Annotated in this window: 96 protein-coding genes, 1 pseudogene and 1 other annotated feature; of the genes and pseudogenes, 44 read left to right on the plus strand and 53 right to left on the minus strand. The window is 63.9% G+C overall.

Annotated features, from left to right (window positions below):
- From H156_RS16765 to H156_RS0111040, 12 genes and pseudogenes are all read right to left on the minus strand, one after another.
- Positions 1 to 878 (minus strand): annotated as a pseudogene (locus tag H156_RS16765) (IS3 family transposase); the annotation flags it as partial.
- Positions 484 to 600: a sequence feature (AL1L pseudoknot), on the minus strand. It overlaps the preceding pseudogene by 117 nt.
- A gap of 202 nt (positions 879 to 1,080) precedes the next feature.
- The gene (locus H156_RS0110990) at positions 1,081 to 1,809 is read right to left on the minus strand and encodes a M48 family metallopeptidase (RefSeq protein WP_017365440.1); all 729 of its coding nucleotides are present in this window, start codon (positions 1,807 to 1,809) and stop codon (positions 1,081 to 1,083) included.
- Entirely contained in the window at positions 1,806 to 5,015 is a 3,210-nt protein-coding gene (locus H156_RS0110995; protein ID WP_017365441.1) for a type I restriction endonuclease subunit R, read from the minus strand. Before H156_RS0110995 ends, H156_RS0110990 begins: the two co-directional genes overlap by 4 nt.
- A gap of 2 nt (positions 5,016 to 5,017) precedes the next feature.
- Complete coding sequence (locus tag H156_RS0111000; protein WP_010961142.1) at positions 5,018 to 6,166, minus strand: RNA-binding domain-containing protein; 1,149 nt, start codon at positions 6,164 to 6,166, stop codon at positions 5,018 to 5,020.
- The gene (locus tag H156_RS0111005; RefSeq protein ID WP_017365443.1) at positions 6,148 to 8,784 is read right to left on the minus strand and encodes a TrlF family AAA-like ATPase; all 2,637 of its coding nucleotides are present in this window, start codon (positions 8,782 to 8,784) and stop codon (positions 6,148 to 6,150) included. Before H156_RS0111005 ends, H156_RS0111000 begins: the two co-directional genes overlap by 19 nt.
- A complete protein-coding gene (locus tag H156_RS16465; protein WP_161625743.1) occupies positions 8,781 to 9,992 on the minus strand; it encodes a restriction endonuclease subunit S in 1,212 nt (403 codons plus the stop codon). The genes H156_RS0111005 and H156_RS16465 overlap by 4 nt, the downstream gene beginning before the upstream one ends.
- Before the next feature lie 8 nt (positions 9,993 to 10,000).
- Positions 10,001 to 11,143 (minus strand): virulence RhuM family protein, encoded by a 1,143-nt coding sequence (locus H156_RS0111015; RefSeq protein WP_036246445.1) that lies wholly within the window; start codon positions 11,141 to 11,143, stop codon positions 10,001 to 10,003.
- A gap of 59 nt (positions 11,144 to 11,202) precedes the next feature.
- Entirely contained in the window at positions 11,203 to 12,783 is a 1,581-nt protein-coding gene (locus tag H156_RS0111020; protein WP_017365446.1) for a type I restriction-modification system subunit M, read from the minus strand.
- A gap of 56 nt (positions 12,784 to 12,839) precedes the next feature.
- The gene (locus H156_RS0111025) at positions 12,840 to 13,163 is read right to left on the minus strand and encodes a DUF2188 domain-containing protein (RefSeq protein WP_238536864.1); all 324 of its coding nucleotides are present in this window, start codon (positions 13,161 to 13,163) and stop codon (positions 12,840 to 12,842) included.
- Positions 13,164 to 13,166: 3 nt separating this feature from the next.
- Positions 13,167 to 13,745 (minus strand): restriction endonuclease subunit S, encoded by a 579-nt coding sequence (locus H156_RS0111030; protein WP_017365448.1) that lies wholly within the window; start codon positions 13,743 to 13,745, stop codon positions 13,167 to 13,169.
- A gap of 752 nt (positions 13,746 to 14,497) precedes the next feature.
- Positions 14,498 to 15,391, minus strand: a complete 894-nt coding sequence (locus H156_RS17360; RefSeq protein ID WP_202948227.1) for a hypothetical protein — start codon at positions 15,389 to 15,391, stop codon at positions 14,498 to 14,500.
- A gap of 181 nt (positions 15,392 to 15,572) precedes the next feature.
- On the minus strand, positions 15,573 to 19,544 hold the full coding sequence (locus H156_RS0111040) for a non-ribosomal peptide synthetase (RefSeq protein ID WP_017365449.1): 3,972 nt from the start codon (positions 19,542 to 19,544) through the stop codon (positions 15,573 to 15,575).
- A gap of 227 nt (positions 19,545 to 19,771) precedes the next feature.
- Here H156_RS0111040 and H156_RS0111045 point away from each other — a divergent pair, with 227 nt between their 5' ends.
- Genes H156_RS0111045 through metA form a run of 6 tightly spaced genes read left to right on the plus strand, consistent with a single transcriptional unit; the run spans position 19,772 to position 24,448 of the window.
- Positions 19,772 to 20,173 (plus strand): hypothetical protein, encoded by a 402-nt coding sequence (locus H156_RS0111045; protein WP_010961133.1) that lies wholly within the window; start codon positions 19,772 to 19,774, stop codon positions 20,171 to 20,173.
- Entirely contained in the window at positions 20,170 to 21,462 is a 1,293-nt protein-coding gene (locus H156_RS0111050; RefSeq protein WP_017365450.1) for a glutamate-5-semialdehyde dehydrogenase, read from the plus strand. Before H156_RS0111045 ends, H156_RS0111050 begins: the two co-directional genes overlap by 4 nt.
- Before the next feature lie 13 nt (positions 21,463 to 21,475).
- On the plus strand, positions 21,476 to 22,108 hold the full coding sequence (gene nadD, locus H156_RS0111055) for a nicotinate-nucleotide adenylyltransferase (protein ID WP_017365451.1): 633 nt from the start codon (positions 21,476 to 21,478) through the stop codon (positions 22,106 to 22,108).
- 13 nt (positions 22,109 to 22,121) lie between these two features.
- A complete protein-coding gene (locus tag H156_RS0111060) occupies positions 22,122 to 22,517 on the plus strand; it encodes a group II truncated hemoglobin (RefSeq protein WP_017365452.1) in 396 nt (131 codons plus the stop codon).
- A 10-nt stretch (positions 22,518 to 22,527) separates the two neighbouring features.
- Positions 22,528 to 23,367 (plus strand): hypothetical protein, encoded by an 840-nt coding sequence (locus tag H156_RS0111065; RefSeq protein ID WP_017365453.1) that lies wholly within the window; start codon positions 22,528 to 22,530, stop codon positions 23,365 to 23,367.
- 13 nt (positions 23,368 to 23,380) lie between these two features.
- Positions 23,381 to 24,448: a homoserine O-succinyltransferase MetA gene (metA, locus tag H156_RS0111070; RefSeq protein ID WP_017365454.1), complete on the plus strand. Its 1,068-nt coding sequence runs from the start codon at positions 23,381 to 23,383 to the stop codon at positions 24,446 to 24,448.
- Here metA and H156_RS0111075 read toward each other — a convergent pair.
- Positions 24,405 to 25,409 (minus strand): bile acid:sodium symporter family protein, encoded by a 1,005-nt coding sequence (locus H156_RS0111075; protein WP_017365455.1) that lies wholly within the window; start codon positions 25,407 to 25,409, stop codon positions 24,405 to 24,407. The two genes, metA and H156_RS0111075, sit on opposite strands and share 44 nt — an antisense overlap.
- 294 nt (positions 25,410 to 25,703) lie before the next feature.
- Between H156_RS0111075 and H156_RS0111080 the strand changes: the two genes are divergently transcribed.
- Complete coding sequence (locus tag H156_RS0111080) at positions 25,704 to 26,210, plus strand: L,D-transpeptidase (protein WP_017365456.1); 507 nt, start codon at positions 25,704 to 25,706, stop codon at positions 26,208 to 26,210.
- A gap of 36 nt (positions 26,211 to 26,246) precedes the next feature.
- On the opposite strand, the gene H156_RS0111085 is transcribed toward H156_RS0111080, so the two are convergent.
- On the minus strand, positions 26,247 to 27,914 hold the full coding sequence (locus tag H156_RS0111085) for a glycoside hydrolase 64/thaumatin family protein (RefSeq protein ID WP_017365457.1): 1,668 nt from the start codon (positions 27,912 to 27,914) through the stop codon (positions 26,247 to 26,249).
- Positions 27,915 to 28,187: 273 nt separating this feature from the next.
- Between H156_RS0111085 and H156_RS0111090 the strand changes: the two genes are divergently transcribed.
- Positions 28,188 to 29,480, plus strand: coding sequence for a dicarboxylate/amino acid:cation symporter (locus H156_RS0111090; protein ID WP_017365458.1), 1,293 nt, complete (start codon positions 28,188 to 28,190; stop codon positions 29,478 to 29,480).
- Here the strand turns inward: H156_RS0111090 and H156_RS0111095 are convergent.
- From H156_RS0111095 to H156_RS0111105, 3 genes are read right to left on the minus strand one after another with little or no spacing between them, the layout of a single operon-like run.
- On the minus strand, positions 29,439 to 31,124 hold the full coding sequence (locus tag H156_RS0111095; protein ID WP_026045962.1) for an ABC1 kinase family protein: 1,686 nt from the start codon (positions 31,122 to 31,124) through the stop codon (positions 29,439 to 29,441). The two genes, H156_RS0111090 and H156_RS0111095, sit on opposite strands and share 42 nt — an antisense overlap.
- A 37-nt stretch (positions 31,125 to 31,161) precedes the next feature.
- Positions 31,162 to 32,007 carry a RibD family protein gene (locus H156_RS0111100; RefSeq protein WP_017365460.1) on the minus strand — a complete coding sequence of 282 codons (846 nt, stop codon included), beginning with the start codon at positions 32,005 to 32,007 and terminating at the stop codon, positions 31,162 to 31,164.
- Positions 32,004 to 32,363, minus strand: a complete 360-nt coding sequence (locus tag H156_RS0111105) for a cupin domain-containing protein (protein WP_010961121.1) — start codon at positions 32,361 to 32,363, stop codon at positions 32,004 to 32,006. The genes H156_RS0111100 and H156_RS0111105 overlap by 4 nt, the downstream gene beginning before the upstream one ends.
- Positions 32,364 to 32,449: 86 nt before the next feature.
- Here H156_RS0111105 and recQ point away from each other — a divergent pair, with 86 nt between their 5' ends.
- Together recQ and H156_RS0111115 are read left to right on the plus strand one after the other, a co-directional pair.
- Positions 32,450 to 34,609, plus strand: coding sequence for a DNA helicase RecQ (gene recQ, locus H156_RS0111110; protein ID WP_017365461.1), 2,160 nt, complete (start codon positions 32,450 to 32,452; stop codon positions 34,607 to 34,609).
- A 40-nt stretch (positions 34,610 to 34,649) separates the two neighbouring features.
- The gene (locus tag H156_RS0111115; protein ID WP_017365462.1) at positions 34,650 to 35,012 is read left to right on the plus strand and encodes a (2Fe-2S) ferredoxin domain-containing protein; all 363 of its coding nucleotides are present in this window, start codon (positions 34,650 to 34,652) and stop codon (positions 35,010 to 35,012) included.
- Here the strand turns inward: H156_RS0111115 and H156_RS0111120 are convergent, their stop codons facing one another.
- The 3 genes from H156_RS0111120 to mfd are packed head-to-tail and all read right to left on the minus strand — an operon-like array spanning position 35,013 to position 39,553.
- The gene (locus tag H156_RS0111120; protein ID WP_017365463.1) at positions 35,013 to 35,315 is read right to left on the minus strand and encodes a DUF3175 domain-containing protein; all 303 of its coding nucleotides are present in this window, start codon (positions 35,313 to 35,315) and stop codon (positions 35,013 to 35,015) included. It abuts the gene before it with no gap.
- Between the two features lie 52 nt (positions 35,316 to 35,367).
- Positions 35,368 to 36,024 (minus strand): riboflavin synthase, encoded by a 657-nt coding sequence (locus tag H156_RS0111125; protein ID WP_017365464.1) that lies wholly within the window; start codon positions 36,022 to 36,024, stop codon positions 35,368 to 35,370.
- A gap of 58 nt (positions 36,025 to 36,082) precedes the next feature.
- A complete protein-coding gene (gene mfd / locus H156_RS0111130; RefSeq protein ID WP_238536865.1) occupies positions 36,083 to 39,553 on the minus strand; it encodes a transcription-repair coupling factor in 3,471 nt (1,156 codons plus the stop codon).
- 330 nt (positions 39,554 to 39,883) lie between these two features.
- On the opposite strand from mfd, the gene H156_RS0111135 reads away from it, so the two are divergent.
- Positions 39,884 to 40,243 (plus strand): H-NS histone family protein, encoded by a 360-nt coding sequence (locus tag H156_RS0111135; RefSeq protein WP_228370160.1) that lies wholly within the window; start codon positions 39,884 to 39,886, stop codon positions 40,241 to 40,243.
- 71 nt (positions 40,244 to 40,314) lie between these two features.
- Here H156_RS0111135 and H156_RS0111140 read toward each other — a convergent pair whose 3' ends face one another.
- From H156_RS0111140 to H156_RS0111155, 4 genes are all read right to left on the minus strand, one after another.
- Positions 40,315 to 41,202, minus strand: a complete 888-nt coding sequence (locus tag H156_RS0111140; protein WP_017365466.1) for a carbon-nitrogen hydrolase — start codon at positions 41,200 to 41,202, stop codon at positions 40,315 to 40,317.
- A complete protein-coding gene (locus H156_RS0111145) occupies positions 41,199 to 42,302 on the minus strand; it encodes an agmatine deiminase family protein (protein WP_081504045.1) in 1,104 nt (367 codons plus the stop codon). The genes H156_RS0111140 and H156_RS0111145 overlap by 4 nt, the downstream gene beginning before the upstream one ends.
- Positions 42,303 to 42,512: 210 nt before the next feature.
- Positions 42,513 to 44,189 carry a DNA repair protein RecN gene (gene recN / locus H156_RS0111150; RefSeq protein ID WP_017365468.1) on the minus strand — a complete coding sequence of 559 codons (1,677 nt, stop codon included), beginning with the start codon at positions 44,187 to 44,189 and terminating at the stop codon, positions 42,513 to 42,515.
- A 3-nt stretch (positions 44,190 to 44,192) separates the two neighbouring features.
- On the minus strand, positions 44,193 to 45,065 hold the full coding sequence (locus H156_RS0111155; protein ID WP_017365469.1) for an NAD(+) kinase: 873 nt from the start codon (positions 45,063 to 45,065) through the stop codon (positions 44,193 to 44,195).
- A 219-nt stretch (positions 45,066 to 45,284) separates the two neighbouring features.
- Between H156_RS0111155 and hrcA the strand changes: the two genes are divergently transcribed.
- From hrcA to greA, 8 genes are all read left to right on the plus strand, one after another.
- Positions 45,285 to 46,337: a heat-inducible transcriptional repressor HrcA gene (gene hrcA, locus H156_RS0111160; RefSeq protein WP_010961110.1), complete on the plus strand. Its 1,053-nt coding sequence runs from the start codon at positions 45,285 to 45,287 to the stop codon at positions 46,335 to 46,337.
- 109 nt (positions 46,338 to 46,446) lie between these two features.
- Complete coding sequence (gene grpE / locus H156_RS0111165; RefSeq protein WP_017365470.1) at positions 46,447 to 47,004, plus strand: nucleotide exchange factor GrpE; 558 nt, start codon at positions 46,447 to 46,449, stop codon at positions 47,002 to 47,004.
- A gap of 68 nt (positions 47,005 to 47,072) precedes the next feature.
- Positions 47,073 to 48,998, plus strand: coding sequence for a molecular chaperone DnaK (gene dnaK, locus H156_RS0111170; protein ID WP_010961108.1), 1,926 nt, complete (start codon positions 47,073 to 47,075; stop codon positions 48,996 to 48,998).
- Between the two features lie 95 nt (positions 48,999 to 49,093).
- Positions 49,094 to 50,227 carry a molecular chaperone DnaJ gene (dnaJ, locus tag H156_RS0111175; protein ID WP_010961107.1) on the plus strand — a complete coding sequence of 378 codons (1,134 nt, stop codon included), beginning with the start codon at positions 49,094 to 49,096 and terminating at the stop codon, positions 50,225 to 50,227.
- A gap of 17 nt (positions 50,228 to 50,244) precedes the next feature.
- Complete coding sequence (gene dapB, locus H156_RS0111180) at positions 50,245 to 51,054, plus strand: 4-hydroxy-tetrahydrodipicolinate reductase (RefSeq protein ID WP_017365471.1); 810 nt, start codon at positions 50,245 to 50,247, stop codon at positions 51,052 to 51,054.
- Between the two features lie 134 nt (positions 51,055 to 51,188).
- Positions 51,189 to 52,325, plus strand: a complete 1,137-nt coding sequence (gene carA / locus H156_RS0111185) for a glutamine-hydrolyzing carbamoyl-phosphate synthase small subunit (RefSeq protein ID WP_026045963.1) — start codon at positions 51,189 to 51,191, stop codon at positions 52,323 to 52,325.
- A gap of 15 nt (positions 52,326 to 52,340) precedes the next feature.
- On the plus strand, positions 52,341 to 55,559 hold the full coding sequence (gene carB, locus H156_RS0111190) for a carbamoyl-phosphate synthase large subunit (RefSeq protein ID WP_017365473.1): 3,219 nt from the start codon (positions 52,341 to 52,343) through the stop codon (positions 55,557 to 55,559).
- 24 nt (positions 55,560 to 55,583) lie between these two features.
- A complete protein-coding gene (gene greA / locus H156_RS0111195; RefSeq protein WP_017365474.1) occupies positions 55,584 to 56,060 on the plus strand; it encodes a transcription elongation factor GreA in 477 nt (158 codons plus the stop codon).
- Here greA and yhbY read toward each other — a convergent pair.
- Positions 56,057 to 56,338: a ribosome assembly RNA-binding protein YhbY gene (yhbY, locus tag H156_RS0111200; protein ID WP_036246435.1), complete on the minus strand. Its 282-nt coding sequence runs from the start codon at positions 56,336 to 56,338 to the stop codon at positions 56,057 to 56,059. The two genes, greA and yhbY, sit on opposite strands and share 4 nt — an antisense overlap.
- 58 nt (positions 56,339 to 56,396) lie before the next feature.
- On the opposite strand from yhbY, the gene rlmE reads away from it, so the two are divergent.
- The 11 genes from rlmE to H156_RS0111255 all read left to right on the plus strand — a co-directional run bounded on the left by rlmE (position 56,397) and on the right by H156_RS0111255 (position 74,010).
- The gene (rlmE, locus tag H156_RS0111205; protein WP_017365475.1) at positions 56,397 to 57,029 is read left to right on the plus strand and encodes a 23S rRNA (uridine(2552)-2'-O)-methyltransferase RlmE; all 633 of its coding nucleotides are present in this window, start codon (positions 56,397 to 56,399) and stop codon (positions 57,027 to 57,029) included.
- 203 nt (positions 57,030 to 57,232) lie between these two features.
- Entirely contained in the window at positions 57,233 to 59,140 is a 1,908-nt protein-coding gene (gene ftsH / locus H156_RS0111210) for an ATP-dependent zinc metalloprotease FtsH (protein ID WP_187148265.1), read from the plus strand.
- A gap of 114 nt (positions 59,141 to 59,254) precedes the next feature.
- Positions 59,255 to 60,598, plus strand: a complete 1,344-nt coding sequence (gene glmM, locus H156_RS0111215) for a phosphoglucosamine mutase (protein WP_010961099.1) — start codon at positions 59,255 to 59,257, stop codon at positions 60,596 to 60,598.
- A gap of 200 nt (positions 60,599 to 60,798) precedes the next feature.
- Positions 60,799 to 62,373 carry an SrfA family protein gene (locus H156_RS0111220; RefSeq protein ID WP_017365476.1) on the plus strand — a complete coding sequence of 525 codons (1,575 nt, stop codon included), beginning with the start codon at positions 60,799 to 60,801 and terminating at the stop codon, positions 62,371 to 62,373.
- Between the two features lie 21 nt (positions 62,374 to 62,394).
- A complete protein-coding gene (locus H156_RS0111225) occupies positions 62,395 to 65,385 on the plus strand; it encodes a virulence factor SrfB (protein ID WP_017365477.1) in 2,991 nt (996 codons plus the stop codon).
- Between the two features lie 10 nt (positions 65,386 to 65,395).
- Complete coding sequence (locus H156_RS0111230) at positions 65,396 to 68,071, plus strand: putative virulence factor (protein ID WP_238536866.1); 2,676 nt, start codon at positions 65,396 to 65,398, stop codon at positions 68,069 to 68,071.
- A complete protein-coding gene (locus H156_RS0111235) occupies positions 68,068 to 69,414 on the plus strand; it encodes a tetratricopeptide repeat protein (RefSeq protein WP_026045964.1) in 1,347 nt (448 codons plus the stop codon). The genes H156_RS0111230 and H156_RS0111235 overlap by 4 nt, the downstream gene beginning before the upstream one ends.
- Positions 69,411 to 71,372, plus strand: coding sequence for a vWA domain-containing protein (locus H156_RS0111240; RefSeq protein ID WP_017365479.1), 1,962 nt, complete (start codon positions 69,411 to 69,413; stop codon positions 71,370 to 71,372). Before H156_RS0111235 ends, H156_RS0111240 begins: the two co-directional genes overlap by 4 nt.
- The gene (locus H156_RS16090) at positions 71,369 to 72,085 is read left to right on the plus strand and encodes an ABC transporter ATP-binding protein (RefSeq protein WP_017365480.1); all 717 of its coding nucleotides are present in this window, start codon (positions 71,369 to 71,371) and stop codon (positions 72,083 to 72,085) included. The genes H156_RS0111240 and H156_RS16090 overlap by 4 nt, the downstream gene beginning before the upstream one ends.
- A complete protein-coding gene (locus H156_RS0111250; protein WP_017365481.1) occupies positions 72,078 to 73,304 on the plus strand; it encodes an FtsX-like permease family protein in 1,227 nt (408 codons plus the stop codon). Before H156_RS16090 ends, H156_RS0111250 begins: the two co-directional genes overlap by 8 nt.
- Before the next feature lie 124 nt (positions 73,305 to 73,428).
- A complete protein-coding gene (locus tag H156_RS0111255; protein WP_017365482.1) occupies positions 73,429 to 74,010 on the plus strand; it encodes a lipid-binding SYLF domain-containing protein in 582 nt (193 codons plus the stop codon).
- A 231-nt stretch (positions 74,011 to 74,241) separates the two neighbouring features.
- Here the strand turns inward: H156_RS0111255 and budA are convergent, their stop codons facing one another.
- The 6 genes from budA to H156_RS0111285 are packed head-to-tail and all read right to left on the minus strand — an operon-like array spanning position 74,242 to position 81,047.
- On the minus strand, positions 74,242 to 75,024 hold the full coding sequence (gene budA / locus H156_RS0111260) for an acetolactate decarboxylase (protein ID WP_017365483.1): 783 nt from the start codon (positions 75,022 to 75,024) through the stop codon (positions 74,242 to 74,244).
- Positions 75,025 to 75,043: 19 nt separating this feature from the next.
- Positions 75,044 to 76,705 carry an acetolactate synthase AlsS gene (gene alsS, locus H156_RS0111265; protein WP_017365484.1) on the minus strand — a complete coding sequence of 554 codons (1,662 nt, stop codon included), beginning with the start codon at positions 76,703 to 76,705 and terminating at the stop codon, positions 75,044 to 75,046.
- Positions 76,706 to 76,732: 27 nt separating this feature from the next.
- Positions 76,733 to 78,445 (minus strand): NAD-dependent malic enzyme, encoded by a 1,713-nt coding sequence (locus tag H156_RS0111270; protein ID WP_017365485.1) that lies wholly within the window; start codon positions 78,443 to 78,445, stop codon positions 76,733 to 76,735.
- 10 nt (positions 78,446 to 78,455) lie between these two features.
- On the minus strand, positions 78,456 to 78,896 hold the full coding sequence (locus tag H156_RS0111275; RefSeq protein WP_010961087.1) for a DUF2721 domain-containing protein: 441 nt from the start codon (positions 78,894 to 78,896) through the stop codon (positions 78,456 to 78,458).
- Between the two features lie 10 nt (positions 78,897 to 78,906).
- The gene (locus tag H156_RS0111280) at positions 78,907 to 79,977 is read right to left on the minus strand and encodes a dipeptide epimerase (RefSeq protein ID WP_017365486.1); all 1,071 of its coding nucleotides are present in this window, start codon (positions 79,975 to 79,977) and stop codon (positions 78,907 to 78,909) included.
- Complete coding sequence (locus H156_RS0111285) at positions 79,974 to 81,047, minus strand: N-acetyltransferase DgcN family protein (protein ID WP_017365487.1); 1,074 nt, start codon at positions 81,045 to 81,047, stop codon at positions 79,974 to 79,976. Before H156_RS0111285 ends, H156_RS0111280 begins: the two co-directional genes overlap by 4 nt.
- Positions 81,048 to 81,326: 279 nt before the next feature.
- On the opposite strand from H156_RS0111285, the gene H156_RS17255 reads away from it, so the two are divergent.
- The 7 genes from H156_RS17255 (at position 81,327) to H156_RS0111320 (ending at position 87,312) form a co-directional block, all read left to right on the plus strand.
- The gene (locus tag H156_RS17255; protein WP_010961084.1) at positions 81,327 to 81,494 is read left to right on the plus strand and encodes a hypothetical protein; all 168 of its coding nucleotides are present in this window, start codon (positions 81,327 to 81,329) and stop codon (positions 81,492 to 81,494) included.
- Positions 81,488 to 82,237, plus strand: coding sequence for a serine O-acetyltransferase (gene cysE / locus H156_RS0111295; RefSeq protein WP_017365488.1), 750 nt, complete (start codon positions 81,488 to 81,490; stop codon positions 82,235 to 82,237). Before H156_RS17255 ends, cysE begins: the two co-directional genes overlap by 7 nt.
- Positions 82,234 to 83,568: an ATP-dependent Clp protease ATP-binding subunit ClpX gene (clpX, locus tag H156_RS0111300; RefSeq protein ID WP_010961082.1), complete on the plus strand. Its 1,335-nt coding sequence runs from the start codon at positions 82,234 to 82,236 to the stop codon at positions 83,566 to 83,568. The genes cysE and clpX overlap by 4 nt, the downstream gene beginning before the upstream one ends.
- A gap of 59 nt (positions 83,569 to 83,627) precedes the next feature.
- On the plus strand, positions 83,628 to 84,473 hold the full coding sequence (locus tag H156_RS0111305) for an NAD(+)--dinitrogen-reductase ADP-D-ribosyltransferase (protein ID WP_017365489.1): 846 nt from the start codon (positions 83,628 to 83,630) through the stop codon (positions 84,471 to 84,473).
- Positions 84,474 to 84,550: 77 nt separating this feature from the next.
- Positions 84,551 to 85,075: a hypothetical protein gene (locus H156_RS0111310; protein ID WP_010961080.1), complete on the plus strand. Its 525-nt coding sequence runs from the start codon at positions 84,551 to 84,553 to the stop codon at positions 85,073 to 85,075.
- Positions 85,076 to 85,413: 338 nt separating this feature from the next.
- Positions 85,414 to 86,559, plus strand: coding sequence for a lytic transglycosylase domain-containing protein (locus H156_RS0111315; protein ID WP_238536867.1), 1,146 nt, complete (start codon positions 85,414 to 85,416; stop codon positions 86,557 to 86,559).
- A gap of 99 nt (positions 86,560 to 86,658) precedes the next feature.
- Entirely contained in the window at positions 86,659 to 87,312 is a 654-nt protein-coding gene (locus tag H156_RS0111320) for a DUF2231 domain-containing protein (protein ID WP_017365491.1), read from the plus strand.
- Between the two features lie 4 nt (positions 87,313 to 87,316).
- Here the strand turns inward: H156_RS0111320 and H156_RS0111325 are convergent, their stop codons facing one another.
- Positions 87,317 to 88,159, minus strand: a complete 843-nt coding sequence (locus tag H156_RS0111325; protein ID WP_238536868.1) for a DMT family transporter — start codon at positions 88,157 to 88,159, stop codon at positions 87,317 to 87,319.
- Between the two features lie 192 nt (positions 88,160 to 88,351).
- Here H156_RS0111325 and H156_RS0111330 point away from each other — a divergent pair, with 192 nt between their 5' ends.
- Complete coding sequence (locus tag H156_RS0111330; protein ID WP_017365493.1) at positions 88,352 to 88,765, plus strand: hypothetical protein; 414 nt, start codon at positions 88,352 to 88,354, stop codon at positions 88,763 to 88,765.
- 6 nt (positions 88,766 to 88,771) lie between these two features.
- Here the strand turns inward: H156_RS0111330 and H156_RS0111335 are convergent, their stop codons facing one another.
- The 11 genes from H156_RS0111335 to trhP all read right to left on the minus strand — a co-directional run bounded on the left by H156_RS0111335 (position 88,772) and on the right by trhP (position 97,044).
- Positions 88,772 to 89,641: a carbon-nitrogen hydrolase family protein gene (locus H156_RS0111335; protein ID WP_017365494.1), complete on the minus strand. Its 870-nt coding sequence runs from the start codon at positions 89,639 to 89,641 to the stop codon at positions 88,772 to 88,774.
- The gene (locus tag H156_RS0111340; protein ID WP_017365495.1) at positions 89,638 to 90,249 is read right to left on the minus strand and encodes a GNAT family acetyltransferase; all 612 of its coding nucleotides are present in this window, start codon (positions 90,247 to 90,249) and stop codon (positions 89,638 to 89,640) included. Before H156_RS0111340 ends, H156_RS0111335 begins: the two co-directional genes overlap by 4 nt.
- 5 nt (positions 90,250 to 90,254) lie before the next feature.
- Entirely contained in the window at positions 90,255 to 90,665 is a 411-nt protein-coding gene (locus H156_RS0111345; RefSeq protein ID WP_010961073.1) for a ketosteroid isomerase-related protein, read from the minus strand.
- A 133-nt stretch (positions 90,666 to 90,798) separates the two neighbouring features.
- Positions 90,799 to 91,338, minus strand: a complete 540-nt coding sequence (locus tag H156_RS0111350) for an OmpA/MotB family protein (RefSeq protein WP_010961072.1) — start codon at positions 91,336 to 91,338, stop codon at positions 90,799 to 90,801.
- A gap of 40 nt (positions 91,339 to 91,378) precedes the next feature.
- The gene (xseA, locus tag H156_RS0111355) at positions 91,379 to 92,782 is read right to left on the minus strand and encodes an exodeoxyribonuclease VII large subunit (RefSeq protein ID WP_017365497.1); all 1,404 of its coding nucleotides are present in this window, start codon (positions 92,780 to 92,782) and stop codon (positions 91,379 to 91,381) included.
- An 8-nt stretch (positions 92,783 to 92,790) separates the two neighbouring features.
- On the minus strand, positions 92,791 to 93,216 hold the full coding sequence (locus H156_RS0111360; RefSeq protein ID WP_017365498.1) for an RNA-binding S4 domain-containing protein: 426 nt from the start codon (positions 93,214 to 93,216) through the stop codon (positions 92,791 to 92,793).
- Between the two features lie 5 nt (positions 93,217 to 93,221).
- Positions 93,222 to 93,584: a rhodanese-like domain-containing protein gene (locus H156_RS0111365; RefSeq protein ID WP_017365499.1), complete on the minus strand. Its 363-nt coding sequence runs from the start codon at positions 93,582 to 93,584 to the stop codon at positions 93,222 to 93,224.
- Positions 93,585 to 93,621: 37 nt separating this feature from the next.
- Positions 93,622 to 94,563, minus strand: a complete 942-nt coding sequence (gene ispH / locus H156_RS0111370; RefSeq protein ID WP_010961068.1) for a 4-hydroxy-3-methylbut-2-enyl diphosphate reductase — start codon at positions 94,561 to 94,563, stop codon at positions 93,622 to 93,624.
- A gap of 47 nt (positions 94,564 to 94,610) precedes the next feature.
- Complete coding sequence (locus H156_RS0111375) at positions 94,611 to 95,195, minus strand: cob(I)yrinic acid a,c-diamide adenosyltransferase (RefSeq protein ID WP_010961067.1); 585 nt, start codon at positions 95,193 to 95,195, stop codon at positions 94,611 to 94,613.
- On the minus strand, positions 95,195 to 95,680 hold the full coding sequence (gene rraA / locus H156_RS0111380) for a ribonuclease E activity regulator RraA (RefSeq protein ID WP_017365500.1): 486 nt from the start codon (positions 95,678 to 95,680) through the stop codon (positions 95,195 to 95,197). Before rraA ends, H156_RS0111375 begins: the two co-directional genes overlap by 1 nt.
- A gap of 23 nt (positions 95,681 to 95,703) precedes the next feature.
- Positions 95,704 to 97,044 (minus strand): prephenate-dependent tRNA uridine(34) hydroxylase TrhP, encoded by a 1,341-nt coding sequence (gene trhP, locus H156_RS0111385; RefSeq protein WP_026045968.1) that lies wholly within the window; start codon positions 97,042 to 97,044, stop codon positions 95,704 to 95,706.
- A gap of 150 nt (positions 97,045 to 97,194) precedes the next feature.
- On the opposite strand from trhP, the gene H156_RS17665 reads away from it, so the two are divergent.
- Entirely contained in the window at positions 97,195 to 97,320 is a 126-nt protein-coding gene (locus H156_RS17665; protein WP_017365501.1) for a hypothetical protein, read from the plus strand.
- 6 nt (positions 97,321 to 97,326) lie between these two features.
- Here the strand turns inward: H156_RS17665 and H156_RS0111395 are convergent, their stop codons facing one another.
- Positions 97,327 to 98,517 (minus strand): alpha/beta hydrolase family protein, encoded by a 1,191-nt coding sequence (locus H156_RS0111395; RefSeq protein WP_017365502.1) that lies wholly within the window; start codon positions 98,515 to 98,517, stop codon positions 97,327 to 97,329.
- Positions 98,518 to 98,769: 252 nt separating this feature from the next.
- Here H156_RS0111395 and H156_RS17055 point away from each other — a divergent pair, with 252 nt between their 5' ends.
- A complete protein-coding gene (locus H156_RS17055) occupies positions 98,770 to 98,940 on the plus strand; it encodes a hypothetical protein (RefSeq protein WP_154656715.1) in 171 nt (56 codons plus the stop codon).
- A gap of 386 nt (positions 98,941 to 99,326) precedes the next feature.
- On the opposite strand, the gene H156_RS0111405 is transcribed toward H156_RS17055, so the two are convergent.
- From H156_RS0111405 to H156_RS0111420, 4 genes are read right to left on the minus strand one after another with little or no spacing between them, the layout of a single operon-like run.
- Complete coding sequence (locus tag H156_RS0111405; protein WP_017365504.1) at positions 99,327 to 100,307, minus strand: efflux RND transporter periplasmic adaptor subunit; 981 nt, start codon at positions 100,305 to 100,307, stop codon at positions 99,327 to 99,329.
- Positions 100,308 to 100,329: 22 nt separating this feature from the next.
- The gene (locus H156_RS0111410) at positions 100,330 to 101,037 is read right to left on the minus strand and encodes an ABC transporter ATP-binding protein (protein WP_026045969.1); all 708 of its coding nucleotides are present in this window, start codon (positions 101,035 to 101,037) and stop codon (positions 100,330 to 100,332) included.
- A 7-nt stretch (positions 101,038 to 101,044) separates the two neighbouring features.
- A complete protein-coding gene (locus tag H156_RS0111415) occupies positions 101,045 to 102,205 on the minus strand; it encodes an ABC transporter permease (protein WP_017365506.1) in 1,161 nt (386 codons plus the stop codon).
- Positions 102,202 to 102,858, minus strand: coding sequence for a CerR family C-terminal domain-containing protein (locus H156_RS0111420; protein WP_010961060.1), 657 nt, complete (start codon positions 102,856 to 102,858; stop codon positions 102,202 to 102,204). The genes H156_RS0111415 and H156_RS0111420 overlap by 4 nt, the downstream gene beginning before the upstream one ends.
- 781 nt (positions 102,859 to 103,639) lie before the next feature.
- Here H156_RS0111420 and H156_RS0111430 point away from each other — a divergent pair.
- Positions 103,640 to 106,102 (plus strand): fatty acid cis/trans isomerase, encoded by a 2,463-nt coding sequence (locus H156_RS0111430; protein ID WP_017364148.1) that lies wholly within the window; start codon positions 103,640 to 103,642, stop codon positions 106,100 to 106,102.
- Here H156_RS0111430 and tilS read toward each other — a convergent pair.
- From tilS to H156_RS0111445, 3 genes are read right to left on the minus strand one after another with little or no spacing between them, the layout of a single operon-like run.
- On the minus strand, positions 106,059 to 107,426 hold the full coding sequence (tilS, locus tag H156_RS0111435) for a tRNA lysidine(34) synthetase TilS (protein WP_050998140.1): 1,368 nt from the start codon (positions 107,424 to 107,426) through the stop codon (positions 106,059 to 106,061). The genes H156_RS0111430 and tilS overlap by 44 nt on opposite strands.
- 30 nt (positions 107,427 to 107,456) lie before the next feature.
- Positions 107,457 to 108,422 carry an acetyl-CoA carboxylase carboxyl transferase subunit alpha gene (accA, locus tag H156_RS0111440; protein ID WP_017364146.1) on the minus strand — a complete coding sequence of 322 codons (966 nt, stop codon included), beginning with the start codon at positions 108,420 to 108,422 and terminating at the stop codon, positions 107,457 to 107,459.
- A gap of 37 nt (positions 108,423 to 108,459) precedes the next feature.
- Entirely contained in the window at positions 108,460 to 109,179 is a 720-nt protein-coding gene (locus tag H156_RS0111445; protein WP_017364145.1) for a dienelactone hydrolase family protein, read from the minus strand.
- Positions 109,180 to 109,304: 125 nt separating this feature from the next.
- Between H156_RS0111445 and H156_RS0111450 the strand changes: the two genes are divergently transcribed.
- Positions 109,305 to 109,901, plus strand: a complete 597-nt coding sequence (locus tag H156_RS0111450) for a DUF4202 domain-containing protein (protein ID WP_017364144.1) — start codon at positions 109,305 to 109,307, stop codon at positions 109,899 to 109,901.
- 25 nt (positions 109,902 to 109,926) lie between these two features.
- A complete protein-coding gene (locus H156_RS0111455; protein ID WP_017364143.1) occupies positions 109,927 to 111,057 on the plus strand; it encodes a cation diffusion facilitator family transporter in 1,131 nt (376 codons plus the stop codon).
- Here the strand turns inward: H156_RS0111455 and H156_RS0111460 are convergent.
- Both H156_RS0111460 and H156_RS0111465 read right to left on the minus strand, forming a co-directional pair.
- Positions 111,051 to 112,322: an NAD(P)/FAD-dependent oxidoreductase gene (locus H156_RS0111460; protein WP_017364142.1), complete on the minus strand. Its 1,272-nt coding sequence runs from the start codon at positions 112,320 to 112,322 to the stop codon at positions 111,051 to 111,053. The two genes, H156_RS0111455 and H156_RS0111460, sit on opposite strands and share 7 nt — an antisense overlap.
- Positions 112,319 to 112,609 carry a c-type cytochrome gene (locus H156_RS0111465; RefSeq protein ID WP_017364141.1) on the minus strand — a complete coding sequence of 97 codons (291 nt, stop codon included), beginning with the start codon at positions 112,607 to 112,609 and terminating at the stop codon, positions 112,319 to 112,321. The genes H156_RS0111460 and H156_RS0111465 overlap by 4 nt, the downstream gene beginning before the upstream one ends.
- 363 nt (positions 112,610 to 112,972) lie before the next feature.
- Between H156_RS0111465 and H156_RS0111470 the strand changes: the two genes are divergently transcribed.
- The coding region (locus H156_RS0111470) for a methane monooxygenase/ammonia monooxygenase subunit C (protein ID WP_026597603.1) at positions 112,973 to 113,411 on the plus strand (439 nt) is incomplete at its 3' end.

Here is a 113,411-nt window from a genome sequence, read left to right on the forward strand (position 1 = left end):
CCGGGCGTACAGGGCCTGCTCCAGTGCGTCCAGGACGAAGTCGGTCCGCATTGAATGACTGACCCGCCAGCCCACGGTGCGACGGGCGAACACGTCAATCACGAAGGCCACATACAACCAGCCCTGCCAGGTCGAGACGGAGGTGACATCCGACACCCACAGCTGATTGGGACGAGCCGCCTTGAATTGCCGGCTGACCCGATCCAGCGGGCATGGGGCGGCGTGGTCGGGCACCGTGGTGCGCACCACCTTGCCGCGCCGCACACCGGCCAGCCCCAACCGCTTCACCAGGCGCTCGACCGTGCAACGGGCGACCTGGATACCTTCGCGGTTCAACGGGCGCCAGACCTTGTCGGCGCCATACACCTACCTATTGGCGTGCCAGACCCGCTGAATTTCTCGCATCAGAACCGCATCGCGCCGGGCACGCGCGGGAAGCAGGCGGAGGTCGCGCTGCTGCGCCGCATGGCGCCAATACCCGGACGGGGCAATCCGCAAGACCTTGCAGATCGGCTCGACCCCGTGGCTGTCCCGGTGCCGGTCGATGAAGTCGGTCAGGACTCGAGCCGGCGGTCGAGCTCCGCCTGGGCGAAAAACGCGCTCGCCAGCTTCAGTATCTCGTTGGCCTTGCGCAGCTCCTTGTTCTCACGCTCCAGGGCCTCGAGGCGTTCGCGTTCGTCGGTCGTCACGCCAGCGCGCAGGCCGGCATCGATCTCATGCGTGCGTACCCAGGTGCGCAGGCTGTTGGCCGAACAGCCGATCTTCGGGGCAATCGATTCGATGGCCGCCCACAGTGACGGATACTCGCCACGGTGCTCCTGCACCAGGCGGACGGCACGTTCACGGACTTCGGGGGAATACTTGTTGGCTTTGCTCATGGCTTCATTCTCTCTAGAGTCAAAGCCTCCTCAAAACCCGGGGCGATTCAGCTGCAGACTTCGACGCTGCGGCTACGAGTGAACCAGCGGGATTGGGGCTGCGTCGGGAGCGAACTGAGACGCTAGGTCCACGGAGCTGGCTGGGTTCTTCCTGGCTTGGTCGCTCGCCGCGATGCCGAGGCAGGTTTGCTGGGGGGGATGGTCACAGCAGGGCTAGTTCGAGCCTCTGTTTGCGGATCTGCCAGTCCGGCAAAACTTGTCCAAGCAAAGCGAAAAACGCTGAGCCGTGGTTCTTGTGCACCAGGTGGCAAAGCTCATGCACGATCACGTATTCGACACAAGGACGTGGGGCTTGCACCAAACGTGAGTTCAGCGTCATTTGGCCGTTTGGCGACAAGCTCCCCCACCGGCTGCGCATCTCGCGGACGACGATGCGTGGCCTCGCGTGCCCAAGTCGCTGGAACGCATCAAAGGCATCCGTCAGCACGCCATCGAACACTTCGCGTGCTCGCTCAAGATACCAGCGTCGCAGGAGCGCCTTGACCTTGGCGGGGGGCAGTTCCCCCGAACTGATGACCCACATTTCGCCCCGGGTCAGTTTCACCTGATCTTGACGGGCCTGCGGATCGTTCGCCTTGACGCGCAAGCGGTACTGCCGTCCCAGGTAGCGATGCGACTCACCGCTCAGATACTGCCTCGGTGCGGTGCACTGCTCATACTGCGAGAAAGTCGCCAGCTGCCGGCTGATCCAGCCCGCACGCAGGCGCAGCCTCTCATCGATGGTTGCGTCATCACACCCTCTCTGGGCGAGCACGACGACGCGCCCGCCGGGATGAACCTCGATGCCCAGCGTCCGCCTTGCCGGCCTTTCTACAACTTCGTAGCGGATGACCTCGTCCCCATAGCAGACCGATCCGCGTCGATCGCTCATACCACCATCCGGTGCCGAGCCAGCTGCATCGTCCGATCGATAATGTCGTCCATCTCGCCGGTCGAAAGCGGCACGCCCTTCTTGTCCTTGACCTCGTCGTACAGGTAGTCGTCGATCTCGTTCATCGTTCGACGTTGTGCGTCCACATCGTCCCAAAAGCCCACCTTCTTGTTGCGCTGAATGATCGACCAGATGTCGACGGCCGCGTCGGCAGCAAGCGTTGCCGCCACGTCTTCCGCCTGCACATGGCCGCTCACATAGGGCTTCAAAACGCCGTACAAAGCAAGGGCGTTGTCGTTGCCGGCCAACTGCGCTGGTGCGTCGTCACTGCGCCGGTTGACCACCGCATCCTTGATCTCGCTGACCTTGTTCAGGTACTCCAGGTCCGAAATGCGTTGGGCGCGGAAGTCGTCGATGGCTTGCTGAATGAGTTTCGAGAACTTCTCGTAGAACGCGGGGTCCTGTTCCAGGCGCTCGCTGATGGCCTTCTTGGTCGCATGCGCGATCATGTCGGCCTTCGCGGCGGTGGTCCTGGCTTCACCTCGATCCTCGACCACCTGCTTGAACGCCTTCTCGTCGAAGATGTTCACGGGTTCATTCAGCCGAACCACCTCGCTCGCCGAAATGTGGGTGTCCAAGAGCTTCTTGATCTTGGGTTCGAAGTCGCGGTAGTCCACCGACTCGGCATAGCGCAACTTGACGGACGCCTTCAGGTTCGTAAACCGCTTCAGGTCGGTCTTGTACGACTGCAACTTCTGCTCGGGCGTCGAGGCGATGAACTGCTCAGATGACATCGCAATCGAGAGCGTCTTGCCGAAGGCCGCCAGCCGCCCATAAAACGTCTCCCGCCGCTTTTCGTCCGCCAGCAGCTGCTCATAGGCTTCTTCGTCGCGCTGGTTCTTGACCTCGTTGAAGAGGTCCCAAAGATCGGCATGCCGCTGCGGCAGCTTCTTGACTTCCTCCTGGATGCTGACCAGGGCCCCGGCCAGGTCGGCCTCGTCGAAGCCGTCGAGGGCGCTATAGGTTGTCAGCGCCTGATCGAGCTCACCCAGAATGCCGGCGTAATCGATGATGTAGCCGAACTCCTTGGGCTGCGTGCCTTGGTCATCGTCATACAGACGGTTCACCCGGGCGATGGCCTGCAGCAGGGTGTGCTCGCGCAGCTTGCGCGTCAGGTACAGCACCGTGTTACGTGGCGCATCAAAGCCGGTCAGGAGCTTGTCGACGACGATGAGGATTTCCGGATCGTCTCCGTACTTGAACTGGTTGATGAGCTGCTTGTTGTACTCCTCCTCGGAGCCATAGCGCTTCATCATCCGTTCCCAGAAGGCCACGACCTCATCGGCTGGCTTGTCGTCCGTCTCCTCGTTGCCTTCGCGGGTGTCGGGTGGCGAAATGATGACCTCGCTCGTCACATGCCCGATCTCGTCGAGAAACTTCTTGTAGGTGAGGGCGGCCGCCTTGCTCGGCGCAACGAGCTGCGCCTTGAAGCCGGTGCCTTGCCAGTTTTGCCGGTAGTGCTCGCTGATGTCGAAGGCCCGCATGTAGATCACCTGATCGGCCTTGTTGAGCATCTCGGCCCGGCTGTATTTCTTCTTCAGATCAGCCTTTTGCGCATCCGTCAGCCCTTGCGTGTGGCGCTCGAACCAGGTGTCGATAGCTTTCTCGTTCTGCTCCATCTCCACATGCCGCGCCTCATACAGCAGGGGAACCACCGCGCCATCCTTGACGGCCTGATTAATCGCATAGGTGTCGATCAAGCCGCCGAACTTGGCGAAGTTGTTCTTCTCCTTCTTCATCAACGGCGTGCCGGTGAAGCCCAGGTAGCAGGCCATCGGGAACATCTGCCGCATGCGCGCGGCAAAGCCGCCGAAGTTGGTGCGGTGGCTCTCGTCGACCAGGATGAAGATGTCGGCCGATTCCTCGACGTGCTTCTTGATCGACAGCGCCTTGTCGAACTTGTGAATGAGCGTGGTGACGATGTGCGCCTTGTTCTCGGAGAGCAGCTCCAGCAGATGGCGCCCGCTATCCGCCCGATCCGGCATCAAGCCGCATGCGGCAAAGGTGTTGCCAAGCTGCTTGTCCAAGTCCACCCGGTCGGTGACCAGCACGATGCGTGGGTTGCGGATGTCGGGGTCGAGCGCCAGGGCGCGCGCCAGCATCACCATGGTCAGTGACTTGCCCGACCCTTGGGTGTGCCAGATGATGCCGCCCAAGCGCCGCCCCACATCGTCCCGCTGCTTGACGCGCTCGAGCACGCGCTGGACGGCGAAGAACTGCTGGTAGCGGGCAACCTTGCGGATGCCGGCGTCAAAGACAGTGAAACGAAAGGCCAAATCGAGCAGCCGCTCTGGGCGGCACAAGGCATACAGCATGCGATCCTGTTCGGTGATCGCCCACGGCTTGCCGCCTTCCGGCTCGCGCAATGATTGGCCATCCCAAATCAGGTCGAACAGCCCGGCCTTGGCCGCGGCGGGAAGAGGCTTTTCCCGTACCGAGTGCAGCTTGACAGTGTCGATCTCCTCCCGCCAGACCGCCCAGAACTTCGCTGGCGTGCCCACCGTCGCGTAACGCACTGCGTTCTTGTTGGTTGCCAACAGCAACTGGGCATAGGTGAACAGCTTGGGGATGTACTCTTCGCGCTGGTTGCGGATCATCTGCGACACCGCCTGCTCGACTTCCACCTTGGGCGACTTGCACTCGATCACCGCAAACGGAATGCCGTTGACAAACAGCACGATGTCCGGCCGGCAGGTCTCGCTGCTTCGCGTGCGTTCGACCGGGAACTCGGCCGTGACGTGGTAGACGTTGTTGGCCGGGTTCTTCCAGTCGATGTAGTTGAGCGTAAAGCTCTTGCTGTCGCCCTCGATGGACTGCTCCAGCGCCACGCCCAGCGTCAGCAGGTCATAGATGGCCTCGTTGGTTTTCAGCAAGCCGTCGTACTTGACGTTCTTCAGGCGTTGGATGGCGGTCTGGATGTTTTCCTCGGAAAACAGGTAGCTCTGCCCCTTGTACTGGATGCGGTTGATTTTCTTCAGCCGCTCGCGCAGCACTTCTTCCAACAGCACCTGCCCCAGCTTGCCCCCGCGGGCGGCGAGCGCCTGCTCCGGCGTGAGGTAGGCATAGCCCAGGTTGATGAGCAGCTGCAGCGCGGGAATCTGCGAGAGGTATTTCTCGTTGAAGCGAAAGCCGTCAATGTCGTCCATCCTCAGGTACGCTTGACGATAGCTTTGAACAGGTTGCCATAGCGGTCGTCGATCAGTTCAATCTGCGGCCAAGCGCGCAATGCGCGCAGGATCCCGCTACCCAGACCTCGGTAGGGCAAGAGCTTGGCCGCGAAGGATGCGAGGATGGGATTGCGGATATTCGAATTGCCCGCCTTGATGTTTTCGACCGTCAAATGGTTGGGCAGATGGCCGGGGCTGATGATCTCGACCCGATCGGCAAACACCAGCACGCGTACCGGCGCGCTGATGAAGTAGTCGCGGTGAATGAGCGCATTGGCGACCAGCTCTTCCCAAACGATGCGCGGAATCTCGGGCTGTCCTTGGGAGTTGAAACCTTGGTCGCCCTGCACGGCGCGCGTGTTGGCGACGATGAAGCCAAGTGTCTGCTGAAACACATCGGCCAGCTTGCCGGTGATGTCGCGGCTGTCGATGTAGCGCTGATCCTCGATGTCTGTACCGACAAAGGCGACGGCCTTGACGATGAAGGCGGGTAGCGCATACTGCGGCGCCCTGGCAAACAGCAGACTACCGGCCAGGTTGAGCCGTCCCTGGTTCATCAGGTTCATGTTGGTCAGAAGCTGCGGCAATGGCTGCTTGTGCTCGGTGAGCGGCTCGCCGAACTGCTGCTCGAAGAAGGCTGCGAAATAGGGCATGTCCATATCCCCTACGCCCAAGCCCGCCACGGGCGTCTCATCCGCATGGACAAGACCGGCCTGCTGGAACAAGCGCTGGAGCTCCTCGCGCGAGGTGGCGCGGCGCTTGTCCGCACCGTTTTTGACCCAGATCGCGCCGTTCTTATCCATGTAGGGCTTGCTCACGCCCTCCGGGATGGTCACCACCAGCACCGTGCCGTTGGGATGCGGCACGTTTTCGGTGAGCGGGTTCACCGCGGGACGCACATTTTGCGAGGAAGCATTTGAGATCAGTTGGTTCAGGCGATCGATGTCCGCGTGCGACAAGCCGATGACCACGCCATCGTTTTGCACGCCAATGAAAATCTGCCCGCCAGCGCTGTTGCTAAAGGCCACGATCTCCGCCGCCAGCGCGTCGGGGTTGGTGAAGTTCTCCTTGAACTGATGGCGGCTGTCCTCGCCCCGACTCAAGACCTCGATCAGCTCTGCGGTTTCCATAGGTTGTAAACCTCTTTACGTCGGTCGAAGGCCTCGCGCCCGCCTTCCATGATGTTGATGATGGCCTCCTGCATTGGGCGCGCGTCGATGCTGCCGCTTTGCACCGAGATTTGTTCGTCCTGATAGCGACAGGCGATCACCTGCTCCGCATCGCCCAGCACCGGGAAGTTCGCGTTGTGGGTCGCAAAGATGAACTGCACCTGCGGTTTCATCTCGCGCAACAGTTTGATCACATCGTCGTAGATGGTCTGGTTGTCCAGATCGTCTTCTGGCTGGTCGATGATGATCACGTCGTTCTGGCGCTGGCTGAGCACAAACAGCAGAAGCGCCGAAGCCCGCTGCCCGAGCGAGTGGTGCTTGAGCTCCTTGCCGCGATAGCGGATCACGAAGCGGTTGGGCACCTGATAGCTGACAAACTCCACCAGGTTCTGCATGAACGTCTTTTCAAAAACCTGCGGCGTGCTGCCCGCTTTTTTCAAAGCGTTGGGCAAATCGCGCAACAGGCCGCCGAAATCGGCGTAATCCTCCATCACCGCGCGCAGGGTGGTTTCGCGGACGTTGCTGCCCTTAAAGAGCTGCTGCATGAAGCCGATGGCGGCGTCCTTGTCGCCCTTGAAGTCGGCTTCGATCTGCAAGGCGGTATGGGCGGCGTTCACTCGATCCAATTCGGCCTTGATGGCGTTGAATTCACGCAGCCAAAGTTCGTTGAGCTTGTCGATCTCGGTATAGAGCGCATCGCGCAGACTGCTTTGCTGGCCTTCCTGCTTGGTCAGCGCCTCCAGCATCTGTTCCGCCTTGGTTTTGCGCTGCTGTAGGGTCAAGAAGTCATCCGGCTGGATGGCGGTCAGGCCAGTCTGCTTGAGCTCCTGAGCCAGTTGGCGTTCGACCTGGGCAAACTCCTCCTGAAGACTCTGGCGCTCGTTGTCGAACTCGCCTTGTTTGGCTTGAAGTCGGGAAAGGATGGCGCGAGCCTCCTGCTCGACTTGCTTGAGCTGATCGACTTTGGCGACGAGGTTGGCAAATTCGGTGTAATAGGCCCTGAAAAACTCGGGGTTTTGCTTGGAGGCATAGCGCGTGGCATTGCGCAACTCATCCTCATGCTCGGCAATCAGTTGCCCAAGGGCGAGCACGAAGCTGTCTGCCCGCGCCTTCATGCGGGCAAGGGCAGCGGCATCTTGCTGGAAACCCAGGCGCTTTTGCAGTTTGTCGGCAACCCCGTACTCTTCAAACTTCTTCAGCCGGAAGTTGGCATCGCTAAGCTGAGCCTCGTAATCGCGCCTAAGTTCGGCGGTATTGCTGAGCTTGAGCCAGCGGCTGGCCATATCACGCACATGTTTGCGCTGGGTTTCGATTTCGTCGCGCAGCGCGCGCAGCTTGTCGCCCACCAGCTTTTCCACCAGATCGGTCTCGAAGCCTTCGCCGGTGCTGGAAAGGTCTTTTTGCCCAAAGTAGATCGGCCGGCGCAGCACGGTTTCCCGGATCGACACGCCCGGCTGCAACTTGCCGCCCAAATAGACATTCGGCGCCTCGCGGTAGATGCGGGAGATGGTGAATTCCTGGCCATACACGTCGCAAGCTGTCAGCGTCACCTTGCCGCCGCTGCCCAGGGTATGGCGCACCAGCTCGTCTTTGTACTTCAAATCCTGCGCCTTCTCGCCACGGGGAATATCGAGTGCATAACGTACAGCCTCCAGAATGGACGACTTGCCGCTGCCGCGGATGCCGATCAGCGTGTTCAGTTCGGGCGAGAAATAGAGCGTTTGCCCGTCGAGGACGCCGCCGTCGAAGTGCATGCTGCGGATGTACGAGCCCTGATGTTTTGGCGGTTCGTTGGCGGCCACGCGCGCTGCTGGATCGGTCAAGGCAAACTTGACGGCTTCGAAGGACAATTCGCCTAGCTTGAGGTAACAGGCCTCGCCTTTACCAATGTCTTCGATGCACTTGGCGTCGCAGCCTTCGAGCTCGGCGGGATACCAGTCTTTGAGCCAAGCTTGTACTTTGCTGCGGCTAGGTTTGCCCGTCTCTGCGCCATTGCGCGTGCGCACCTTCTGGAACCCTAAAGTATGGCGGCGGAAGGCAGGGTTACGGCCCAGCTCCTCCAGTCGGCCCCCATCGAGCTCGGCCCACAGGCCACTGCGCGACTCGACATGGGCAAAGACCAGGAAAAAATCACGGTGCTGCTCTTCGAGGCGTTTGATGGTCTCCAGCAGCGACCAGGCACTGCGTCCGTTCTCCTGCTCGTATTCGGCTGGCGCTTTACCAGCGAAAGCGCTGGCGAGAAACGGATTGATGTAGTCGTGCCCCTCGATCCACGCATCCGAAAAGACGATCAGCGTATGGATGCCATTGGCGCCGTCGCCGATCGAGAGCTCAACCCCCGGCAACAGCTCGATGTCCCGCTTGCGTGCCGCCTTGCGCAGCGCCTTGAATTCATCGAGATCGAACTTGTTGTGATTGGTGATCACGCCCAGGCGAATGTCCGCTTGCGCCAACGCTTCGACATAGCGGGCGACGAAGGCGTTGGGCTCCTCGGCATAGCGAAATTCCTTGTCGGCGCGGGTGTGCAGATGAAAGTCGGCGCGCACCCACTGTGCGCCTTGCGTAAAGACGATGCTCATGGGGTGACCTCCTGAAGAGCGTCGGGCGATGTGGCATCTTGCGCGAGCGGCACCCGCCATTGGCCGGTCAACAGCTTTTGCATCAGGCCGCGTTTTTGGCGTTTGAGGGCGCCGAGGGAACGGGAAAGCAACGTGATTTCTTCGCGCACGGCGTTGAGATAGCGGGCGATGGCGGTTTGTATGGTGAAGGCGGGCAGGACAACGGGGAATGCTTCGATGTCTGATTTTTGAATGTTCGGTAATCCAGAACCAACGCGCAAAGCCATTAAGCGGTCTTGGTTACCTTTCAGATAATGAAACAAATAATGCGCGTCTACAGCCTTGGCCAAATTCTTTAGGGCATAACAGTGCCCACCACACCAGAAACTTTCTGAGTTGTAAGACACAAAACCGCACGAGTTTCCTCCTTCACTGATCGTAATGGTGCCAGCTTCACAATTCCAATCGTCGGTCCTTCCGGATGGATTTATTCCGCCATTGAGCACATAGTAAGCACCACTCTCCTCCATGTGCTCTTTATTGAGCTGTTGACCCTTCCACACGGTAGCAATGTCTGAGAGCGAAACTGTGCGCCATTGGCTACCACGATCAGGCTCAGAAGCTTTGCTTGCGGAATCGCCGTTTGGCCGCCGCGGATGCTGGCTGCAGCTGATGAGGCGCGAGAGTTCATGGGCATAGAACCGCTCCTTCGCCGCGATCAGGCGCTCGGTGGTTTCGATGGCGGTGTCCCAGTCAGTCAGCACGCCTCCAATTGCCGCCTGCTGCGTCGCGTCAGCAAGCGGAATCTTGAAACCACGGATCAGATCGGCGTTTAGATTCTGCTGCCCGCTGCTATTGCTCACATTCCTGAGCTCTTCATACCGATACAGAAGCTGCTGATACACATAACGGGCGTCAATGCCTTCGTTGAGGATCAATGCCGCACAATTTTGGTTGATTGCGGCATCAGTTTTGAGGATTGCAACTTGTCCTCGCGTCTTTCCTTGGCCAATCATGGCCATGAGAATCGAGCTGGCCGGAATGATCTTTGCGGCTGATTTCTTGAGGCCCTCCTCGGTAATGAATTCGTCGATGTCTGCGAGGTTGATCTCGCAATTCTGTATCAAACTTGTCTTTACCCATGGGATGGTTCCGCCCCAGTATTCGGGTCGTTCTCGATCTGGCGTGCCGCCCGATGTAACCCGAGCGATTTCTCCGAGTCGGGTCATTGCTGCCCTCATTTCCTTTTCCCCTCCCCACTCTCCAACCGCCGCTCGATCCGCTCCAGCGCCTGCACACCCTCCGCATTCTCAGCCAGTCGGCCTTTTACAAACCGATCAAAATCCGACTCGACCCGCTGCGTCTTGTTGAACTCGGCGTATTCGGCCAGCGCCTTCTCGTCCGCCTGCTTTTTGCTCACCCGCCCGCGCCCTTCGAGCACGCGGTATTCGTTGAAGTCGAGGAACTTATCCACGGCGGCGACGAACTCGGCCATGTTGAAGAGCCGCCGGTTTTCGAGCAGGTTTTCGATGTAATCGAAAAAGCCCGAAACGCTGCGTTCCAGGCGCTTGATTTCGGGCTCGGAAAGGTAATTCTTGGCAACGGTCACGTCCGAGGGCAGGATGCGCCCAGCAGGGGCATTCTTCCAGGTGGTGAGCCCCATGTTGGGCGCGGCGCGGTCGGCCTTGGCGTGGATGATCTCGGCGGCGATCTGCCCGGTGATGGCGTAGTGGAACTTGTTCTGCACCGTGGCGAAAAAGTCCTGGGTGATTTCGCTTTTCGGGTCGTAGTCGATGCTGCACTCGGCGAAGATGTCGGTGATCTGCTGCCAGATGCGCCGCTCGCTGGCGCGGATGGCGCGCACCCGCTCCAGAAGCTCGCGGAAGTAGTCTTCGCCGAAGACCTGCTTGCCCTGTTTTAGGCGTTCATCGTCGAGGACGAAGCCTTTTTTGATGTATTCCTTGAGCACGCCAGTGGCCCAGATGCGGAACTGGGTGGCGCGGCGGGAGTTGACGCGGTAGCCCACGGCGATGATGGCGTCGAGGTTGTAGTATTCGAGCGCACGCCGCACCTGTCTGCCCCCTTCGTTTTGAACCGTTTCCATTTTGGAAACAGTTGCCTCCCGGGCGAGCTCGCCGGACTCGAAGATGTTCTTGAGGTGCTTGGAGATGGCCGGCACGCCGACGCCAAAGAGCTCAGCCATGTGCGCGAGCGTCAGCCAAAGGGTCTCGGCCTGTACCAGCACGCGCACTTTGACGCTTTCATCCTGGGCGGTGTAGAGCAGGAACGGGGTTTCGCCCGGAGCGGGTGATAGGGCGCCGGGGTTCGGGGCGGTAGTCGGTGGCTTGCGGCTCTCAAGAAACTCGTCGGGCCGCCCCAAGAGTTTCTTGGCCCCCTCGGGGGGCGAATCCGACCGAAGGGAGGAGTCGGGGGCGGTGCTCATACGCCCTCCACGCCCAGCGCCTTGAGGTGCTCGCGCATGCGGGCGCGGACGTCGGCAAGCTCCCGTTCGAGCTGTTCGATTTCGCGCTGCACGGCGGCGACGTCGATTTCTTCCTCCTCCTCAAAGGTGTCGACGTAACGCGGGATGTTGAGGTTGAAGTCGTTTTCGGCGATCTCGTCGAGTGAAGCCACGTAGGCGTACTTGTCGACCTTGCGCCGTGCGGCCACCGTCGAGACGATCTTCTGAAAGTGCGCTTCGGAGAGCTGGTTCTGGTTCTTGCCGGGGATGAACTCGCGGCTCGCGTCCACGAACAGCACGTCGCGCACATCCTCACGCGGGCCGCCTTTTTCGCGGGCGCGGTCAAAGAGCAGGATGGCCACCGGGATGGAGGTGGTGGGAAACAGGTTGCCCGGCAGGCCGACGACGGCATCGAGCAGGTTTTCCTCGATCATGGCGCGGCGGATGCGCCCTTCGGCGCCGCCGCGAAAGAGCACGCCGTGCGGCACGACCACGGCCACCCGGCCTTCCTGCGGCAAGGCGCGCTCGATCATGTTGGTGATGAAGGCCCAGTCGCCCTTGGACTTGGGCGGCACGCCGCGCCAGAAGCGGTTGAAACGGTCGTGGTCGGCGTGCTCCGCGCCCCATTTGTCCAGCGAGAACGGCGGGTTGGCGACCACCACATTGAACTTCATCAGCCGGTCGCCCTCGATCAGCGCCGGGCTGTTGAGGGTGTCGCACCATTCGATGCGGGCGGCGTCCTTGCTGTGGATGAACATGTTCATCCGCGCCAGCGCCCAAGTGGCGCCGTTGACCTCTTCGCCAAATAGCGCGTAGTTCTGGCTGCCCTGCGCCTCGACCCACTGCGCGGCTTCGATCAGCAAGCTGCCCGAGCCGCAGGAGGGGTCGCAGATGCGGTCGCCCGGCTTGGGGTTGGCCAGCGCGGCCAACAGCCGCGAGACCATCTTGGGGGTGTAGAACTCGCCGGCCTTCTTGCCGGCATCCGAGCCGAAGCGTTCGATGAGGTAGATGTAAGTGTTGCCGATGACGTCTTCGGACACGCGCGAAGGGCGCAGGTCGAGCTTGGCGAAGTCCTCCAGCAGGGTTTTGAGGCGGCGGTTGCGGTCTTTGGCCTTGCCGAGGTTGGCCTCGCTGTTGAAGTCGATGTTGCGAAACACCCCTTCGAGCTTGGCCTTGTTGGCGTCCTCGATGTGGTCGAGCACGATGTTGACCAGCTCGCCGATGTTGGGCTCGTTGCGGCGCTCGTACAGCGCATGGAAGTCGCCCAGGAAGCGGTCGATGCCCCGGCTCTTGCCGGTCTGCGGATCGTCTTCCTTCAGCTCGACATAGGGAAGGATGAAGCGCTCGCGCTCAAGCTTGCGGCGGATGCGCTCGTCGTCATCACCGTACTGCGCTTTGTATTCAGCGTAATGGTCGTTCCACAGGTCGCTGATGTACTTCAGGAACAGCATCACCAAGATGTAGTCCTTGTACTGCGCGGGATCGATCACGCCCCGGAAGGTGTCGCACGCCGCCCAGGCGGTGGCGTTGACTTCCTGTTGAGACAGCTTTTCGGTCACGTCGTGCTCCTTGATGGTTCTGGGCGGGGGGCTGCGGCGCCCCCCACTTTTTCCTGTCAGCCGGGAATCTTCTTGGGGTCGTTGCCGTGGCTGTCGGACTGACTGATCTTCCCGTCGCGGTTGTGGATCTTCAGTTCCGATCCCTCGCGCTGACTCATGCGCCGTGCGGCGTCAATGGCTTCCTGCTTGGTGTCGTGGTGAGATCCGGCGCGGCTCGCCCCGCCGCGCTTGTTGTCCCACCCGCCCTTGGGGTTCGGCACCACGTGCCGCGTGTTGCTGGAAGAAGCCTTGTTGGCCATAATCGCCACCTCAAACGTTGTGTTGAACGACGTGCCGGTCTGAGCAGGTCCAGTACCCAGACCGGCTTCCTTACCCGCCAAACATCAGCGGGCCTCCTCTGCGCTACGCAGCAGGATCCCTTCGAGTAGCGCCTTGCGGCGCCCCCTCAATTCCTCCAGCAAAGCGGCCTCGCGCGACGCCAGCTGCGCGACTTCCACGATCCGCCGCTGTTTCTCCAGTGGCGGCAGCACCACCTCGAGCTGGTCGAGCGCCCCCTTGCCAATCATCCTCACCGACGTTCCTGCCGCCTGCGCGGCAAGCGTGGCCTGCGTGGACGGGTGGTTGATGAACCACTGCAGGTAGGCAGGCTCGACGACATCCGTCTGCGGCCGGATCAGCAGCATTGGGGCGGCCAGCACCGCGCGACCAAGGCCACCCCCGGCCAGCGCCGCCGAGTTGGTCACTCCCCGCGACCGGAACAGCAGATCTCCCGCCTGCACCAGGTGGCGATCCTTCAGATCGGGCATCTGGACGCGGACCAGCCCCTCAGGGTGGAGGAGGTTGGCGTCATCGATGTCCTTCATCTGAATCACGGCGACATCGCCCTGCGCGTCCGCCTCCAAACGGCTGCGGAACGAGTAGCCCATGCGCACTTCGGCGATGGTGGCGAGCGTCATCTTCATTTATCAGTAATCGCGTTTCTGTGTTCTATAGCGAATCTAGGGGAATGGTAGATGTTGCGCCTCATCTGTCAAGCGCTGTAAAGGGATTACTGGATTGGCGATTCGACCCTGCGCCGATCCCCGTATGTCGGCCTGGGCGTGCCGCCATCCATGCCCAGCTGCAGAGGTGTCATGCGAGCGCTGCTCCCCCTCGGCGCAAACGCTGTCCACGAGCGACGCGACCTCGTGCAAGAAGGAGTTGCGATCCGGCGAAGGCGTCACGTCGGGAATCGGCACCGCCCGGTCGTAGATCTGCTCGCCGATGATCGTCGCGCGCGAAGCTCGAGCTCCGGCCTGCCTCGTTGAACGCGGATTGCCACTCCGTCATGCGCTCGGCCCGGACGCGCTTGGTTGCAAGATCCATTGTCCTCGCCGACGGCGCGTTGGTCAGACTGTCGAAAACTTGCTGCTTCTCAGCGTCATTAGCCGGTTCGCCGGGTCCCATCGCAGCGGGTTCTGCAGAAGAACGTAGAGCCTGTCCTGAAGCTGCTTGCGAAGGTCGGCAACCGGCTTGAGGTTGTCGTACTCGTCTCCGAGCCCCGGGGTTTCCAGTCGGTGGCTCAATGCCCAGATACGCTTCCAGTGCTCCTTGCTGACGCCCGGCTTGTAGGCGAGGCCGCCATGCGTCGTGGAAGCTCTCGGCTGCGTTCTTTACGGCCAGGACGAGGTTCATCCGGTTGTAAACCGGCTTGGCCTGCACCGGGGCCGGCTTCTCAACGATGTTGTCGATGGCCGTCAGCAAGGAGCTGGAGTTGACCGACAGTCCGCTTGTGTGACTTCTTCGTCGGGTCGAGGGATGCATCGATTCCGCCTACGAAGAAGCAGGCCTCCTTCAACCTCGAGCGAAGAGCGCGCTCGGCGAAAGGGCCGAGTTCCTCGCCAATCGAGGCCAGGACGTGTTGCTCCCTGTCGGCAGCGTTGCCGAGGTTGTCACCCTTGACCTCCTCAAAGTGCGTGAACATCAAGAGCAACTTGCTGGCGCTTCCAGAGGTGATCATCTCCTTCATCGCAGCGACAGGCGCTGCGTGCATGGGCTGAACGGCGTTGTCCACAAGGACGATGGCGTCAGCGGCTTCGATGCGTCGGGTCAGCGACGTCGAGATGGCCGCCACGGACTTCGGGGTATGCCCCAACCCCTCACCATCTAGCAGCACCAGCTTCGGTTGCTGCCCGTTGTTCCACTTGGGCAGGAACGGGCCCGCAACCCAAACGCCGTTGACCAGCGGTGTCAGCAGCCGGCCAAAACGAGGCTTATGGTTACTGGAGAAGCGGGTCACCGTCTTGATGAATGCTTCGCGGTCTTCGGTCTCCCAGCACCACGACTGCGGACACCCCTGCTTGTTGCGGCGTACCGTGCCGTCGGTCAGCAGGGCGAAGCGAAGCTCGATCTCGTCCATGATCTCATCGCTGATGCGATGAAACTCGTCATCTTCGCGAAGCCGGCGATCAAGCTCTTCCTCGAACAGCTCATCGACGACTCGCTGATCCTTTTCGTCAATGGCGCCAAGCTCGGTCTTCAGTTGGCCGCCGTGGCGGGCCGCGATGGCGCGCAACGCGGTCAGGGTCTTGCTCAACAGCGTGGGTGGCTTCGAGATCGATCGCGCCATCGGCCCCGGCTTCCTCGGGCGGATCGGCGTCGTCGTACCGCGCCGACCAGAATGCGGCGAAGTCCTCCGGCGGGTCGGGCGGTTCCACCCGGAGCAGCTGGTCGAGGGAAAACCCGTAGGTCGGATCGAACGGGTAGCAATGGCTGAAAGGCATGGTTTCCGGCGCGGTGGGGGAGCGGGGTCAGCGCCCGCTGCTCCCCGGGGGACGCGCCCGGCGCCGCAGTTCGTCGGCCAGCGTGCGGACGTGCGGTTCGCCGAGCAGGGTGTAATGGTTGCCGGGCACTTCCACGACGTCGATTTCCTCCGCCAGTCCATTCCAGCCGAGCAGCGGATCGTCCAGGGCGGTGGCGGCCTGCTGGCGGGCGCGGAACAGCGTGAGGGTGCCGGGATAGAAGCCGGGTACGTAGCGGTGGGCGGCCTTGACGTTCGCGGCTTTCATCTCCTCCAGCGGGCGGACGCCGGCCCGGCCGGGCGCCAGTCGTGCGTCGAGGCACCGTTTCGCCCACTGCATCTTGTCGCACAGGAACCGCAGCTTGTCCGCGGTGCCGAGTTTCAGGAAATGGACGGTGAGACGGAGCAGCTTGGTGCCGAAACCGGGGGCGTCCGCCGCGCGGTTCCAGTTGTCGAAATTCGCCACCAGCGCGACCTCCTCTCCCATGGCGTGGAGCTGGCGGGCCATTTCGAAGGCGATGATGCCTCCCATGGAGTGGCCGCCGATCCAATACGGCCCTTTCGCCTGGACGGCCTTGATTTCCGAGATGTAGAGGCGGGCCAGGCACTCGACGTCGGCGCCGATCATGGCGTCCTCGCCTTCATCCATGCCGGGCGACTGGATGCCGTAGACGTTGAAGTCGGCTTTCAGTAATTCAGCCAGGGCGTGGTACCAGTGCACGCTGCCGCCCACGCCGTGGACGAGGAAAAGCGCGGGCCCCCCGGCGGCCTCCAGGTTCAGGGGAACGATGTGGGTGTGCGGAGTCTCCGTATCGCCTCCGCCGTCGATGAGCGCCGCCAGTTGTTCGACCGTCGCGGCCCTCGCCAGGGCGGCGAACGAAAGCCGTCGGCCGCAAACGAGTTCGATGCGGGTGAGGAGTTGGAAGGCGCGCAGGGAATCGCCGCCCATGGTGAAGAAGTTGTCCCGGATGCCGATCGAACGTGCCGGGAAGATTTCCTGGAAGATCCCGGCGAGTTTCCGCTCGGTGTCATTGCGGGGGGCGTCGGTGCCGCCGGCTGCCGGGGCTGGCACTGCCGGGTCGGGCAGTGCCTCGCGGTCCAGCTTGCCACCCGGCGTGAGCGGGAATTCCGCCATGGCTACGAAGGCTTGAGGGATTTCGTGCTCCGGTAGGGTGGCCCGCAGGAACGCCTCCAGTTCGTTGGCGCCGAACCGGCGTCCCGGTGCCGGAACGACGTAGGCGGCGAGGTATTTCCCGCCCGCCGTTTCGAGCGCCTTCACCGCGGCCTGGGCCACGCTCTCATGACGCTCGATCGCTGCTTCGATTTCGCCCGGTTCGACGCGGAAGCCGCCGATCTTGACCTGGTTGTCGCTGCGTCCCAGGAAATACAACTGGCCGTCCGCGCCATAACGCACCAGATCGCCGGTACGGTACATCCGGGCTTCGGGGTCACCGACGAACGGCTCGGGGACGAAGGCCGCAGTGGTGAGTTCGGGACGCCGCAGGTAGCCTTTAGCCACCCCGGCGCCGCCGATGTACAGTTCGCCCGGGACGCCGATGGGCACCGGTTTCAGGTGGCGGTCGAGCACATACAGCCGGACGTTGTCGATGGGCCGGCCGATCGGAGGATCGGTTAGAGGCAGACCGGAGGGTAAAGGCGACGGCTGATACACCGTTGCAGTGACCGTCGTCTCCGTCGGTCCGTAGCTGTTGAGCCAGGTGACGCGGGCTGCGCCGGGCAGCCGGTTCCAGGCCTCCAGCATGGCGCCGGAGGCCTTTTCCCCGCCGACCACCGTCAGTCTCAGCTTGGCTGGCAGTACTCTGCCGCTTGCGGTGAGTCCGCGTACCAGTTCGTTCCAGAATGCCGTGGGAATGTCGAACACAGTGATGCCTTCGCGGTCGGCCCAGTCCAGGAATTCGTGCACCGAATGACCCTGGCTCTCGTCGCGGAATACGACCGTGCCGCCGGCGTACAAGGTCGGGTAAATCTCCTCCACGCAGATGTCGAAACTCAGGGAGGCATACTGCAGGACCCGGTCTCCCGGCGCCAGGTCGTAGCGGCGACGTATCGCCGCGCACAGGTTGACGATGCCGCGATGCGTGACCATCACGCCCTTTGGCTGGCCCGTCGAACCGGAGGTATACATCAGATAGGCGATGTCGTCCGGCCCGACCGGGCATGGCGGCGCTTCGTCCAGGCCGTCGCCATCGGTTGCCCGGTCGGCATCCAGTCTCAGCAGTTCGATGCCGGGAAGGCGAAGCGCATCGGCCAGGGCGTTCCGGGTCAGTACGATCCGGGCGCCCGAGTCCTCGAGCATGTAGGCGAGCCGGTCTTCGGGATAGGCGGGGTCCAGCGGCAGGTAGGCGCCGCCGGCTTTCAGCACGCCGAAGAGGGCGACCGCCAGTTCGCAACTGCGGTCGAGCAGCAGGGCGACCACGGAACCGGGCCCCACGCCTTCGTTCAGCAAAAACGCCGCCAGGCGATTCGAGCGCCGTTCCAGCTCGCCGTAACTGAGACGTTGGTTTCCTCTCTGGACTGCGATGGCATCGGGTGTGTGGCGTGCCTGCGCGGAGAAAAGCTCACCCAGGGTGACCTGAGGGTAATCGGCACGCGTGTCGTTCCATTCCACCGTGAGGCGCCGCAGCTCGTCGTCGGGAAGAGTGCGGAGGTCCGCGAGTCTGCCATCGGTGCAGGCCGTCAGGCTTTCGAGGATCGTCAGGAGTTGTTGCAGCATACGCTCGACCGTGTCGTCCTCGAACAGGCGACGGTCGTATTCGATCTTCAGCAGCAGGCCGTCGGCGAGGTAGCCCGCCAGGATGAGGTGGTCGGTCTGTTCTTTCAATTCGAACTGGCGCTTGTCCCAGTCGCCACCTCGGGACTTCACCACGTGGTAGTTCTCGAAAACCACGATGGTGGTGAACAGTGGCATGCCGGACGGCAGGCCGCTCCAGGCGTGGATGCAGGCCGGCGGGGTGTGTTCGTGGGCGCGCACGCTCAGGTGCTGGCGCCGAAGCCCGCGGATGAATTCGGCGACCGGTCTGGCAGGGTCGATCTTCAGGCGCACCGGGGTGGTGTTGATGATCGGGCCGACGATGGCCTCGCCCCCGGGGACGGATTTCCGGCAGGAACGCGTGGCGCCGAACACCACGTCGTCGAGTCCGCTGTGACGCGCGATCAGCAGACCCCAGGCGGCCTGAACCAGGGTGTTGAGGGTGACCTCCTGTTTTTTGGCGAGCGCCTGCAATGCCTCGTAGAGCGCCGGAGGCGCCCAGGCCTGAACCAGTCCGCCGGTATGGGCGGGCGACAGGGGCCGCGGCTCGGATCGGGCGCTCAGGACGCGGTTGGGTTCATGGAAATCCGCCAGCAGCTCGCGCCAGTAGCTTCCGCTCGCCGCGAAATCCAGCGAGTCCAGCCAGCCGATGTAGTTGCGGTAGGGCGTCGGTGGTGGCAGCGCCGGCTCGTGGCCGTCACGCAGCGCCTGGTAGATCCGGAACAGTTCTTCCATGATGATGAGCCGCGCCCGCCCGTCCAGCAGCGCGTGGTGGTAAGTCCACACCGCCCAGTGTTCGTCTTCCCCGGTTCGGATCAGGCTCAAACGGTGGAGAGGCGCCCGCGCCAGGTCGAAGCCCCGCAGTCTGTCCTCGGCGAGAAAGGTCTCGAACCGGCTTTCCTGCTCCTCCCGTGCCATTCCGCGCCAGTCGAAAGCGGCCCAGGGCATCGTCACGGCGGGTTCGACCCGTTGCATCGGCGTTTCCAGGTGCTGCCAGAGGAACGCCGTCCGCAGGATGTCATGGCGGGCGACCAGACGGGTCCAGGCCTCCCGGTAAGCGTCTTCGTCGAGGTTCTCGCGGGTTCGCAAGACCAGCTGCTGGATGTAGGTGCCTTCCCGCTGGTCGAACAGGGTCGCCGAGAGCATATTTCCCTGCATCGGCGAGAGCGCATAACAATCCGGCATGCTCTGCTCCTTGACGTCTTTTTCCATCGTGCCGAGGATCCTTTTCAGACTGGCTTCAACGTGCGTAAGTATTGGGCGATTTATAAGACATTCATGGGGCCGGCGAAAGCCGGTACCGTGTGATTTCCGCAAAAGGCGTGGATTCGCTGTATCATTTCCGGTTTGAAACCTCGTAGATCCGAATCGTGGGTACAATCCGGACCGATGGCGGCGAATGGCCGAATCGGCATTCTTATCAAACAACGGTTGATTTCATGAAGGGGAAATTTTCATTGGTACTGGTGCTCGCGCTGCTGGCAGCGTGCGCCGGCAAGGAGCAGAGCGATCTGCGCGAAGCATTGCTGGCCAAGCTCCAGGACGACAGCGATCTCAAGGACTACAATCTCGATCCGGGTGAAATCGCGGACTGTGTGGTCAACGATCTCACGGACGATCTGCCGGGCTTCCCGGGCGATCCGCGGCGCAAGCAATACCTGACGGCCTATGCCCGGTTCTATTCGGTGAAAGGCTCGGGTGATTTCGAGAAAGTGGCCGAGGAGTACAAGGACCTGTTCGGTTCGGTCAAGGCCGCCCATCAGGCGGCCCTGCGTATGACCGACTACATCATGACCTGCATGGGGCAGGCGATCGAACGCAGCGGACCGACGGAACGATGACGGCGGTGAGCGCATTGCGTCCGGCCGGCCCGGAGGCCGTGGCGGCATACGTGGATGGCCTGGCGCGGCGCGCCCGGGAGGTGGGCCGGATCCTGAGCCGGGCCGAGACGGCCGCGAAGAACCGGGCGCTGCTGGCGATCGCCGCAGCGCTCGAGGAATCGGCGGCCGCGTTGATCGAGGAAAACCGCAAGGACCTCGAGGCCGGCGCGGCCAAGGGTCTGGACCGGGCCCAGCTCGAGCGGCTGGGGATCGACGCCAAACGGGTCCAGACCATGGCCGTGGGCCTCAGGGAGATCGCCGCGCTTCCAGACCCGGTGGGTGAGATCAGCGGGCTGACCTACCGGCCTTCCGGCATCCAGGTCGGGCGGATGCGGGTGCCGCTGGGTGTCATCGGCATCATCTACGAATCCCGTCCCAATGTCACCGCCGATGCGGCTGGGCTGTGCCTGAAGTCCGGCAACGCCTGCATCCTGCGGGGCGGCTCCGAGGCAATCCATTCCAACAGAGCCATCGCGGCCTGTATCCGCCGGGGCCTGGAAGCCGGCGGCCTGCCGGCCGATGCGGTCCAACTCATCGAGACCACCGACCGGGCGGCCGTCGGCGCGCTGCTGGCTGCGGACGAGTACGTGGACATCATCGTGCCGCGCGGCGGGCGTTCGCTGATCGAGCGGGTCGTGGCGGAGTCGCGGATCCCGGTCATCAAGCATCTGGACGGTATCTGCCACGTCTACATCGACGACGGCGCGGATTTGGCCAAGGCCCGCCGCATCGCGATCAACGCCAAGACCCAGCGCTACGGGGTCTGCAATGCCATGGAGACCCTGCTTGTCGCCGCCGGCATCGCACCGGCGGTCCTGCCGGATCTGGCCGCGCTCTACCGGGACAAGGGTGTCGAATTGCGCGGCTGTCCCGAAACTTGCCGCCTCGTGCCGGACTGCGTGCCGGCGACCGAGGCGGACTGGGACACGGAGTATCTGGCCCCGATCCTGGCGGTCCGCGTGGTCGCCGGGCTGGACGAGGCGATCGAGCACATCCACCGCCATGGCTCGGGCCACACCGACGCCATCGTTACCGAGGATTACGGCCGTGCCCGCCGCTTCCTGCGGGAGGTCGATTCGGCATCGGTCATGGTGAACGCCTCGACGCGTTTCGCTGACGGGTTCGAGTACGGTCTGGGGGCGGAGATCGGCATCAGCACCGACAAGCTCCATGCCCGCGGACCGGTTGGCCTGGAAGGGCTGACCACCCAGAAATTCATCGTGCTGGGTGACGGCCACGTCCGGATCTGAGGCGGCACAAGGGATGATCGGCATTTACGGCGGCACTTTCGATCCGGTCCATTACGGGCATCTGCGGGCGGCGCTGGAGGTCCGGGAGGACTTGGAGCTGCGCGAACTGCGCTTCCTGCCGTGCCACCAGCCGCCCCACCGTCCGCCGCCAGTGGCCGACCCCCAGACCCGCCTGCGCATGCTGGAGATCGCGCTGGCCGACGCCGACGGCGGTTTCGCTCTCGATACCCGCGAGCTGGACCGCGGCGGGCCGTCTTACATGGTCGATACCTTGAGCTCGATCCGCAAGGAGACCGGCGACGAGCCGCTCTGTCTCATCCTCGGTCTCGATGCGTTCCTCGCGCTGCCGGCCTGGCACCGCTGGCGCCGGCTGTTTTCTCTGGCGCACATCGTGGTGCTCCAGCGTCCCGATTACGACATCGAATATGCCGAAGATCTGAAGCATTGCGTCGAGGAGCGGCAGGTGACGGACCCGACGCAGCTCGCGGCTCAGCCGGACGGGATGATCTATTTCCTGGAAGTGACCCAGCTCGCCATCGCCTCCACGTCGATCCGCCGGATGCTGCGGGAAGGGCGCAGCGCCAAGTACCTGTTGCCGGACGCGGTGCTCGAACTGATCCATCGGGAATCGCTTTACGCCAAGTGAGATCGTTTCAGCCATGCAGGAACCTGTAATCCAGACTCCCTACCAGCGCCTCGGCGGCGAAGCAGTGCTGCACGAACTGGTCGAACGCTTCTACGGCTACATGGACGAGCTGCCGGAGGCGGCGCCGATCCGGGCGATGCATGCCGACGACCTGTCCGGTGCCAAGTCCAAGCTGTTCAAATTCCTGTCCGGCTGGCTGGGAGGACCGGACCTGTTCGTGCAGGAGTTCGGCCATCCGCGTCTGCGGGCGCGGCATTTCCCGTTTTCGATCGGCGTACCCGAGCGCGACCAGTGGCTCTTGTGCATGCGCAAGGCACTCGACGACATCCCGCTGGACGCCCCGTTCCGCGAAGCCTTGTACGAGGCACTGGCACGCACCGCCCATCACATGATCAACCGCGAAGATTGAATCACCCCCGATGCGTCTGACCTCTCAAGAGTTTCTGGACTGGGATTGCAAGAAGATCACCCTGCTCGGCATGTCGGGGACGGGTAAGACCACCTTGGCCAACAAGCTGCCGAAACGGACCTGGTTCCATTATTCCGGCGACTACCGGATCGGTACCCGCTATCTCGATGAGCCGATCCTGGACAACATCAAGCGCCAGGCGATGGAGGTGCCGTTCCTGCGCGACCTCCTGATGTCGGATTCGATCTATATCTGCAGCAACATCACGGTAGACAATCTCGCGCCCATCTCGTCCTTCCTGGGCAAGCTCGGCGACCCGGCGCAAGGTGGCCTGCCGTTGAAGGAATTCAAGCGGCGGCAGGCGCTGCACCGGCAGGCCGAGATCGCGGCGATGCGGGACGTGCCGGAATTCATCGAGAAAGTGCGCGAGATTTACGGTTACCAGCATTTCATCAACGATGCCGGCGGCAGCGTGTGCGAATTGGACGATCCGGAAACCCTGGAGACACTGGCGAAAAACACGCTGATACTCTACATCCGCACCAGCCCGGAACTGGAACAAATGCTGGTCGAACGGGCCGCGCGTGACCCCAAACCGCTGTATTACCGGGAGGCCTTCCTGGACGAACATCTGCCGGTTTTCCTGAAGGAAAAGGGTTACCCCTCGGTCGAGGCCATGCCGCCCGACGAATTCGTGAGCTGGGTGTTTCCGTACCTGTTCAAATCGCGGCTGCCGCGCTACCAGGCCATCGCCGACCGCTACGGCTACACCGTGGACGTCGGGGACGTCGCCCGGGTGCGGGACGAGGGCGATTTCTTGCAGCTCGTGGCTTCGGTCCTGGGCGGCTGAGGGAGGGGGTGTCATGCCGCTGGTTGCACACACCGATCTGCCCACCTTCCAGCGTCTGCGCGAGGAGGGCCAGGACGTCCTCAGCGTCGAACGCGCCGCCCGGCAGGACATCCGTGAGATGCACATCGGTCTTCTGAACATGATGCCGGATGCCGCCCTGGAAGCCACCGAGCGGCAGTTCTTCCGGCTGGTGGGGGGAGCCAATCCGATCGTGCAGTTCCACATGCATCCGTTCACCATCGAGGGATTGCCGCGGGGAGACCAGGCGGCGGAGCACATCGCCCGCTATTACGAGAGCTTCGACCGTATCCGCGAGGAGGGCCTCGACGGTCTGATCGTGAGCGGGGCCAACGTCACCCAGCCACATCTGCAGCAGGAAGCGTTCTGGCAGCCGCTGACCGAGGTGTTCGACTGGGCCCGCAGCAACGTCACTTCGATCCTGTGCTCGTGTCTCGCCACCCATGCCCTGTTCCAGTACAGCTACGGCGTGGAGCGCACCCATCTCGGTTTCAAACGCTGGGGCGTCTATTCGCACCGGGTGGTCGAGCCGCTGCATCCCCTGGTGGCGGACATCAATACCCGCTTCGACGTGCCGCATTCGCGCTACAACGAAATCTTCCGCGAGGACATGGAGGCCGCGGGGCTGCGGGTCCTGGTCGAGAGCGAGGAAGCCGGGGTGCACCTCGCGGTGAGCCCGGACCTGTTCCGCGTCATCTACTTCCAGGCCCATCCGGAATACGACACCGTGAGTCTGCTCAAGGAATACAAGCGCGAAATCATGCGTTACTTTTCCGGCGAGCGCGAGGACTACCCGCCCTTTCCTGAACACTATTTCTCGCTCGAAGTGGGCGCGGCGCTCAATGACTACGGCCAGGCGCTGCGCAGCGCCCGCCGGGCGGGCAGGGCGCCGCCACCGTTTCCGGAGGAATTCGTGCTACGGCACCTGGACAACACGTGGCGCGATACCGCCAAGGCAGTGTTCAACAACTGGCTGGGCAAAATCTACCAGATCACCGACCAGGACCGCCGCAAGCCCTTCATGGCTCACATCGATCCGGACAATCCGCTGGGACTGGCATAGGGGTGTCGAATGCGTGCCCCATGGAAGGCAGGGGCCGATGCGTGCGCAGCCGCCACCAGCCCGCCAGCAGGCTGCCGATGATGGAATGGAAGCTGGCGGAAATCGCCGAAGGGATGGGTGCCAGCGCCATGCCTGCGAAATTGGCCTTGGCCAGCACGGTGGCGAGCCCCGAGTTCTGCATGCCAACCTCGATGGCGATGGTGCGGACGACCGCGTCGCGGTAGCCGAGCACCCTGGCGAAGACGTAGCCCAGACCGAATCCGCCGACGTGCAGCAAGGCGACGGCGCCGAACAACTTGAGTGCGGCGGATTTGATGACGTCGGCATTGGCGCCGATGATACTGGCGCAGATGAAGGCGATGAAGATCACCGACACCAGCGGCGTCACCGGGCTGACGGTACGCACCAGCCGCGGCGCATAGCGGTTCAGCAGGAGGCCGGCGGTGACGGGCATGACGATGACCTGCAAGGTGTTCAGGAAGATGCCCCAGCCGTCCACCGGCGTGTAGGCGCCCGCCAGGAGCTTGACCAGCAGCGGGGTCATCACCACCGCGGTGAAGGTCGATACCATGGTCAGCAGCACGGACAGCGCCACGTCGGCGCGGGCGATGTAGCTCACCACGTTGGACGCCGTCCCACAGGGGCAGCAGGCCACCAAGATGAGTCCTACCGCCAGTTCCGGTTCGAGCGCCAATCCATGCGCGATCGACCAGCCGAGGAACGGCATGATGCCGAAATGCGCGACGGTGCCGGCGATGATGATTCGCGGCATCCTGGCCACCCGGTGGAAGTCGTCGAAAGTGAGCGTGATGCCCATCCCAAGCATGATGATCGACAGTCCCCAGACGATCATCGGGCCGGTGAACCAGGTGAACCAGGCGGGGAAATACAGCGCCAGCCCCGAGCACAGCAGCACCCAGACCGGAAACAGGTTCGCAAGTGAATTGCAGATTCGAAGCATCGTCGGAAGCCGTGAAAGACGAACCGCGAAGTTTACAAGTTATCGCCGCCGCTTGTACCGGATACACCGAAATCCATGACGCGGCGCTCCCTCTCCCGCCGGGACGAATCTGCCGGGAGCAGATTTCACACGGCACCTCCCTATGCCGCCTCCTTTGGGCGCTACGGGTGCAAATCGGCTTTCCTGCCGATTCGTGCATTTACCCGAAGGGTGCCGGGCAGGATAGCCCGGCATGATTGGGCGAGGCGAGGGCCATCAAAACCGGCCCGCCCAGCAAAGCCCGGGCACAGGAACATGACGGCGCCCGGGAACGTCGCCGACTTCTTGCACATCAGCGTGCCGCGGCAACGCCTGGAGCTGATCGAAGCGGGGAAGGTGGTGGCCCACTACCGCGTATCCACCGCGAAAAACGGCGTCGGCGAAAAGCGCGGCTCGGAATGCACGCCGCGCGGCTGGCACCGGGTCCGTGCCAAGATCGGCGCCGGTCTGCCGGCAGGGGCCGTGCTGGTCGGACGCCGGCCTACCGGCGAAATCTACACGCCTCTACTCGCCGCCCGCCATCCCGGCCGTGACTGGATCTTGAGCCGCATCCTCTGGCTGGGTGGTCTTCAGCCCGGCTTCAACCGCTATGGCGAAGTCGATACTGCCTGGCGATACATCTACATCCACGGCAGCCCGGATGACGGCGTCGATGGCACGCCCCAGTCCCATGGCTGCATCCGCCTCACTTCCGCCGACGTCATCGATCTGTTCGACCGGGTTCCCGTGGGTGCGCTGGTTTATGTCGATGCAGGAGCGTAGGGGACACCGCACGCGAGCCGCCGGATCCGCCGAGGATCACTGCGGCGGCCAGGGCTGCTGGTTGTTGGTCACCCCCCAGGGACCGGTGCAGACGCTGCCCATGTTCTGAAGGGGCGGCGCGCAGCAGGCCGGCGTGACGGCGTCGGTGTAGGGCTGATTCTCATTGACCGTTATCAGGCACTCGTTGGTCCCGGTTTTCCGGGCCGTCACCGTGGAAATCTCATAGGTCTCGATGCCTTTTCCGTAGACGGGCGGGGTCTGCGACAGGACGCACTGGTCGGAAATCATGAACTGGGCGCCCGAATTGTCCGGATTCTGTGGCGGTCCTTTCTGGACCGGCAGGTTTTCCGAGGTCCAGTACCAGTTGTTCACCTGCAGGCCGAGGCCGGGATAGGCGGAATAATCGCCCTGGAAGGTGACCGAGCCGCCTCCGGGCTGGACGACCTGCTGTCGTCCGCCGGAGGTGAATATGGTCACGGTGTTGCCGTTGGGGCAGGGAGAGCTCTTGCTCAGGTTGTTCTGGACCGTGATCTTGTTCGGAGTGGCGCCGGTCTGGCCCAGTGCCGGCAGTTTACTGGTGCCCGGACAGAGCGTCACGAGGTAGCCGGTGCCGGCCGGGCAGGCGACCTGCTTATTGTCTACGGGATACTGGTACGCGTCCGGACACGAGACATCCGTGCAGGTGAGACCCGGCCCGCCTTGCGGAAACGTGCAGCCGGCGCCGGCGCTCATGGTCACGCCGATTGGAACGTTGAAAAAGATGTTCGCGGTCGCGGTCACGCAATCGTCGGGATTGGCGCCGGAAGCGCTGCACAAGGTGGGAGGAGAGGTAGGACCCGAGCCGAAATTCGTGCTGAGATCGACGAAATCCTGATTGTTATTGGTGCCCCCGTTCGGGGTGATCTCGAAAGTCGTACCGAAGGTCTTGTCGTAATTCATTTGCGAACCGCAGCATGGGGTCGCGGACGTGGTGGTGCACTGTCCCGCCGCCGCATTCGTGGGCTGGCAATAGGCCGCATAAACCAGGTTGTCGTTGCCGGGAGTGTTGTCCATCCACATGTAGCCCATGCGCTGCCCCGCGGCCTGTATGTCCGTCCAGTTGCCGCATTGCACCTGGGCGCATTGGGCATCGGTGGTGATCGGCGCGAACATGAAGGTGTTGGGCGTGTTCTGGCCCAGGCCCCCGCCGGCGGCGGTCGGATAAGAGATGCTGTCATACGGCTGCAGCGTCGTGCCGTTGATCGTGCTGCTGGTGGGCGACATGATCTTCATGGGCTGGGTACAGCTGTTGTAGAGGATGAGTTGGCCCGGCACCGGCTCGGGCGGGGTTCCCGCAACCATGCCGCGCACTTCGGCCACCGTCTGCCAGACCTCTTGCTCCAACGGCGACTGTGCGCCAGATTCGGTGTCGCCGACCGCGGGGCAGCCTTCGGCCGATAGCTTCAGGGCCGCCCGGTAGCTTTTTTTGTAGGCGTCGTCGCAGGCTTTACGGATGCGCTCGTTCCTGGCCGGATCCTGACCTCTGGCCAAGGCTGCCTCGGCGTTCATCAGGCAATGCAGGTATTCGCCGACAAGCCGGTAGAGTTTCACCTGACATTGCGTTTGCCGCGAGTGTGCCGGTGTCTGGGCCACCGGAAGGAGCAGCAGCAGGCCGTAGGTGACGGGGCGGAGGCTGGCACGGCACAGGTTCGGGATGCGTTTCATGGTCGATCTCTCCCAGGGGCGTTATGCGTTCTTCGGAATCCAATCATCCGCTCATCTGTCCCAATCCGGGGAGGACCGTGGCATTGCCGACGCGGCAGTTGATCGCCGTGGCACTGAAGACGGGGGACGGTTGTCATTGTGATCTCGTCGGGCGGAAGAGTCTATCTCCGCGCCGAAAAAACGGTCGCCGAGTCTGACCTTCACCGTCCCCGCCGCGGCTGAACGGCTGCGGCCGCTCGGGTATGCTTTGGACTTTTTGGCAGGAGATGGCGGATGGCCGGGCGGCACATATTCAAGGAACTCTACGTCCAGGTGATCCTGGCGGTCATCGTCGGCGTGGCGCTGGGCGTGGCTTGGCCGGAGCTGGGGGTGAAGCTGAAGCCTTTGGGCGACGGCTTCGTCAAGCTCATCAAGATGATGATCGCGCCGATCGTGTTTCTGACGGTGACGCTGGGGATCGGCAAGGTCGGCGATCTGCGCAAGATCGGCAGTGTCGGGCTGAAGGCGTTGATCTACTTCGAGGCGCTGACGACCGTGGCGCTGCTGATCGGTCTGGTCGTGGTCAACCTCCTGCAACCGGGGGCCGGTATCCACGCCGATCCCAAGACCCTGGATGCCGCGGCGATCGGCCAATACACGGGTGGCGCCAAGGCGCTGAGCGGCGTGGACTTCGTGCTGAACATCATTCCCTCCAGCGCAGTCGATGCCTTCGCCAAGGGCGACATCCTGCAAGTGCTGCTGGTCTCGGTCCTGTTCGGCGTCGCCATGAGCAGGCAGGGCGAGCGCGGCAAGCCGGTGCTGGATGTTCTGGAACGGGTGTCGGAAGCCTCGTTCGCCACCATCGGCCTCATCATGCGGGCGGCCCCGGTGGGCGCATTCGGGGCGATGGCGTTCACGATCGGCAAATACGGACCGGACACCCTGCTGTCGCTGGGCAAGCTGATGGGCGGAGTCTATCTGACCTGCGCTTCCTTCGTGGTCCTGGTGCTGGGGGCCGTGGCGAGAGTTTCCGGTTTCAGCCTGTGGCGGCTGCTGAAGCTCATCAAGGAAGAGCTGTGGCTGGTGCTGGGCACTTCCTCATCGGAAGCCGCCTTGCCTCGCCTCATGGAAAAACTGGAAGGCGCTGGCTGCCCGCGTTCGATCGTCGGGCTGGTGGTGCCGACCGGCTATTCCTTCAACCTGGACGGGACGGCGATCTACTTGACGATGGCGGCGGTGTTCGTAGCCCAGGCGACGGATACGCCGCTGACCCTCGGGCACCAACTCACCCTGCTGGCGGTGCTGCTGCTGACCTCCAAGGGCGCGGCGGCCGTGACCGGGGCCGGCTTCATCACCCTGGCGGCCACGCTGTCCTCGCTGGACGTGGTGCCGGTAACGGGGCTGGCGCTGCTGCTCGGGGTGGACCGGTTCATGTCGGAGGCGCGGGCGCTCACCAACCTGATCGGCAACGCCGTCGCCACGCTGGCCGTCACCCGCTGGGAGCGGGCGGCCGAAGACACCGGGAACGGTGTCTGGACGCCGCGATCAGTGCTTGCCCCGGGTGCCGCGCCAGATCGCGACGAGTAGCCAGGTCGCCATGGCGCTGGCGCCGACGTAACCCAGCAGTCCGAACGCCGGCAGTCCCCACAGCGTGGGGCCGCCTTGCACCGTCATCACGATGGCCGAAGCGATGATGAGCGCCGAGGCCACCAAGCCGAGGCTGAGCCAGCCCAACGCCCGCTCCACCTGCCAGCCCAGATGGTCGAGCCGGGCCAGGTCGATGTTGAGCTTGAGCGCGCCTTTCTGCACGGCGCGCGACACCCGCCGCAGCTCGGTCGGCAGGCCGGCGACCATGTCCAGGGCATGCAGGGTGTTGCGCCAGGCATTGCGGGCGATCTTCTCGGGGTCGTAGCGCTCCTTCAAGCTTTTCTCGATGAAAGGAGCGGCCTGGGCGAAGATGTCGAAGTCCGGATCGTTCTGTTTGCCGATGCCGTCCAGGGTGATGAGCGCCCGAAACAAAAGGGTCAAGTCCGGCGGCAGCGCCAGCCGGTGCTGTCGCATGAGCTGGGTCAGGTCGGTCAGCATCTGGGTCAGGCTGAGCTGCCTCAAGGTGGCGCCGTGATAGTCGTCGATCAGGTTGTCCATGTCGGCAACCAGGAGGTCGGGATCGACGTTGACCGTGGCCGCCCAGTCCAGCAGGACATCCGCCGCCGTCTGCGCATCGCGTCCCACGATGGCCGACAGCAGATCGACCAGTTGGTGGCGGCGCAGCTCCGGCAGCCGGCCCACCATGCCGAAATCCAGGAAGGCGATGCGGTTGTTCGGCAGATAGAGCAGGTTGCCGTGGTGCGGATCGGCGTGGAAGAAACCGTCCAGCAGGATCATCTTGAGCATGGCATCGGCCCCCACTCGGGCCAGGGTACGCTGGTCGAGATCCGCCGCACGGACGGCATCCAAATCCATGGCATCGATGCCTTCGATGTAGTCCATGACGCAGACCCGCTCCCGCACGTACTGCCAGTGGACCCGAGGAATGACGATCCGGGGATCGGTGCGGAAGTTCGCCGCCAGCCGGTCGGTGTTTCGGCATTCGTTGATGAAGTTCAGCTCACGGTGGATCGAAAGCCCGAACTGGTGCACGATTTCGGAAGGGCGCAGGTAATCGAGCTCGGGGAACTCGAACTCGATCAGTTTGGCCAGCTTCGCCATCAGGCGCAGGTCCGCGTCGATGGTCTTGGTGATGCCGGGACGGCGGATCTTGACCACCACCTCTTCGCCGGTCAGCAGCCTTGCCCGATGGACCTGGGCGATCGATGCGGCGGCGATCGGGCGGACGTCGAATTCTGCGAACACCTTGTCGACGGGCGCTCCCAGGTCTCTTTCCAGTTGCCACCGCAGGGATTCGAAGGGGAGGGGCGGCACCCGTCGCTGGAGGTGACTCAGTTCCTCGATCCATTCCGGCGGCAGCAGATCGACGCGGGTCGAGAGAATCTGGCCGAGCTTGATGAAGCTCGGTCCCATTTCCTCCAGCGCGCGGCGCATCCGGGCCGGCAGCGAGAGCTGCGCCTGCTCCTCGGCGTACTTCCAGGACAGCGATTTTCCGGCCTTTTCCAGCACCCGGTGAATACCGAGCCGGTGGACGGCCTCGCCGAATCCGAACCGGACCAGGACCGAGGCGATCTCGTGCAGGCGGACGAAATCGCGGAGCGTGTTGAATGTTTCGACGAGCATGGGGCGATGCCAGGGGGACAAACTGGCGCAGTGTAGCTCAAGCGGCCACGGTCAGGTTTTCGAACTGGGCGAACCACTGCCCGGTGCCGAGCGGTGAGGTCGGGTCGTAGTACAGGGACTGCATCTTCAGATGGCCATGCGGGCCGAGTTCCGGGCCGGGCACCAGGGTGCGGAAGCCTTCGCCGCCGAGCAGCTGGTGGGTGATGGTTTGGAACAGCCGGCACAGGCGGCCGTTGCGGACCATGGTGTCGAGCATGCGGGGGCCGGCAATCAGGTAGAGGGAGCGGTAGCCCAGGGCGTCGAGTTGGTCGACCAGGGTGTCGCCTTCGGCCATGGCGCCGTCGCCGGCGAACAGGATTTCATGGCCTTCGCGTTCCCAATGGCGGACCCGCTCGGGATCGGCATGGCGGCCGGTGGCGATCAGGCAGCGCTGGCCGTGTTCGTGGATCGAGGGGGGCATGGGGAAATCGAGGCTGGCGCTGGCGACGACGATGTCCGGCTGTGGTTTGAGACCCTGCGTCTTGCGCCAGACTGAGAGGTCGCGCGAGCGTTCATCCAGTCCGATCTGCAGGATGTTGCCCAACCGTCGTTCCTGCAGCGAGCGCAGATAGCCGCCGTGGGTGATGAGGCAGTCGGCCTGGGCTTCCAGTTCGAGGAACAACCGGAAATCGTCCGGCGTGGTCAGCGACTTCGGGAGAAAGGTCTGACCGCTGGCATCCTCCAGGGCGATGCGTCCGTCCAGGCTGGTGAGGAAATTGGCGTAAACGAACGGCTTGCCGGCAGTGCCCAGGCGGTGCAGGTTCAGATTCAGGTAGAGGCCGTGCAGCGAGACCTCCTCGAACGGCGGCGGGAACAGCCGGTAAACGGATTTGCCGGGGTTCATTCGGATTCCAGGGCTTCGGTGCGGACCGGTTCCGGATAATGCAGGGCGAGCCAGATCGCCTCCGGTCGGCTCGACGTCCATTCCACCCGGTGCCGGCAACGCGGCGGGATGCGCAGCCAGTCGCCGGGAACGAGACGGCGGGGAGCGGCTTCCTGCTCGAACCGGAGCAAGGCTTCGCCTTGCAACAGTATCACCCATTCCGCCTGCGGCTGGTCGTACCATCTGCCTTCCGGAGTCGTGTGCCCGCGGGAAACGATCCGCTCCAGCCGGAAGCCGTCGGTCTGTTCGAGGGTGTCGAACAACTCTTCTGGCAGCTCGGCGGGTATGGCAGAGTACAGATTGTCGGATTTCGGCATGCCGGCGTACTCGGGGGAAGTCGGGGCGCCATTATCGCCCTTCGATGCTTTATAGTGGAGACTTTTTGGTTTCCGCCGCCGCTTCCATGTCCGCCGCCGCTTCCAGTCCCCTGAAAACGCTGCAGACCGTCTTCGGCTACGAGCGTTTCCGCGGCCTGCAGGCCGAGGTCATCGAACAGGTGCTGAACGGCGGCGATGCCTTGGTGCTGATGCCCACGGGGGGCGGCAAGTCGCTGTGCTACCAGGTTCCGGCCCTGCTGCGGCCGGGCACCGGCGTGGTGGTCTCGCCCCTGATCGCGTTGATGGAAGACCAGGTCGGCGCCTTGCTGCAATTGGGTGTGAAGGCCGCGTTCCTCAATTCGAGCCTGGATTTCCAGGCTCAACGGGAGGTCGAGAGCCGCTTCCTGGCGGGCGGACTGGATCTCCTGTACGTGGCCCCGGAGCGGTTGCTGACCGAGCGTTTCCTGAACCTCCTCGACCGGGTGCGCATCGCCTTGTTCGCCATCGACGAAGCCCATTGTGTGTCGCAATGGGGCCACGATTTCCGTGCCGATTACTGGCAGTTGTCGCTGCTGCACCAGCGTTTCCCCACGGTGCCGCGTATCGCGCTGACCGCGACTGCCGACGAACGCACGCGCGGGGAGATCATCGAACGGCTGGGACTGGACGAGGCGCGGGTATTCTGCAGTGGCTTCGACCGGTCCAACATCCGCTACGCTATCGGGCTCAAGTCGAACCCGCGCCAGCAGTTGCTGGAGTTCATCCGGCGTGATCACGAGGGCGACGCCGGCATCGTCTACTGCCTGTCGCGCAAGAAGGTCGAGGAAACCGCCGGCTGGCTGTGCAGCAAGGGCCTCAAGGCCTTGCCCTACCACGCGGGCCTCTCGGCCGAAATCCGCCAGCACAACCAGCGCCGCTTCCTGCTCGAGGAAGGGCTGATCGTGGTGGCGACCGTCGCGTTCGGCATGGGCATCGACAAGCCCAACGTGCGTTTCGTGGCGCACCTGGATTTGCCGAAGAGCCTGGAGGCGTATTACCAGGAAACCGGGCGCGCCGGCCGCGACGGGCTGCCCGCCGATGCCTGGATGGTGTACGGGCTGCAGGACGTCATCACCCTGCGCAGCATGGTCGAATCCTCCGACGCCGATGAACTGCACAAACGGGTGGAGCGCCACAAGCTCGACGCCATGCTGGGCTTCTGCGAGCTGACCTCCTGCCGCCGCCAGACCCTGCTGCAATATTTCGGCGACACCCTGGAGCGGCCCTGCGGCAACTGCGACAACTGCCTCAACCCGGTGCAGACCTGGGATGCCACCGAGGCCGCGCGCAAGGCCTTGTCCTGCGTCTACCGCAGCGGCCAGCGCTTCGGCGCCCATTACGTCATCGACCTGCTGCTCGGCAAGACCAGCGAACGAGTCCGCGGGCTCGGCCACGACCGGCTCAGCACCTTCGGCATCGGCCGCGAACTGGACGACAAGCAGTGGCTCTCGGTGTTCCGCCAACTGGTCACCCGGGGCTTCCTCGTGGTCGACTGGGAGGCCCACGGCGCCCTGCGGCTGAGCCCTGCCAGCCGCCCTCTGCTCAAGGGCGAACAGACTCTGTTCCTGCGCAAGGACGAAGAAACCGGGAAGACGGCCGCGTCCGCCCGCGACACACGGCGCAGCGCGATCCGCTTTTCCGATCCCCGAGACGAAAACCTGTTCCAGGCCCTGCGCGGCCTGCGCCGGCAACTGGCCGACGAACAGAGCGTCCCGCCCTACGTCATCCTGCACGACGCGGTGCTGATGGAAATGGTCCAGTGCCGCCCGGAAACCCACCTCCAGTTGGCGCGGATTCCCGGCATCGGCGAGCGCAAGCTCGAACTGTACGGCGACGCGTTCCTGGAACTGATCCGCGAGCATGCCGGCCAGCGCGGTGGTGGGGCCGGTGCGGAACGGTCCACGGCGGAGGAAAGCCTGGCGCTGTTCCGGCTTGGCCTGGGCGTCGAGCAGATCGCCGCGCGGCGTGAACTCAAGCCGTCCACCGTCTATACCCATCTGGCCCAGGCCGTAGCCCGGGGCGCCTTGGATGCGCTGGAGGTGACCGGGCTGTCGGCCGATGAGGCGGCGCGGATCGGAAGCGTATGGAGGAGCCTGCCCCAGGACCGGCCGGGCGTCATCAAACCCCTGTTCGAGGCGCTGGAAGGGCGCTACGACTATGGCATCCTGCGTTGCCTGCTGGTTTCCTGGGGCGCATTGTCAAACTGAATCGCGGCGGAGCCGCTCCTACACCGAGGAAGGAGGAACAATGGAAGAACTGCAAGCCGTCGTGGCCAAACTCGGGCTGAACGACATCGAACGGCATATCTTTCTGTGCGCCGGCGCGACCAAGCCCAAGTGCTGCGGCAGGGAGGAAAGCCTGGCGTCCTGGGACTATCTCAAGCGCCGTCTCGAGGAACTCGGCCTGACCAGGCGCGGCGTGTTCCGGACCAAGGCGGACTGCCTCCGCGTCTGCGTTCGGGGCCCCATCGCCGTGGTCTATCCGGAAGGCGTGTGGTACCGCGACTGCACCCCCGGAGTGCTGGAGCGGATCATCCAGGAGCATCTGATCGGCGGCACGCCGGTCGCGGAATACGTGATCGCCTCCCGCGCCGGCATGCCGACGGACTGATCACGGCGGCAGGCGTCGGCGCGGCCTGCCGTAAAGCGCCCGCAGTTCGTCCTTTGCCGCTTCCAGGCAGGCCCGCCGCGATTCGGAAAGCTGGCTGCCGGCGCGGTTGATGTAGAAGTTCAGCATCGACATCGCCGACCGGAACGGCCCGGCCTTGCGGCGCCCGCTGGATTCGGCGGAGCGCTGCAGCGACAGCGCGATCCGGCGCGGATCGTCCCAGGTGAACACGCCCGGCTCCAGGTCCAGGGCATTGCTGGTCTCGGTGACGCGCTGGGACCAGCGCTTGCGGTCATCCGGCGCCATAGGCTACACCTCGCCCACGGATTCCTGGTTCAGGAGGAACGAATTCAGGGCTTCAAGGAGATGCATTTCGCGGCCCGACGGTCTCCCGGCCCGCCAGCGCGGCGCTGATCGTCCGCGTCACCACGTCCACCAGCACCTGGGTCTGGTGCTCCACTTCGATGTTCACCCGGTCGCCGACGCGATAACGGCGGAAGCAGGTATTGCGGAGGGTTTCCGGAATCAGGTTGATCCGGAACCGGCCGCGCTCGGAATCGGCTTCCGCCACCGTGAGGCTGGCGCCATCCACCGCCAGGAAGCCCCGCAGGAAAATGTAGCGCGTCCACTCCGGGTCCACCTGGAATTCGATGTGGTGGCTGCCGGGGCCTTCCAGCTCGACCGAGGTGAGCACGCCGGTGGTGGAGACATGGCCCGAGACGTGATGCCCGCCGACCTCGTCGCCCAGCCGGGCGGACCGCTCCAGGTTGACCTCGTCGCCGACCCGGCGGTCACCGAGATTGGTCAGAGCCAGGGTGCCGGCGACGACATCGAAGTCGATCTCGTTGCCGGCGATCCGCACCACGGTGAGGCAGACCCCGTCGACTGCAACGCTGGCGCCGGTTTCCAGGCCGCCGAGCAGGTCGTCCGGAAACCGGATGCGAAAGCGGGTGCCGGTGTCTTGCGGATCGGCGGCGACGATCAGGCCGCGGCCTCGGATGATTCCGGTAAACATGGGGGAGGGTACCTCCGTTCCGATTGAAATGTTCTACATTGCCCGGTTCCGTCGGTCATCATGCCTTCAGCCGGTCCAGCAGCGCCTCGACGAACCGGACCCGCTCCGCCGGGGTGGGGAGCTTGGCGATGAACCGCAGTTTGTCCGGGCCGTCCAGCTTGTAGGTGGCGGCCTCCTTCTGGATCAGCAGGATGATCGCGGCCGGGTCGATGGCCGGGTGGGCTTCGAATATCAACCGTCCGCCGGTTGCCCCGGCTTCGATCTTGGCGATGCCCAGCTTGGCGGCCTCGTTCTTCAGCGCGCTGACCGCGAACAGCTGCTTGGTCGCCTCCGGCAGCAGGCCGAAGCGGTCGATCATCTCGATCTGCAGCTCGCGCAGCTCGTCGTCGCTGCGGGCGTTGGCGATGCGCTTGTACAGCACCAGGCGGGTGTGCACGTCGGGGAGATATTCCTCCGGGATCAGCGCCGCGCATTGCAGGTCGACTTCGGTACCGGCGAGATGATCGGTTTCCAGTTCTGGCTGTTTGCCGGATTTCAGCGCGTCGACGGCCTTTTCCAGCAGTTCGGTATATAAGGTGAAGCCGATTTCCTGGATCTGGCCGCTCTGCTCCTCGCCGAGCAGCTCGCCGGCACCGCGGATCTCCAGATCCTGAGAGGACAGCAGGAAACCGGCGCCGAGTTCGCCTGCCGCCTCGATGGCCTCCAGGCGCTTCACGGCGTCGGCGGTCATGGCCTTCTTCGGCGGTACCAGCAGATAGGCGTAGGCGCGGTGATGCGAGCGTCCGACCCGTCCCCGCAGCTGGTGGAGCTGGGCGAGACCGAAGGTGTCCGCGCGGTCGATCAGTATCGTGTTGGCACTGGGCACGTCGATGCCACTTTCCACGATGGTGGTGCAGAGCAGCACGTTGAAGCGCTGATGGTAGAAGTCCAGCATGATGTTTTCCAGTTCCCGCTCCGGCATCTGGCCGTGGGCGATGCGGGTGCGGATACCGGGCACCAGTTTTTCCAGCCGCTCTGCCAGTCTGGGCTGAGTCTCGATCTTGTTGTGCACGAAATAGACCTGGCCGCCGCGCTTGATCTCGCGCGTGATGGCTTCCTGCACCAGCGTGTCGTCCCATTCGGTGACGAACGTGCGGATGACGTGCCGGTGGGGCGGCGGAGTGGCGATGACGGAAATCTCGCGCAGGCCGCTCAGGGCCATGTCCAGGGTGCGGGGGATGGGGGTGGCGGTCAGCGCCAGGAAATCCACTTCGCTGCGCAGCTTCTTGAAATGCTCCTTGTGCGCGACCCCGAAGCGGTGCTCCTCGTCGATGATGACCAGTCCCAAGTCCTTGAAGCGGATGTCCTTCTGCAGTAGCCGGTGGGTGCCTATGACGATGTCCACCTTACCGTCGCCGATGTCCGCGATGGTCTGGGCTTGGTCTTTCTTGGAGACGAAGCGCGACAGCACGTCGATCCGCATCGGCCAGTCGGCGAAGCGGTCACAGAAGTTCTTGTAGTGCTGCTGGGCCAGCAGGGTGGTCGGTACCAGCACTGCGACCTGGCGGCCGTTCTGGGCGGCGATGAAGGCGGCCCGCATCGCGACTTCCGTTTTGCCGAAGCCGACGTCGCCGCAGACCACCCGGTCCATCGGACGGGGGGCGGCGAGGTCGCGGATGACGTCCTGGATCGCGGTTTCCTGGTCGGGTGTTTCCTCGAACGGGAACTGAGCGGCGAAGCTCAGGTATTCTTCGGTCAGAGTGGCGAAACTCCGCCCGCTCGCCGCGGCTCGCCTGGCATGAATGTCCAGCAGTTCGGCGGCGACGTCGCGGACCTGTTCCAGTGCCTTGCGGCGCGCCTTGGCCCATTGTTCGCTGCCCAGGCGGTGCAGCGGCGCGTGTTCCGGGTCGGCGCCGGCGTAGCGGCTGACCATGCCGAGGGCCGAAACGGGAACGTAGAGCTTGTCGTCGTTGGCGTAGCGGATCGTCAGGAATTCCGACTCCACGCCGCCGGTATCGATCCGCTGCAGGCCGAGATAGCGGCCAACGCCGTGTTCGCGGTGCACCACCGGCGCGCCGATCTCCAGTTCTTCCAGGCTCCGTAGGAATTGGCCGAAATCCTTGGATGGCGTGCGTTGCCGGCGCCTGCGTTGCTGGGCCTTGTCGCCCGAGAGCTGGGCTTCGGTCACGATCGCCAGGGGAGGATCGGAAATGACCAGGCCATGGTCGAGGGCGGCGACCATCAGGCACAGCGGGTCCGGCACCGCAAGGAAGTCCGCCCAGCTCTCCACGATCCGTGGACGGATCCGGTACTTGGTGAGGTTCGCCGCCAGGGTCTCGCGGTGGCCCGCGGATTCCGCGACCAGCAGGATTTTTCCGGCAAACTCCCCGATGAAGCATTGCAGCGGTTCGTAGGGAGGCTGGGTCTTGGTTTCCGGATGCAGTGCCGGCGGCGGCGCGCAGTCGAATTTCACCGCGGTGGCGGGGGCGGCGTCCGCAGCCGGGATCATGACGCGGCTGAAGGATGCGAGGCTGGATGTCAGCGTATCGGGTTCCAGAAACAGGCGGGCCGGTGGCAGGGGCGGACGGTCCAGGTTGTGGCGGCGCTGGTCATGACGGCTGGCGGCCTCGGCGTAGTAAGCGGCGGCAGCCTGTTCGACATCGCCGTGCAATATCAGGGTCGCATCGCCCGGTAGGTAATCGAACAACGTATCCATCCGTTCCACGAACAGGGGTATGTAGTATTCGATCCCCCCGACGGCGATTCCCTTGCTGACATCCTGATAGAGGACGCTGCGACTCACCGCATCCGGGAATTCGACCCGGAAATTCTGCCGGAACTTTTTAATGGCAGCCTCGTCGAACGGAAATTCGCGGGCAGGGAAAAGCTCGATGTCTTCCACTTTTTCGATCGAGCGCTGGCTTTCCGGATCGAAGGTACGGATCGTTTCCACCTCGTCGTCGAACAGCTCGATGCGATAAGGTGCCTCGCTCCCCATGGGATAAAGGTCGAGTATCGAGCCCCGGATCGCGAATTCGCCATGCTGGTATACCTGCGGGACGCACTGGTAGCCTACGCTTTCGAGCGTCTGCCTGGTCTGGTCGATATTCACAGCGCTGCCGGTGCGAATGGAAAACGTATTGGCCAGGGTGTGGGTCCGCGGAGCTACCCGATGCATCAGTGTGGATACAGGGGTGATGAGCAGGCCATGTTGGATGCGGGACAGCTCGTAAAAGGTCCGCAGCCGCTGCGACGTGATTTCAGGCAGCGGGGAAAACACGTCGTAGGGGAGGATTTCCCAGTCCGGGAATGGGAGGAGCGCCGCATCCCCACCGAGAAATGTCTTCACCTCCTGTTCGATGCGTAAAGCGCTCTGGGCATCGGCGGTGACGACGACGAACAAGCCGGGTGAGGCACCGATCGCCGAGGCGATCGCGAGGGAATCGCTGCAACCGTGCAGCCCGCTCCAGCACAGGGCCTGGCGGCGGGTGGTAGGCAAAGGGGGGGTCAAAGGCGTAGCCAAAGAGGAAGACGGAGCGAGTGGTTTCATGCTGTCGGGATACCGGACGTTCGACGATATGTCCGTGGGAAGGGGCGTATTTTAGGGGGCGATGTCCAAAGACGTACGATTTCGGGAAATGGAAGTGAATGCGCCGCGGTATTAAATGGGATGGCATGGCCAGGCCAGGATTGTTTCTGGCTAGATGAAGCCGATGGTCCGGTCCCGTCGGTCTGGTACGCATCAAAGGGCACGGCTTGGAAAAAGAAGGGTTCGCAGCCGGCAATTTGCACTTCCCGATACAGATAGGCGGAAGACATATTGTATCGTGTTACCGGGTTTATGTATTATATCAAGGGTCACAACAATATAGCTTAAGACTTGCTCAGAGAGGTGTTGTCAATGTCACATGATTTTTCGGGTTATACGGCGCAGGAATTACAGTCGCTCATCGATGCAGCGACCAAGGCGCTCAAGGAAAAACTGGAATCGGAGCGGCGCGAATATCTTCGCCAGATGAATGAACTGGCTTCCAAGGCGGGTGTCCGGTTCCAGATCATCGAGGATCTTTCCAAGGGAGGAGGTGCGCCGAGTACCCGTCGTGGCGCCAAGGTGCCTGCGAAATACCAGAACCCGCATAATCCCGCAGAAAAATGGAGCGGCCGGGGCGTGAAACCGCGTTGGCTGCAGGCTTTCCTCGCGCAGGGTCGCGACATCAAGGAATTCGAGATCAAGACCTGATTCCGGTGAGGGAAACCGGGGACGAGCTTCGCGCTCGTCCTTTTTCTTGGAGGGGTGCTTCCAAGAAAGAGTCAATCGAGATAGCGCCGTAATAATCCATCGTAACCGTCGATGCGGCGGTCTCGCAGGAAAGGCCAGATGCGCCGGACGTCTTCGGAACGCTTGCGGTCGACGGTCACCATCAGCAATTCCGTGTCCGCCGGGCCGGCGCGGCAGAGGAATTCGCCCTGGGGGCCGGCAGCGAAACTGTTTCCCCAGAACAGAATGCCCGGCGTCTGGCCGCTCGGGTCGGGTTCGCTGCCGATGCGGTTGCAGGCCGCTACCGTCAGCCCATTGGCGACCGCATGCCCGCGCTGCACCGTGATCCAGGCCTCGAGCTGACGCGACCGTTCGACCTCGTCGTCGGCCGGGTTCCAGCCGATCGCCGTGGGGTACAGCAGGAGATCGGCGCCCGCCAGCGCCATCAGGCGCGCGGCCTCCGGATACCATTGGTCCCAGCAGACCAGCACACCCAAGCGTCCGACCGAGGTATCGATGGGGCGGAATCCGAGGTCACCCGGGGTGAAGTAGAACTTCTCGTAATAGCCCGGATCGTCCGGGATGTGCATCTTCCGGTACTTTCCGGCCAGGCTGCCGTCACTGTCCAGCACCACCGCCGTGTTGTGATAGAGGCCGGGGGCCCGCCGTTCGAACAGCGATGCGACCACCACGATACCCAGCTCCCGCGCCACGGACCCAAGTTCAGCGGTAGTGGGGCCGGGGATGGTTTCCGCGCCGTCGAAACAGCTGCAGTCCTCGGTCTGGCAGAAATACGGGCCGAGGTGCAGTTCCGGGAGCATCACCAGGTCGGCGCCTTTGGCCTTGGATCTGCGGATCCCTTCGACGGATGCGGCCAGGTTCTGTTCCCGGCTGCCGTTACAGGCCTGCTGTACCAGGGCCAGCTCGATGGTGGATTTCATGGATAGGAGACTCCGACGGCTTCGGGAAACTGCATGCTCATGCAGTGCAGGCTGCCGTATTGGCGGATCAGCGGCGTGCAATGGATGGGGACGATTTCGCGGTCGGGGAAACACGGCGCCAAGCGCTCGATGGCGACCGAGTCCGCTGGATCGGCATAGACCGGGACTAGAACCGCGTCGTTGACGATCAGGAAGTTGGCGTAGGTGGCAGGCAGGCGCTGACCTTGCTCGTTGCGGATGGGCTTGGGGATCGGCAGCGGCACCAGGGTGTAAGGCCGACCATCGCGCTGTTTCAGATCCTGCAGCTGCCCCTCCATCGCCTTCAGCGGCGCATGGTGCGGATCGGATGTGTCGTCGCAGGCGGTATAGGCGATGGTGTGCTCCGAGCAGAACCTCGCCAGGGTGTCGACATGGGCATCGGTGTCGTCGCCTTCGGCTTGGCCGTGATCGAGCCAGAGTATGCGATCGGCCCCCAGCGTCCTTGCGAGGCAGTCCTCGATCTCCGCGCGGCTGTAGCCGGGATTGCGGTTGGGATTGAGCAGACAGCGGCTGGTCGTCAGCACGGTGCCGAGGCCGTCGGTTTCGACGCTGCCGCCTTCGAGCACGAAATCGACCTGCACTCGCGGCGTCCGGCCGAAGATGCCCGTCGCAACGAGGCGGGCCGCCAGAGCGGCATCGTCGCTGCACTCGTATTTCCCTCCCCAGCCGTTGAAGCGGAAATCCAGCAGTTCCGGCCGGCCCTCGTGCAGCCGGCTCAGCGGCGCGGTGTCGCGGACCCAGATGTCGTCGTATGGAATCCGGATGAAAACGATGCGGTTTTTGTCGGCTCCGGTATTCGCCAGGATGTCACCGATACGCCGTTCGTGGGCCGCGTCGAGGCAGGCGATCAGGAGGGTCTCGCGTTGGCTCAACGCCGTGGCGATGGCCGCGTAGGTCTGTTCGACCTGGTCTAGCCAGGGGGCGAAATCGCCGTGGCCCGGTGGCCAGGCGATCAGCACTGCGGATTGTTTCTCCCATTCGGGAATGAATCGTATCGGGCTCACTTGATTCGGCAACGTATGTATCGGCGGCCCGTGCCGCCGGATTGAGGTAAAAGTCATCGGAACGAAGAGACCGCGGTCCGACGGCACGCGGCACGGAGTCGGCGCCGTCCGGGGTTCCCGCCTTAATTATAAGAGAACACGCCGGTTTCGCTTTCCTGGGTCGAGTCGTTCATGTGGACATTCCTGGTGGTCACGGAGGAGGGAACAACCGGTTGGGGCGATGTGGGGTGCCAATTCTAAGGCAAAATATCGGCCAGGGGACCGGTTTCAATGCGCCAAAGCCAGCATTTCTCGTGCGTGGGCCAGGGTCTGCTCGGTGATGCGCAGGCCGCCGAGCATGCGGGCGATTTCGCCGGTGCGTTCGTCCATGCTCAGCGGGCGTACCGTGGATTGGGTGACGCCGTCCTGCGCATGTTTCTCCACCAGGAGATGCTGATGGCCCAGGGCCGCGATCTGGGGCAGGTGGGTCACGCACAGCACTTGGCGGTTGACACCGAGTGAGCGCAACTTGGTTCCCACCATCTCGGCCACGCCGCCGCCGATGCCGGTGTCTACCTCGTCGTAGATCAGGGTAGGCGTGGTCTTTTGCGCGATCGACGCCACTTCGATCGCCAGGCTGATGCGGGAGAGTTCGCCTCCGGAAGCGACCCGCGACAGTGGCCGCGGCGGCAGACCCGGATTGGCGCTGACCAGGAATTCGATCCTGTCGCGACCGTGGGGGGTGGGCGCCGATTCGGTATCCGTCTCGAAGGCGACGGCGAAGCGCCCGTGCGGCATGCCGAGTTCATGGATGAGCCGAGAGATGTCCGTCTCCAGCCCCTCGGCTGCTGCCCGCCGCTTTTCCGAGAGGCTGCGGGCGACGGCATCGTAGGCGGACAGCAGTTCGCTTCGTTCGGCGAGCAGGTGCTCAAGCCGCTCTTCGCCGGTCGCAAGGCTCCGCAATTCGGTCCGGAGCGTTTCGAGGTGGGCGGGCAGTTCTTCCGGGCGCACCTGGTGCTTGCGTCCGAGCTGGTGGACTTCCGCCAGCCGTTGTTCCAGCGCCGCCAATCTAGCCGGATCGGGATCGAGTGCGTCCAGGTGATGGCGCAACGCCATCGCCGCTTCTTTGACCTGTATGCGGGCGCTTTCCAGCAGCTCCAGTATCTCGGCGAAGTCCTTCGACAGCTGAGCGAGTTCGCCGACCGCATGTGTGGACTGGGCCAGCAGACCGTTCACCGAATACTGTTCATCCTCGTAAAGCAGCTTGAGCTGCGCGTAACCGATTTCGGAAACCCGCCCGAGATTGGCCAGCAGCTCGTGCTCGTCCGACAGTGCACCGTAATCCAGGCCCGCGATCCCGAGTTGTTCCAGTTCGTTCACCTGGTACTGGAGCAATTCCTGGCGCGCGTTGCGACTGCTGGCGTCCTGTTGCAGGCGGTCGATCCGCTCGGAAACCTCTTTCCAGCGCTCGAAAATCCGCTTCAGCTCCGAGGCCAGTTCGCGGCTGCCCGCGTGCCGGTCCAGCAAGGCCCGCTGTTCGCCAGCCTGCAGCAGGTTCAGATGAGCGTGCTGACCGTGGATTTCCACCAGATGCCTTCCCAGCGCCTGGAGGTTCGGGAGGGTCGCGGGACGGCCATTGATGAAAGCGCGCGAGCGCCCATCCGTACCGATGGTCCGGCGAATCACGCAGGTATCTTCATCGGGTTCGGCCAGCTCGTTGTCGATGAGCCAGTCCCGGGCAGAAGGGGCATCGCCCAGATCGAAGCAGAGGCTGACTTCGCCCCGCTCCGCGCCCGGCCGTACCAGACCGGAGTCGGCCCGGTCGCCCAGTGCCAGTCCCAGAGCGGTGAGCAGGATGGACTTGCCGGCACCGGTCTCGCCTGTGAGCACGGTGAAGCCGGGGCGGAGGTCCAGATCGAGGGCGGATACCACCGCGAGGTCCCGTATGCTCAGGCTGGTCAGCATGGCTCAGCGGTTGCTCCAGTTGAGCTTGTGCCTCAGGATCTGGAAGAAATCGTAGTCCGTCGGGTGAAGGATACGGAAAGGCCGTTCCGCCTTGCGAATTTCGATGCGGTCCTCGATCCCGACGTCCGGGAAGGGGACGTTGTCGCAGCTTACCTGGGCGCGGAATTCCTTGTTCGGCCGGAAAGCGATCGTGACCAGGCTGTCGCCGGAAATGACGATGGGACGGTTGGACAGGGTGTGGGGGTTGATCGGCGCCAGTACCGTGGCATTGAGCGTGGGATAGAGGATCGGGCCTCCGGCCGACAGCGCATAGGCAGTTGAACCGGTGGGCGTGGAGACGATCAGCCCGTCGGAGCGCTGGGAATTCAGAAACACGCCATCGATGGCGGTTTCCAGTTCGATCATGCTGGTCGCGCTGCCACTGTGGACGACGACTTCGTTGATTGCGCTGCCTTGCGCGATGGTCTGCCCGTTCCGGATCAACCGGGCCGTCAGAGGGTAACGCTCCTCGGCGCGGCAGGCCCCGCTCAATATCGCATTGAGCTTGTCGACGGCCTCGTTGGGCGAGATGTCCACCAGGAATCCCAGCCGCCCCAGATTGATCCCCACGAGGGGAACGCCATGGGCGTAAAGGCTGCGGGCGGCTCCCAGCAAGGTGCCGTCCCCGCCGACGACGACGGCGATATCTGCCTGCCGTGCCAGTTCGGGCATCGTGCCGGTCCGGGCAGAACGCGGAAAAAGCCCCGCGCACCCGTGCTCCACCAGAATTTCGAGACCGGAAGTCAGCAGATAGGAGTGAATGGCGGCGAGCGTATCCGCTATCCGGGGAGCGTCCGGTTTTCCGATGAGCGCGATGGTGCGAAATTGCGATGGCATCCGCCAGAACTCGAGTGAGGAGGGGTTGAGAATTCGATGCCTTCAGGATCTTGATCAGGATTGGCAAGGCTCGGGGGCGACCGCCGGTCGAAGGGGGCGGATACCGCATTTTTGCCAAATGGTAGGACCTTCTTGACACTTTATCTAGGGGTTGTTAGCTTTTTGGCACTCCAATGGGCCGAGTGCTATTCCTAAAATTAAATCCTTTACGGAATTTCCGTGGCGAGTTTCCCAGAACTGAGCGAACGCGCGCAGCAACTCCTGAAGGCGCTGGTGGAGCGTTACATCGGCGAGGGTCAGCCTGTGGGTTCGCGCGTTCTCGCCCGGGATGCCGGCTTGAGTCCGGCAACGATACGCAACGTCATGGCCGATCTCGAGGAACTCGGCCTGATCACCTCGCCGCATACCTCGGCGGGGCGTCTGCCCACCGTGAGCGGCTATCGCCTGTTCGTCGATTCCCTGCTGACCGTGAAACCTCTGCATCAGGCCATCGTCGACCAGTTGTGGCTGGATCTGGAAAGCCGGGAAAACCCGCGCGATCTGCTGGAAACGGCTTCCAAGCTGCTGTCCGAGCTGACCCACATGGCTTGCATCATTTCCATGCCGAGGCGGGAAACCCTGGTGTTCCAGCACATCGAATTTCTCCCCCTCTCGGACAACCGGGTGCTGGCCATCCTGGTCACGAGTGACCAGGAAATCCACAACAAGATCATCCACACGCCCCACAAATTCAGTGCCGCGGAGTTGCAGACGGCGGCCAACTTCTTCAACGCCGTCTGCGGCGGCAAGGACATGGTTTCGGCCCGGGAGCATCTGCGCGCCGAGTTGGCGAAGGAACGCGACCGTTTGAGTGAACAGCTGTTGCAGGCGGGCGAGATCGCCGAACAGGCTCTGGCCGAGGGCGGGCGTTCCAGGAAGCCGTTCCTGGTGCGCGGGGAAACCAACCTCATGGATTTCGTCGAGCTGGCCGACGTCGACCGGCTGCGCGGTCTGTTCGAGGCGTTCCGGCAGAAAGAAAGCATCGTCGGCCTGCTCGATCGCTGCCTCGAGTCGCCCGGGGTGAAGATCATCATCGGAGAGGAGAGTGGTTTCCGGCCGCTGGAGCCCTGCAGCCTGGTGACGGCTTCCTATTCGGTCGACAACCGGGTGATGGGAGTACTCGGCGTGATCGGACCGACCCGGATGAAGTATGAACGGGTGATTCCGCTAGTGGACGTCACCGCGAAACTGGTGGGAGCGGCCTTGAATCAGCGGACGCTGGCCCCAACTTAGCATTGCCGGAGTCGTGACGGCAAAAGGACATCCGCCGCCCGCTCCCGCCGAGGGGCCGGGCGGTTTCATTTTTCCCGATCCAAACTCTATTAAACCCTGTAATCGGACTATGAGCGAAGAAGAATTGACCAACGGCCCCGGCCCGGAGCCTCAGCCGGAACCGCTGGAGGTGGAGAGCGCACCCCTCGAAGCTGCGCCAGCCGCTGAGCCGGACAAGGCCCTGCTCGAGGCGCAGCAGCAGGCCAGCGAAAACTGGGACCGGTTCGTTCGGGCCCAGGCGGAAATGGAAAACCTGCGCCGCCGGCTGGAGAAAGACATCCAGAACGCCCACAAGTACGCGCTGGAAAAATTCGCCAAGGAGCTACTGCCGGTCATGGACAGCCTGGAGCTGGGCATCGCAGCTTCCACCGGCGATGCGCCCGACGTCGCCAAGCTCCGGGAAGGGGCGGAGCTGACCTTGAAGCAGTTCAAGAGCGTGTTTGAGAAATTCGGCATCGCGGTCGTCGATCCGCTCGGCGAGAAGTTCAATCCGGAGCAGCACCAGGCCATGGCCATGGAGCCGGCCGGGGAAGCCGAGCCAAATACGGTCGTCAAGGTCTTTCAGAAAGGCTATCTCCTGAACGACCGGCTGCTTCGGCCGGCGCTCGTCGTCGTGGCCCAGGCTTGAAATCCCCGAGATCGGCCTCACATAGCCTATAGGCTTTCAGAACAATCACTTATAAATCGGAGAAACCCATGGCAAAGATTATCGGGATCGACCTGGGCACCACCAACTCGTGTGTGGCCATCCTCGAGGGCGGCAAGCCCCGCGTGATCGAGAATTCCGAAGGTGCACGCACCACCCCCTCGATCGTCGCTTTCACTGCGGACAACGAGGTGTTGGTGGGGCAGTCCGCCAAGCGGCAGGCCATCACCAATCCGAAGAACACCTTGTTTGCGATAAAGCGGCTGATCGGTCGTCGCTACAAGGATGACGTCGTCCAGAAAGACATCAAGATGGTGCCTTATACGATCGTCGAAGCGGAGAACGGCGACGCCTGGGTGGAGGTCGGCGGAAAGAAGATGGCGCCACCGGAGATTTCGGCGCGCGTGCTGATGAAGCTCAAGAAGGACGCAGAAGCCTATCTGGGTGAAGAAGTCAAGGAAGCGGTCATCACCGTGCCGGCGTATTTCAACGACTCTCAGCGCCAGGCCACCAAGGACGCCGGCCGTATCGCCGGTCTGGATGTCAAGCGCATCATCAATGAGCCGACCGCGGCAGCGCTGGCCTATGGTATGGACAAGAGCCGCGGCGACCAGAAGATCGCGGTCTACGACCTAGGTGGCGGCACTTTCGACATCTCCATCATCGAGATCGCCGAAGTCGACGGCGAGCATCAGTTCGAAGTGCTGTCGACCAATGGCGATACCTTCCTGGGCGGCGAAGACTTCGATCTGCGCATCATCGAATACATCGTAGACGAGTTCCGTAAGGAACAGGGCATCGATCTGCACAACGATCCGCTGGCGCTGCAACGCCTGAAGGAGTCTGCCGAAAAGGCCAAGATCGAGCTGTCGTCCAGCCAGCAGACCGAGATCAACCTGCCCTACATCACGGCGGATGCGACCGGGCCCAAACACCTCAACGTCAAGCTCACCCGGGCCAAGCTGGAGGCGCTGGTGGAGGATCTGATCCTGCGCACCCGCGGTCCTTGTGAAACCGCGCTGAAGGATGCCGGTTTGAAGTCGGCCGACATCGATGAAGTCATCCTGGTCGGCGGTCAGACCCGGATGCCCAAAGTGCAGGAGTTCGTCAAGGAAATCTTCGGCAGGGAGCCGCGTAAGGACGTCAATCCGGATGAGGCCGTGGCGGTCGGCGCCGCCATTCAGGCCGGCGTGCTCGGTGGCCAGGTGAAGGATGTGCTGTTGCTGGATGTGACCCCCTTGTCCCTGGGTATCGAGACCCTGGGCGGCGTCATGACCAAATTGATCGAAAAGAACACCACGATCCCGACCAAGGCCACACAGGTGTTTTCCACCGCCGAGGACAACCAGACGGCCGTGACCATCCATGTGTTGCAGGGTGAGCGTGAAATGGCCCGTGACAACAAGTCGCTGGGGCGTTTCGACCTGAGCGACATCCCGATGGCACCGCGCGGCGTGCCGCAGATCGAGGTGACTTTCGACATCGATGCCAACGGCATCCTGAACGTCTCGGCCAAGGACAAGGCGACAGGCAAACAGCAGTCCATCGTCATCCGCGCCTCCAGCGGCCTGTCCGAGGACGAGATCAAGCGGATGGTGAAGGATGCCGAACTGCACGCGGAAGAAGACCGCCGCATGCACGAGCTGGTCAGCGCGCGCAATCACGCCGATGCCGTGGTCCACGCCACCAACAAGACACTCGCCGAACTGGGCGACAAGGTCTCCGGCGAGGAGCGGGCGAAAATCGAAGCGGCCCTGAACGACCTGAAGGATGCCATGGGCGGTGACAACAAGGATCTGATCGAGCAGCGGACCAGCGCGTTGACCGAACTCTCCGGCAAGCTTGCCGAACGGCTCTATACCCAGCAGGGCGGCACGGCAGGCAGTGAAACGCACAGCCACGAAAAGGCTGGCGGGTCGGGCGGCGATGACGTCGTCGACGCCGAGTTTGAGGAAGTCCGCGACGACAAGCGTTGAACCGCGGCGGACCGTGCAGCATCCCCCCGTGGGGCGCGGTTCATCCTGATCCCTCTTGATCGGGCCGCCGGCGTCGAGCCGGCGGTTGTGCGTTTATGGCAAAAGAAGACTATTACGAAACGCTCGGGGTTCCTCGCAACGCCAGCGACAGCGACATCAAGAAGGCGTTCCGCCGCCTCGCGATGAAATACCACCCCGACCGGAACAAGGACAATCCCGAGGCCGAGGAGCGTTTCAAGAGCGTGAAGGAGGCCTATGATGTCCTCTCAGACCCCAAGAAGCGGTCGGCCTATGATCAGTTCGGCCATGCCGGCATCGATCCTTCGATGGGCGGAGGCGGCGGCTTCGGATTCACGGGTGACAGTTTCAGCGATATTTTCGGCGATGTCTTTGGGGATATCTTCGGTGGAGGTGGACGCCGTCGAGGCCGGGGGCAACGGGGGAGTGATCTGCGCTATAACCTCGAGCTTACGCTGGAGGAGGCCGTAGCCGGGACCGAAGCGAAGATCAAGGTGCCGACGTGGGTCACCTGCACCGAGTGTGGTGGTTCTGGTGCCAAGAAAGGCAGCGCTCCCGTGACCTGCCCGACCTGCCACGGCCAGGGTGCAGTGCGCATGCAGCAGGGCTTCTTCTCGGTTCAGCAGACTTGTCCGACCTGTCGCGGCACCGGCCAGCACATTTCCGACCCCTGCCGGGTCTGTTACGGCCAGGGCCGCGTGCAGGAGACCAAGACCTTGTCGGTCAAAATTCCGCCCGGTGTGGATACCGGCGACCGTATCCGGCTTTCCGGCGAGGGTGAAGCGGGGGAGGGCGGCGGGCCGCCGGGCGATCTCTACGTACACATCGGCGTCAAGCAGCATCCCATCTTCACGCGGGACGGCGCCGATCTGTACTGCGAAGTGCCGATCGGTTTCCCTACCGCCTGTCTGGGCGGCGAACTGGAAGTGCCGACGCTGGACGGCAAGGTGGTGCTCAAGATTCCGGCCGAGACCCAGACCGGGCGGCTGTTTCGGGTCCGTGGGAAGGGCGTCAAGCCGGTCCGGGGCGGCGTGGCCGGTGACCTGCTGTGCCGGGTGAGAGTCGAGACGCCGGTGCACCTGAACAAGGAGCAGATCGACCTGATTCGGCAGCTCGACGAATCCTTGCGGGGCGGTGGCAGCCATCACAGTCCCCAGGCACATGGTTGGTTGGACGGGGTCAAACAGTTCTTCGATCGCCTGGGACTTTGAGAGGGAGGGCTGGAACCATGGTGATCAGAACAGGAATAGCGGGTGTCGCCGGCCGGATGGGCGGCAATCTCGTGCGCGCATGCTTAGCCGATCCGGCAGTGGAGCTAACGGCGGCGATCGCGCGTCCCGGGAGTCCGGTGGTGGGGCGCGACGCGGGCGAGCTGGCCGGTTTGTCGGCGATCGGTTTGCCCGTGGTTGGCAACCTGAGCGAAGTTTCGGACAAAGTCGACGTGCTGATCGACTTCACCCTGCCGGAAGTCACGCTGGCCCATCTCGAATCCTGCCGTTCGGCCGGAATCCGGCTGGTGATCGGCACGACCGGTTTCAGCGCGGAGCAGCGCCAGCTCATAGCCGCCGCCGCGGAGGACATGGGTATCGTGTTCGCGCCCAACATGAGCGTGGGTGTGAATCTGGCCCTCAAGCTGCTGGATATCGCCGCCCGGGTGGTGGGCGAGCATGCCGACATCGAGATCGTCGAGGCGCATCACCGCCATAAGATCGACGCGCCCTCCGGAACCGCGCTGCGCATGGGCGAAGTGGTGGCGAAAGCCTTGGGGCGGAACTTGCAGGACTGCGCGATCTACGGCCGCGAAGGCATCACCGGGATACGCGATGCCAAGACCATCGGTTTCTCCACCATCCGCGCCGGCGACATCGTCGGCGAGCACACCGTCATGTTCGCCGACGAAGGCGAGCGCATCGAGATCACCCATAAGGCCAGCAGCCGCATGACCTTCGCCAAGGGAGCGGTCAGGGCGGCCGTCTGGCTGATGTCCCAGGGCGAAGGACTGTTCGACATGCAGGACGTGCTGGGTTTGAAGGGATGAGGTGCCGCCGCGCTCTGGATGGACTCCATCAGGGCTATCTTCTATAATCCCACGGCTAAAACGCATCGAATATCCCAACGAGCGGGGCATATCTTCGGGTCTGCCCCGTTTTTGCACGTCTTGAGGTGGCTTTTTTGAAAACTCCCGCGCTGCTCGCTCTTGACGACGGTACCGTGTTTCGTGGCTACGCGATCGGGGCCGAGGGGGCATCGGTGGGCGAGGTGGTGTTCAACACCTCGATCACCGGCTACCAGGAAATCCTCACCGATCCGTCCTACGCGCGGCAGATCGTCGCGCTGACCTATCCCCACATCGGCAACACCGGCATCAACGAAGAAGACACCGAATCTTCCGGCATTTTCGCCAGCGGGTTGGTGATCCGTGATCTGCCGCTGCGGGCCAGCAACTGGCGGTGCGAGCGCCGCCTCGACGAATACCTGCGCCAGCGCGGCGTGGTCGGCGTTGCCGGCCTGGATACCCGCCGGCTGACCCGTATCCTGCGCGACAAGGGGGCCCAGCGCGGTTGCATCGCGGCCGGCAACTCTCTGGATGCCGACGCTGCGGTGGCGATGGCCCGTGGTTTTCCCGGATTGCAGGGTATGGATCTGGCTCAGGTCGTCACCACCCCGCAGCGCTATGAGTGGACCGAAGGCAGCTGGCGGTTCGGCGCCGAGCCGGTGCAGTCAGGTCAAGGTGGTTTCCATGTCGTCGCGTACGATTTCGGAGTCAAGCGAAACATCCTGCGACTGCTCGTGGATCGAGGCTGCCGGGTCACCGTGGTACCCGCCCGGACGCCGGCAGCGGAAGCGTTGGCACTCAAACCCGACGGGTTGTTCCTATCGAACGGTCCTGGTGATCCGGAGCCTTGTGACTACGCCGTTGCGGCGATCCGGGCATTCCTGGACACCGGCATTCCGGTTTTCGGCATCTGCCTGGGGCATCAGTTGCTGGCCCTCGCGGCAGGTGCGCGCACGTCGAAGATGAAGTTCGGCCATCACGGCGCAAACCATCCGGTGCAGGACCTGAGCACCGGCCGGGTCGTGATCACCAGCCAGAACCACGGTTTCGCCGTGGAGGAGGCCAGCCTGCCGGCGAACGTGAGACCGACCCACCGCTCGCTGTTCGACGGCAGTCTGCAGGGCATCGAATTCACCGATCGTTCTGCCTTCAGTTTCCAAGGGCATCCGGAAGCCAGTCCTGGCCCGCACGATCTGTGCGACCTGTTCGACCGCTTCGTCGGCGCCATGAGAGCCGCCCGCAACCGCCATTAACGGTGTCCTTCGTTCATGCCAAAACGTACCGATATCAAATCGATTCTGCTCCTGGGCGCCGGCCCCATCGTCATCGGCCAGGCCTGTGAGTTCGACTACTCCGGCGCCCAGGCCTGCAAGGCACTGAAGGAGGAAGGCTATCGGGTCATCCTGGTCAATTCGAATCCGGCCACGATCATGACGGACCCGGAGATGGCCGATGCAACCTACATCGAACCGATCGACTGGCAGACGGTTGCCCGCATCATCGAAAAGGAGCGCCCGGATGCGCTGCTGCCGACCATGGGCGGCCAGACGGCGCTCAACTGTGCGCTGGACCTGGACCGCGAAGGTGTGCTGGAGCGGTTTGGGGTGGAGATGATCGGCGCCAGCCGCGAAGCCATCGCCAAGGCCGAGGACCGCGACCAGTTCCGCAAGGCCATGATCAAGATCGGCCTGTCAGTGCCGAAATCCGAGGTGGCTCACAGCCTTGAAGAGGCGTTGTCCGTGCTGGACATGGTGGGCTATCCCGCCATCATCCGACCTTCCTTTACCCTGGGTGGGTCCGGTGGCGGTATCGCCTACAACCGCGAGGAGTTCGTGGAAATCTGCGAACGCGGGCTGGAGCTTTCGCCGACCCACGAACTGCTGATCGAGGAGTCGGTGCTCGGCTGGAAAGAGTACGAGATGGAGGTGGTGCGCGACCGTGCCGACAACTGCATCATCGTCTGTTCGATCGAAAACCTCGATCCCATGGGGGTTCATACCGGCGATTCGATCACGGTCGCGCCGGCGCAGACGCTGACCGACAAGGAATACCAGATCATGCGTGACGCCTCGATCGCGGTGCTGCGCGAGATCGGGGTGGATACCGGCGGTTCCAACGTCCAGTTCGCCGTCAATCCGAGGGACGGCCGTCTGATCGTGATCGAGATGAATCCCCGGGTGTCGCGTTCTTCGGCGCTGGCTTCCAAGGCCACCGGTTTCCCCATTGCCAAGGTCGCTGCCAAGCTGGCGGTCGGCTATACCCTGGACGAGCTGCGCAACGAGATCACCGGCGGTGCCATGCCGGCGTCGTTCGAACCGACCATCGATTATGTGGTGACCAAGGTCCCGCGCTTCACCTTCGAAAAATTCCCGCAGGCGGACGATCGCCTCACCACCCAGATGAAGTCGGTAGGCGAAGCCATGGCGATCGGCCGGACTTTCCAGGAGTCGCTGCAGAAGGCCTTACGCAGCCTGGAGATCGGGGTGGACGGGTTGGTCGGCAAGCTCACTGCGGACAGCGACGACCGGGTGGAGCGCTTGCAGCGCGAGCTGGGCCATCCGGGCTGCGACCGTCTGTTCTACGTCGCCGACGCTTTCCGGCTGGGTTGGAGTCTCGACCAGGTCCATGAGCTGAGTGCCATCGATCCCTGGTTCCTCGCCCAGATCGAGGATTTGATCCTCGAGGAAGCCGCCCTGGCCAAGCGTACCCTTGCATCGCTTACCCCTGACGAACTGCTGGCTCTGAAACGCAAGGGATTCTCAGATTCCCGTCTGGCCCGCCTGCTGGACCGCAGCGAAGCCGAAGTGCGGGCGGTGCGACATCGTTTCGGCATCCGTCCGGTGTACAAGCGGATCGACTCCTGCGCGGCCGAGTTCGCCACCGTCACCGCTTATCTTTACTCGACCTACGAGGAAGAGTGTGAAGCCGCGCCGACGGACCGGGAGAAGATCGTCGTGCTCGGCGGCGGTCCCAACCGCATCGGCCAGGGCATCGAGTTCGACTATTGCTGCGTGCACGCGGCGATGGCGCTGCGGGAGGATGGTTTCGAAACCATCATGATCAACTGCAATCCGGAGACGGTGTCGACCGATTTCGACACTTCCGACCGCCTGTATTTCGAGCCGCTGACGCTGGAGGATGTGCTCGAAGTGGTTCATCTGGAGAAGCCGAAGGGCGTGATCGTGCAATACGGCGGCCAGACGCCGCTGAAGCTGGCCCGGGCGCTGGAAGCGGCCGGCGTGCCGATCATCGGCACTTCGCCCGATTCCATAGACCTGGCCGAGGACCGTGAGCGCTTCCAGAAACTGATCGACCGGCTCAACCTGAAACAGCCGCCCAACCGCACCGCGCGCTCGCTGGAAGAGGCCCTGCGGGGTGCCCAGGAAATAGGCTACCCGCTGGTCGTGCGTCCCTCCTATGTATTGGGTGGCCGGGCCATGGAAATCGTGTTCAACGACGATGACCTCAAGCGCTATATGCTGGAAGCCGTCAGTGTTTCCAACGAATCCCCGGTGCTGCTCGACCGCTTCCTGTCCGATGCCATCGAGATGGATGTGGATGCCGTCGCCGACGGCCAGCGCGTGATGATCGGCGGCTTGATGCAGCACATCGAGCAGGCGGGGGTGCATTCGGGCGATTCCGCCTGCTCGATTCCGCCGTATGACCTGCGGGTGGACATCCAGGACCGGGTCAGAGAGCAGGTCCGCCTGCTGGCGGAGGCATTGGGCGTGGTCGGCTTGATGAACACCCAGTTCGCCATCCAGGATGATGAGATATTCGTGCTGGAGGTGAATCCGCGCGCCTCCCGCACCGTTCCCTTCGTCTCGAAGGCGACCGGATATCCCCTGGCCAAGGTCGCGGCGCGCTGCATGGTCGGGCGCAGCCTCGACCAGCAGGGCGTGAGCGAAGAGCGCATTCCGCCGTATTTCTCGGTGAAGGAGGCGGTGTTTCCCTTCATCAAATTCCCTGGTGTCGACCCGCTGCTCGGGCCGGAGATGAAGTCGACCGGCGAGGTGATGGGTGTCGGCGCCAGCTTCGGCGAGGCCTACGCCAAGGCGCAGCGGGCCGCGAGTGTGCGTCTGGCCTACGAGGGGACGACCCTCATCAGCATCCGTGACGCCGACAAGCCCAAGATCGTTCCGATCGCGAAGGCCCTGGTCGCCAGGGGGTTCCGCCTGGTGGCCACGCGAGGCACGGCGAAGGTGCTGCAGGATGCGGGCGTGCCTTGCGAAAAGGTGAACAAGGTGTACGAAGGGCGGCCGCATATTGTCGACATGATCAAGAACGGCCAGATTCAGCTTATCATCAATACGACCGAGGGCAAGAAGGCCATCGCCGATTCGTTCACCATTCGGCGGCAGGCTCTGCAGCATCAGGTGACCTACACCACCACGATTTCCGGCGCCCATGCGATCTGCTGTGCGCTGGACGAACTCGGCTCGGTGGACGTCAACCGGCTGCAGGATTTGCATGGCGCCCTATCCTGAATCGGAGAATCGGAAGCAGCAGCGATGAACAAGACTCCCATGACCACACGCGGTGCCGAGAAGCTGCGTGAAGAACTCAATCATCTGAAGACGGTGGCGCGGCCCCGGGTCATCGAGGCGATCGCCGAAGCGCGCGCCCATGGCGACCTGAAGGAGAACGCCGAATATCAGGCAGCGCGAGAACAGCAGGGATTCATCGAAGGACGGATCAAGGAGATCGAGGCCAAGCTCGCCAATGCCCAGATCATCGACGTCACGCGGCTGAACCCCGGCGGCAAGGTCGTCTTCGGGGCGACCGCGGAGATCGAAGATCTGGCTTCCGGCGAAGTGGTGACCTATCAAATCGTCGGCGAGGACGAAGCCGAGATCAAAGAAGGGAGGATTTCGGTGACTTCGCCGATCGCGCGCGCCCTCATCGGCAAACAGGAAGGCGACATAGCGACGGTGCAGGCGCCGGGCGGTACCCGCGAATACGAAATCGTATCGGTCAAATACGTCTAGACTTTCCTGCCCCGCTCAGGCGATTTCCGGAACAGCGTGATCACATGGCCGAGCGACTGGACCAGCTCGGCACCCGACTCTCCGCAGATTTGCGCCGTCATCTCCGCTCTGGTTTCGCGGTCCCCGGCATTGACCCGGACTTTGATCAATTCGTGATGTTCCAGAGCCATGTCGATTTCGCCGAGCACGCCCGGTGTGATACCGGCCTGGCCGGTGATCACGACCGGCTTCAGTTTGTGGGCCTTGGCGCGTAATTGGCGTCGGAGTTCGGGAGTCATACGTGGCACTCTGTCGAAGAAAAAGCTGCTTATTGTAACGTGACTGAAGAAATTTCCCATGGCAAAGCGTAGCCGGAGCAGCGGCCGCTGGCTGGCGGAGCATTTCTCCGACGAGTACGTGCGCCTGGCGCAGGAGAAAGGTTATCGTTCGAGAGCCGTCTTCAAGCTGATGGAGCTGGACGAGCATGACCGTTTGTTCGCGCCCGGCACCACGGTGATCGACCTCGGGGCGGCCCCAGGCGGTTGGTCGCAATATGCGGCCCGGCGGGTGGGGGCCTCCGGCCGAGTCCTTGCCCTGGACATGCTGCCGATGGAACCTTTACCCGGCGTCACCGTGGTGCAAGGGGATTTTCTCGACGATGCGGTGTTCCAGGCGCTGCTGGAAGCCATCGGCGGGCGCCGTGTGGATGTGGTATTGTCGGACATGGCGCCCAATATGAGCGGTAACCGCAACGTCGACCAGCCGCGCAGCATGTACCTGGCGGAATTGGCCTTCGATCTCGCGGAAAGGGTGCTGGGGCCGAAGGGAAGTTTCGTCGTGAAGCTGTTCCAGGGGGAAGGATTCCAGGAATACGTGGCACGGGCCAGGAAGGCGTTTGGGTCCGTCGGCATGAGGAAGCCGAAGGCCTCGCGGGCACGGAGCGCGGAAATTTACCTGGTCGGTAAGGGATACCGTGGCGCCGACCGCTGAATCAGGGGGGCGGGAACGATTTTGGCCATCCAAGTGTCATATTTGTGTCATGTTGCGTCGGCGATTTTTTCGTGCTGCGGGGAATTCCGTAGCGATCGCGTGCAGGTGTGGATAATATTGCCGTCATCGGTCTGACACAAAATAACAAGAGCCGTTCTCCATCCCATTCCAATCCGACTACGGAGATTCGAGTCGTGAACGACATGTTAAAGAATATCCTGCTCTGGGTGGTCATCGCCGTCGTGCTGATGTCCGTCTTCAACAACTTCGGGTCCCGTAAATCGGTCGATTCCAGCATGTCCTATTCGCAGTTCATCGCGGCGGTGAATGAAGGACAGGTCAAGTCGGTGACGATCGACGGGCAGAACGTGCGCGGCATGCTGGGTACGGGTGAGAAATTCTCGACCTACAACCCGGAAGACCCGCACCTGATCGACGACCTGCTCAAGAACCACGTGGAGATCAAGGCGCAGCCGCCGGAGTCGCAGTCGCTCCTGATGCAAATCTTCATCTCCTGGTTCCCCATGCTGCTGCTGGTGGCGGTATGGATATTCTTCATGCGCCAGATGCAGGGCGGCGCGGGCGGCCGGGGGGCGATGTCCTTCGGCAAGAGCAAGGCACGGCTGATCGAAGAAGATCAGGTCAAGGTGACCTTCGCCGATGTGGCGGGTGCCGACGAGGCCAAGGAGGACGTAGCCGAGATGGTCGATTTCCTCAAGGATCCGAGCAAGTTCCAGAAACTGGGCGGCAAGATCCCGCGCGGCGCGCTCATGGTCGGCCCGCCGGGCACCGGCAAGACGCTGCTGGCACGGGCCATTGCCGGCGAGGCGCGGGTACCGTTCTTCTCGATATCGGGTTCGGATTTCGTGGAAATGTTCGTCGGGGTGGGCGCGTCGCGCGTGCGTGACATGTTCGAACAGGCCAAGAAGCACGCTCCCTGTATCATCTTCATCGACGAAATCGATGCGGTCGGCCGTCACCGCGGTGCGGGTCTGGGCGGCGGGCATGACGAGCGCGAGCAGACCCTGAACCAGCTGCTGGTCGAGATGGACGGTTTCGAAGGCACCGAAGGCATCATCGTGATCGCCGCGACCAACCGCCCCGACGTGCTCGATCCCGCGCTGCTGCGGCCGGGCCGGTTCGACCGCCAGATCGTGGTGGGGCTGCCGGACGTCCGCGGCCGTGAGCAGATCCTCAAGGTCCACATGAAACGCGTGCCACTGGCTGACGACGTGGAAGCGAAGTATCTGGCACGGGGCACGCCCGGTTTCTCGGGGGCCGATCTGGCCAACCTCGTCAACGAGGCCGCCCTGTTCGCCGCCCGCAAAAACAAGCGGGTCGTGGAAATGGAGGATTTCGAGAAGGCCAAGGACAAGATCCTCATGGGCGTCGAGCGCAAGTCCATGGTCATGAGCGATGAGGAAAAGAAGCTCACGGCCTACCACGAAGCCGGCCATGCCATCGTTGGCTTGATGGTCCCCGAGCATGACCCCGTGTACAAGGTCAGCATCATGCCACGCGGCCGCGCCCTTGGCATCACGATGTTCCTGCCGGAGCGTGACACCTACAGCGCCAGCAAGCAGAAACTGGAGAGCCAGATTTCCAGCCTGTTCGGCGGCCGGCTGGCCGAGGAGATCGTGTTCGGTCGTGAGCACGTCACCACCGGTGCCCAGAACGACATCGAACGTGCCACCAATTTGGCGCGGAACATGGTGACGCGCTGGGGGCTCTCGGAGCGGCTGGGGCCGCTGGCTTACAGCGAGGAGGAGGGCGAGGTCTTCCTGGGGCGGTCCGTGACCAAGCACAAGAGCGTATCGGAGGAGACGGCGCACCTGATCGACGAGGAGATCCGCTCGATCATCGACCGTAACTACGAGCGCGCCGAGCGTATCCTCCGGGAAAATATGGATAAGATGCACCTCATGGCCGAAGCGCTGATCAAATATGAAACCATAGACCGTCTGCAGATCGCCGACATCATGGAAGGCAGGTCCCCCAGGGTTCCCCAGAGCTGGGAGGACAATACGCCTCCCGGTAGCGGCGAGTCGGCATCGAAGGGTGGCGATCAGCCGGTATCGGGGTCCTTCGGCAAACCGGCGGAGCAGACCTGAGTTTTCGGGCCGCACAGGCTTTCGAACCCCTGGCGGGCGCAGTCTGCCAGGGGTTTTCTATTGTCCGCGATTTCGCTAGTTTTCTTGAGGACGTCAGAATTGGGGGAGGAAGCAGTGAAGAAAGAGTATTTCGGGACCGACGGAATTCGCGGCAGGGTGGGTGATTACCCGATCACTCCGGATTTCATGCTCAAGCTCGGGTGGGCGGCGGGCTGCGTCTTCGCCCGGGAGATGCCGGGCCGGCGTGTCCTGATCGGCAAGGATACCCGGATTTCCGGATACATGTTCGAATCGGCTTTGGAAGCCGGCTTTTCCGCCGCCGGCGTCGATACGCAACTACTCGGCCCGATGCCGACCCCGGCGGTCGCTTATCTGACCCGCACCCTCCGTGCCCAGGCGGGCGTGGTGATCAGCGCTTCACACAACCCTTATTACGACAACGGCATCAAGTTTTTCGGGCCGGACGGCATGAAGCTGCCCGACGAACTGGAACTGTTGATCGAAGACTATCTGGGCAGGCCCATGACCACTGTGGAGTGTTCGCACATCGGCAAGGCGACCCGCATCGTGGACGCGGCGGGGCGTTATATCGAGTTTTGCAAGAGCACGATTCCCCTGGGTATGCATTTTTCCGGAATGAAAATCGTGGTGGACTGCGCCCACGGATCGACCTACCACGTCGCTCCCGACGTGTTCTCGGAACTGAGAGCGACCGTGAGTACCCTCGGGGTCGCGCCGGACGGTCTCAACATCAACGATCGCGTCGGCGCCACGGATCCTGAAAACCTTCGCCAGACGGTGCTCGAGGAAAATGCCGATCTGGGCATAGCGCTGGATGGAGACGGCGATCGGCTGATCATGGTCGACCACCGGGGGGAGGTCGTCGACGGCGACGAACTGCTGTTCGTCATCGCCAATGCCCGGCACGCCGAAGGCGAACTGAAGGGTTCCGTGGTGGGAACCCTGATGAGCAATCTCGGCCTGGAGCAGGCGATACGGCGCCTGGGCCTGGAATTCAGGCGGGCCGCGGTCGGCGACCGCTACGTGATGGAAATGATGCTCGAACACGGCAGCATGCTCGGCGGCGAAGGGTCGGGACACATCATTTGCCGCGACCGCACCACCACGGGGGACGGCATCGTCTCCGCCCTGCAAGTCCTGGCGGAGATCGTCCGCAGCGGAAAAACCCTGCACGAACTGAAGCAGGGCATGAGGAAATATCCCCAGCGGCTGGTCAACGTGCGGCTGGCGGAACGGGTCAGTCTGGCTTCGGTGCCGCTGGTCCAGAAAGTGAAGGCCGAGGTGGAGGCGGAGTTGGGCGATTCGGGACGCGTACTGTTGCGCCCGTCGGGCACGGAGCCCTTGATCCGGGTGATGGTCGAAGGAGCGGACGAGGGCCAGGTCCGCGAGCTCGCCGACCGGTTGGCGGGAGCCGTGGCCCGGGCGTTTTCCGCCTGAAGCGTGTGCCGGCCAGGCTCGTTTCCGACTTATGCCATTGAACGGAAAGGGGACATTCCCTGTATCACGAGTCGGTCGGCTTCCCGTCCTCGCGCTGCATCTTTGCTACAATCGGGTGCGCAGCGCGGAGTCCGGCTGCCGGCCGTGTCAGCGATCCGGCCGACCATTCCCTCCTTTCCGACGATTCTAGGAGTGTTCCCATGGCTGGTGTCCTGCTTCGCTCCGGCCGCCTGAAGCACTTTTTGCCCCTGGGTGCCACCGGCCAGCCGGTCTACCGCGCGGCTTCGCAATTGCGGGCCGCGATTCGGCGGCAGCTCGGCCAGGAGGCGGCGGATTACTTCGCCGTGCCGGTCCAGGACGAGAAGGGGGATACCCTGGATTGGTATTCCGCATTCGATGGAGACGTGGTGCCCTGGACGTCGGCGACTCCGGAGGAGCGCGGCCCGGCCAGGGCCAGCCTGTTGGCGGCGCGCGAGCGCCTGCTGGAGAAGAGCCGGGCGCTGCAGGCGTCGGAAGACGGCGAGCAGCAGGTTTTTGGCAAGCTGCTGGCGCTGGCGACGCGTATTCCCGGGGAGGATCATGTGTATCTCGTCGGGGGGCGGCCGGTCATGACGTTCTGGGGATTCGCCCAGCGCGAGGAGGTTTCGGAGCGTGACGTGCTGGCCAGCCTCGACGTAAGCGGCATCTCGGCATCGGCGGCGCGTTTCGAGGAGGGACCGGGCAAGATTCCACCGATGCCTGGGCGCCGGCGCTGGTGGCACTGGCTGTTGTTGCCGCTGCTGCTTCTGGTGGGACTCCTCTTGTTCGGCTTGAAGAATTGCGGGCCGGACGGTCTGTCCGGGTTCGTCCGGCAAGAGCCTACGCCGAGCCCGCTTCCGCTGGAAAGGGAAGGGGATGTCATCCCCGACGTATCTCCCAGTCCCGATGCAAAGGAGGAAAGTAGGGAAAAGAGCCGCAGCGACGTCGCCGCCTTCGGTGAGCGAATCGACCGGAGCGGGCGCCAGGACCGGGACACGGTGAGCGTGAAGCGCTCGGTGGAGGGTTCCCGGACCGTCGTGGACTCCACGCAAGTGGATCAAAGCCCGGAAGGGGCGACCGATACCGAGAACTGGGACACGTCAGCCGCGATGCCGCCGGGAGGTGCGGCTGACGCGGCCGAAAGCACGTCAGTCTCCGAGGTCGCGTCTGCCCACACCGACGTGGCTGGGACCGGATCGCCTGGCGACGATAAGCCGCAACCGGATCCCGGCAGCGGAGGACAAACCGCCGAGGGCCAGCCGGCCGACGAAGCCACGCAATCCGCCGAAGATAAATCAGCAGCGAAAACCGAACCACCTGCTGAGGCTCCGTCCGAAAAAGCCATTTCCAAGGCTGGAGCCAACGTGACGACTTCCGGCGCACCGCTGACGATCCCCAAGGAGGCAGCCAGGAAGGGCTCTACCGACTTCCTGAACGGCCAGTGGCAGTCCGTCACCGGTCTGCAGGACAGCTCCGGCAATCCGATTCGGCTCGAATACGATTTCAAGGGCAAGGATGGCATGGCCCGGCTGAAGCGTTCGGTCGGCGGCAAGGAGATGGAATGCACCGCGCCGGTGACTTCCAGTTTCAGCGGATCCAGGCTGGTGATCGACCAGGCCGGCGACATCCGCTGTCCCGACGGCAGCAGCATCCAGCGCTCCAAGGTGGAATGCACCACCGACCCGCAAGGCCATGCGGTGTGCAAGGGCAGGAATCCGGACGGTTCCGATTACAAGGTCCGGATCACCAAGAAATAGCGGAAGGAGCGGAGAAGCGGAATGCTGAGCGAATTGGTGGAATTCGCCGAGAACGCCACGCTGATCATGCGCAGCGGGGTCCAGTTCATGGATTTCGGCCTGACGCTGGACCTGCGCCGGGAGCCGCCCGGCGAGTTTGCCCTGCAGAGCGGCCGGCGCTCGCTGGCGCGGCTGGAATGGGACGAGCGGCGTGAGCGCCACGTGCATCCGGGTGATCCGGTGCTGGTGGTCAAACCCAGGTTCAGCGTGAGCGTCGATGAGTCCATCAAACTGCTGGATGGCTGCTGGCTGCCGCTGCCCGTGCTGCGAGCCGGTCCCCAGCGCCGCTTCGACCAGGGGCCCACCACCTGGGCCCGTGGCCGCATCGTCAGACTCGGCGAAGGCGAAGACCTGCGCGGTCACACTCACCGCCTGACACTGGCCTTCGACACCCAGGTACTGGAGGCGCGTGCGGCCACGGCTTATCTGGCGCCGACCCACGCCGACGTGCAGACCGGCGCCAGTTTCCAGCTTGCCTACCGGGCGCACGAGATGGGCTGGTATCCGGAACTGCCCTGGGTCGACGAATGGCTGGCGGAAGTGTTCCGCGACGAGGCGGCGGAGCGGTTGAAGCTGCCGGCCGAAGACGTCGACAGCGAGATCGAACAGCTCAGCCATCACGCCCATTACCTCAATTTTCTGTACCTGATCGGTGTACGGGCCAACATCCCGGAAATCCGGGTGCGCAGCAACGCGCCGGACGACATCTATGCGCCGATCCCAGTGGATCTGGTGCTGGACGTCGGCAATTCCCGGACCTGTGGCATCCTGGTCGAGGAGCATCCCCAGCAGCACGATGGCCTGAAGAACCGCTACGAACTCACCATCCGCGACTTGTCCGAGCCGCACAAGGTCTATCACGAACCCTTCGAGAGCCGGGCGGAATTCGCCCAGGCATTGCTGGGCAAGGAGCACCTGGCCTGCAAGAGCGGGCGCAACGATGCCTTCGTCTGGCCGACCATCGCCCGGGTCGGGCGGGAGGCGGCGCGGCTGGCCAATCACCGCCGCGGCACCGAAGGCTCGACCGGGCTGTCCAGTCCCAAGCGCTACCTCTGGGACGAGGACCGTTACGAGCCCGGCTGGCGCTTCAACGTCGCCTACAGCCGCGAGGAGATCGAACCGCACGCCACGGGGGCGCCGTTCAGTAACCTGATCAACGAGCGCGGCGAAGCCCTGCACGAACTGCCGGAGGCCGAGCGGATGCCGGTGTTCGTGCCCAAATATTCGCGCAGCTCCTTGATGTGCTTCTTCCTGGCCGAAATCCTGGTCCACGCCCTCGGGCAGATCAACAGCCCGGCCCAGCGGATCAAACAGGGCGATCCGGAAAAGCCCCGGCACCTGCGTTCCATCATCATCACCGTGCCGCCCTCCATGCCCAAGCCGGAGCGGCGGATCTTCGCCGCGCGTTTGCGCCAGGCCATGGCCCTGGTGTGGAAGGCGTTGGGCTGGCAGCCGGAAGACGACGGCATCGACGCCGTGGATGCCGCCGGCAACCCGACCGCCTGGCCGCGTTTCCCGGTGATCCATACCGAATGGGATGAGGCGACTTGCGCCCAGGCGGTCTACCTGTTCAGTGAAATCCACGAGCATTTCGGCGGGCGGCCGGAGGAGTTTTTCCGCATCCTGCGCCGCAGCGGTGTGGATCGTGGGGACCAGACGATCACGGTGGCCTCGATCGACATCGGCGGTGGCACTACGGACCTGGTGGTGGCCGACTACCGGCTGGACCATGGCCAGGGCGCCAACGTCTACATCCTGCCGGAGCAGCGGTTCCGCGACGGCTTCAAGGTGGCTGGCGACGATCTGCTGCTGGAGACGGTGCAGAAGATGATCGTGCCGGCGATCGAGGCGGCGCTGCTCGAGTACGGTGTGGCCGATCCCGCATCCTTGCTGTCCCAGCTCATCGGCGCCGAGACCCTGTCGGTGCAGGACCGTACCTCGCGTCAGCGGCTGGCCCTGGAGGTGTTCTATCCGCTGGGCCTGAAGCTGTTGCATGCCTATGAGCGTTTCGATCCGGCTCTGCCGGCGGAGTCGCATGGCTTCAGGATCGGCGAACTGCTGGTGGGGGATGACCGTCCCTCCGAGCACGTAGTGCGGCATTTCGCGTTGGGGGTAAAGCGGTCGGTTGGTGCCAGGGACAAGGATTTCGATCTGCTCGAAGTAACGATCCCTTTCGATCTGCACCGGCTGCACCGGCTGTTCCTGGAGGACCGGTTCGAGATCTGCAAGACCGTCCGGGCGCTGTGCGAGATCGTCCACCTCTATCACTGCGACGTTCTGCTGTTGAGCGGGCGGCCCTCCTGCATGCCGGGCATCCTGGCGCTGTTCCGCCGCCTGCTGCCCTTGCCGCCGGACCGGATCGTCCCGCTGGCAGGGTTCCGCGCCGGGGTCTGGTATCCCTTCCACCGCGACGGCCGGATCGGCGACCCCAAGACCACGGCGGTGGTCGGGGCGATGATCTGCAAAGTCGGCGGCGCCCGCCGCATCCCCAACTTCAACTTCCTGGCCCATGCCTACAAGGTGTATTCCACCGTCCGCCACCTGGGGCTGATCGACCAGAACCTCGTACTGCGGGACGCCGACGTGTATTACCGTGACGTCAATCTGGACGACGAGAACTACGAGCTTCCGGAGCAGCCGTTCGAGATGCGCGCCCGGATGATCCTGGGGTTCAGGCAGCTCGCCTCCGAGCGCTGGCCGGCGACGCCGCTGTACGTGCTGGACCTGAGCGAACGCGCCAAGCAGCTCCTCGCCAGCGCCGACCGCACCGCGCCCGCCGTGATCCAGATCGCTCTCAAACTGGACCGCAAGAAAGGCGCGGGGCCCGAGAGCTTCAGCGTGGCCTCCGCCGTCACCAGCCAGGGCACCGCCCTCAACCCGTCGCGCGACATCGTGCTCAAGCTCAACACCCTGACCACCGTCGGCATCGGCGAGAGCAGCTATTGGCTGGACACGGGCAGCATCATCCGTTAAGGGCATGCACATGACGACTTGGGATGACAAGACGCTGAGCGAGCGTTGCGAGGCGATCTTCCGGGGTGCGGGGGATGCGCTGGAATGGGTGGCGGAGGTGCGCACCAACGCCCAGCGGCTGGACCGGGAGGGCGACGGTCTGATCGAGAAGCTCCGGCGTTCGCGCAACCAGTGCCGGCGCCTGGGCGCTGCGGCCAAGCGTCCGTTTTCCGCCGGGGTGTTCGGCATGTCGCAGGCCGGCAAGTCGTACCTGATTTCCACCCTGGCGCGTTCCGCCGAGGGCGATCTGCAGACGCTGCTGGACGGCAGGCGGGTCGATTTCATCGGCCATCTGAATCCGCCCGGCGGCGGCAAGGAGGCGACGGGGCTGGTGACGCGCTTCACCCGCAAGCCCAGCGCCGCGCCGCAGGGATTCCCGGTCGAGCTGACCCTGTTTTCCGAGGCCGATATCGCCAAGATCCTGGGCAACAGCTTCTTCAACGACTTCGACCGGGAGCGGGTGAGCTTCGACACCGATCCGGAAAAACTCCGCGCCCTGCTGGGGCGGCTGGAACCCTTGGCCCAGCCCGAGCCGACCGGGGGCCTGAGCGCCGACGAGATCATCGATCTCATCGATTACTTCGAGCGCCGCTTCGAGAAATCCTTCGCGCCCTTGCGCGCCGACTACTGGCCCAGGGTGATCGAACTCGCGCCGCGGCTGCGGACCGAGCACCGGGCGGAACTGCTGTCGGTGCTGTGGGGCGGAATTCCCGACCTGACCCGCGCCTATCGCCTGCTGGCCGAGGCCCTGGCGCGGATGTCGCACGCCGGCACCGTGTTCGTGCCGCTGGCCGCGCTGGTGTCCGAGACCGGGGGCGAGCCGGCCTGGCGGGCGGACAGCATCCTCAACGTGGATGTGCTGGACGGACTCGGCAAGGAAGGCGGCGAAAGCCTGAAGGTCCTGCCCCAGCGTGAGGGCCAGGTCTTGGCCGAGGCAGAGGTGTCGCGTCCGGTGCTGGCGGCGCTGACGGCGGAGCTGCGCTTCGTGCTGGCCGATGCCCCGGCGATCGGCCTGCTGGAAGAGGTCGATCTGCTGGACTTCCCCGGCTACCGCGGCCGGCTGGACATCGCCGACCTGGAGGAGGTGCGCAAGCGGCTCAAGCGCGAGGACGCCGACCCGGCGGCGCAGCTCATGCTGCGGGCCAAGGTCGCCTATCTGTTCGAGCGCTACACCGAAGACCAGGAGATGAACGTGCTCCTGATGTGCACCCGCTGCGACAGCCAGATCGAGGTCACCTCGCTGGCGCCGGCCCTGTCCGCCTGGGTCCACGCTACGCAGGGCGAGACGCCGGCCGACCGCGGCACCCGTCCGCCCGGACTGGTCTGGGTGGTCACCCAGCTCGACCGCCGGCTGGAAGCCAAGCCGGGCCAGACCGCCGCCCAGCAGCAACAGGAATGGGCCAACATGGTCCACATCACGCTGCTGGAGCGTTTCTCCCAGTGCGACTGGCTGCACGAATGGAGCGAGGGCAAGCCGTTCGACAACGTCTTCATGGTGCGCAAGCCCGGCATGCTGCGCAGCGCGTTCAAGGTCGATGCCGATGGGGTGGAAACCGATTTCCTGTCGGAGGAGGAGCGCCAAAGGCTGGCCGGGCAGCGCGAGTTTTTCGTGGGTAACGAATCGGTGCAGCGCCATGTCCGCGATGCCGGCGCGGCCTGGGATGCGGTGCTGGGCGTCAATGACGGCGGCATGACCCGGCTGGCCGAATATCTGCGCACCGTTTGTCTGCGCGAAACGAAATGGAACCGGATCGGCGAGCAGCTGGTCAAGATCCAGCAGGAAATCGGCGAACACCGGCTGCTGCCGTATTTCCAGGCCGAGGGTGCGAGTGAGGTCGAAAGGAAGAAGCGCTGTGCCGAACGGTTCTACCAGGCGGTGGTCGAGTCCCCGGACGGCTTCGGCGAATTGCTCCATCGCCTGCATCCCGCTGCGGAGCAGCTGCGGCGGCTGTACCTCACCGCGGACGACGCCGGCGGGAAGGGCGAAGCCGAGACTGCCAAACCCGCCCCGGCACGCCGCGGCCTCATCAACCTGCCCGTGGCGAAAACCGCCGGGCCGGTGCCGGAGCGTGGCGGGCGCGCAGAGAATTTCGCCAGAGCGGTGATATCGGCCTGGATACTTCAGCTCCGGGCTTTGCCGGAGCAGGCCGACTTGCTACGCTATTTGGGGCTGGGCGAGGAGGCAGTGCGTATCGTCAGTGACGAACTGGTCACCGGCGGTGATCGGCTGCAACTCGAGCGGAAACTGGTGGAAGCGTTGCGTCCGCTGGAAGAGATGCGGGGTACCACCCGCATCGGCATCGTCGATCAGCAGGTGATGGTGGTGCGGCGGGTCATCGGCGAATTCGTCGACCTGCTGGGACTGGGCGAGACGCCGGTTGCGGCCCGGCCGGAATCGCCGATGGGTGGGCGCCGACTGTTCGAACCGCCGGCGGCGATCGCGGCGGCCGTCTTGCCTCGGCTCAGCGTGGAAGAGCTGAATTATCCGGCAGCCTTCATCGTCGATTGGTTGGAAGCCTTCCGCAGACTGGCGTTGGACAATGCCGGGCATAGCGCCGGCCGCGAGATCACGCCCGAACAGAATCTGCGTCTGGGCGAAATCCTGGCGACCCTCGGCGTCGTAGCCGGGCATCGAGAGAGACGGTGATCACGATCAGGTGCGAACTGGTCAACGACCCGGGTAGGGGTCCCGGCCATGGGCTGATCCGCATCGGCGGGCTGGAGCAAACCGCAGGCCGGCTGGAATTCTGTCTGGAGCGTAACCAGGGCTCGGCGCCTTTTCTGGGGCCGGACGGGACTTGGCAGGCTCAGGAATTCTGGCATGGGGTGGGCTCGGAGGCTGGGTCCGATTCTGCGGTTGCAGGCACTCATCCCCAACCCTTCTCCCAGGGGGAGAAGGGAGCCGATCCCTCTTCTTTTTCCACGGTTCGGGAAATGGCAGCCGAAGCCCGGTCTTCGCATCCTTTTCCCTCTGGGACAAAACCGCCGGGAGCGGTTCTGGTTGAGCAGAGCTCACCCGAAGGGTTTCGGGCAGGATGGCCCGAAAACGAAAAGTGGCCCGAAGGGCCCGATGAGGGTGAAAAACCGCATGGCGCCGATACGCCATCCATGGGCAAGGGGACCCTCCAGTCCATCCCCCGCCAAATCCCGGTCGGCCCCGAAATCGTCGACCCCATCGTCAGCCAGCCCCCCAGCGTGGTGTTCCGCCTGACCCTGTCGGCGGACGGCGCCCGCTACCCTTGCGTCCTGCGGATTCAGCGGCCTTTGCTCGGTTCCGGCGCATATTTCGAGGCCAAGCCGGCTCCCGCGCCCCAAGCGGAGCCTGAACCGGTCCTGGAGCCCGTGCCGGTTCCCGAACCCGAGCCGATTCCTGCGCCGGCACCGTCGCCCGAGCCGGTTCCGCCGCCTGTGCCCCGTCCGTCGCGCGGCCTCTGGCTCGGATTCGCCCTGCTACTGGCGCTGGCCGGCGCGGGGGCCTGGGCCTGGTGGGACTGCCGCATACCGGCGCTGCCGGGACCGCAGTGTCAAACCGCCGCGCCGAAGACGGAGCAGAACGCCGAGGCGCAGCCTGTTTCACCTCCCCAGCATTGCACCGGCCTCAGCACCGAGGATTGCCTGGCGGCGGCGCAGAAGAGTCTGGCCGCACGCCAGCCGGATGCTGCCCGCCAGTTGTTCCAGGAAGCCGCCGAGCTCGGGGCACCCAAGGCCTATATCGAGCTGGGACGGATGTACGATCCGGACACCTGGTCCGCCGAAACCAGCCCCGCGGCGAACGCCGACTGGGAGACCGCGGCTTACTGGTACGACGAGGCGGCCCGCACCGGAGACCGGGACGGCAGGCTGGGGGCGGGGCGCCTGTATTGCCGTAATACCCAGGACCCGGCCTTCCTGTCCCACGCCCTGGAACTGTTGAGGAAGGCCGTCGCGGAAGCGCCGGGTGATGCGGCGGCGGAGGCAGTGTTGAAGGAATGCGAGGAGAAGGCGAAATGAAACTGCGCTTGAGGGTATTCGGTTTCGTCACCGTTCTGTTCATGGCGCCGGCCTTCGGCGCCGAGCCCCTGCTGATGCCCGGCAAGAAGACCCTTTTCCAGCGCGTTCTGACCCGCCCCGGCGCCCGCATCGTGCCCGATCCCGGAAAGACCGAGGGGAAGCCCGCGGCGGCGCTCTCGCGCTACTATGTCTACGAGCGGGAAACCCTGGACGGCAGGGAATGGCTGCAGGTCGGCGGCGATTCCCGCGGCAGGATCGACGGTTGGCTGGACGCCGCCCAGAGCGTGCCGTGGAACCAGCAGCTGACGCTGGCGTTCACGAATCCGGCCAACCGTTCCAGGGCGCTGCTGTTCGAGAAGAAGGAGGGCGTGCTGGAGGTGCTCAAGTCTGCCGATCCCGGTGCCATGGCCGCCTCCATCCTGAAGACGGTGGATTCCGGCACGCCCGATCCTCGGCTGATTTCGGTGGAACCCCAGGAATACGTCGATCCGGCCAAGAAGTTCTACCTGCTGCCCATACTGCAGGCGGAGGAGCTGACCTCGCCGCGCAACGTGCGGGTGTTGGAGGTCGCCTCGGTCACCGCCAAGCGTGGCGAATCCTCGCCCGCGGAAACCCGGCGCGAGGTCCCGGACGCGCCTTCGGTGCTGCGCAATTTCAGCGCCGCGGTGGTGTTCGTGATCGATTCGACCATATCCATGGGGCCCTACATCGACCGTACCCGGGAGGCGGTGCGCCGGGTCTACACCAGGATCGAGAAAGCCGGCCTGGCGGATCAGGTGCGCTTCGGGCTGGTCGCCTTCCGTTCCAGCACCCAGGCCGTGCCGGGGCTGGAATACGTCTCCAAGGTCTACGCCGACCCCAGCGAAGTGAAGACCGGCAAGGACTTTCTCGCCAAGGTCGCGAGCCTCAGCCCGGCCAAGGTGTCGAGCTCCACCTTCGACGAGGACAGCTATGCCGGAATCATGACCGCGCTGCAAAAGATCAAATGGAGCGGATTCGGCGGGCGTTATGTGGTCCTCATCACCGATGCCGGCGCCATCGACGGCAACGATCCGCTGTCCCAGACCAAGCTGGGGGCGGACCAGGTCCGCATCGAGGCCGAACAGCTCGGCGTGGCCTTGTTCGGTCTGCATCTGAAGACGCCCGCCGGCAAGGCCGACCATGCGAAAGCCTCGGCGCAATACAAGGTGCTGACCCAGAACCAGGTCGCCGGCCGGCCGTTGTATTACGACGTCGAATCCGGCGACGTGGGCAGGTTCGGGAAGATCGTCGATTCGCTGGCCGACACCATGGCCAAGCTGGTGGAAGGGGCCTCGCAGGGCCGGATGGTGGCCGGCAGTGTGCGCACCGCGGCGGGCGCCAAACCGAAGGACGAGAGCGAACGGATCACCAGCGACGCCCTGCTGCTGGGCCACGCGATGCAGCTGGCCTATCTCGGCCGGGAGAAGGGCACGCAGGCGCCCGATCTGTTCCAGGCCTGGCTGTGCGACCGCGACTACGCCCATCCCGAGCTGGCCGCCACCGAAGTGCGGGTGCTGCTGACCAAGAACGAACTGAGCAATCTCAGCCAGACCGTCAAGCTCATCCTCGACCAGGGCGAGAAGTCGCAGGAAACCACCGGCACGGCCGCCTTCTTCGATCTGCTGCGGTCCTCGGCCGCGCATCTGGTGCGCGATCCCGCCAAGCTGGCCGACCCCAAGGCCCGCAAGCTGGCCGAACTGGGCCTGCTCGGCGAATACCTGGAAGGCTTGCCGTACAAGAGCGCGGTGATGAACCTGACTTCCGATCAATGGGAGCAATGGAGCCAGCGGCAGCAGGAGGACTTCCTCGACGGCCTCCGCCGCAAGCTGCGGCATTACCAGATCTACCACGACGACGCCGACCGCTGGGTGATGCTGGACGGCTCGAACGACCCCAGCGAAGCGGTCTATCCGGTGCCTATCGGCGCCTTGCCGTGACCTCCCTGCTGGAACTCGCGGGCGTGGAACGGCGCCGGGGCGAAGGCGAGGGGGCTTTCACGCTGGAGGTCGGGGAATTGTCCCTGCGTGCAGGCGACTGTCTGGCCGTCACCGGCCCCAGCGGCTCCGGCAAGAGTACCTTGCTCGACCTGCTGGGGCTGGTGCTGTGCCCGGATCGGGCAGAGGTGTTCCGGTTTCTCGATCGAGACGTGGCCGCGCTATGGCGGTCCGGCGGAGACGGTGGGCTCGCCGCCCTGCGCTCGAGGCACCTGGGGTATGTCCTGCAGACTGGCGGTCTGCTGCCTTTCCTCGACTTGCGGGAGAACGTCGAGCTGTCGCGCCGCCTGCTGGGATTGGGGCCTGACTCGTTGACCGGCGAGCTGCTGGCTCGCCTGGGACTGACACACCTCAAGGCCAAAAAACCCCGCGCCCTTTCGGTCGGTGAGCGCCAGCGGGCCGCCATCGCTCGCGCCTTCGCCCACCGGCCCGCCCTGGTGCTGGCGGACGAACCCACCGCCGCGCTCGATCCATCCCTGGCCCTGGAAGTCTGCCGCCTGATGCGGGAGCTGGCGGCGGAATTCGGCATCGCCCTGGTGATCGTTTCCCACGACTGGGCGCTGGTTCGCCGGCTGGGACTGCCGGAGCTCCGGGTCATCCCGCAAGCCGGCACTTCAGGATGCCGCAGCCGCCTGGAATGGGTGAGCGATGCGTGATGCCGTGCGCCAATTGCGCAGTGTCGCCGAGCTTGCCGGGCGAGACCTGCTCCACGAATGGCGGGCCTCGCTCTGCCTGGCGCTGGCGATCGCCGCCGTGCTGGCGCCCCTGCTGGTGCTGTTCGGCCTGAAGTCCGGCATCGTCGATACCCTGACGGCGCGGATGAAATCGGATCCGCGCAACCTCGAGATCGTCTGGCGGCTGAACGGTTCACTGGACCGCGATTGGCTGGAACGGCTGCGCGCGAATCCGCGAGTCGGCTTCGCCGTGCCCAGCACCCGCACCCTCGCCGCCACCCTGGACCTTGCCGCCGCCGACGGGAAGGGTCTGGAGGATGTCGACCTGATGCCTACGGATACGGGCGATCCGCTGTTCGGCGTCGAGGATGCAGTTCCGCAAGGGCTGGGTGAGCTGGCTTTGACCCACGAGGCGGCAGACAAACTCGGCGTTTCGGCCGGCATGAGCGTGGAAGGCGTGGTCTACCGCAATCTCCACCAGCAGCGGCAGGTGTTGAGGCTGTCGCTGCGGGTGAGCGCGGTGCTGGCCGAATCCGTTCATTCCGGCTGGGGTGCGTTCGTGTCCTTACCCCTCTTGGAAGCCCTGGAGCATTACCGCGACGGTTACGCCGTGCCCGAGCTGGGCGTCGCCGACGGGGCGTCTCCCACCTCCGGTGCGTCCCGCTACGCCCGGCTCCGGCTCTATGCGCGCAGTCTGGAAGCCGTGCCGGGGCTGGCCGAATCGCTGCGCGCCCAAGGCTACGACGTTTCCACCCGCAGCAAGGACATCGAACTGGTCAAGAACATCGACCACGCCCTGAGCTTCCTGTTCCGCCTGATCGCCGGAGGCGGGATCGCCGGCTGCGTGCTGTCGCTGGGTGCCAGCCTCTGGGCCAGCGTCGAGCGCAAGCGGCGCGACCTGGCGCTGCTGCGCCTGGTCGGCATCCGCAATACCGTGCTTGCCGGCTTCCCCGCCATCCAGGCCGCAGGCGTCGCCGCGGCTGGAATCGCGCTGGCATTCGCCGCCTATTTCGCGGCAGCCGAGGCGATAAACCGGACCTTCCGGGCGGATCTGAGCCGGGAAGAGTTCGTATGCCGTCTGCTGCCGAATGACGGGGTGACGGCCGCTTTTCTGACCGAAAGCCTGGCCGTTCTGGCTGCACTGATAGCCGTGGCGGCCGTGCTGCGGATCGAACCGGGGGAGAGCCTACGGGAGAACTAGCCGTGCTTCGGCAACACCGGATAGCCGGCCAAATCAAGGACTATTGGCGGCCGGTCCGGCGCGTTAAACTTGGATGCGCCCAGACCGCAAACCCTCTCTCACCGAACCCAAGGGAAGACCCGCCATGACCAGCATCCTGCGTTCATCCACCTCATTCGCGGTTGTAATGATCTTCCTGTCCGCCTGCGCGTCGCAGCCGCTGACCCACTCCGAAAAAGAAACCCGGCGGGCGGAAATCCGCTCGATGGCGAACCAGATGCTGGCGCAGCTTTACCAGAGTTATCCCGAGGCCGAGGCGCGTGTCCGCAATTCTGCCGGTTACGCGGTATTCAGCGATTTCGGCATGAAGATCCTCTTTGGCGGCGGTTCGCACGGCGAAGGAGTCGCGATCAACAATGCGAACCAGAAGGCGACCTACATGAAGATGTTGGAGCTGTCGCCTGGTCTGGGCTTCGGGGCCCAGAAGTTCCGCGCGGTGTTCCTGTTCGATACGCGGGAGTCTTTCGACAAGTTCGTGAATTCCGGCTGGGAGTTCGGCGGAAATACCGAAGCCGCTTTGCAGACCACTACGCAGGGGGCGGGCGGTCGCTTAGGGGTTACAGTATCGCCGGGCGTGACGATGTACCACATCAGCGAAGCCGGCGCCATCGTCGGCATCAGCCTCGCCGGCGCCAAGTATTACAAGAATGACGAATTGAACAACTGATCCCCGACCGGGAAGGGGAGCGGCGGGAGGCCTTGCTCCAGCGCCTCTTCCCATCGGCCCACACTGCCGCGGCCACGTTATTGCCGGACATGTTGGCCGCACCGTGCCCCTGTCCAGCACCTGGTCGATCCCCGGCAGCAGGAGCGGACCTTCCGCTGGAGACCGACGGACACTGGTGCCCATTCATGATGGCGAACTACCGGAGGAAGCGGCAGAGACAGCTGCTCCGCCTCAGTTCTCCGCCTCGTGTATGGCCTCGTCCTGATTTCTCGCCAGGTCGGCGTCGAGAAAAGCCCCGCATTCGGGCACTTCCATGCGAAATTGGGAGGTGACATCGATGTCTACGACGGCCTCGCGCATGCTGAAATCCAGCACGTGGCCACCCAGGGTTTCGGCCTTGTCCAGGAAATGCACGTGGTAGCCGGCGACGTTGACGCCCTGGGTGTAGTCGGGAAAACGGAAGCCGACCAGGGTGCCCTCGAGACGTCCGTATTCGAATTCGGGCTGCCGGCGGGCGACTTCGACCAGCGGCGGGTAGGGCTTGCGCTGGCGCGGAACGGTCCGGACCCGGATGTGATCAAAATAGGCCCGCACCCGGATCGCATAGAAGACGTTCTTGCTCGGCACGGCCTTGTCGACGGCGGCCTGGAACTGTTTCCAGTCGATCGGGTCGGGCCAGACGACCTGCACGGTCGGGTCGAACAGGGTCACCACGGCGAACGGCGTCTTGGCCGTAGGCGGGACGGGATAGGCCTTGCCGTCCGATTTGATCTGGAAGAACCGTCCGCCAAGGGCGATCATCTCGCCATCCAGTGCGTTGAAGGTGCCCAGGCCGAAGTCGCCGTGCCTGGCCAGTTCGCCGTAGGTGGTATCGCCGTCGTAAACGCCTTCCATCAGCGCGCCTATGGTGGAGGCCTGGAACACCTCGTGATCCTCATGGCCGAGCGGATGGAACAAATCGCCTTTCTGCTGGTGGGTGCGGAATGCCTGGATGAAGATGTCGTCGATGGCCACGGACGTCTCCTCTCAAGAGTCAGTGCTGCGCCGAGGCGTCGATCGCCTCGACCAGGTGGACGTTGTCGCTGTAGTCGATGGGCACTTCGATCAGCACCGGCGCGTCGGCCGCGAGCGCCCGGTTCAGCACAGGGACGATCCCGTCCGCGGACTCGATCCGGTACCCGATCGCGCCGAAGGCCTCCGCCAGTTTGACGAAGTCGGTGGAGCCGAACTCGGCGCCGAAGCTGCGCCCGTAGTCGCGCATCTGCAGGCTGTGGATCAGGTTGTAGCCGCCGTCTTTCCAGACGATGTGCACGATCGGCAGTTTGAGGCGCACCGCGGTTTCCAGTTCCATGCAGGTCATGAGGAAGGAGCCGTCGCCGGATACCGAAACCACTTTCTTGCCGGGCCGGGCCAGGGCCGCGCCGATGGCCCAGGGCAGGGCGACGCCCATGGTCTGGTGGCCCATGCTGAACAGCAGGTGACGCGGGGCGTAGCAGAAGAAGTAGCGGGCCATCCAGATCTCGTGGGCGCCGACGTCGCAGGTCACCGTCGCCTCGTCGTCCAGCGTGGCCCGAAGGTCGTGGATGAAGCGCAAGGGGTGGATCGGCATACCGGTCAGTGCTGCGCCGCGGGCTTGCTCCTCCAGCAGACGCCGCCGCGCCGCGGCGACGGCGGGGCGTCCGGCTCGATCCTCGATCCGGAGCAGGCTGCCGAGCGCGGCCAGGTTGGCGGCGATGTCGCCGACCAGTTCGGCGGCAGGGCGGTAGGCCCGGTCGACGGCGGCGGGCAGGGCATCCAGGTGGATCGCCTGCGACTGCGGTGAGATCCAGGCGGAAGGTTCGTATTCGATCGGGTCGTAGCCGATCGTGAGTACCAGATCGGCTTGGCGCAGCACCTCGTCGCCCGGCTGGTTGAGCACGTAGCCGACCCGGCCGACGAACCGATCGACCAGATCGCGGGACAGGGTGCCGGCGGCTTCGAAGGTCATCGCCACCGGCAGCGGATGCCGCTCCAGGAAACGCCGGACCGCCGCCGCCGCTCCAGGTGTGCTGGCCCGCAATCCGAGCAGGATGGCCGGGGCTTTGGCATCGTTCAGCAGGGACGCCGCGCGTTCGACGACGGCGGCCGGGGCCGTTCCCCAGACGGCGGGTTCGGCCGGCGCCAGGGCCTGCGCGGTGACCGGCGCGGTGAGCATGTCGTTCGGTACCGAGACGTGGACGGCTCCGGCGCACGGCGTCTGCGCGGTGCGGAAGGCGTTGACCAGGATTTCCGATACGGTATTCGGTTCCTCGACCTCGACGCTCCATTTGGTGATCGGCGCGAACAGGCCGACCGAATCCAGGTTCATGTGGCTCTGCTTGAATTGCACGGCCCGCGGCACCTGGCCGGTGATGACGACCAGCGGGTCGCGGTCCTCTGTGGCGGTAGCGACGCCACAGACGGCGTTGATGAGGCCGGGGCCGGAGGTGGTGAGCACCACGCCGGGCCGGCCGGTGATCCGGCCCCAGGACTGGGCCATGAAGGCGGCGCCGGTTTCGTCCCGGCAAACGATGAAGCGCGGGCCGCGGTCGGCCAGCACGTTCAGGACCGGGAGTATCGCGCCGCCGGGCACGCCGAAGACGTATTCGACGCCCAGCGCCTGGAGGGAGTCGACCAGCAGGTCGGCGCCGGTGCGGGGAGGTATCGTTTCACGCATGAGAAAGCCTTTTTTTGGTTTGGAAGTTTAGCAGCCGGTCAGCCGTGCATAAGCCGGGGTCCACATCCGTTCATCCACCATGCGTTCCAGATCGGCATCGCTGGGAGGTGCTGCGACGCCCGCGGCGACGGCCTCCTTCGCGACGGCCAACGCAATGAGGCGGGATACGTTGCGGATGGCGGTCAGGGGCGGGAGCAGGGGGCCGTGCGGGTCGGTGGCCGCGGGGGATGCGTCGGCCAGGGCCTGGGCGGCGGCCATGAACATGCCGGGGGTCACCCGGCGCGCGCCTATGGCGAGGATGCCCAGGCCCAGTCCAGGGAAAATATAGCTGTTGTTGCATTGCGGAATCGGGATCGTGCGTCCCTCCCAGGCGACGTCGGCGAACGGGCTGCCAGTGGCGACCAGGGCACGGCCTTCGGTCCAGGCCAGAATCTGCGCGGGCAGGGCTTCGCAGCGGGAAGTCGGGTTCGACAGCGGCAGTATGATGGGGCGGGGTGTGTAGTCGGCCATCGCCTTGACGATGGATTCGGTGAAAGCCCCGGCCGCGCCGGATACGCCGATCAGCACGCTCGGGCGGGCGTTGTTCACTACCTCGGCCAGGCCGATGGTCCCGGCTCGGTCCACCCGCCAGCCGGCCAGCCGTGCCGCGGGCTGCGCGAAGGCTTGCTGGAACGGCGGCAGGCCGGAAAGCCCCTCGCGCAGCAGGCCGGACCGGTCGATCAGGAAACATCGTGAGCGCGCTTCGGTCTCGGACAAGCCGTCCCGGACCATGGCCGCGCAGATCTGTTCGGCGATGCCGCAGCCGGCCGAGCCCGCGCCGAAGACGGCGACGACCTGATCCCGCAGCCGTGTTCCCGTGACCTTGACTGCGGCCAGCACTGTGCCGGTGGCCACTGCCGCCGTGCCCTGGATGTCGTCGTTGAACGTGCACAGCCGGTCGCGGTAGCGCTCCAGCAGCGGGCCGGCATTGGCCTGGGCGAAGTCTTCCCATTGCAGGAGTACGTTCGGGTAGCGCCGCATCACCGCCTGCACGAAGCGCTCGACGAATTCGTCGTATTCGGTGCCCCGCACCCGCGGGTGGCGCCAGCCCATGTACAGCGGATCGTTCAGGAGGTCCGGGTTGTCCGTGCCGACATCGAGCAATACCGGCAGTGTGCGTGCGGGGTGGATTCCGCCGCAGAGGGTATACAGCGCCAGCTTGCCGATGGGGATGCCCATGCCGCCTGCGCCCTGGTCTCCCAGGCCGAGGATGCGCTCGCCGTCCGTCACCACGATGACGTCGACCTCACGCTGCGCGGTATTGGCCAGCAGCTCGTCGATGTGCTCGCGCTCGGGGTAGGCGATGAACAGTCCGCGCGGATGCCGGTAGATGTGGCTGAACCGCTGGCAGGCCTCGCCCACGGTGGGCGTATAGACGACGGGCATCGTCTCCCCGATGTAATCCTGCATCAGTCGGTAGAACAATACTTCGTTCTCGTCCTGCAAGGCGCGCAGGTAGATGTGGCGTTCCAGGTCGGTGGGCTTGGCGCGAAAGGCCTCGTAGGCGCGTTCGACCTGGGTCTCGAGGGTGTCGACATGCGGCGGCAGCAGACCGAGCAGGCCCAGTTCCCGGCGTTCCTGTTCCGGGAAGGCCGGGCCCTTGTTGAACAACGGGTAATTCAACAGCAGCGGGCCCCTCAAGGGGACCGTCCAGATTTCCCCGCCGGTCTGCGGATCGCGGGTGATTTTGAAGTCGATCATCGAAGAGTCCTCAGCGTGGGCCAATCCGGAGGCTTGCGATCCCGAGATAGATTTCCACCAGGAAGACCAGCAGGGCCAGCATCAGCGCCCCCATGGCCGCGATGAACAGCAGTGCGATCGCGGTGCCCAACTGTGCGTCGGATATGCCGCCGACGAACAGGATGCCGACGACGGTGCAGATCAGGAGCGCACTGATCGTGCAAAGCGTGAGCGCGGCGCCGATCAGCCGGGCGCGGCGCCAGAGAATCCGGAGTTCCACGTGGGCGTGCGGCCGCGTCTTCGGGTCGAGATGTTCCAGGTTGTCCTCGAGCTGGCGCGCCCGGTCGATGCAGCGGGAGAGGCGGACCGTCATCACCGACAGCACCGCCCCGATACTGGTCAAGAGGAACACCGGGGCCACGGCAAGCTGGATGACGTGGGCGACGTCCTCGACGTTGATCAGGAATTGCATCGGCCGTCCTCTAATCCGGGCATACGAGTCCGAGGCCGGGCCGTTCGGTCACCCGGAGCCGGCCATCCTCGAGGATGAAGCCGCCTTCGGCGACGTCGCGGGCCAGGTCGAAGCTGCCGTCCAGGTCCAGGTAGCGGGTGGCCGGGCAGGCGAGGGCGGCGTGCAGGGCGGCGGCGATGCTGATGCGGCTCTCGTCCATGCAGCCCCACATCAGATCGATCCCGGCGGTTTCGGCGATCGTGGCGATACGCCGCGCCGGGGCCAGCCCTCCGCACTTCATGAGCTTGATGTTGAAGATGCCGCAGGCGGCCGGCGGTGCAGCCAAAGCGAAGGCATCGGCGGGGCCCAGCAGGGATTCGTCGGCGGCGATCCGGCGCCGTATCGCTTTCGGGAGCGCCCGCAACCAGTCGGTTCGCCCTGCCGGGAACGGCTGTTCGATGAACTCGATGCCGAGTTCCTGCCCCAGCCGGTCCAGACGGAGCAGGCCGTCGCGATCGTAGCTCTGATTGGGATCGACCCGCACGACGGCCCGCCCGGCCAGCGTTTCGTGCAGCCGGCGCAGGCGTTCGAAGTCTTGCTCCTCGTCGCCGCAAAGCTTGACCTTGAGCACCCGGAAGCCGAGCGCCAGATGTTCGCGCGCCTCGGCCAGCGTTTCTTCGACCGGCTTGATGCCGATCGTGACCGAGGTCGGCAAGCTGTCGTGGGCGCGTCCCAAAATTTCGACCAGGGGCAGGCCGAGACACTGGGCCACCAGATCGTGCAGCGCCATGTCGAGAGCGGCGCGGGCGGCCGGCGCGGCAGGCAGCCGTTCGGCCAGTTCCCGGCACAGCCGCGGCAGGGTCCGGATGTCCCGGCCCATCAGCCACCCGAGACGATCATGATCCAAAGCGGCGTGGCAGGCTTCCAGGGTTTCGCCGGTGACATGCCGTTCGGGCGAGGCGGCGCCCAGTCCGAGCAGTCCGTCGGCGGTCCTGATTTCGACGATGAGGTTGTCGACTTCCTCGATCGAGCGGAATGCGATGCGGTAGGGACGCGTCAGCGGAAAATGTTCGGTCCGCACCTGGATGTCGGCGATCTTCATGCGACTTCCTCCCGTTCCAGCAACGCCCGCAGCGGCGGCAGGAGGTCGGTTACACCGTCTTCCAGCGGGCAGACGACCGGGACGTCCAGGGTCCGGGCCAGCCTGCGCTGCGCTTCCCGCAATCCTTCCGGGCCGGAATCCCGTCCGTTCAGGCTGACACCCAGCACCGGTACGCCGTAGTGTTCGATCAGCCGGATTTCGTCTTCCACGGGAGGAATCCGGAAACGGGATCCCTCAAAGCCGTCGTAATGACGCCGGCCCGGCGCGTGCTGCAGGATGACACCCGCCGCGGCCCCGGACAGCAACAGCTCCGCCCCGCACGGCCCGCTGGGATTGCGCAGGGCGGACTGTCCTTCCAGGATGATGAGGTCGGGCCTGACTTCACGGTAACAGGTCAGGATGGCGTGCTCCAACTCGCCGCTGACGAAATCATTGGGGAGCGCGTCCAGGATGAGGCCGTACCGTCCGCCCTGCATCCAGCCGGTCTGGCCGGTATAGATCATCTCGGTCCTGATGCCGTCCGCATTCAGCGCCTGCGTCAAGAGGCGGGCGGTGGTGCGCTTTCCCAGGGCGCAATCGGTGCCGAGCACCGCGATCCGCGGGGCGGCGACGCCATGGATCTGGCCGGTCCAGAAATGCAGTTCGGCGACCGCTTTGGGCCTGCGCAGGTCGAGGATGCTGGCGCCGTGGCGGGCCGTCTCCGCCGCGATTTCCGGATCGTCGCCGGCGAGGTCGTGCAGGCCGTTGACCAGCGACAGACCGGCTGCCGCGGCTTCGAACAAGGCCGCGCGCAGGGTTTCGGTGAAGCGGCCGCCGTGGGTCGCCATGCCGACGATGGCGACGGCAGGGCGTCTTCGCCCCTGGGCCAGCGCGGCTTCGATCGAGGCGAACACCGGGATGTTCCGCGGCCGTCCGTCGAGCAGGGTGCCGGCGTCGTGGCCGGCGCAGTCCGGATCGATCACGGCGACGATGTCGAAGCGGTCCGTGCCGCGGACCAGGCCATGGGCCACTTTGCCGTGAACGTCTTCGAAACAGCCGTGTGCCAGTATGAGGGCGGGCGACCTCTCCAAACTCGGGTTCCTCCAGTGAGCCTGACGAAGGATACCCATCATATAACGGGATATGGCGCGAATCGGTGAAATCTTGCACCAGGGCCGGCGGCTCCGGAATGCTTGTCATGAATCCTACAAATTCCGCCTGGTACGCCAGGGATGCGCACTGCCGGTACCAAGGCGTTTGCCGCAATGCATTGAATTTACGGGGGATGTCTTGCCTGGCGATGGTGGCATATCGGTTGCTTGTTTTTCTTTGAAAGTCTTTCAAGCATCCCTAATGTAAGGAGGTGTTCCATGACCGGCTACGGATTCATCGACCAGAACCATTGCAAATCGGCCATCCCCGGTGAGTCTCCTCAGGAACAGGAGACAGTGGCGAAAGATCCGGAGGAATACCCCTTCTACATCATCCCGGCGCCGCCGGTGCCGGGACGGACCTCGTGGAGCGTGGTTCCGTGGTAGGAGGCGAAACCGCCAGCCCGTCCCTCGCGGAGCTTCTGCGTGAGGACGTTGGCTGCGTATTCGAGCGCGATCCGGCGGCCCGCAGCCGGCTGGAAGTCATGTTGACCTATCCCGGTGTCCACGCGGTGCTGCTGCACCGGTTCGCCCACCGCCTGTGGCGCGCCGGACATCGGCTGAGCGCACGGCTGCTGGCGGCGTTCGCCCGCTGGCTGACCAACGTCGACATTCATCCCGGCGCGACCATCGGCCGGCGCTTCTTCATCGATCACGGCGCCGGCGTCGTGATCGGCGAGACCGCGGAGATCGGCGACGACGTGACTCTCTATCATGGCGTCACCCTCGGCGGAACCTCGTGGAACAAGGTCAAACGCCATCCCACCCTGGGCAACGGCGTGCTGATCGGCGCGGGCGCCAAGGTTCTGGGTCCCATCGTCCTGGGCGACCAGGTTCGAGTCGGTGCGAATTCGGTCGTGATCAAGGACGTGCCGGCTTATTGCACGGTGGTCGGGATTCCCGGCAAGGTCGTGCAGCCCAAGAGTTCGCGTAAGTCCGACCCGCACGGCATCGACCTGGACCATCATCTGATCCCCGATCCGGTCGGCAGGGCAGTGCAATGCCTGCTGGATCGGATCGAGACCCTGGAAGACGAACTGGTGAAGCGGCGCGTCGAAGCGGCCCACGAATGCAGGCAGTGCGATGGCGAGGCGGTGTGCAGGGAACCCGCGGCAGCCGATCTTGAATGAGGAATATTTTCGAGGATGAAGGCATGAGCAGCGACCCGCCGGCAAAGACCCAGCACTGTTCCTTCTGTGGCATCGAACAAGGCAGGGACACCCCCCTCATCGCGGGCATCGAGGGCCAGATCTGCGAGGCCTGTGTACGGCTGGCCGAACAGGTCGTGGCCAACTGGGGTCGCAAGCGTTCGATGGCGGAGCTGCATGGCAATGTCCCCAAGCCGGAGGACATCAAGCGCCACCTCGATCAGTACGTGATCGGCCAAGAACTGGCCAAGGAGATCCTCTCCGTCGCCGTCTACAACCACTACAAGCGCCTCCGCCACGAGAGCCGCGAGATTCTCGGGCTGGCCGGGAGCGACACCGAAGTCCAGGTCGGCAAATCCAACATTCTGATGATCGGGCCGACCGGCACCGGCAAGACCCTGCTGGCCAGTACCCTCGCGCGCATCGTCGGCGTGCCTTTCGTGGTGGCCGATGCGACCACGCTCACCCAGGCCGGTTATGTCGGCGACGATGTCGAGAACATCCTGGTCCGCCTGCTGGAGGCCGCCGACGGCAGTGTCGAACGGGCCGAGTGGGGTATCGTCTACATCGACGAAGTCGACAAGCTGGCGAAGAGTCCGGAAATGGCGATCAACACCCGCGACATTTCCGGCGAAGGCGTGCAACAGGCACTGCTGCGCTTCGTCGAGGGCAGTCAGGTGAAGGTGGCGGCCCGTGGCCGGCGCCGCGAGGGGAGCGGAGGCGGGGAAGAGGTCACGATCGACACCCGCAACATCCTGTTCATCGCGGGCGGCGCCTTCCCGGGGCTGGAAAGACACGTGGAAAAGCGCATCGGCCCTCCGCGTGGCGAGATCGGCTTCCACGCGCCCGTGCAGGATGCCAAAAGGCCGCTTCTGGAGGAATTGCTGGCAGAAATCCAGCCCGAAGACCTGCGGCGCTTCGGCCTGATCCCCGAGTTCATCGGCCGTTTCCCCGTCATCGCTCCCCTGGAGCCGCTGGACGAAGCGGCCTTCGTCCGCATTCTCACCGAGCCCCGCGATGCCCTCGTGCGGCAATACCAGAAACTGTTCGCCTATGAAGGCGTGGAGCTGGTGTTCACCGAGCCCGCGATCCGCCGCATCGCCGCGCGCACCATCGAGCGCGACACCGGCGCGCGCGGTCTGCGCAGCATCATCGAGCATATCCTCCGGCGGCCCATGTTCGAGATTCCCTCCCAGTCGGATGTCCGTCAGTGCGTCGTCGATGCCGATACGGTGGACGGAAAGGCGCCCGTCACGCTGGTGAGGGCCGAAGAGGAGGCGGGGGGAGCGCGGTTGGCCGCAGGCGAGGTTTGATCTTTTTCACCGCGCCAGGGTTGAATCGGATGCCCGTTCCGGTGATACCCTGAGGCGCCATGGCTGGCCCGTTCCCCCCATCCGAAACTCATCATTCCCCCAACGTTGCCCTCGCCGGGCACAGCACCAATCTCGTCGGTATCCCCACGGAGCTTCTCGCCAGCCCCGATTTCAACCAGCATCCTCTGCCCTTGCGCATCCACGGCACTCGCGAGGCCCACAGCGGTCTGTTCGCCAGGCTGGGCCGCTGCGAGAACCTTCGGGAAGCGGGCGGTGTCTTCCAGGATTACATGAGCGTGGTGTTCGGTTTCGAGGAGGAGCAGCGTCTCGGCGAAGACCGTCAGGGACGGCGGCGATTCCGGGGCAGTTACCTGCGCTTGCTGCAGGATTGGGGCTTCGATTCCAACAATCCGCAAGGGGCGGTCTTGAAGGGTTGGGTCGAGAGCCGCTTCGGTCTGTTTCCCACTTTCCACAAGCAGCCGTTGACCGGTTTTGCCACCCCGGCCTGGATGGACTACGTCGAAGAGAAAATGGCGAGCCGCTTCCACAACAACTGCATCTATCTGCAGCTCGACCTGCTCTTCGAATTCTGCCAATGGGCGATCGCAAGGTTCGAGACGCCGGCGCGTCGCCACGTCAGGCTCTATCGCGGGGTCGACAGTCTCGGTGAATTCTGCCCCTTGGGGGCCGGCAACGGACGGGAAATCCTCGTGCGTCTCAACAACATCGTTTCTTTCTCCGCTGACCGGACGCAGGCGGGGCAGTTCGGTGCCTATATCCTCGAAACCGAAGTTCCGGTCGTGAAGCTCCTGTTCTTCAACGATCTGCTGCCGAGCCATCCTTTGCGCGGGGAGGCCGAGTATCTGGTGATCGGCGGGGGTTACCGGGTGAAGATCGTCGTCTGACGCAGATGAACCGGTGCATCTGGACAGCGGCTGGCCTATGATACGAGAAACCTTACGAAGCCCGGAGCGGCCCCTCCATGAACATGAAAATGATCTTCACCACGGCCGCACTGGCGATTTTCCTGCTGCTTGCCGGCATCGATGCCCATGCTTTGAAAGAGCCGGCGCCATCGAGCGCCCCGCCGGCGCGGCCTGCCGAACAGGATGAGCTGGCGCTGTTCCGCGCCAGCATCCGGATGGAAAAACGCGAATTCGTCGCCGATGCGATGGATCTGGATGAAGTCCAGGCCAGGAAGTTCTGGTCGATCTATCATCAGTACGAAGCAGATCTGATGAAATTGAATGAGGCCCGCTACGCCTTGATCAACGACTACGCCGTCAATTTCGACAGTATCAGCGAAACCAAGGCCGATGAGCTGGTCAGGGCAGCCCTGGAGTTCCGCAAATCGCGCACGGCTTTACTGGAAAACTATTACGGCAAGCTAGCGAAAGCTCTTTCGAAAAAGATCGGCGCCCGCTTTCTCCAGGTGGAAAGCGTTCTGCAGGGGGCGGAAGACGTGGAAATCGGCGCTTCCCTACCGTTGATGCCCAAGTCTCGATAAATCGGGGAGGCCGCAAGCCGTCGCCGCCGCGGTTGTCGTCTCGGGGCAACGGGCTACAATGAATGGAGGTACCTATGCCCGCCGATGATTTCGGATGATCCCCCGCCAAGATACGACCGAAGGGGAGGGCAGCGGCTCATGTCGAGGGGGACACGCTCATGTTCAAACCATTTGCTCGAGGGTTGATGTGCATCGCTCCGGTGTTGCTGCTCGTTGCGTGTTCTTCGCACACCGTGGCGCCCAAAAAGGATTCACTGGTCCAGTCGGTTCCGTCCACCGGGTCGGACACGCCCCGGGATTTGGATTTCATGCCGAGGAGCCGGCCACGGGCGGAGTACATGACCCGTTATCTGGGGGTGTTTCCCCGCTACCCTGCGCTCGAGCCCCAGGTCGCCTTCTGGCGCAAAGTCTATGCGGAGTGGAGTCGGTCCCAGGTCGCCCTGCACGACGATCGCTACCTGGGGCTGATCTACGAGGTCGTCGACCTGCCCGGGGAAGCCGGTGGCGGCTTCACGCCCAGCCAGAAAGCCCGGGTGCAGGAGCGATTCGATTACTGGAAATACCGCTTGCGTAACCTGGAGGACAGACTGGCGTCGCGCGCGCCGCTGGATGCCGCCGACCAACAGCTGGCCCGGCGGATCGACGAGCAGGCGGACCTCCGGACGGCCATCAGGGGCGCTGCCGAGCGTCTTCGCTATCAGCGGGGGCTGCGGGAGCGGTTCAAGCGCGGCTTGGAGATCAGTGGGCGTTATGACGAGCATTTCCGCCGCATCTTCCGCAATGCCGGTTTGCCCGAGGAGCTGGCGCTTCTACCCCACGTGGAATCCTCGTTCCAGGCCAATGCGAGGTCTTCCGCGGGGGCGGTGGGCATCTGGCAGTTCACCGCCGGAGCCGCCAAGACCTTCATGAATGGCCAGGACAGCGTTGCCGCGCGCCTGGACCCGATCGCCTCCGCCCACGGCGCAGCACGCTATCTCAGTCACGCCTACGGCAAGCTGGGGAGCTGGCCGCTGGCCGTGACGTCCTACAATCACGGCATCGGGGGGATGCAGAAAGCGAAGAACGTCTACGGGCACAACTTCGAACGCATCGTCCAGGATTACGATCATCCGCTGTTCGGCTTCGCCTCCCGCAACTACTATGCGGAGTTTCTGGCCGCGGTGGAGATTGCCGCCGACCCGGAGCGGTTTTTCCCGGAAGGCGTGAATTACGAAGATCCACTGGATGAGGCGCCCAGCCCATTCACAGTGGCGGGAAAGCCGTCTGTGCCGCTCGTCCGGCCGGTGCTGCATAAGGTTCCGGCGCATCCTCTGAAAGGGGACCGTGTCACCTCGGTCCGCTTCCCCAAGTCCCTGCATGGCAAGGCCGGCCCTGCACATGCGGCAGTGAGCCTCCGCCCGGTCGCCAAGGCCCGGACCAGCCGTCCCGTCGTCGCTGCCATCGGCAGGAGCGGCGAAAAACTGCGTCTTGCCCGTTCACGCTGAGACTCGGCGACGGTCTCCAAGAGTGTTTCGGGGACCGGGATGGCAAGTCCTTCCACGATCCTTTAGGATGCGGCGTCTAGACAAGACGCGGAGTGCATCATGGCTTTTTTGGGCTGGCCGGTTTCGGGCGGCAGCGGATTTCTCACACCTGTGGTACACGGCGCGGGCGATGCGGCAGGCGCTGGCTGGGTCGGGCTGCTGGAGGGCGTGCTCGATTCGACCACCCGGTTCTTCGACGGCGGCGGCACGTTCGAATTCCTGCCGGGACTTTCCGCCCTGGCTCCCAACATCCATCCCCTCCTGGTCCATTTCCCGATCGCCTTCCTGAACGCATTTTTCCTGCTCGACCTGACTGCCGTGGCGTCGCGTAAGAAAGAACTGCGTTTGGTCGCGAGCTGGATGCTGTACCTGGGGACGCTGGGTGCGGTGTCGGCGGCTGCGGCGGGGCTGTTTGCGGCGGGTTTCGTTCCCCACGGCGAAGCGGTGCACGAGATCATGGAATGGCATATGCGGCTGGGAGTGACCGTCACCAGTCTCGCCCTCGTCCTCTCCCTCTGGCGGCTGATCGCCCGCTACCGGTTTTCCGGCATGGCCAACGCCTTTCACCTCTTTCTGGCGAGTCTCATGGCAACGGCGATGTTTTTCGGCGCCGACCTAGGCGGATTGATGGTCTACGAGCACGGCGTGGGCGTGAAAAACCTGCAATCCGTTGAGGCTGCGCACCACCACGAACACGGCGGGGGCGAGCCCTAGCGGATCAGGTACCGCGGGTGCTCAGGAACGGCAGCAGCACGCCGCAAAGCAGTACCAGGGCGCAGCCGGCGAGCGCCGTTCCATCGGGAGCCTTGGCGAACCAAAGCCAGCCGAAGGCCAGGTTGAACACGGGCGTGGCATAGCTCACCGCGCTGACCAGGGCTGCGGGTGATTCCTGGTACGCGCGCGTCATGAGGACCTGTGCGCCGCTCGCCGCCAGGCCGCAAACGAGGAGCAAGGCCCAGGCCTCCCCGTCTCCCGGCACAGTGAATCCCGAGAGTCCAAACCAGGCCAGATGCATCGGTATGGCGACCGCGCAGAAATAGAACACGACTGTGCCGGGCGGATTGCTCTGTCCGGCACGGGCGACCATCAGGTAGGCGAGAGCGCTGAGGAATCCCGAGCCCAACGCCATCAGCCTGCCCAGTTCGTCGGAAACGTCCGCCCGCGGCTTCATCAGCAGGTACAGCCCGACCAGGGAACCTGCCAGTGCGGCCCAGATCCAGCCGCTGTTCCTCTGGGCGAGCACTTTCGGGCCGAGCAAGGCCACGAACACCCCGCTGCTGGCTCCGAGAAAGGCAGCCTCCCCAGGTCCGATCCGCTGGATCGAAATGAAGGAAAGAATCAGCGCCAGCGAGCCAAACAGCCCGCGCAGCCATAGGGACGGACGCATGTCGCCCAGCAGGGAAGGTATCCGCGAGCGGATCAACGCGGGAAGGAGGAGAACGGCGAGGTTGACGATGATCCGGAAAAAACTGACCGTCATCGTCGGCAGTTCGGGATGCCTCACCCCGAGTGCGTATACCGAGACGCTCATCACGGAAAACAGGAGGGAGGCGAACAGCATGGCCCAAAGCCCCCGAATGTTCCGCGGCTTTGAGGAACGCGGCCGAAAGTTCAACATCGGCGGAGCAAGCCATCGCGGGCCGCGGATTGAATCCCGCGTGAATTAACACTATATTCCGGCGGGTTTTTCAGTCGGGCCGCTCCAACGGCCGCATCAGGTTTTTGACGACAGGACTCGACAAGAACGATACACATGACGATCGACAAAAGAAAACTGATCCGTTACGGACTTCCCGCCATTTTCCTGATCTTGGCCGCTTTTGCCGGCGAACTGATGCTCGAGGGGCTGATCGAATTCGCCGACCTCCTGCTCGAACTTTCCCAGCATGCCCTGACCACCTTCTATTCGAAGGTGTTCGAACTCGATCATCTGGAAGCCCAGCACAAGGCGGCCTGGACCAGCATGATCACGTTCATCATCGTGCTGATCTTGGCCATCCGGAAACTGGCGCCGAAAGTCGCCCTCAAAATCGAAGAAGGCAGGACCTGGTGTCGAGATCGGCGCGATGCGCTCCGCACCTGGTGGCGCGGCCTGGGCTGGTTCAAGAAAACCGCGTACGTGGGCGGCGGCGTGGCGGTGCTGGCCGGCCTCGCGATGATCCTTTGATGTGTCCTAACCGGTCAGTTCGAACTGGGCCGGCCAGTCGCGGTAATTGAACACCTGGCCGGTTTCACGTACCCGGGCGATGGAGTCGAGGTCGATTTCCCCGTAGACCCATTGCGGTCGGTTCAACTCGCCGATCGCGAGGAGGCCGTTGTCGGGATGGCCGTAATCCACCGGCGTGTAGATCGCTGCCGCGCCGACGTTGACGTCCACGGCCTCCGACCAGGGAGCCGATCCCACGGTCGGCGACTGTACGACGTAGCACTGGTTTTCGAGCGCCCGTGCCTGGCAGCCGATCCGTACCCGGTGATAGCCGGCCAGGGTATCGGTGCAGCTCGGTACCAGGATGAGGTTTGCGCCCATCTCCACCTGGCGGCGGGCGATCAAGGGGAATTCGCTGTCATAGCAGACGTTGATGCCGATCCGGCCGAATTCGGTGTCGAAGGTACGGATCTCCTTGCCTGGTGAGATCAGCCACTGCTCGTTCTCGAACCGGGTCATCAGCAGTTTGTCCTGAAATTCCGGCCTGCCATCCGGACGGAACAGGAAGGCGCGGTTGCGGTAGCTGCCGTCCGGCTGCCGTACCGGGAAGGTGCCGGCCAGGATGTAGATGCCATGCTGCTCCGCCAGATCGGCATAGAGCATCATGAAGTCGGGCAGGACCGACTGCATTTCCGCCAACTGGGCCGACAGGCTGCGGTACACCGCTTCTGGGAACAGTGAAGCCAGCTCCATGCTGAAGTATTCCGGGAATACCAGCATCCGGGCGCCGTTGCCGGCGGCCTCCGCTACCCAGCGCTCGGCCTTCTCCTGGTAGGTCGCCCATTCCCCCAGGAAGCCGATGTCGTACTGGGCGGCGGCGAGAAACAACGGCTTCATCGAGCGGAATCCTTCAGCGGCTTGAGCCAGAACACCATGGGCTTCTCCGTCTCCTCGGCTTGATCGACGTCCTTCCAGGCATAGGTGGTGACGAGTTCGGGGTGCTTGACGTAGCCGAACCGGCTCCAGATGGCATAGAGCGGCACATAGTCGGCGGGTCTCAAGGGGTGATCGTCCGGCCTTTGCACGCAACAGAAGGCGCAATAGTCGAACTTTCCCAGGCGGCGGGCATGGCCCTCGCGGCCTTCGAAGAACCGCTTGTAGATGCCCCGGCCACGGTAGTCTTTCAGGAGCACCGATTCGGCGCAGTAGAAGATCCTGGCCGGATCGTAGCCGTGCTCGAGGAAGGGGCGTTTGAATTCAGGCGTTTCGTCCTCCATCGGCAGGCCCGTGGAGGCGCCGATGGCGCGTTCGCCGTCCAGAGCCAGCACCACCACGCTCTCCGGCGATTCCACGTAAGTCTGCAGATAGCGTTCCTCGTATTCCGTGGTGCCGTCGTACAGATAGGGGAAATCGCGGAATACCTCGATGCGCAGCCGGGCCAGGTCGGGGATGTATTTCTCGATTTCGGGCCCCGTCAGGACCTTGACGATGATCGCCTCGCTCATGGCTGTCAGGCCTTTTCGACCTGCTCGATCCAGTCCTGCAGGTTGTAATAGTTGGTGATGCGGGCGACCTTGCCATCGCGGATGTCGAAAAACGCGCCGGCCGGCAGGCGATACTTTTGGCCTTTGGCGGGCGGCAGGCCCTCGTCGGTCACCCGGTATTCGCCGAGGACGACGAATTCGGCGGCGGCGCGGGTGCCATCCTCGTTGGTCATGATGGTCATGTCGACGAGCTGTTCCTTGTAATTGCGGTTCATCCGGTCCATGAAGGCCCGGAATGCTTCCTTGCCGATCTCGCGGGGGCCCTGGTTGATGTCGTGGATCACATCGTCGGTGAGGAGGCCCAGGAAGGTCTCCATGTCGCCTGCGTTGAAGGCGGCGTAATAATTCTCGATGAGGGCTTTGGCGTTCTGATGCATGGCGCTGATATTCCGGCTACTGGGTGAGGAACTTCCAGGGGAGTCACGTCCCCGGAATTCAAAAGCGCGTAATTTTATGAGGGGAGCCCTGGCCTGTCGAGACCGGTCGACAGGCCGAGGCTGGCACGTCGGATTATTCCGTATAGAGCGGCACCAGATCGATGTCGATGCGGCGATTCTGGGCCTTGCCTTCGGCGGTGGCGTTCGATGCCACCGGCTGGTATTCGCCGTGTCCGGCGGCGGTCATGCGGGCTGGGTCGATGCCCTTGGACTGCAGATATTTGACCACTTCACAGGCGCGACCGGCGGACAGCTCCCAGTTGCTGGAGAAACGGTGGGCCAGATGTTTGCCGATCGGCACGTTGTCGGTATGGCCTTCGACTTCGATGCGGTGATTGGTGGCGCTTTGCAGGGTGGGAATGATCTTGTCGATCGATGCCTTGCCTTCCTTGCTGATTTGATAGCCGCCTTCGGGGAAGAGCAATTCATCTTCCATGGTGACGCGGAGACGGTCTCGCAACTGCTGGATCTTGACCTCGTCGGCTTCCACCTCCGTGCGCAGCTGTTCGTTGAGCTGTCTTTCGTAGCCGACATCGCGGTCGTAGGTGCTTTGCATCACGCATCCGCTCAGCACCCCGGCGGTGAGCACGGTCGTCGCGAATTTTTTTACCATGGTTTGCTCCTTTTTGATCGGCGGTTGGTTGATGAGCGCCTCAGCGGCCTCGCGGCGATTGTCCCGGAAAAACCGGCGGACCACCAGGTTCGGCCTTTTCCACGCGGCTGATGAGTGAACCCTCCGCCAGGCGGGTGTAAAGAAGCTCTCCGGGCTGAATATCTTCCCACGAGTGGACGACGGCGTCGTCGGCCGCCCGCAGGGCGATCGAGTAGCCCCGGGCCAGGGTCGCGAGCGGGCTCACCGTGTCCAGCCGCTGGCCCAGGGCCTGGAGCCGTTCGCGTCGGCGTTCCAGGAGGAGCGATGCCGAACGCCGCAGGCGGGATTCGAGCGAATCGAGCTTCCCGGTAAGGTGTATCACCCGCTGGGCGGGATCGTGGCGGACGAGCCGCAGCTCCAGAGCTTGTAACCTCTGGCGCTCGAGATTCAAGCGCGCGGCGGCGTTGCGAGCGAGCCGGTGTTTCAGTTCCGCCAGGCGTTGTGCCTGGCGCCCCAGCCGCTGTTTGGGATGGCATTGCTGCAGCCGGCGCTCGACGAAGTCGAGCCGCTGCTGGACCCTTTCCAGCCGCCCGAAGAAACTCCGGCGGAGTTGGGATTCGAGGCGTTGCAGGCGAACGCCGAGGTCGATCCGGTCGGGTGTGACCGCTTCGGCGGCCGCGGAAGGCGTAGGCGCGCGCAGGTCGGCGGCGAAGTCGGCGATGGTGAAATCCACCTCATGGCCGATCCCGGTCACCACGGGTGTCTGGCAGGCCACGATGGCCCGTGCCAGGCTTTCGTCATTGAAGGCCCAGAGGTCTTCCAGGGAGCCGCCGCCGCGCGCCAAAAGCAGGACATCGCACCAGCCGCTGGCAGCGGCCTGCTGCAACGCACGGATGAGTTCCGCCGGCGCCTCGCTGCCCTGGACCTTGGCGGGAAAAATGATGACCGAAGCCGCCGGGTAGCGCCGCGCCAGCACGGTGAGGATGTCGCGGATCGCGGCGCCCGTGGGCGAGGTGACGACACCGATGCAGGTGGGGAAGCGGGGGATGGGCTTCTTGCGGGCCGGATCGAACAGTCCTTCGGCGTCCAGGCGTTTCTTCAGCGCTTCGAAGGCGCGGTGGAGGACGCCGTCGCCGGCCTCCTCCAGGAGGTCTACGATCAGCTGGTAGTCGCCGCGGGGTTCGTACAACCCTACCTGGGCGCGGGCCAGAACGTGATCGCCATTGGTAGGTTTGAAGCCGAGCAGACGCCCGGAACTGCGGAACATGGCGCAGCGGACCTGGGCCTCGGCGTCCTTCAGGGTGAAGTAGAGGTGGCCCGAGGCCGGTGCAGCCAGATTGGACACTTCGCCCTCCACCCAGAGCGTGCCGAAATGGCTGGACAGGGTGATACGGGCTTCGCGGTTGAGACGCGAGACTGTATAGACGAATTCGGGCCGGCCATCCGGCGATGAGCGCAGGTTCACGCCTGCTTTCAATCCAGGGATTGTTTGAAGCGGTGGATCAAGCGGCGGTCCCTTTTGGACGGGCGATGGGCGGGTTCGTTCGCGAACGACTTCTCATCCCGTCTGCGGGCGGCGTCGGCTTCGCGCCGTGCCTGGCTCTCGGGGGTTTCCCGATAGAGCAGGACGGCTTCCCTGGCGGGCCGCCGCTGGGTATTCAGGGCTTCGACGACGACTTCCCAGACCTCCCGTTCACGCGTGATCTCCAGCCGGGCGCCGATACCGATTTCCTTGCCGGGTTTGGCGCGCTGGCCATTCAAATGGACCTTGCCGCCGTTGATGGCCTCGATGGCGAGCTGCCGGGTTTTGAAGAAACGAGCGGCCCAGAGCCATTTATCCAGCCGAACCTTCGCTCCAGTCGCCTCGGCAGGGGGGAGATGCGCACCCGGATCCGCCATGCCGATCAGCTCGAAACCGGCAGACCGCCTTCGACCCAGGCCTTGAAACCGCCCGCCATGCTCACCGTGCCACGCCAGCCAAGCTGCTGCAGGATATCGGTGGCCAGAGTCGAACGGAGGCCGCTCTGGCAGTAGACCACGATGGCTGCGTCCTTTTTTCCCTGGAATACGGGATGGGTTTCGATGCGGAACTCCACCACACCACGCGGGATGTTGATGGCACCGGGCAGGTGTCCGGCCGCGTACTCTTCGGGCTCGCGAACGTCGAGAATCAAGGTATCGCCGAGCATTGTCCGAACCTCGCCGGGGCCGATTTCACGAATCCGCTGCTTGGCGGCGGCTACTAGATCCGTGGGGGTGAGGGCCATGGCCACTTCTCCTTGGGTGGACGTCGAAGTTGCCGGCTCAGGCGTTGAGCCGGCGCAGTTCCTTGGGCAGGGAAAACACCACCTTTTCCTCGATGCCCTGGGTTTCCGTGGCGGTGCGACCGCCCCATTCCTTGAGCTGGGCGATGACCTGCTGCACCAGGATCTCGGGGGCCGAAGCGCCGGCGGTGACGCCGATGCGCTGGGCACCCGCCACCATGTCGCGGGTCAACTGGGCGGCGTTGTCGATCAGAAAGGCTTTACGGCCGAGCTTGTCGGCGATTTCGCGCAGGCGGTTGGAGTTGGAGCTGTTGGGCGATCCGACCACCAGGATGGTGTCGCACTGGGCCGCCAGTTTCTTGACGGCATCCTGGCGGTTCTGAGTCGCATAGCAGATGTCGTCCTTGCGCGGGCCCAGTATCTTCGGGAAACGCATTTTCAGCGCTTCCACCACGGCACCGGTGTCGTCGATGGAAAGCGTGGTCTGAGTGACGTAGGCGAGGTTGTCCGGATTCTTTACCTGAAGCATTTCGACGTCTTCCGGCGATTCCACCAGATAGATACCCCCGGCCGGGTTGTCGTACTGCCCCATCGTGCCTTCCACTTCCGGGTGTCCGGCGTGGCCGATGAAGACGATTTCGCGGCCTTCGCTGGCATGTTGGTGCACTTCGATGTGAACCTTGGTGACCAGCGGGCAGGTGGCGTCGAAGACCTGCAGGCCGCGCTCTCTGGCTTCTTCCTGGATCTGTTTGGAGACCCCGTGGGCGCTGAAGATCACCGTCGAATTCTCGGGTACTTCCGACAGCTCCTCGACGAATACCGCGCCACGCTCCCGGAGCCCATCGACCACGTAGCGGTTGTGGACGACTTCATGGCGTACATAGATCGGCGCGCCGAACACCTCGATGGCGCGGTCGACGATCTCGATGGCGCGGTCGACGCCGGCGCAGAATCCGCGGGGATTGGCGAGGATGATTTCCATGGGGCTGTTACCGGGCTAATTTCTTACCTAAGAGGTGGGGCATTGTGTCATGGCATTACCGCGGAATCAACGCGAGGCCGGGGCGGTTCGCGGTCGCGGTGCCAGATTGGTTCGTGATGGCCGCCCATGCGGGCCAGCATCCGGGCGACCACGAACAGGAAGTCAGACAGCCGGTTCAGATAGGCCAGCGATTCCGGATTGACGGCTTCTCCGCGCGCCAGCGCCACCAGCCGCCGCTCCGCCCGCCGGCAGACCGTCCTGGCGACGTGGCAATGGGCCGCCGCTAGGCTGCCGCCGGGCAGCACGAAGTCCTCGAGCGGGGGCAGTCGTGCGTTGAAATGGTTCAGCCAGACCTCCAGCCATTCGGTCTGCCGGCGCTGAATCGAGGGCTGGCCGGGCAGGCTCAGTTCGCCGCCCAGATCGAAAAGGGTCTGTTGCACTTCGACCAGGCAGGCGCGCAGCTCCTCCGAAGTGGCCTGGGTCAGTACCAGGCCGATCACGCTGTTGAGCTCGTCGACGGTACCACAGGCCTCGATGCGCAGGCTGTCCTTGCCGGTGCGGCAGCCGTCGCCGAGGCCGGTGGTGCCGTCGTCGCCGGTTCGGGTATAGATTCGGGTCAGGCGGTTTCCCATCAGATTAGCTTCTCCTCGGAGACGACGATGCCGTCTTCGTCCGCGTAGAGATAATGGTCGGTGCGGAAGTTCACGCTGGCGAAGGTGATCAGGCAGTCCCGGTCGCCGCCGCCCCGCTTGTGGCTATCGAGAGGGTGGGTGTGGAGCGCGCGGATGCCGATGGGGACCGTACCGAGTTCCACGGAGTCCCGCACACAGCCGTAGACGATGATGCCCTGCCAGCCGTTGTCGGCGGCCAGCCGCGCCAGATTTCCGCCCAGCAGCGCGCAGCGATGGGAAGCGCCGCCGTCGATGACCAGGACACGGCCATCGACCTCCTGTGCCAGGGTTTCACGGATCAGCACGCTGTCTTCGAAGACCTTGAGGGTCGTGATCCATCCGTGAAACCGCGACACCGCCCCGAATGGGCGGAACAGCGGCTCCACGATCTGGAGCGGATGGGTGCCGTGGAACTGGTCGCAGAGGCCGGCGGTGGTGAACTCCATGGTTGGAAACTCCGTGGGTGGCATCAGAGATAGCGTGACAGCAAGGCAGTATCGTCGCAGGGCGCGGGCAAGGGAATCCTGACCTCCCAGCCGCCGCCGGGAGCTTCCTGCATGGCATTGCCCTGGGAGTCCTCCATGCCGGTGAGCAAGAAATCGAGGTTGCCTTCGGGGCGGATCAGCTCCAGCCGGTCGCCGACGCCGAACTTGTTCTTGACGGTGACTTCGGCCATCCCGCCATCGAACCTGGTGACTTCGGCGACGAACTGCTGGCGGTGGCTTTCGGAGCAGCCCCGCACATAGTTCTGGTAATCCTGGGTATGGTGGCGCTGGTAGAATCCGTCCGTGTAGCCGCGCTGCGCCAGATTTTCCAGCACGCCGAGCAGGTTCCAGTCGAATTGCCGCCCGGCGAGCGCGTCGTCGATGGCTCGGCGGTAGACCTGGGCGGTGCGCGCCACATAGTAATGAGACTTGGTGCGGCCTTCGATCTTCAGGCTGTCTACCCCGATCTCCACCAGCCGCTGCACGTGCTCGACTGCTCGAAGGTCCTTGGAGTTCATGATGTAGGTGCCGTGCTCGTCCTCCATCACCGGCATCAGTTCGCCCGGGCGGTTTTCCTCTTCCAGAAAATACACTTCGTCGGCCAGCGGGTGGCGCTCCGCGGCGCCGCAGTCCGCCAGGCTGCCATTCAACTCCGCGAGGTTCAGCCGCAACGCTCCCGGAACATAGTCTCCTTCGGCGTTCTCGTGCGCCGGGGCGACGTCGTATTTCCAGCGGCAGGCATTGGTGCAGGTGCCCTGGTTGGGATCACGGTGATTGAAATAGCCGGAGAGCAGGCAGCGTCCGGAGTAGGCGATGCACAGCGCGCCGTGGACGAAGACTTCGAGCTCCGTGTCCGGGCATTGCTGGCGGATTTCGGCGATCTCGTCGAGCGAGAGCTCGCGCGACAGGATGATCCGCGAGATGCCGGCCGACTGCCAGAACTTCACCGCCGCAAAGTTCAACGTGTTGGCCTGCACCGACAGATGGATGGGCATTTCCGGCCAGGCCTCGCGCGCCAGCAGGATGAGGCCGGGATCGGCCATGATCAGCGCATCCGGTCCCATCGCAACCACGGGCGCGATGTCTTTGATGAAGGTCTTGATCTTGGCGTTGTGGGGCAGCACGTTGGCCGCGAGATAAAACTTCTTGCCGAGGCGATGGGCCTCGGCGATGCCCAGCGCCAGGTTTTTCTCCAGGAAGTCGTTGTTGCGGACCCGCAGCGAGTAGCGCGGCTGGCCGGCATAGACGGCATCGGCGCCGTATGCGAAGGCATAACGCAGGTTCTTCAGGGTGCCGGCAGGGGAGAGCAGTTCGACAGAAGGCATCGGGAGCAGCGATATGAAGAGGGCATAGCTCGACGGCACTATACCAGAACCTGACGCCGCTTGACGCAGCCCATGCCTGGGCCTGGTCACCGGCGCAAACGGCCACGATTACGATCCGCGCATGCCCTACTGCTGCTTGAAGACGATGCCATGATCGGCAAGAGCGTCCAGCTCGGGCCGAAGCGGGAGGGTCATGCGGTCGACGGGGTGAGGGATGGCGTGGCAGCGGCGCTGGCGCGGTTCGTCGCCCGGCTCCGCGCGTCGGCGGTCCGGTGAGCCGCGTCACTTGTGCCGGAGCTCCGCCGAAGCTCCCATCCACCGGCCTGCATCACGGTCCAACCACTCCCTGGCCCGCTCGCGCCCTTTCAGGACGAGATCGAGGAACGCCGTGCTGACGCCGGCCACCTCGGCCCAATGCCGGACGTCGGGCCCCCGCTTTCGCGGCGGCCGCTCGACGGACCGCATCGGCCCCCCGGACGGACCGCTGGCCGAGCCATTGCGGGCACCGGCGGTGCCGGAACGCTGACCGACCTGCAAGGTAAGGTCGTCGCCGGACCAGGGCAGCCATCCTCCCCCTTCCGATCCTTCGCCCGGTACCGGCTGCGACGGCGGCCCTTTCCATTTCTGTCCAGGCTCCACACCGGCAAGAGTGTCGTGGGTACCGCCCTGCAGCACCAGCAGGTATTTGCCGCCGGCTGGCATGGACTGCCACAAAGCCGAGCGCAGGGAGGTGGCGCTCATGCCATAGGGGTCATCGTCGTCGGTACCGGTCACGGCGAGGAGAGGCATCGCGATCCCCGCGGCACGCTCGTCCAGTTTGCCTTCGGCCAGCGTGACGTGCGGACTGAGGACGACGGCGCCGGCGAATCTGAATTCGGCATTGGCCGGGAACGCCGCCTTGACCGCCTCTCCCGCCAAGGCGGACGCGGCCTGGGCGCCGAGGTCGAATCCCGCCACCGCCGCTTTGGCCGGATCCGCGACGGCATAAGGGTTACCCGGAGTCGCGGCGCGCTGGCGCAGTTCGCCCAACGCCCAGGCCAAGTGGCTCAGCCGGCTTTCCAGCGAGGCCGAGGAGAAGTAGGTCCGCCCTGTCGCCCGCAGTTCACCGGCATCGAGCTTGTCCGAGGCCCAGAATACTTTGCCGAGAGCCGCCGGCTGCACGGTGAACACGGCGTAGCCAGCCGCCGCCCAACTGCGGCGCCAGAATGCCCCCGCAGTGGCGTCTTCGCCCAAGCCTGGCAGATAGACGACGAGCGGGAAACGCCCGCTTCCGGATGGCGCGAGAAAACTGATGTCGAGTTCAGCGTGCAGGTGCTTCCATGTTTCGCGAACCTCGTTCGTCGAGTAGATCCGCTCCGGGCGGTAGCCGCCCTGGGCGTCCAACTCCTCCAGCTTCGCTTGCGCCTCTTCCGGCAACGGCGGGCCCGGCTGCTGGCATCCGGCAGCCGACAGCAGGGCGGCAAAAACCGCCAACCGACAACATAAAAAAGTTCCATACCCATCGGCTTGCGGCTGGTTCATAGGGCGATTTCCTTACATCGGCTTCCAAAAGGAGAGTTCTCGCATCTGCCCGGTCCGGGCATTTTGGTGTTCTTGCCCGGTTTCAAGGGGTTGAAATGCCGGATTCGTGAGATCGCCGGCCCCATGCCGACCGTGATCGTCGAGCCGTGAGATCAACGAACGAAGGCCACCGTAACCCGTGCCATCCGCAGCGCCGGGCAGTCGGTGGCTGTCGTCGTCTACGACCCGGGCGCTCAGGGCATGCTCCGGGTCCTGCAGACCGCCAGGATCGGGCCGGCCCGCAACCGGCCGGCATCCCCCGCGATCCGGGGCATGGTCAATCCGCGGTGGTTCGGCGCCTCGGCCATGCCGTCCGGTCTGCGTACCGGCGGATGATGATGACACGACTCGGGGTCGATCCGAGGACGGGACGTTCGGCGGACGGCGTCGATGGGGTGGGAACTGAACCTCTGGGGGTGCGCTCGGTGCCAAACTCCCGATCTGCGGCGACTGAACCGCCCCGGTTTTCGCCGAGGCTCGCCGGGTTGAGTCGGACCTCCACCGCGGAAGCCTGACGGGTGAGTCGCCGGTGATCGGTTGCCTCGGTTTGGGCGTGCGGATATAGCCGCTGGGTTCGGGCAGCCCGTCGATCGTCTCAGCCGATGCGTTACCGTGGCCGTCACCACGGCGTCCCACGGAGGGTGAATCACCCGATGTCATCGAACCGCTCCGGTACGCTCGCTCTCACATATGCGAGAAACCGACGCCCAGCCTGGGATTCCTCACCCGCCGCCTCCCTCTCCGGGTTGCGGATTCGGCGTCGAGCCCGTGTATTCCGGCGCTTCGATGAACACGTCCATCTGCTGACCGACGAATACCGGCAAGGCGGCCGGATCGAAACTGTAGAGCACCTGCAGCACGCGGGTATCCACCCGTTCTGTGCTGTCGCCGGTCAGGGAGCGCTTCGGCACGATGTAAGGCTCGACGTAAGCCAGTTTCAGCTCCGTGCCGAGCTGGCTGTTGCCGCGCAGATAACCGTAGGCCTTGCCGTCCTTGCGAAAGCGCCAGGCGTCGTTTTCGTCGATGTCGACCCGGACGTGGAGCCGGTCCATGTCGCCCATGATCACCAACGGCGTGCTCAGAAAACCGGTGGTGGCATATTCGCCGAGGCGGACGTTCACCTGGAGGACTTCTCCGCGGATCGGCGCCCGCACCACCATCCGGTCGAGGGTGGTCTGGACCGCAGCCAGTTGTGCCTCCGCCTGCCTGACCTGGGCATGGGCCGTTTCCAGCCGGGCCTTCGCGATCAACACGGCATTGCGTCGCCGCTTGATGTCCTCGGCGCTGATGGCCCGTTCATCGGCCACGGCATCCGCCAGTGCCAAGAGCGTATTCGCATCGGTCAGCGAAGCTTCGGCTTCGGCCACACCGGCCTGGGCCTTGAGCAGATCGGCCCGCCGTATCTCCAGCTCCGCCAGCGGCTCGCGATCGTCCAGCCGGAACAGGACGGCGCCAGCCTCGACCCGATCGCCGACCTTGACTTCGACGCTCTTGACCAAACCCGGCAAAGGGGTGCCGATCCCGATATTCCGGCTTCTCGCCTCGACGATCCCGGCGCCCGCGATGTACGACGCGAACGGTGGACGGGCAGGCTCCACCACCGCCGGCGCGACCGGCGGCGGCTGGTTGCCTGTGACCACCGAATAGACTCCGAACAGGAATCCCGCTACGGCCAGTATCGGCAAGGTGGCTTTGGGTAACATTCCGTCTCCGCGATGAGGGAGGTCACGACTGGCCGGACGACCGGACGACTTTCACCACCTGCCCGTCGTCCATCTGCGCGATGCAGTCGGCAAACTCGAAGATCCGGGCGTCGTGGGTGACGATCACCAGAGCCCGGTCCTCGTCCAGTGCCACCTGTTTCAGCAAATCCATGACCCGGTGTCCGGTTTCATGGTCCAGCGCGCTCGTAGGCTCGTCGCAGACGATCAGCTTCGGCCCGTGGACCAGGGCCCGGGCGATCGCCACACGCTGCTGCTGGCCGCCGGAGAGCTCTGACGGCAGAGATCCGGTGCGCTCGGCCAGCCCGACCCGCTCCAGCACCTCCACGGCCCGGCGCTGCGCCTTTTGACGGCTGATGCCGTTGAGGATCATCGGGATCGACACGTTTTCCGCCGCCGTCAGGCTGGGCAGGAGGTTGTAGGTCTGGAACACGAAGCCGATGTTGGCGGCACGGAACCTGAGCTTGTCCTTGTCCTTCATGTGCAACAGGTCGTGGCCGAATACCCTGCAAAGCCCTTCGTCCTGGTCGAGGATGCCGGCGATCACCGATATCAAGGTGGTCTTGCCGCAGCCGGACGGGCCGACCAGCATCATCAGCTCGCCGGCGTGGATGTCGAGATCGATGCCCCGCAGCGCGACGACCTGCTGCCCGCTGCCGTCGTAAGTTTTCCGGACTCCCCGGCATTCTACCGCCACAGTCGCTGTTCCCATGGTTTCTTCAGCCCTTGAACACGATGGCAGGCTCGAGTTTGATCACCTTGCGGATGCTCAGGAGGGCCGAGAACACGCAGATCAGTGTCACTCCCAGTCCGCTGAACACCAGCAGCTGCCAGGGGAACTTGAAAGCCAGAATGGTATTGCGCATGGACCAGCCGAACAGCGAGGTCAGCCCGACCCCCAGCCCGTAGCCGACCATACCCACCAGCGTCGCCTGCAGCAGGATCATGCCCAGCAGGGTGCCGTTGCCCGCCCCCATGGCTTTCAGCACGCCGAACTGGCGGATGTTTTCCAGGGTGAAGTTGTAGAAGGTCTGGCCGGCAATGGCCGCGCCCACGATGAATCCGAGGGTGACCGACATGCCGAAGTTGATCGGGATGCCGGTGTTCTTGAGAAAATAGTTGACGGTAAGTTCCTCGAACTCGGCCTGGGTATAGGCAGCCAGCCCGGTGGTTTCCCGGATGCGGCGGGTCAGCGCGTGGACCTCCTGTCCTGGCCTGGCCTTGACCAGCACGAAGGACAGGAGCTTCCGCTCCCTGGGCGCATACAGCGTGGCCCGCGAGTAGGTCGTATAGACCACCGGCTGGGACTGGAAAGTCCGCGTGGTCTTGGCAATGCCGACCACCACCGCGCGCCGGTCGTTGAGCTCCAGCGTGTCGCCCACTTTCAGCGGTACGGGCTTGCCGGCCGGATCCTTCGACGGTCGCGCGAGCTTATCGCGGGCGCCGTCGATGTCGACGATGACCGAATCGGCCCGCCGCAAATCCTCCAGCCGGCCTTCCAGCATGACCGGCGGTCCGCCGATGAGGGTGGCGTCGTCCAGACCGATCACGTTGCAGGTCTGGAAGGTCCCGTCAGCCAGCCGGGCCTTGATCATCCCCTTGTACATGGGCATCGCCCAGTCCACCCCGCTGACGCCCCGCACCCGGAACAGTTTGGTGTCCTGCAGCGGCTTGATGTCGTCGACGAACTGCACCTTGGGATCCATCACCCAGATATCGGGGAGGCCGACGTCGGTGACGAAACTGTACGAGCGCATCATCAACCCGACGAAGATGGCTGGCTGCTGTGTCATGATCAGCGAGGCGAAAGTCAGCCCCATGACGATGCCGAGGTACTTGCCGCGGTCCCCCATGAGCATCTTCAAGGCGATGTAGTTCACGGTCCGGCCTCACCGGCTGAGAGATGCCTGAGCGCAGCCATCGAGAAGCGGGCGATATGCTCCGCGGTTTTCTCGATCTCTTCGGGTGTGGCGATGATCTCTGGGCAAAGCCGGTCGATCAGCGAACGCGAGTGCCGATACATGAGGCACTGACCAACGATGCTCAAACCCAGCCGATGCATGTCCGCCTCACTGACACCGGGGCCGACCAGTTCGGCGATGATGCCTTGCAGCAGCGCACAGCGGGGTTTCATCGTGGATTCGATGACCTGGTCGAGCGCAGCGGTGGGATCGGCGATCTCGCGGGCGATCAACTTTCCATGGCGTCCGAGATGGGTCTCGTCCAGCAGACGCGCCAGGAAGTTGGCGATGAACTGGCGCAGCCGCACTTCCGGCGGCAGGCTCGAATCGCACGCCAGCGTATCGGGATAGCGTTCATGGGTTTCGCGGAACGCCGCCGCGAGCACTTCCGAATACAGAGCCTCCTTGCTGCGGAAATAGTAGTTGACGGACGCCGCATTCACGTCCGCCCGAGCGCAGATATCCCGTACCGTGGCATCGTGGAATCCCTTCTCGGCAAACACGTCCAGCGCGGCTTGCAGCAGCCGCTTGCGAGTGGGGTCAGGGAAAGGATGGGTGTTCGGTGGATTCATCCAGATGATTGAAACAATTGTTTCAATCAAAAATACTAAACCGATGGATCGAAGTCAAACATTCGATTCCTCCCGCGTCAGAATGGTTGTCGCCTCCGGTTTTCAGAGCAGATGGGATGGGGGGATACTGAGAGCGTGAGGGATGCGACGTATCCTGAGCTCCTCAAGGAGCAAGCCTTGTCGAAGGTGTTCGGGCGTGGCGGGAAGAGCGCCTGATGGCGTTGCAGGAAAGCCATGGCTTGAGCGGTGATGCCTTGGATGCCCGGTGCCGGGAGCACGGGGTGTTCGTCCATCGGTTGGCCGAGTGGAAAGCCGATTTCTGCGGGCCGCCCGAGCCGGCAGAGCGGTGGAGCCGTCGGCAGCGACCAGTGCCCGTTGCGGCATTGCGAGCCACCCCGCAAACTGACGGCGGCCGAGCAGCCAATCCGGGCTGCCAGGGGTTCAATGCCAGCCCACTGCGATGGGGGTTGGCGCGGCACTCACCCGCCAGACGCACGGCGAGTTCGCGGACTTCGGCGGAGTACTTTCATGGCTTTCTTCACGGCGCCATCCTCTCGAGACGTGGAGCCTCCTCGAAACCCGGAGCGGTTCACGCCCGGCTGCATCGGCCATTGATCCGCGCATGGCTCCGGGTGGGGGGCAAGCACAGCCAGCGAAAATACGACTATCCGCCTGATCTGCAAGATTCCGCGGTGCAGACCGTCTTACAATAGGCAGAGCCGCTGTCGGCGGCATGGCAGATCTGCAGGACCGGACCTGACTATCGAGTCGGATGTGACTGATGAAACCGAAGGCGCTCTGGGGCGAATTCCAGGGATGGCGCCGTTGCCTGACGGCGGCGCTGATTGTGCTGGCGATCGCCGGCTGCATCGAGGCTTACCGCACCGGTCACGATGCACGTCATGGTCCCCGGGTGCCGTGGGAGCGGCGCCTGAGCGAGGAGGACTATCTGGCCCGCCTCGCCGCCGGCAGCGTGTCTTACAGCCGCGATGTCCAGCCTATCCTCGATTCGCGCTGTGTCGTCTGTCATGGCTGTTATGACGCGCCTTGCCAGCTGAAGCTGGAGTCCTTCGACGGCCTGGAGCGCGGCGCCAGCAAGACTCCCGTCTATGACACTACCCGTCTCCAGGCTGCTCCGCCAACGCGTTTGTTCATCGATGCAGAAAATGTTCAAGGCTGGCGTTCCAAGGGGTTCTTCCCGGTACTGAACGAACGGGGCGATTCGCCCGAGGCGAATCTGCGGGATTCCTTACTGTTCCGGATGCTCGAACTGAAGAAAGCGCATCCCTTGCCCGTTTCCGGCGCGTTGCCGGACACTTTCGACTTCCGTCTGGACCGCACCCTGAACTGTCCCACCGTCGAAGAGTTCGACGATTTCGAGGACGATCACCCCGAGTGGGGGATGCCTTACGGTTTCCCCGGTCTGAGCGAGCGCGAGCACGATATCGTGGTGAAGTGGCTGCGCGAGGGCGGGTTCGCGCCGCCTCCCGCGCCCGTGTCGGCCGAGGCCGCATCGGCCGTGGCGCAATGGGAGGCGTTCCTCAACGGCTCCAGTCCAAAGGAACGGCTGTTTGCCCGCTATGTCTACGAACATCTCTTCCTCGGCCATCTGCATTTCCGTGGTCTGGCGCCCCGCGAGTTCTTCCGACTGGTACGCTCCCGCACGCCGCCCGGGGAGCCGATCCGGGAAATCGCGACGACCCGACCTTACGACAGTCCGGGACCGGGGGAATTCTATTACCGCTTGCGACCGGTGCAGCAAAGCATCGTCGCTAAGACCCACATGGTCTACGAACTCGACGACGCCCGGATGCGGCGCTACCGGGAGCTGTTTCTGGAGCCCGAGTACGCGGTCGACCGGCTGCCGGGGTATGCCGCCGCCGATGCCGCCAACCCCTTCAAGACGTTCGTTGCCATTCCTCCCAGGTCGCGCTACCGGTTTCTGCTCGACGACGCCCATTTCTTTTTTTCCGGTTTTATGAAGGGATCGGTGTGCCGCGGCCAGGCCGCACTCAATGTGATCCAGGATCGGTTTTGGGTGGCTTTCACTCATCCGGACGCCGATCCCGTCAGCAACGACGCCCAATTTCTGGCCGATCAGGCGGAGCGTCTGCGGCTGCCGGCCGAGAAGGAAAACTCGCCCGGGATCGGGGACATCTGGTACACCTACCGGGCACTGGAAGAGGATTATCAGGCGGCCAAGGCGGCGTGGCTTCGGGCACACGGTGAGCGCGGTGGCACCACGCTGGCTGACCTGTGGGATGGCGACGGCGACAATCGCGATGCCTTGCTGACGGTGTTCCGGCATTTCGACAGCGCTTCGGTTGAGCGAGGGCTGGTCGGCGACACGCCGCTGACCGGCTGGGTCGTCGATTATCCCTTGCTGGAGCGGATTCATTATCTGTTGGTGGCCGGGTTCGATGTGTTCGGCAACGTCGGCCACCAGTTGGCGACCCGTCTGTACATGGACTTCATGCGTATGGAGGCGGAAAACAATTTTCTGCGGTTCCTGCCGTCGAGCATACGGCAGGCCGAACGCGCCCGTTGGTACAAAGGCATTGGTGCGAGAATCAACGATCTTTGGCAGAGTCCGCGCTGGGGGATGGGTGGGGAGACGCTCATCGATTATCGGACCGGCAATCCCAAGCAGGAGTTCTTCGATCGGGTCCGGGCCGGTTTCGGCAAGGCGGCGGGCCGTCCCGATCCGTTCACCGGCTGCGGCGTGGCAGTGGAAGGATGCGGGGAGGGCGGCGAGCCAGCGTTGCCGCCGGCGCAGGCGTCCGTCGAGCGCGAACTGCGACGCCTGGCATTCGCGAGGGGCGGTGGAGTCGCCTTTCTTCCCGAACTGTCGTACCTGCGCATCCGGACCGGGAGCGGTGGGGCGGAAGACGGCTGGATCTACAGCTTGGTCAAGAATACGGCGCTCGAAAACGTGTCGATGCTGTTTCTCGAAGAGATAAGGCGGACGCCGGCGGACGATACAGTGACCCTGGTTCGCGGTATCGTCGGAAGTTATCCGAATTTCTTTTTCGATCTGGATGCAGCCGAGGTCGGCGAATTCGTGGACGCCATCCTGAGTGTGGACGGTTCCAAGGCGTTTGGGCGGAGGCTGGTCGAGCGCTTCGGTGTCCGCCGAAGCAATCCGGCATTCTGGAGAATATCGGATTGGTTCAACCGCCGGTACCTCGAAGCCAGCCCCGTCACGGCGGGCTGGCTGGATCTGAGCCGTTACGACAATCCATGACCGGTTCCGGGGTCCAATGGACGACTATATTCACCCGTTCCGGAGCGCCGGCGAACTCGGATGCCAGCCACTGGCTTCCGCCGACCGAGGCGATCCTGCCGTCGATGCAGACGATGGGCTGACGGTCTCGCAGCCACGGCGGCAGTCCGGCCTCCTGGAACAGTTTCTTGAGTTCGTGGTGTCCCCGGCGGCCTGCCGGTTCGAGCCTGTCGCCCGCCCGTCGGTAACGCACGGTGATGCGCCCGCTCCGCCATTTGTCCGGATCGATGCCGGGGCCGGGGCACAGCGCGGCATGGAGGCAGCCATTGCCGGCCAGCGTGAGCGGTGTTTCTCCGCTCCAGGCGGCCGTCCAGGAGGCATCGAAATCCGCCGACGGAGGAAGCAAATGGAGACGATGGCGGTAGCGCCTGACCGTGCCTTCGGCCCAGGCAATCATCGGCGTACGGTCTCCGGCCGTTTCGACGACCTCCTTCCGTATCCGCTCCAGCAGTTTCGCGGGGGGAGCTCGCAGACCCCGCTTATGTATCCAGCGGCGCAGTAGCAGCCGTTGTTCGTCCGGCTGCAGCCTCTGCACGATCTCGAGAACAAGGGTGCCGGGTTCGTCCGCGGCCGTCGCGGCCGCCATCAGGGTGTCCGCGAGTCTGTCCAGGAGTCCGGCGGCTTCGGCACAGTGGCCGGCACTGCGGGTGAGGTTGGCCGCTACGGCCGGCCAGCGCCCGGCGAGCTGCGGCAGAATCCGGCGGCGGATGAAATTACGGTCGTAGCGTTCGTCGCGGTTGCTGGGGTCTTCGATCCAGCTGAGGCCTCTTTCCTGGGCGTAAGCCAAAATGTCCCGGCGGCCGAAGCGGAGCAGGGGACGATGCAGGATGCCGGCGCCGAAAGCGACGGCGTTCGGCATGGCGGCGAGCCCGGCCAGCCCTGCGCCGCGCAGCAGCTGCAGCAGCAGCGTTTCGGCCTGGTCGTCGAGATGCTGTGCCGTCACCAGGATGTCCCCCGGATCCAGCAAGGCTTCGAGGGAATGGTAACGGGCGGTGCGCGCCGCTGCTTCGGGACTGTCGCCGGGCCGGGAGCGACCGTCGACCTGCAGGATGTCCAAAGCGACACCGTATCGGTCGGCGACCGCCGCGCAGTGGCGGGACCAGGCATCGGCTTCGGGCTGGATTCCATGATGAACGTGGATGGCCCGCACTCCAATGCCGGAGACGCGGCGGACCTCGCACATCAGATCGAGCAAAACGGCGGAATCCAGCCCGCCGCTGAAAGCCACCCGATAGGTGCTGCCGGGGTGGAGACCGGCGCGGAAACTGTCGAGGCTCAATCTCACCAGATTCGCCCCGTCCCGGCGGGTTCTCCCTCAGGTGGCCGGTTCTTCGTAAACGCCGTAGCCCATGAGGCGCTCGTAGCGCATGGCCAGGAGTTCTTCCATCGGCAAGGCGGCGAGTTCCTCGAGATTGCGCTTGAGTTCGGTCTTGAGGTTGTCGGCCATCCGCTCGCGGTCCCGATGGGCGCCTCCCAGGGGTTCGGGCACGATCGAATCGATCAGCCCCAGTTCCATCAGGCGCTCGGAAGTGATACCCATGGCTTCCGCGGCCAGCTCGGCCTTGTCCGCACTCTTCCAGAGGATGGAGGCACAGCCTTCGGGCGAGATGACGGAATAGGTGCTGTATTGGAGCATCAGCAGACGGTCGCCGACGCCGATGGCCAAAGCTCCCCCTGAGCCGCCTTCGCCGATCACCACACAGACGATCGGGGTCTGCAGCTGCGCCATTTCGAACAGGTTACGGGCGATGGCCTCGCTTTGGCCGCGTTCTTCCGCGTTGATGCCCGGATAGGCCCCAGGGGTGTCGATGAGGCAGACGATGGGCAGCCGGAAGCGCTCGGCGAGCCGCATCAGCCGCAGCGCCTTGCGATATCCTTCCGGCCGCGGCATGCCGAAATTCCGGTGGATCTTTTCCTTGGTATCGCGTCCTTTCTGGTGTCCGATGACCAGGACGGCGGTGCCATCCAGCCGGGCCAGTCCGCCGATGATGGCCGGGTCATCGGCGAAGGCGCGGTCGCCGTGCAGTTCGTGGAATTCCTGGAAGATCAGATCGATGTAGTCACGGCTATGCGGCCTTTGCGGATGCCGCGAGATCTGGGAAATCTGCCAGGCGCTGAGAGAGGAAAAAACCGATTCGGTGAGCTTGCGGCTTTTTTCTTCGAGCCTGGAGATTTCCTCGGAGATGTTGATTTCGTTGTCGAATCCGACGTGTCTGAGCTCTTCGATCTTGGCTTCCAGCTCGGCGATCGGCTGTTCGAAATCCAGGAATTTCAGATCCATTCGAGTGTTGTCAACGGGTCTGGGATGATGTGGCCGCCTAGTTTAACACTTCGGCCAGGAAATTCTGCATCGCCTGCCAGGAGCGCCGGTCGGCCGTGGGGTCGTAAACGGTGCCGAAGCTCCGGTCGTTGGCCAAGGGGTTGGAGAAAGCGTGGAGGGTGTGGCCGTACATGTGAATTTGCCAGTCGGCCCCGGCCTCGGTCAGCTCGCGGCCCAAGGCGAGGGCCTGTTCCGGCGGCGCCATTGGATCCTCGTAACCGTGCAGCACCAGCACCTTGGCGCGGATTTTCCGACCCGCCGTATTGCCCGGCGGAATGAACAGACCGTGGAAGCTGACCACACCCCGCAGGTCGGCGCCGGTCCTGGCGAGATCCAAAACGCACAAGCCGCCGAAGCAGAATCCCATCGCCGCAATGCGTCCAGGATCGACTTCGGGAAGCGAGCGCACGGTGTCCAGGGCCGCGTTCATCCTGGACTGCAGCAGGCCGCGGTCCGCCATGAACGGCGCCATGAGCTGGGCGTTCTGCTCCGGCCCGCTGCCCACTATCCCTTTGCCGTACATGTCCAGGGCGAATGCGGCGTAGCCCAATTCCGCCAGCCGTCTGGCCTTGTCGCACACGAAAGCGTCGCGACCGCCCCAGGCGTGAGAGACGAGGATGCCGGGACGGGGCAGAGGAAACTCGTCGTCGCAGACGAAATAGGCCGATAGCAACGTATCGGCATGGTGATAATCGATTTCGCGCATCTGCACGGCCATGGGTGCGTGTCTCGTTCAGGTCAGCCAGGGGGCGTGATTTTCCCCGGCTTTCCTGCGTCCCGCAAGCCGGTTTGGCGGCGGGTGATACAATGCGCGGATCATTGTGGTCCGTGGAGTTACATCCGATGAGTTCCGACCCTTTCAAGCGGGTGGTGCAGGCGATCGACGCCGCCAATGCGCAAGATCCGAATCGTGAGGATTGGCAAGGAACCTCCTACCCCAAGGAACTGCTCTACGGCCTGCGCATGAGCGAATGCCTGGAGCGGCTTTGTCCCACCGCATCCGAACTTCTGCGCCTGGCCGCGCGGGGGCAGCACATAAGACGGTGGGAAATTCCGCGCAGCGATTATCCTGCCACCCGCGAGGGTTATCTGCGGTGGCGAACCCGCCTGTACGGATTTCATGGCGACCAGCTCGGGCTGATCATGGCCGGGGCCGGTTATGACGAAGATTCGATCCGGCGGGTGAAACGCCTGCTGAGCAAGCGGGACCTGCGCTCCGACCCGGAATCGCAAACCCTTGAAGACACGGCTTGCCTGGTTTTCCTCGAGTACTATTTCGCCCCCTTCGCCGCCGGTCAGGATGAATCCAAGCTCATCGACATCGTCCGCAAGACCTGGCGGAAAATGTCGGACGTGGCTCGGCTCCGAGCTGTGGAACTCACTCTTCCCGGGCCGTTTGGCGCCGTCGTGGCGAAGGCGCTGGATGCCGGCATGTCGTGAGTTCCGACCGGTCGCGGATGGCACGATGACTCGGCCGTATTCGCTTACCCGTTATGCGTGGCTGTCGATCTTCGTGGCGATCTTCACCATGGCGGTCAAGGCGGCGGCTTATCGGGTCACGGGCTCGGTGGGGCTGCTGTCGGATGCCCTGGAGTCGATAGTCAATCTCTCGGCCGCGGTCGTGGCGCTGGCGATGTTGAGGTTATCGGCGCAGCCGGCGGACGCGCGACATCACTTCGGGCACGGCAAGGCGGAGTATTTCGCCAGCGGCTTCGAAGGCGTCCTGATCCTCGTGGCTGCCGGAGCGATTCTGTTTGCGGCCTGGGACCGGTATCTGCATCCCCACGAATTGGCCGAGCTTGATCTGGGCCTGGGGTTGTCAGTCGCGGCGGCGGTGGTCAACGGTCTGGTCGGCTGGTTGTTGGTTTCGGTGGGACGGAAAGCCGGCTCGATCGTCCTGGAGGCGGATGGGAAGCATCTGCTGACCGACGTGTGGACTTCGATCGGAGTGGTTTGTGGCGTGGCCGCTGCCGGTCTCACCGGCTGGCACGATTTCGACCCGGGCGTCGCGGCGCTGGTGGGTTTGAACATCGTATGGACGGGCGCCGGCCTCATCCGCCGCACCATCGCCGGGTTGCTCGATGCGTCGCTCCCGCTGGAGGAGAACCTGAAGATACGGAGCATTCTCGAAACGTTCCGCGAGCGTGGGGTCGGTTTCCACGATTTGAGAACCCGCCAGTCTGGAGCGCATCGCTTTATGAGCGTACATCTCCTGGTGCCTGGAGCCTGGACGGTACAGGCGGCGCACGATCTGGCAGAGGAGATCGAGGCCGAACTGGGGGGTGCGCTGGCGAATCTGACCGTCGTGACCCACATCGAACCGATCGAAGATCCGGCGTCGTTCGGTCATCACGAGCCGTTTCCCGAGACCGCTCCGGAAGTCACGAATCCTCATCCCCTGCAGACTGCCCGCCCTTTGCGGCTCAAGATCGCCTCGGTGGCGGGAGCGGCCCTGCTCCTGGGGGGGGGCGTTGCCAGCATGGTGGTGTCCGGAGTCTGGCTCGACCTTGCATTGGCTGCCGCGCTGTTCGGTTTCGTCCTGATTCTGGCGGTGCAACGGCGAGGCGCCCGGCAGCGAAAGGCTGGGCGTCAGTAGCCGAAAACGTCCTTCTTGAAACTGCGCTGCCAGGCTCGGGCGTAGCCTGCTTCTCGTCTGCGGTCTCCGTGCGGCGGCGTTTCACCGGTCGACCGGACGATCAGCTGCCCGTCGTCTCGCGAGTAGCCGTACACACCGGTGATGGAGATGGCCTGGTCAGGCGCGACGAAACTGTAGCAGTGATTGATCAACAAGGGGTCCGGCGGTGGCTCGCCGGCCAGCGAGGCGACGATGGCAGCCGCGCAGACCTTGGCCTGGGAGTTGGCCGAAAAGGCGGATTTGGGCATGGGGTCCGCCTGGCAGGCATCGCCGATGACGTAGACTGCCGGATCGTACACCGAGGCGAAGCTCAGCGGGTCGACTGGGCACCAGCCGGATGCGTCCGTCAACCCCGACTGTTCCGCCAAGACTCCGGCCTTCTGTGGCGGGATGACGTTGAGCACGTCGGCACGGAAAGTGTCGAACTCGGTTTCGACGGTTCGCCCGGCGGCATCGATCCGCTCCAGCCGTCCCTCTTTTTCCGAGGAAACCCATTCCACCATGTCGCCGTAGAGTTCGCGCCAAGCCTGCTCGAACGCCGGCTGCTTGGAAAACCGGGTCTTGGCATCGAGTATCAGGATCTTGGAGCGGGGTTTGTGCTTTTTCAGGTAATAGGCGATGAGCGAGGCGCGTTCGTAGGGGCCAGGCGGACAACGATAGGGAGAAGGTGGTGCGGTGATCAGAACCAGGCCGCCGTCGGGCATCGCGCGGATCTGCCGGGCGAGCAAAGCGGTCTGGGGGCCGGCCTTCCAGGCATGGGGAACGAACCGGCTCGCCGCCTCGTCATAGCCCATTATCGCCTCCCAGCGAAAGTCGATGCCGGGGGAGAGGACTAGCCTATCGTAGGTGACCTCGGCACCATCGTTCAGTATCACACGCCGTCGCTGCCGATCCAGGCGGGCGACCCGGGCGGTTACCTTTCCTATATCCAGCTCCCGCCGCAACCAGTCATAAGACCGCGCGAGAGTCCCCATGTCCCCGAGGCCGGCGACTGCTTCGTTCGATCCGGGGCAGGAAAGATAGGTCTCCTGCGGTTCGATCAATGTGATCGTCAGACCGGGATTCATCTGCTTCAGATAGCGGGCGGCCGTGGCACCGCCATAACCGCCACCGACGACCACGACCCGGCCGCCTGAGCGAAGACCCTTGCCGGAAGCGCAGCCACCCAGTCCCCAGCCCATGCCGCAGACTGCCAGCAGGCGCAGGAACCGCCGCCGGCGGATCATGGCCTCTTTCCCAGAAAGCCGGCGATCGCTTCAATGTCCTGGTTCGTGAGTCCGGCAGCGATCCGGTTCATGACCGTGCCCGATCTTTTTCCTTCACGGTACTCCCGCAACAGAGATGCCATCTCCTTCGCATCGAAGCGGCGTAACGATGCCGGTTCGGGAATCTGCTCCTCCTCGTCGGCATGGCAGCCGAGGCAACCGAGCGCAGCCAAAACCGTGTCCAGTTTTTCGGCCCGGGCCTGGAAACAGAGAGCGACAGCGATCGTACCGATCTGGACGCGTCTCACAAACGACAAAACGTCACGATGGGTGTTCGGTAGCTGAGTCACGGGGATTTGTAGAAGTATAGGACCGACGAATTTTATGCAAGCATGTCGCTTTGACCAAGCCGGGATTCCATGGAAGGGATGTCATCGGGAGAGTTATTTATGTCATTGATTTATAAGAAACTACCCTGCGTCAAAATGTCGCAGATTTTTCTTGACAGTTTGGGGAAGGGTGATAGACTCCCTCCACCGATGGACCGGTACCGCCTCTGTTGCGGGGTCCATGAAATGCCCGTTAGAGGCAGAACCGATAGGGAATTAGAGAAGCGGGCGTCGGCGCCGAACGCCGGCCCCTGTCAACCATCACTTTAGGAGGAACAAACAATGGCAGCAACAACCATTGGTGGTGCAGCTGCGGCGGAAGCGCCGCTGCTGGACAAGAAGTGGCTCACGTTCGCACTGGCGATTTACACCGTGTTCTACCTGTGGGTGCGGTGGTACGAAGGTGTCTATGGCTGGTCCGCCGGACTGGACTCGTTCGCGCCGGAGTTCGAGACCTACTGGATGAATTTCCTGTACACCGAGATCGTCCTGGAGATCGTGACGGCTTCGATCCTGTGGGGCTATCTCTGGAAGACCCGCGACCGCAACCTGGCCGCGCTGACCCCGCGTGAAGAGCTGCGCCGCAACTTCACCCACCTGACCTGGCTGGTGGCCTACGCCTGGGCCATCTACTGGGGCGCATCCTACTTCACCGAGCAGGACGGCACCTGGCATCAGACGATCGTGCGCGACACCGACTTCACGCCGTCGCACATCATCG

Origin of the sequence: Methylococcus capsulatus str. Texas = ATCC 19069, from assembly GCF_000424685.1 — a bacterium.
GTDB classification, from domain to species: domain Bacteria; phylum Pseudomonadota; class Gammaproteobacteria; order Methylococcales; family Methylococcaceae; genus Methylococcus; species Methylococcus capsulatus.

Excerpts from the sequence above, each read along its gene's own strand:
- H156_RS0110990 (WP_017365440.1), bottom strand. The coding sequence starts at position 1,809 with ATGAGCGATCGACGCGGATCGGTCTGCTATGGGGACGAGGTCATCCGC.
- H156_RS0110995 (WP_017365441.1), bottom strand. The coding sequence starts at position 5,015 with ATGGACGACATTGACGGCTTTCGCTTCAACGAGAAATACCTCTCGCAG.
- H156_RS0111000 (WP_010961142.1), bottom strand. The coding sequence starts at position 6,166 with ATGGAAACCGCAGAGCTGATCGAGGTCTTGAGTCGGGGCGAGGACAGC.
- H156_RS0111005 (WP_017365443.1), bottom strand. The coding sequence starts at position 8,784 with ATGAGCATCGTCTTTACGCAAGGCGCACAGTGGGTGCGCGCCGACTTT.
- H156_RS16465 (WP_161625743.1), bottom strand. The coding sequence starts at position 9,992 with ATGACCCGACTCGGAGAAATCGCTCGGGTTACATCGGGCGGCACGCCA.
- H156_RS0111030 (WP_017365448.1), bottom strand. The coding sequence starts at position 13,745 with ATGAAGATGACGCTCGCCACCATCGCCGAAGTGCGCATGGGCTACTCG.
- H156_RS17360 (WP_202948227.1), bottom strand. The coding sequence starts at position 15,391 with ATGGCGCGATCGATCTCGAAGCCACCCACGCTGTTGAGCAAGACCCTG.
- H156_RS0111040 (WP_017365449.1), bottom strand. The coding sequence starts at position 19,544 with ATGGAAAAAGACGTCAAGGAGCAGAGCATGCCGGATTGTTATGCGCTC.
- H156_RS0111045 (WP_010961133.1), top strand. The coding sequence starts at position 19,772 with ATGAAGGGGAAATTTTCATTGGTACTGGTGCTCGCGCTGCTGGCAGCG.
- H156_RS0111050 (WP_017365450.1), top strand. The coding sequence starts at position 20,170 with ATGACGGCGGTGAGCGCATTGCGTCCGGCCGGCCCGGAGGCCGTGGCG.
- nadD (WP_017365451.1), top strand. The coding sequence starts at position 21,476 with ATGATCGGCATTTACGGCGGCACTTTCGATCCGGTCCATTACGGGCAT.
- H156_RS0111060 (WP_017365452.1), top strand. The coding sequence starts at position 22,122 with ATGCAGGAACCTGTAATCCAGACTCCCTACCAGCGCCTCGGCGGCGAA.
- H156_RS0111065 (WP_017365453.1), top strand. The coding sequence starts at position 22,528 with ATGCGTCTGACCTCTCAAGAGTTTCTGGACTGGGATTGCAAGAAGATC.
- metA (WP_017365454.1), top strand. The coding sequence starts at position 23,381 with ATGCCGCTGGTTGCACACACCGATCTGCCCACCTTCCAGCGTCTGCGC.
- H156_RS0111075 (WP_017365455.1), bottom strand. The coding sequence starts at position 25,409 with ATGCTTCGAATCTGCAATTCACTTGCGAACCTGTTTCCGGTCTGGGTG.
- H156_RS0111080 (WP_017365456.1), top strand. The coding sequence starts at position 25,704 with ATGACGGCGCCCGGGAACGTCGCCGACTTCTTGCACATCAGCGTGCCG.
- H156_RS0111085 (WP_017365457.1), bottom strand. The coding sequence starts at position 27,914 with ATGAAACGCATCCCGAACCTGTGCCGTGCCAGCCTCCGCCCCGTCACC.
- H156_RS0111090 (WP_017365458.1), top strand. The coding sequence starts at position 28,188 with ATGGCCGGGCGGCACATATTCAAGGAACTCTACGTCCAGGTGATCCTG.
- H156_RS0111095 (WP_026045962.1), bottom strand. The coding sequence starts at position 31,124 with ATGCTCGTCGAAACATTCAACACGCTCCGCGATTTCGTCCGCCTGCAC.
- H156_RS0111100 (WP_017365460.1), bottom strand. The coding sequence starts at position 32,007 with ATGAACCCCGGCAAATCCGTTTACCGGCTGTTCCCGCCGCCGTTCGAG.
- H156_RS0111105 (WP_010961121.1), bottom strand. The coding sequence starts at position 32,363 with ATGCCGAAATCCGACAATCTGTACTCTGCCATACCCGCCGAGCTGCCA.
- recQ (WP_017365461.1), top strand. The coding sequence starts at position 32,450 with ATGTCCGCCGCCGCTTCCAGTCCCCTGAAAACGCTGCAGACCGTCTTC.
- H156_RS0111115 (WP_017365462.1), top strand. The coding sequence starts at position 34,650 with ATGGAAGAACTGCAAGCCGTCGTGGCCAAACTCGGGCTGAACGACATC.
- H156_RS0111120 (WP_017365463.1), bottom strand. The coding sequence starts at position 35,315 with ATGGCGCCGGATGACCGCAAGCGCTGGTCCCAGCGCGTCACCGAGACC.
- H156_RS0111125 (WP_017365464.1), bottom strand. The coding sequence starts at position 36,024 with ATGTTTACCGGAATCATCCGAGGCCGCGGCCTGATCGTCGCCGCCGAT.
- mfd (WP_238536865.1), bottom strand. The coding sequence starts at position 39,553 with ATGAAACCACTCGCTCCGTCTTCCTCTTTGGCTACGCCTTTGACCCCC.
- H156_RS0111140 (WP_017365466.1), bottom strand. The coding sequence starts at position 41,202 with ATGAAATCCACCATCGAGCTGGCCCTGGTACAGCAGGCCTGTAACGGC.
- H156_RS0111145 (WP_081504045.1), bottom strand. The coding sequence starts at position 42,302 with ATGACTTTTACCTCAATCCGGCGGCACGGGCCGCCGATACATACGTTG.
- recN (WP_017365468.1), bottom strand. The coding sequence starts at position 44,189 with ATGCTGACCAGCCTGAGCATACGGGACCTCGCGGTGGTATCCGCCCTC.
- H156_RS0111155 (WP_017365469.1), bottom strand. The coding sequence starts at position 45,065 with ATGCCATCGCAATTTCGCACCATCGCGCTCATCGGAAAACCGGACGCT.
- grpE (WP_017365470.1), top strand. The coding sequence starts at position 46,447 with ATGAGCGAAGAAGAATTGACCAACGGCCCCGGCCCGGAGCCTCAGCCG.
- dnaK (WP_010961108.1), top strand. The coding sequence starts at position 47,073 with ATGGCAAAGATTATCGGGATCGACCTGGGCACCACCAACTCGTGTGTG.
- dnaJ (WP_010961107.1), top strand. The coding sequence starts at position 49,094 with ATGGCAAAAGAAGACTATTACGAAACGCTCGGGGTTCCTCGCAACGCC.
- dapB (WP_017365471.1), top strand. The coding sequence starts at position 50,245 with ATGGTGATCAGAACAGGAATAGCGGGTGTCGCCGGCCGGATGGGCGGC.
- carB (WP_017365473.1), top strand. The coding sequence starts at position 52,341 with ATGCCAAAACGTACCGATATCAAATCGATTCTGCTCCTGGGCGCCGGC.
- greA (WP_017365474.1), top strand. The coding sequence starts at position 55,584 with ATGAACAAGACTCCCATGACCACACGCGGTGCCGAGAAGCTGCGTGAA.
- yhbY (WP_036246435.1), bottom strand. The coding sequence starts at position 56,338 with ATGACTCCCGAACTCCGACGCCAATTACGCGCCAAGGCCCACAAACTG.
- rlmE (WP_017365475.1), top strand. The coding sequence starts at position 56,397 with ATGGCAAAGCGTAGCCGGAGCAGCGGCCGCTGGCTGGCGGAGCATTTC.
- ftsH (WP_187148265.1), top strand. The coding sequence starts at position 57,233 with ATGTTAAAGAATATCCTGCTCTGGGTGGTCATCGCCGTCGTGCTGATG.
- H156_RS0111220 (WP_017365476.1), top strand. The coding sequence starts at position 60,799 with ATGGCTGGTGTCCTGCTTCGCTCCGGCCGCCTGAAGCACTTTTTGCCC.
- H156_RS0111225 (WP_017365477.1), top strand. The coding sequence starts at position 62,395 with ATGCTGAGCGAATTGGTGGAATTCGCCGAGAACGCCACGCTGATCATG.
- H156_RS0111230 (WP_238536866.1), top strand. The coding sequence starts at position 65,396 with ATGACGACTTGGGATGACAAGACGCTGAGCGAGCGTTGCGAGGCGATC.
- H156_RS0111240 (WP_017365479.1), top strand. The coding sequence starts at position 69,411 with ATGAAACTGCGCTTGAGGGTATTCGGTTTCGTCACCGTTCTGTTCATG.
- H156_RS0111250 (WP_017365481.1), top strand. The coding sequence starts at position 72,078 with ATGCGTGATGCCGTGCGCCAATTGCGCAGTGTCGCCGAGCTTGCCGGG.
- H156_RS0111255 (WP_017365482.1), top strand. The coding sequence starts at position 73,429 with ATGACCAGCATCCTGCGTTCATCCACCTCATTCGCGGTTGTAATGATC.
- alsS (WP_017365484.1), bottom strand. The coding sequence starts at position 76,705 with ATGCGTGAAACGATACCTCCCCGCACCGGCGCCGACCTGCTGGTCGAC.
- H156_RS0111270 (WP_017365485.1), bottom strand. The coding sequence starts at position 78,445 with ATGATCGACTTCAAAATCACCCGCGATCCGCAGACCGGCGGGGAAATC.
- H156_RS0111275 (WP_010961087.1), bottom strand. The coding sequence starts at position 78,896 with ATGCAATTCCTGATCAACGTCGAGGACGTCGCCCACGTCATCCAGCTT.
- H156_RS0111280 (WP_017365486.1), bottom strand. The coding sequence starts at position 79,977 with ATGAAGATCGCCGACATCCAGGTGCGGACCGAACATTTTCCGCTGACG.
- H156_RS17255 (WP_010961084.1), top strand. The coding sequence starts at position 81,327 with ATGACCGGCTACGGATTCATCGACCAGAACCATTGCAAATCGGCCATC.
- clpX (WP_010961082.1), top strand. The coding sequence starts at position 82,234 with ATGAGGAATATTTTCGAGGATGAAGGCATGAGCAGCGACCCGCCGGCA.
- H156_RS0111305 (WP_017365489.1), top strand. The coding sequence starts at position 83,628 with ATGGCTGGCCCGTTCCCCCCATCCGAAACTCATCATTCCCCCAACGTT.
- H156_RS0111310 (WP_010961080.1), top strand. The coding sequence starts at position 84,551 with ATGAACATGAAAATGATCTTCACCACGGCCGCACTGGCGATTTTCCTG.
- H156_RS0111315 (WP_238536867.1), top strand. The coding sequence starts at position 85,414 with ATGACCCGTTATCTGGGGGTGTTTCCCCGCTACCCTGCGCTCGAGCCC.
- H156_RS0111320 (WP_017365491.1), top strand. The coding sequence starts at position 86,659 with ATGGCTTTTTTGGGCTGGCCGGTTTCGGGCGGCAGCGGATTTCTCACA.
- H156_RS0111325 (WP_238536868.1), bottom strand. The coding sequence starts at position 88,159 with ATGCTGTTCGCCTCCCTCCTGTTTTCCGTGATGAGCGTCTCGGTATAC.
- H156_RS0111330 (WP_017365493.1), top strand. The coding sequence starts at position 88,352 with ATGACGATCGACAAAAGAAAACTGATCCGTTACGGACTTCCCGCCATT.
- H156_RS0111335 (WP_017365494.1), bottom strand. The coding sequence starts at position 89,641 with ATGAAGCCGTTGTTTCTCGCCGCCGCCCAGTACGACATCGGCTTCCTG.
- H156_RS0111340 (WP_017365495.1), bottom strand. The coding sequence starts at position 90,249 with ATGAGCGAGGCGATCATCGTCAAGGTCCTGACGGGGCCCGAAATCGAG.
- H156_RS0111345 (WP_010961073.1), bottom strand. The coding sequence starts at position 90,665 with ATGCATCAGAACGCCAAAGCCCTCATCGAGAATTATTACGCCGCCTTC.
- H156_RS0111350 (WP_010961072.1), bottom strand. The coding sequence starts at position 91,338 with ATGGTAAAAAAATTCGCGACGACCGTGCTCACCGCCGGGGTGCTGAGC.
- H156_RS0111360 (WP_017365498.1), bottom strand. The coding sequence starts at position 93,216 with ATGGCGGATCCGGGTGCGCATCTCCCCCCTGCCGAGGCGACTGGAGCG.
- H156_RS0111365 (WP_017365499.1), bottom strand. The coding sequence starts at position 93,584 with ATGGCCCTCACCCCCACGGATCTAGTAGCCGCCGCCAAGCAGCGGATT.
- ispH (WP_010961068.1), bottom strand. The coding sequence starts at position 94,563 with ATGGAAATCATCCTCGCCAATCCCCGCGGATTCTGCGCCGGCGTCGAC.
- H156_RS0111375 (WP_010961067.1), bottom strand. The coding sequence starts at position 95,195 with ATGGGAAACCGCCTGACCCGAATCTATACCCGAACCGGCGACGACGGC.
- rraA (WP_017365500.1), bottom strand. The coding sequence starts at position 95,680 with ATGGAGTTCACCACCGCCGGCCTCTGCGACCAGTTCCACGGCACCCAT.
- trhP (WP_026045968.1), bottom strand. The coding sequence starts at position 97,044 with ATGCCTTCTGTCGAACTGCTCTCCCCTGCCGGCACCCTGAAGAACCTG.
- H156_RS17665 (WP_017365501.1), top strand. The coding sequence starts at position 97,195 with ATGATCGGCAAGAGCGTCCAGCTCGGGCCGAAGCGGGAGGGTCATGCG.
- H156_RS0111405 (WP_017365504.1), bottom strand. The coding sequence starts at position 100,307 with ATGTTACCCAAAGCCACCTTGCCGATACTGGCCGTAGCGGGATTCCTG.
- H156_RS0111410 (WP_026045969.1), bottom strand. The coding sequence starts at position 101,037 with ATGGGAACAGCGACTGTGGCGGTAGAATGCCGGGGAGTCCGGAAAACT.
- H156_RS0111420 (WP_010961060.1), bottom strand. The coding sequence starts at position 102,858 with ATGAATCCACCGAACACCCATCCTTTCCCTGACCCCACTCGCAAGCGG.
- H156_RS0111430 (WP_017364148.1), top strand. The coding sequence starts at position 103,640 with ATGAAACCGAAGGCGCTCTGGGGCGAATTCCAGGGATGGCGCCGTTGC.
- accA (WP_017364146.1), bottom strand. The coding sequence starts at position 108,422 with ATGGATCTGAAATTCCTGGATTTCGAACAGCCGATCGCCGAGCTGGAA.
- H156_RS0111445 (WP_017364145.1), bottom strand. The coding sequence starts at position 109,179 with ATGGCCGTGCAGATGCGCGAAATCGATTATCACCATGCCGATACGTTG.
- H156_RS0111450 (WP_017364144.1), top strand. The coding sequence starts at position 109,305 with ATGAGTTCCGACCCTTTCAAGCGGGTGGTGCAGGCGATCGACGCCGCC.
- H156_RS0111455 (WP_017364143.1), top strand. The coding sequence starts at position 109,927 with ATGACTCGGCCGTATTCGCTTACCCGTTATGCGTGGCTGTCGATCTTC.
- H156_RS0111460 (WP_017364142.1), bottom strand. The coding sequence starts at position 112,322 with ATGATCCGCCGGCGGCGGTTCCTGCGCCTGCTGGCAGTCTGCGGCATG.